General features: G+C 33.7%; 101 protein-coding genes, 2 pseudogenes and 1 other annotated feature (1 of these 104 running past the window's edge). Of the genes and pseudogenes, 35 read left to right on the top strand and 68 right to left on the bottom strand.

Annotated elements, in window-relative coordinates:
* The 6 genes from DICTH_RS02705 to DICTH_RS02680 form a co-directional block, all read right to left on the bottom strand.
* Nucleotides 1-121, bottom strand: the 5' end (the start) of a protein-coding gene (locus tag DICTH_RS02705; RefSeq protein WP_012548112.1) for an NIL domain-containing protein. The gene continues 293 nt to the left of window position 1, outside the view; only the first 121 of its 414 coding nucleotides appear in the window; the start codon lies at nt 119-121; its stop codon lies off the left edge, out of view.
* Nucleotides 118-1,341 carry a homocysteine biosynthesis protein gene (locus DICTH_RS02700; RefSeq protein ID WP_012547654.1) on the bottom strand — a complete coding sequence of 408 codons (1,224 nt, stop codon included), beginning with the start codon at nt 1,339-1,341 and terminating at the stop codon, nt 118-120. The genes DICTH_RS02705 and DICTH_RS02700 overlap by 4 nt, the downstream gene beginning before the upstream one ends.
* Before the next feature lie 152 nt (nt 1,342-1,493).
* The gene (locus tag DICTH_RS02695; protein WP_012547314.1) at nt 1,494-2,453 is read right to left on the bottom strand and encodes a methylcobamide--CoM methyltransferase; all 960 of its coding nucleotides are present in this window, start codon (nt 2,451-2,453) and stop codon (nt 1,494-1,496) included.
* Complete coding sequence (locus tag DICTH_RS02690) at nt 2,446-4,176, bottom strand: ASKHA domain-containing protein (RefSeq protein ID WP_012547913.1); 1,731 nt, start codon at nt 4,174-4,176, stop codon at nt 2,446-2,448. Before DICTH_RS02690 ends, DICTH_RS02695 begins: the two co-directional genes overlap by 8 nt.
* Nucleotides 4,177-4,815 carry a cobalamin B12-binding domain-containing protein gene (locus tag DICTH_RS02685; protein ID WP_012547679.1) on the bottom strand — a complete coding sequence of 213 codons (639 nt, stop codon included), beginning with the start codon at nt 4,813-4,815 and terminating at the stop codon, nt 4,177-4,179.
* A gap of 95 nt (nt 4,816-4,910) precedes the next feature.
* On the bottom strand, nt 4,911-5,924 hold the full coding sequence (locus DICTH_RS02680; protein ID WP_012548766.1) for a LacI family DNA-binding transcriptional regulator: 1,014 nt from the start codon (nt 5,922-5,924) through the stop codon (nt 4,911-4,913).
* Nucleotides 5,925-6,067: 143 nt separating this feature from the next.
* On the opposite strand from DICTH_RS02680, the gene DICTH_RS02675 reads away from it, so the two are divergent.
* A complete protein-coding gene (locus DICTH_RS02675) occupies nt 6,068-9,757 on the top strand; it encodes a DUF3857 domain-containing protein (protein ID WP_012547423.1) in 3,690 nt (1,229 codons plus the stop codon).
* On the opposite strand, the gene DICTH_RS10055 is transcribed toward DICTH_RS02675, so the two are convergent.
* The 3 genes from DICTH_RS10055 to DICTH_RS02660 are packed head-to-tail and all read right to left on the bottom strand — an operon-like array spanning nt 9,754 to nt 14,582.
* Nucleotides 9,754-12,030 (bottom strand): flippase-like domain-containing protein, encoded by a 2,277-nt coding sequence (locus DICTH_RS10055; protein ID WP_012548770.1) that lies wholly within the window; start codon nt 12,028-12,030, stop codon nt 9,754-9,756. The genes DICTH_RS02675 and DICTH_RS10055 overlap by 4 nt on opposite strands.
* The gene (locus tag DICTH_RS10095; protein WP_012547162.1) at nt 11,990-13,606 is read right to left on the bottom strand and encodes a prenyltransferase/squalene oxidase repeat-containing protein; all 1,617 of its coding nucleotides are present in this window, start codon (nt 13,604-13,606) and stop codon (nt 11,990-11,992) included. The genes DICTH_RS10055 and DICTH_RS10095 overlap by 41 nt, the downstream gene beginning before the upstream one ends.
* The gene (locus DICTH_RS02660) at nt 13,599-14,582 is read right to left on the bottom strand and encodes a glycosyltransferase family 2 protein (RefSeq protein ID WP_012548229.1); all 984 of its coding nucleotides are present in this window, start codon (nt 14,580-14,582) and stop codon (nt 13,599-13,601) included. The genes DICTH_RS10095 and DICTH_RS02660 overlap by 8 nt, the downstream gene beginning before the upstream one ends.
* Before the next feature lie 184 nt (nt 14,583-14,766).
* Between DICTH_RS02660 and DICTH_RS09835 the strand changes: the two are divergent.
* From DICTH_RS09835 to rfaE2, 7 genes and pseudogenes are all read left to right on the top strand, one after another.
* Nucleotides 14,767-15,622: pseudogene (locus DICTH_RS09835) on the top strand (IS481 family transposase).
* 55 nt (nt 15,623-15,677) lie between these two features.
* Entirely contained in the window at nt 15,678-16,862 is a 1,185-nt protein-coding gene (gene nifS / locus DICTH_RS02645; RefSeq protein ID WP_012547864.1) for a cysteine desulfurase NifS, read from the top strand.
* A gap of 49 nt (nt 16,863-16,911) precedes the next feature.
* The gene (locus DICTH_RS02640; RefSeq protein ID WP_012547199.1) at nt 16,912-18,213 is read left to right on the top strand and encodes a UDP-glucose dehydrogenase family protein; all 1,302 of its coding nucleotides are present in this window, start codon (nt 16,912-16,914) and stop codon (nt 18,211-18,213) included.
* A pseudogene (gene gmhA, locus DICTH_RS10410) lies at nt 18,213-18,785 on the top strand (D-sedoheptulose 7-phosphate isomerase); the annotation flags it as partial. The gene DICTH_RS02640 and the pseudogene gmhA, both read left to right, overlap by 1 nt.
* Nucleotides 18,759-19,283 (top strand): D-glycero-alpha-D-manno-heptose-1,7-bisphosphate 7-phosphatase, encoded by a 525-nt coding sequence (locus DICTH_RS10405; protein ID WP_407919141.1) that lies wholly within the window; start codon nt 18,759-18,761, stop codon nt 19,281-19,283. The pseudogene gmhA and the gene DICTH_RS10405, both read left to right, overlap by 27 nt.
* Entirely contained in the window at nt 19,259-20,260 is a 1,002-nt protein-coding gene (gene rfaE1, locus DICTH_RS02630; RefSeq protein WP_012548285.1) for a D-glycero-beta-D-manno-heptose-7-phosphate kinase, read from the top strand. The genes DICTH_RS10405 and rfaE1 overlap by 25 nt, the downstream gene beginning before the upstream one ends.
* Nucleotides 20,247-20,741 carry a D-glycero-beta-D-manno-heptose 1-phosphate adenylyltransferase gene (gene rfaE2, locus DICTH_RS02625; RefSeq protein ID WP_012548534.1) on the top strand — a complete coding sequence of 165 codons (495 nt, stop codon included), beginning with the start codon at nt 20,247-20,249 and terminating at the stop codon, nt 20,739-20,741. Before rfaE1 ends, rfaE2 begins: the two co-directional genes overlap by 14 nt.
* Here rfaE2 and DICTH_RS02620 read toward each other — a convergent pair.
* A complete protein-coding gene (locus tag DICTH_RS02620) occupies nt 20,718-23,063 on the bottom strand; it encodes a glycosyltransferase family 9 protein (protein ID WP_012547219.1) in 2,346 nt (781 codons plus the stop codon). The two genes, rfaE2 and DICTH_RS02620, sit on opposite strands and share 24 nt — an antisense overlap.
* Nucleotides 23,064-23,066: 3 nt before the next feature.
* Entirely contained in the window at nt 23,067-23,543 is a 477-nt protein-coding gene (locus DICTH_RS02615; protein ID WP_012548528.1) for a DUF4330 domain-containing protein, read from the bottom strand.
* Nucleotides 23,544-23,740: 197 nt separating this feature from the next.
* Between DICTH_RS02615 and malE the strand changes: the two genes are divergently transcribed.
* The 4 genes from malE (at nt 23,741) to DICTH_RS02595 (ending at nt 27,930) form a co-directional block, all read left to right on the top strand.
* Entirely contained in the window at nt 23,741-24,934 is a 1,194-nt protein-coding gene (malE, locus tag DICTH_RS02610) for a maltose/maltodextrin ABC transporter substrate-binding protein MalE (protein WP_012547424.1), read from the top strand.
* Between the two features lie 71 nt (nt 24,935-25,005).
* On the top strand, nt 25,006-26,523 hold the full coding sequence (gene malF / locus DICTH_RS02605) for a maltose ABC transporter permease MalF (protein WP_012548761.1): 1,518 nt from the start codon (nt 25,006-25,008) through the stop codon (nt 26,521-26,523).
* Nucleotides 26,520-27,365, top strand: a complete 846-nt coding sequence (locus DICTH_RS02600; protein ID WP_012547636.1) for a sugar ABC transporter permease — start codon at nt 26,520-26,522, stop codon at nt 27,363-27,365. The genes malF and DICTH_RS02600 overlap by 4 nt, the downstream gene beginning before the upstream one ends.
* Before the next feature lie 70 nt (nt 27,366-27,435).
* On the top strand, nt 27,436-27,930 hold the full coding sequence (locus DICTH_RS02595) for a DUF4352 domain-containing protein (RefSeq protein WP_041723179.1): 495 nt from the start codon (nt 27,436-27,438) through the stop codon (nt 27,928-27,930).
* Here DICTH_RS02595 and DICTH_RS02590 read toward each other — a convergent pair.
* The 9 genes from DICTH_RS02590 to DICTH_RS02550 all read right to left on the bottom strand — a co-directional run bounded on the left by DICTH_RS02590 (nt 27,871) and on the right by DICTH_RS02550 (nt 36,806).
* Nucleotides 27,871-29,148 carry a ribonuclease HII gene (locus tag DICTH_RS02590; protein WP_012547939.1) on the bottom strand — a complete coding sequence of 426 codons (1,278 nt, stop codon included), beginning with the start codon at nt 29,146-29,148 and terminating at the stop codon, nt 27,871-27,873. The two genes, DICTH_RS02595 and DICTH_RS02590, sit on opposite strands and share 60 nt — an antisense overlap.
* Before the next feature lie 2 nt (nt 29,149-29,150).
* Nucleotides 29,151-29,696, bottom strand: a complete 546-nt coding sequence (locus DICTH_RS02585; protein WP_012547751.1) for a D-lyxose/D-mannose family sugar isomerase — start codon at nt 29,694-29,696, stop codon at nt 29,151-29,153.
* On the bottom strand, nt 29,693-30,958 hold the full coding sequence (locus DICTH_RS02580; RefSeq protein ID WP_012548101.1) for a hypothetical protein: 1,266 nt from the start codon (nt 30,956-30,958) through the stop codon (nt 29,693-29,695). The genes DICTH_RS02585 and DICTH_RS02580 overlap by 4 nt, the downstream gene beginning before the upstream one ends.
* Nucleotides 30,939-32,078: a DUF58 domain-containing protein gene (locus DICTH_RS02575; protein WP_012547002.1), complete on the bottom strand. Its 1,140-nt coding sequence runs from the start codon at nt 32,076-32,078 to the stop codon at nt 30,939-30,941. Before DICTH_RS02575 ends, DICTH_RS02580 begins: the two co-directional genes overlap by 20 nt.
* Nucleotides 32,079-33,023, bottom strand: coding sequence for an AAA family ATPase (locus tag DICTH_RS02570; RefSeq protein ID WP_012547259.1), 945 nt, complete (start codon nt 33,021-33,023; stop codon nt 32,079-32,081). It abuts the gene before it with no gap.
* 59 nt (nt 33,024-33,082) lie between these two features.
* The gene (gene rlmD / locus DICTH_RS02565; protein WP_012548163.1) at nt 33,083-34,429 is read right to left on the bottom strand and encodes a 23S rRNA (uracil(1939)-C(5))-methyltransferase RlmD; all 1,347 of its coding nucleotides are present in this window, start codon (nt 34,427-34,429) and stop codon (nt 33,083-33,085) included.
* A 6-nt stretch (nt 34,430-34,435) separates the two neighbouring features.
* Nucleotides 34,436-34,819 carry a hypothetical protein gene (locus DICTH_RS02560; RefSeq protein WP_012548492.1) on the bottom strand — a complete coding sequence of 128 codons (384 nt, stop codon included), beginning with the start codon at nt 34,817-34,819 and terminating at the stop codon, nt 34,436-34,438.
* The gene (locus DICTH_RS02555) at nt 34,806-35,720 is read right to left on the bottom strand and encodes a KaiC domain-containing protein (RefSeq protein ID WP_012547361.1); all 915 of its coding nucleotides are present in this window, start codon (nt 35,718-35,720) and stop codon (nt 34,806-34,808) included. The genes DICTH_RS02560 and DICTH_RS02555 overlap by 14 nt, the downstream gene beginning before the upstream one ends.
* A 129-nt stretch (nt 35,721-35,849) precedes the next feature.
* Nucleotides 35,850-36,806: an L-lactate dehydrogenase gene (locus DICTH_RS02550; protein WP_012546891.1), complete on the bottom strand. Its 957-nt coding sequence runs from the start codon at nt 36,804-36,806 to the stop codon at nt 35,850-35,852.
* Between the two features lie 205 nt (nt 36,807-37,011).
* On the opposite strand from DICTH_RS02550, the gene DICTH_RS02545 reads away from it, so the two are divergent.
* Both DICTH_RS02545 and DICTH_RS02540 read left to right on the top strand, forming a co-directional pair.
* Nucleotides 37,012-38,202 (top strand): aminotransferase class I/II-fold pyridoxal phosphate-dependent enzyme, encoded by a 1,191-nt coding sequence (locus DICTH_RS02545; protein ID WP_012548720.1) that lies wholly within the window; start codon nt 37,012-37,014, stop codon nt 38,200-38,202.
* A complete protein-coding gene (locus tag DICTH_RS02540; protein WP_012547421.1) occupies nt 38,189-38,842 on the top strand; it encodes a cyclodeaminase/cyclohydrolase family protein in 654 nt (217 codons plus the stop codon). The genes DICTH_RS02545 and DICTH_RS02540 overlap by 14 nt, the downstream gene beginning before the upstream one ends.
* Here DICTH_RS02540 and DICTH_RS02535 read toward each other — a convergent pair.
* The 11 genes from DICTH_RS02535 to mnmA all read right to left on the bottom strand — a co-directional run bounded on the left by DICTH_RS02535 (nt 38,839) and on the right by mnmA (nt 49,686).
* On the bottom strand, nt 38,839-40,065 hold the full coding sequence (locus DICTH_RS02535) for a zinc-dependent alcohol dehydrogenase (protein WP_012548353.1): 1,227 nt from the start codon (nt 40,063-40,065) through the stop codon (nt 38,839-38,841). The two genes, DICTH_RS02540 and DICTH_RS02535, sit on opposite strands and share 4 nt — an antisense overlap.
* Nucleotides 40,066-40,092: 27 nt before the next feature.
* Complete coding sequence (gene trpA / locus DICTH_RS02530; RefSeq protein ID WP_012547819.1) at nt 40,093-40,854, bottom strand: tryptophan synthase subunit alpha; 762 nt, start codon at nt 40,852-40,854, stop codon at nt 40,093-40,095.
* Entirely contained in the window at nt 40,854-42,056 is a 1,203-nt protein-coding gene (gene trpB, locus DICTH_RS02525) for a tryptophan synthase subunit beta (RefSeq protein ID WP_012546912.1), read from the bottom strand. The genes trpA and trpB overlap by 1 nt, the downstream gene beginning before the upstream one ends.
* Nucleotides 42,022-42,657 carry a phosphoribosylanthranilate isomerase gene (locus tag DICTH_RS02520; RefSeq protein ID WP_012547508.1) on the bottom strand — a complete coding sequence of 212 codons (636 nt, stop codon included), beginning with the start codon at nt 42,655-42,657 and terminating at the stop codon, nt 42,022-42,024. The genes trpB and DICTH_RS02520 overlap by 35 nt, the downstream gene beginning before the upstream one ends.
* Nucleotides 42,633-43,409, bottom strand: a complete 777-nt coding sequence (locus tag DICTH_RS02515; protein ID WP_012548627.1) for an indole-3-glycerol phosphate synthase TrpC — start codon at nt 43,407-43,409, stop codon at nt 42,633-42,635. Before DICTH_RS02515 ends, DICTH_RS02520 begins: the two co-directional genes overlap by 25 nt.
* Nucleotides 43,406-44,416 carry an anthranilate phosphoribosyltransferase gene (gene trpD / locus DICTH_RS02510; protein WP_012547157.1) on the bottom strand — a complete coding sequence of 337 codons (1,011 nt, stop codon included), beginning with the start codon at nt 44,414-44,416 and terminating at the stop codon, nt 43,406-43,408. The genes DICTH_RS02515 and trpD overlap by 4 nt, the downstream gene beginning before the upstream one ends.
* Entirely contained in the window at nt 44,409-44,987 is a 579-nt protein-coding gene (locus DICTH_RS02505) for an anthranilate synthase component II (RefSeq protein WP_012548222.1), read from the bottom strand. Before DICTH_RS02505 ends, trpD begins: the two co-directional genes overlap by 8 nt.
* A 1-nt stretch (nt 44,988) precedes the next feature.
* A complete protein-coding gene (gene trpE, locus DICTH_RS02500) occupies nt 44,989-46,434 on the bottom strand; it encodes an anthranilate synthase component I (RefSeq protein ID WP_012546984.1) in 1,446 nt (481 codons plus the stop codon).
* A 24-nt stretch (nt 46,435-46,458) separates the two neighbouring features.
* Nucleotides 46,459-46,732: a binding site (T-box leader), on the bottom strand.
* Nucleotides 46,733-47,123: 391 nt separating this feature from the next.
* Nucleotides 47,124-47,612, bottom strand: coding sequence for a GNAT family N-acetyltransferase (locus tag DICTH_RS02495; RefSeq protein WP_012548070.1), 489 nt, complete (start codon nt 47,610-47,612; stop codon nt 47,124-47,126).
* Nucleotides 47,613-47,950: 338 nt separating this feature from the next.
* Entirely contained in the window at nt 47,951-48,313 is a 363-nt protein-coding gene (locus DICTH_RS02490; RefSeq protein ID WP_012547836.1) for a hypothetical protein, read from the bottom strand.
* A 335-nt stretch (nt 48,314-48,648) separates the two neighbouring features.
* A complete protein-coding gene (gene mnmA / locus DICTH_RS02485) occupies nt 48,649-49,686 on the bottom strand; it encodes a tRNA 2-thiouridine(34) synthase MnmA (protein ID WP_012548110.1) in 1,038 nt (345 codons plus the stop codon).
* A 194-nt stretch (nt 49,687-49,880) separates the two neighbouring features.
* Between mnmA and DICTH_RS02480 the strand changes: the two genes are divergently transcribed.
* Nucleotides 49,881-51,044: an ROK family transcriptional regulator gene (locus tag DICTH_RS02480; protein WP_012547362.1), complete on the top strand. Its 1,164-nt coding sequence runs from the start codon at nt 49,881-49,883 to the stop codon at nt 51,042-51,044.
* On the opposite strand, the gene DICTH_RS02475 is transcribed toward DICTH_RS02480, so the two are convergent.
* The 3 genes from DICTH_RS02475 to DICTH_RS02465 are packed head-to-tail and all read right to left on the bottom strand — an operon-like array spanning nt 51,015 to nt 53,323.
* The gene (locus tag DICTH_RS02475) at nt 51,015-51,881 is read right to left on the bottom strand and encodes a metallophosphoesterase (protein ID WP_012547348.1); all 867 of its coding nucleotides are present in this window, start codon (nt 51,879-51,881) and stop codon (nt 51,015-51,017) included. The two genes, DICTH_RS02480 and DICTH_RS02475, sit on opposite strands and share 30 nt — an antisense overlap.
* Nucleotides 51,878-52,294: a hypothetical protein gene (locus DICTH_RS02470; protein ID WP_012548488.1), complete on the bottom strand. Its 417-nt coding sequence runs from the start codon at nt 52,292-52,294 to the stop codon at nt 51,878-51,880. Before DICTH_RS02470 ends, DICTH_RS02475 begins: the two co-directional genes overlap by 4 nt.
* A gap of 15 nt (nt 52,295-52,309) precedes the next feature.
* A complete protein-coding gene (locus DICTH_RS02465) occupies nt 52,310-53,323 on the bottom strand; it encodes a zinc-dependent alcohol dehydrogenase family protein (RefSeq protein ID WP_012547293.1) in 1,014 nt (337 codons plus the stop codon).
* Nucleotides 53,324-53,475: 152 nt separating this feature from the next.
* Between DICTH_RS02465 and DICTH_RS02460 the strand changes: the two genes are divergently transcribed.
* Entirely contained in the window at nt 53,476-54,606 is a 1,131-nt protein-coding gene (locus DICTH_RS02460; RefSeq protein ID WP_012548027.1) for an aldo/keto reductase, read from the top strand.
* Between the two features lie 33 nt (nt 54,607-54,639).
* On the opposite strand, the gene nth is transcribed toward DICTH_RS02460, so the two are convergent.
* A complete protein-coding gene (gene nth, locus DICTH_RS02455; protein ID WP_012547740.1) occupies nt 54,640-55,272 on the bottom strand; it encodes an endonuclease III in 633 nt (210 codons plus the stop codon).
* Nucleotides 55,273-55,358: 86 nt separating this feature from the next.
* Here nth and DICTH_RS02450 point away from each other — a divergent pair, with 86 nt between their 5' ends.
* The 11 genes from DICTH_RS02450 (at nt 55,359) to DICTH_RS02400 (ending at nt 69,860) form a co-directional block, all read left to right on the top strand.
* Entirely contained in the window at nt 55,359-56,369 is a 1,011-nt protein-coding gene (locus DICTH_RS02450; RefSeq protein WP_012548319.1) for a M28 family peptidase, read from the top strand.
* Nucleotides 56,366-57,370 carry a M42 family metallopeptidase gene (locus tag DICTH_RS02445; protein ID WP_012547621.1) on the top strand — a complete coding sequence of 335 codons (1,005 nt, stop codon included), beginning with the start codon at nt 56,366-56,368 and terminating at the stop codon, nt 57,368-57,370. The genes DICTH_RS02450 and DICTH_RS02445 overlap by 4 nt, the downstream gene beginning before the upstream one ends.
* A gap of 1 nt (nt 57,371) precedes the next feature.
* Nucleotides 57,372-58,382, top strand: a complete 1,011-nt coding sequence (locus tag DICTH_RS02440; RefSeq protein ID WP_012548718.1) for a M42 family metallopeptidase — start codon at nt 57,372-57,374, stop codon at nt 58,380-58,382.
* A gap of 78 nt (nt 58,383-58,460) precedes the next feature.
* The gene (locus tag DICTH_RS02435; RefSeq protein WP_012547611.1) at nt 58,461-58,778 is read left to right on the top strand and encodes a helix-turn-helix domain-containing protein; all 318 of its coding nucleotides are present in this window, start codon (nt 58,461-58,463) and stop codon (nt 58,776-58,778) included.
* Nucleotides 58,759-59,205, top strand: a complete 447-nt coding sequence (locus tag DICTH_RS02430; protein WP_012548771.1) for an ImmA/IrrE family metallo-endopeptidase — start codon at nt 58,759-58,761, stop codon at nt 59,203-59,205. The genes DICTH_RS02435 and DICTH_RS02430 overlap by 20 nt, the downstream gene beginning before the upstream one ends.
* Before the next feature lie 200 nt (nt 59,206-59,405).
* Nucleotides 59,406-60,812 carry a hypothetical protein gene (locus DICTH_RS02425; protein ID WP_012547932.1) on the top strand — a complete coding sequence of 469 codons (1,407 nt, stop codon included), beginning with the start codon at nt 59,406-59,408 and terminating at the stop codon, nt 60,810-60,812.
* A gap of 58 nt (nt 60,813-60,870) precedes the next feature.
* Nucleotides 60,871-61,674, top strand: coding sequence for a glucodextranase DOMON-like domain-containing protein (locus DICTH_RS02420; RefSeq protein WP_143707862.1), 804 nt, complete (start codon nt 60,871-60,873; stop codon nt 61,672-61,674).
* Between the two features lie 12 nt (nt 61,675-61,686).
* Nucleotides 61,687-64,824 (top strand): glucodextranase DOMON-like domain-containing protein, encoded by a 3,138-nt coding sequence (locus tag DICTH_RS02415; protein WP_012548128.1) that lies wholly within the window; start codon nt 61,687-61,689, stop codon nt 64,822-64,824.
* A gap of 122 nt (nt 64,825-64,946) precedes the next feature.
* Nucleotides 64,947-66,716 carry an ABC transporter ATP-binding protein gene (locus DICTH_RS02410; protein WP_012547477.1) on the top strand — a complete coding sequence of 590 codons (1,770 nt, stop codon included), beginning with the start codon at nt 64,947-64,949 and terminating at the stop codon, nt 66,714-66,716.
* The gene (locus tag DICTH_RS02405) at nt 66,700-68,652 is read left to right on the top strand and encodes an ABC transporter ATP-binding protein (RefSeq protein WP_012548358.1); all 1,953 of its coding nucleotides are present in this window, start codon (nt 66,700-66,702) and stop codon (nt 68,650-68,652) included. Before DICTH_RS02410 ends, DICTH_RS02405 begins: the two co-directional genes overlap by 17 nt.
* A gap of 23 nt (nt 68,653-68,675) precedes the next feature.
* Nucleotides 68,676-69,860 (top strand): WD40 repeat domain-containing protein, encoded by a 1,185-nt coding sequence (locus DICTH_RS02400; RefSeq protein ID WP_012548673.1) that lies wholly within the window; start codon nt 68,676-68,678, stop codon nt 69,858-69,860.
* On the opposite strand, the gene DICTH_RS02395 is transcribed toward DICTH_RS02400, so the two are convergent.
* From DICTH_RS02395 to DICTH_RS02360, 8 genes are all read right to left on the bottom strand, one after another.
* Entirely contained in the window at nt 69,857-70,852 is a 996-nt protein-coding gene (locus tag DICTH_RS02395) for a glycoside hydrolase family 5 protein (protein WP_012547750.1), read from the bottom strand. The two genes, DICTH_RS02400 and DICTH_RS02395, sit on opposite strands and share 4 nt — an antisense overlap.
* A gap of 20 nt (nt 70,853-70,872) precedes the next feature.
* Nucleotides 70,873-71,811, bottom strand: coding sequence for a glycoside hydrolase family 5 protein (locus DICTH_RS02390; protein WP_012547786.1), 939 nt, complete (start codon nt 71,809-71,811; stop codon nt 70,873-70,875).
* 21 nt (nt 71,812-71,832) lie between these two features.
* Nucleotides 71,833-72,831 (bottom strand): glycoside hydrolase family 5 protein, encoded by a 999-nt coding sequence (locus DICTH_RS02385; protein WP_012548324.1) that lies wholly within the window; start codon nt 72,829-72,831, stop codon nt 71,833-71,835.
* Between the two features lie 55 nt (nt 72,832-72,886).
* On the bottom strand, nt 72,887-73,834 hold the full coding sequence (locus tag DICTH_RS02380; RefSeq protein ID WP_012547580.1) for an ABC transporter ATP-binding protein: 948 nt from the start codon (nt 73,832-73,834) through the stop codon (nt 72,887-72,889).
* Nucleotides 73,827-74,807 (bottom strand): ABC transporter ATP-binding protein, encoded by a 981-nt coding sequence (locus DICTH_RS02375; RefSeq protein ID WP_012548135.1) that lies wholly within the window; start codon nt 74,805-74,807, stop codon nt 73,827-73,829. Before DICTH_RS02375 ends, DICTH_RS02380 begins: the two co-directional genes overlap by 8 nt.
* A gap of 4 nt (nt 74,808-74,811) precedes the next feature.
* Nucleotides 74,812-75,684, bottom strand: a complete 873-nt coding sequence (locus tag DICTH_RS02370) for an ABC transporter permease (RefSeq protein ID WP_012548362.1) — start codon at nt 75,682-75,684, stop codon at nt 74,812-74,814.
* 40 nt (nt 75,685-75,724) lie between these two features.
* Nucleotides 75,725-76,687: an ABC transporter permease gene (locus tag DICTH_RS02365; protein ID WP_012547948.1), complete on the bottom strand. Its 963-nt coding sequence runs from the start codon at nt 76,685-76,687 to the stop codon at nt 75,725-75,727.
* 72 nt (nt 76,688-76,759) lie between these two features.
* Entirely contained in the window at nt 76,760-78,703 is a 1,944-nt protein-coding gene (locus DICTH_RS02360; RefSeq protein WP_012547081.1) for a peptide ABC transporter substrate-binding protein, read from the bottom strand.
* A gap of 267 nt (nt 78,704-78,970) precedes the next feature.
* On the opposite strand from DICTH_RS02360, the gene DICTH_RS02355 reads away from it, so the two are divergent.
* Entirely contained in the window at nt 78,971-79,987 is a 1,017-nt protein-coding gene (locus DICTH_RS02355; protein ID WP_012547979.1) for a LacI family DNA-binding transcriptional regulator, read from the top strand.
* 2 nt (nt 79,988-79,989) lie between these two features.
* Here DICTH_RS02355 and DICTH_RS02350 read toward each other — a convergent pair whose 3' ends face one another.
* The 3 genes from DICTH_RS02350 to DICTH_RS02340 are packed head-to-tail and all read right to left on the bottom strand — an operon-like array spanning nt 79,990 to nt 81,521.
* Nucleotides 79,990-80,883, bottom strand: a complete 894-nt coding sequence (locus tag DICTH_RS02350; protein ID WP_012546895.1) for a LiaF transmembrane domain-containing protein — start codon at nt 80,881-80,883, stop codon at nt 79,990-79,992.
* 12 nt (nt 80,884-80,895) lie between these two features.
* On the bottom strand, nt 80,896-81,261 hold the full coding sequence (locus tag DICTH_RS02345; RefSeq protein ID WP_012547216.1) for a PspC domain-containing protein: 366 nt from the start codon (nt 81,259-81,261) through the stop codon (nt 80,896-80,898).
* A gap of 14 nt (nt 81,262-81,275) precedes the next feature.
* The gene (locus DICTH_RS02340) at nt 81,276-81,521 is read right to left on the bottom strand and encodes a PspC domain-containing protein (RefSeq protein ID WP_012547412.1); all 246 of its coding nucleotides are present in this window, start codon (nt 81,519-81,521) and stop codon (nt 81,276-81,278) included.
* A 162-nt stretch (nt 81,522-81,683) separates the two neighbouring features.
* Here DICTH_RS02340 and DICTH_RS02335 point away from each other — a divergent pair, with 162 nt between their 5' ends.
* Entirely contained in the window at nt 81,684-82,193 is a 510-nt protein-coding gene (locus tag DICTH_RS02335) for a biotin transporter BioY (protein WP_012548697.1), read from the top strand.
* On the opposite strand, the gene DICTH_RS02330 is transcribed toward DICTH_RS02335, so the two are convergent.
* Nucleotides 82,187-84,331, bottom strand: coding sequence for a glycoside hydrolase family 130 protein (locus tag DICTH_RS02330; RefSeq protein WP_143707861.1), 2,145 nt, complete (start codon nt 84,329-84,331; stop codon nt 82,187-82,189). The two genes, DICTH_RS02335 and DICTH_RS02330, sit on opposite strands and share 7 nt — an antisense overlap.
* Nucleotides 84,332-84,427: 96 nt before the next feature.
* Between DICTH_RS02330 and DICTH_RS02325 the strand changes: the two genes are divergently transcribed.
* Together DICTH_RS02325 and DICTH_RS02320 are read left to right on the top strand one after the other, a co-directional pair.
* Nucleotides 84,428-85,525 (top strand): CapA family protein, encoded by a 1,098-nt coding sequence (locus DICTH_RS02325; RefSeq protein ID WP_012546910.1) that lies wholly within the window; start codon nt 84,428-84,430, stop codon nt 85,523-85,525.
* A gap of 2 nt (nt 85,526-85,527) precedes the next feature.
* Nucleotides 85,528-85,989: a hypothetical protein gene (locus DICTH_RS02320; protein WP_012548035.1), complete on the top strand. Its 462-nt coding sequence runs from the start codon at nt 85,528-85,530 to the stop codon at nt 85,987-85,989.
* Nucleotides 85,990-85,992: 3 nt separating this feature from the next.
* Here DICTH_RS02320 and DICTH_RS02315 read toward each other — a convergent pair whose 3' ends face one another.
* Genes DICTH_RS02315 through DICTH_RS02305 form a run of 3 tightly spaced genes read right to left on the bottom strand, consistent with a single transcriptional unit; the run spans nt 85,993 to nt 88,663 of the window.
* Entirely contained in the window at nt 85,993-86,622 is a 630-nt protein-coding gene (locus DICTH_RS02315; RefSeq protein ID WP_012548056.1) for a LysE family transporter, read from the bottom strand.
* Nucleotides 86,623-86,627: 5 nt separating this feature from the next.
* Complete coding sequence (locus tag DICTH_RS02310; protein WP_012547265.1) at nt 86,628-87,029, bottom strand: GIY-YIG nuclease family protein; 402 nt, start codon at nt 87,027-87,029, stop codon at nt 86,628-86,630.
* Nucleotides 87,026-88,663 (bottom strand): hypothetical protein, encoded by a 1,638-nt coding sequence (locus DICTH_RS02305; protein WP_012547364.1) that lies wholly within the window; start codon nt 88,661-88,663, stop codon nt 87,026-87,028. Before DICTH_RS02305 ends, DICTH_RS02310 begins: the two co-directional genes overlap by 4 nt.
* A 112-nt stretch (nt 88,664-88,775) precedes the next feature.
* On the opposite strand from DICTH_RS02305, the gene DICTH_RS02300 reads away from it, so the two are divergent.
* Both DICTH_RS02300 and DICTH_RS02295 read left to right on the top strand, forming a co-directional pair.
* Entirely contained in the window at nt 88,776-89,945 is a 1,170-nt protein-coding gene (locus tag DICTH_RS02300) for a cellobiose 2-epimerase (protein WP_012547288.1), read from the top strand.
* Nucleotide 89,946: 1 nt separating this feature from the next.
* A complete protein-coding gene (locus DICTH_RS02295; RefSeq protein WP_012547191.1) occupies nt 89,947-91,191 on the top strand; it encodes an MFS transporter in 1,245 nt (414 codons plus the stop codon).
* A gap of 3 nt (nt 91,192-91,194) precedes the next feature.
* Here the strand turns inward: DICTH_RS02295 and DICTH_RS02290 are convergent, their stop codons facing one another.
* The 6 genes from DICTH_RS02290 to DICTH_RS02265 all read right to left on the bottom strand — a co-directional run bounded on the left by DICTH_RS02290 (nt 91,195) and on the right by DICTH_RS02265 (nt 101,231).
* Nucleotides 91,195-93,516, bottom strand: a complete 2,322-nt coding sequence (locus tag DICTH_RS02290; protein ID WP_041723487.1) for a glycoside hydrolase family 31 protein — start codon at nt 93,514-93,516, stop codon at nt 91,195-91,197.
* A 140-nt stretch (nt 93,517-93,656) separates the two neighbouring features.
* Nucleotides 93,657-96,092 carry a GH36-type glycosyl hydrolase domain-containing protein gene (locus tag DICTH_RS02285; protein ID WP_012548338.1) on the bottom strand — a complete coding sequence of 812 codons (2,436 nt, stop codon included), beginning with the start codon at nt 96,090-96,092 and terminating at the stop codon, nt 93,657-93,659.
* A gap of 15 nt (nt 96,093-96,107) precedes the next feature.
* Nucleotides 96,108-98,537: a GH36-type glycosyl hydrolase domain-containing protein gene (locus tag DICTH_RS02280; protein ID WP_012547492.1), complete on the bottom strand. Its 2,430-nt coding sequence runs from the start codon at nt 98,535-98,537 to the stop codon at nt 96,108-96,110.
* 202 nt (nt 98,538-98,739) lie between these two features.
* Nucleotides 98,740-99,387, bottom strand: a complete 648-nt coding sequence (locus DICTH_RS02275) for a bifunctional 4-hydroxy-2-oxoglutarate aldolase/2-dehydro-3-deoxy-phosphogluconate aldolase (protein WP_012547659.1) — start codon at nt 99,385-99,387, stop codon at nt 98,740-98,742.
* 12 nt (nt 99,388-99,399) lie between these two features.
* A complete protein-coding gene (gene iolB / locus DICTH_RS02270) occupies nt 99,400-100,206 on the bottom strand; it encodes a 5-deoxy-glucuronate isomerase (RefSeq protein ID WP_012548746.1) in 807 nt (268 codons plus the stop codon).
* 188 nt (nt 100,207-100,394) lie between these two features.
* A complete protein-coding gene (locus tag DICTH_RS02265; RefSeq protein WP_012546926.1) occupies nt 100,395-101,231 on the bottom strand; it encodes an LptM family lipoprotein in 837 nt (278 codons plus the stop codon).
* Between the two features lie 100 nt (nt 101,232-101,331).
* Between DICTH_RS02265 and DICTH_RS02260 the strand changes: the two genes are divergently transcribed.
* Complete coding sequence (locus DICTH_RS02260; RefSeq protein ID WP_012548019.1) at nt 101,332-102,192, top strand: DMT family transporter; 861 nt, start codon at nt 101,332-101,334, stop codon at nt 102,190-102,192.
* Nucleotides 102,193-102,237: 45 nt separating this feature from the next.
* Here the strand turns inward: DICTH_RS02260 and DICTH_RS02255 are convergent, their stop codons facing one another.
* The 6 genes from DICTH_RS02255 to DICTH_RS02230 form a co-directional block, all read right to left on the bottom strand.
* Complete coding sequence (locus tag DICTH_RS02255) at nt 102,238-102,879, bottom strand: sugar-binding protein (RefSeq protein WP_012548244.1); 642 nt, start codon at nt 102,877-102,879, stop codon at nt 102,238-102,240.
* Between the two features lie 90 nt (nt 102,880-102,969).
* Nucleotides 102,970-104,832 carry an ABC transporter ATP-binding protein gene (locus DICTH_RS02250; RefSeq protein ID WP_012548537.1) on the bottom strand — a complete coding sequence of 621 codons (1,863 nt, stop codon included), beginning with the start codon at nt 104,830-104,832 and terminating at the stop codon, nt 102,970-102,972.
* A complete protein-coding gene (locus tag DICTH_RS02245; RefSeq protein ID WP_012547850.1) occupies nt 104,825-106,558 on the bottom strand; it encodes an ABC transporter ATP-binding protein in 1,734 nt (577 codons plus the stop codon). Before DICTH_RS02245 ends, DICTH_RS02250 begins: the two co-directional genes overlap by 8 nt.
* Nucleotides 106,559-106,563: 5 nt before the next feature.
* The gene (locus tag DICTH_RS02240) at nt 106,564-107,004 is read right to left on the bottom strand and encodes a MarR family winged helix-turn-helix transcriptional regulator (protein WP_012548793.1); all 441 of its coding nucleotides are present in this window, start codon (nt 107,002-107,004) and stop codon (nt 106,564-106,566) included.
* Between the two features lie 52 nt (nt 107,005-107,056).
* Entirely contained in the window at nt 107,057-108,022 is a 966-nt protein-coding gene (locus DICTH_RS02235) for a Gfo/Idh/MocA family protein (protein WP_012547663.1), read from the bottom strand.
* Between the two features lie 12 nt (nt 108,023-108,034).
* Complete coding sequence (locus DICTH_RS02230; RefSeq protein WP_012548499.1) at nt 108,035-109,021, bottom strand: GTPase; 987 nt, start codon at nt 109,019-109,021, stop codon at nt 108,035-108,037.
* Between the two features lie 207 nt (nt 109,022-109,228).
* Here DICTH_RS02230 and DICTH_RS02225 point away from each other — a divergent pair, with 207 nt between their 5' ends.
* On the top strand, nt 109,229-110,410 hold the full coding sequence (locus DICTH_RS02225; protein WP_012547196.1) for a carboxypeptidase-like regulatory domain-containing protein: 1,182 nt from the start codon (nt 109,229-109,231) through the stop codon (nt 110,408-110,410).
* A 41-nt stretch (nt 110,411-110,451) separates the two neighbouring features.
* Here the strand turns inward: DICTH_RS02225 and DICTH_RS02220 are convergent, their stop codons facing one another.
* From DICTH_RS02220 to DICTH_RS02195, 6 genes are read right to left on the bottom strand one after another with little or no spacing between them, the layout of a single operon-like run.
* Entirely contained in the window at nt 110,452-111,462 is a 1,011-nt protein-coding gene (locus DICTH_RS02220) for a zinc-dependent alcohol dehydrogenase (protein ID WP_012548315.1), read from the bottom strand.
* Between the two features lie 48 nt (nt 111,463-111,510).
* Entirely contained in the window at nt 111,511-112,800 is a 1,290-nt protein-coding gene (locus DICTH_RS02215; protein WP_012547173.1) for an ABC transporter permease, read from the bottom strand.
* Between the two features lie 2 nt (nt 112,801-112,802).
* Nucleotides 112,803-113,462 (bottom strand): ABC transporter ATP-binding protein, encoded by a 660-nt coding sequence (locus tag DICTH_RS02210; protein ID WP_012548437.1) that lies wholly within the window; start codon nt 113,460-113,462, stop codon nt 112,803-112,805.
* A 6-nt stretch (nt 113,463-113,468) separates the two neighbouring features.
* The gene (locus DICTH_RS02205; protein WP_012546947.1) at nt 113,469-114,251 is read right to left on the bottom strand and encodes a hypothetical protein; all 783 of its coding nucleotides are present in this window, start codon (nt 114,249-114,251) and stop codon (nt 113,469-113,471) included.
* Nucleotides 114,252-114,263: 12 nt separating this feature from the next.
* Complete coding sequence (locus DICTH_RS02200; protein WP_012548127.1) at nt 114,264-114,950, bottom strand: ABC transporter ATP-binding protein; 687 nt, start codon at nt 114,948-114,950, stop codon at nt 114,264-114,266.
* Complete coding sequence (locus tag DICTH_RS02195; protein ID WP_012547967.1) at nt 114,950-115,318, bottom strand: GntR family transcriptional regulator; 369 nt, start codon at nt 115,316-115,318, stop codon at nt 114,950-114,952. The genes DICTH_RS02200 and DICTH_RS02195 overlap by 1 nt, the downstream gene beginning before the upstream one ends.
* Nucleotides 115,319-115,343 lie beyond the last annotated feature (25 nt).

Raw genomic sequence — 115,343 nt, 5'->3', positions numbered from 1 at the left:
CAGGGGTGATAGTTGCCTTTAATATATTAAAATCTAAATTAAACTTCTTTACCAAGTTCACAATCACTGGTTTATCTGCAAGCTCTTTAGGAAAATGCAAAACTATTCTTTCCGTTCTCATCTCTTCTCCACCTCCTCCAATATCTCTCTCCCACTAAAGGGCTTAAATTTAATCCCCGATTCTACCCCAGGAATTGGAGCAGATGGAGAAGTAAGTAAAAATTTACCTTCTTTAATCCATTCCTTGAGAATTTCTGCAATTCTCCTTGCCTTAGGATAGCTAGAGAGAGGACTTGTAGGAACCTTTTTCCCAAAAAGTTCTATTTCTCCACTTCTCAGTTCTTTGTAACTCACATAAGTTATTACCTCAGAGCCTCTATTAGGATAAGTAGTAGCATAATCCACTACAGGTGCTAATATATCTTCATCACTTACCGATGTATAAAAAGCGATCTCCTCATCTAAAACAGGAATCGGAACTCCTATTCCAACAGCAAGAGATACCCCATAACCCTTCATACTTACCCCTCGGAGCCACTCACTGCTCATCTGCTTGAGATCTCCTATAACTGCAAGGGTACCTGCTCCTCCCTTAGGTATTCCTCTTTCTGTTCTTTCTACATTAGGGTTATGCTGTGTACCATGCCAGGCCACATATCCTATTCCTCCACCAAGAAATATTCTAGTTCCTATTCCAATAGTCTTATAATAAGGATCATTTAAAAGAGGAGAGAGTTGTCCTGCACTACTATAATTTGCATTTCCAAAACGAGGTTTTAACATACCCATATATGTATATATGGTTTTATCTGAAGAATTTACAGCCACATTATAATTTTGATAAGCATTTCTCACATTAAAAAGTACAGCCTCATTTAAATCGTGTATAGTTATGTATGCGTCTAAAAACTTCCTGGGATAACAATCTGTACCATAAGCTTGTGCTGTAATTCTAATCTCTTTTCCAGAAACAAGATCCTCTATCACATGTCCTCCACCATATTCAAAATCACCAGGATAATATCTGTTTCTCGGATCATCATCAGGAAGTGCATTTGCTCCAAGGAAAAGATCTACTGCAGCATAAGCAGCATAAGCTGGAACCCCATTTAAATAAACCTTTCCTCCACCTAACTTTATCCTTGGCTTTGTATGTCCTATATTAAAATATATTCCTGACGAACACATAATGCCAAATGTTCCTGTGGTTACCACATCAACCTCCTTTGCTGCCTTCTCCACACCCTTTTCTTTTACAATATCAATCATCTCTTCAGCAGTAACCACCACTGCCTTACCCTGGCGGATTTTCTCATTTATTTCTTCAATTGTCCTTAACATCCTCATACCTCCTTTTATAAAGTTTCAGTATATTTGCTTCTATGTGAACCGCCCTTTTCGGGCAAGGCATGATCCATACCAACTTCATCACCTCCTAAAATTTTATAAAGTTTATCAGATATAATACCAAAATCGTCGGAGTTTTTCAATAACTATTTAAAACTTTTAGCAGCCTGCATAAACGCATCAATATTTTCTAAAGGTGTTCCCAAAGGAATATCACAGCCCGAACTTAGTATGAAATTATCTACATCTCTCATTTTTTCCAAAAGTTCCTTAGTCTTTTCATATATCATCTCAGGATTACCCTGTAAGAATACTTTTACAGGATCTAAATTACCTATGAGTCTAACATCCGAAGGAACTATTTCAGAAGCCCATTTCAGATCAACAGCACTATCAAGGCTCAAACCCCATGCACCACTTTTTCCCATATCCTCAATTAAATGCTTGGTATTCCCACATATATGATAAATAACTGGTTTTTTTAATTCTGATGAAAGATGTTTAAAATGTTTCATTGAAAATTCCCTAAATTGCTGGGGAGAAAGAATTACCGCTGTAGGCTCTAAAACTGCAATCATATCTATACCCGTTTCCAAAAGAGCCTTAGCATACTCGAAAATTACACTTGTTGTAAAATCTACGACCTCTTCAACAAAATCTGGATCTTCTATAACATTAATTCCTAAATCATTAACTCCCACAAGCTCTCCTGCAAGGGTAAAAGGTCCTATCACATATCCTCCCTTTAAAATATTAAACTCTTTTGCCATCATCTCACAAACTTTTATAAAAGTAATCATTCTTTCAGAGACACCCTTCCATTTTCTCTTTATCTCGTTTAAAGCATCTCTATTTTTAACAGGATGCTCCCTAACCGATGGGTTATCATTCTCAGGAAACTCAATCTTTAAACCCAAAGCCTCTGCCTCTACTGTGAGATCCATAAAAGGAAAAATTCCATCAGGATTAAATCTCTCCACAATCTTATAAAGAGTCTTAAATTGAACAAAGGGATCGCTCAAGTTTTCTTTAAGAGTAGTATCCGTGAGTTTGACCCCAGGGGCTCCTAAAAGTGGAATAACAAGCCTTTTATTTTTGTTATTCATAATATCCCGCCCCCAATCTCATAAACTTAATGAATAAATCTTGAAACTCGGAAGATGAGGATAATTCTATATATTTAATCTTGCTAATAATAGATTCACTTTTTTTAATAAAATTTTTATCAAGAAGTAGTAGCTCTGCTCCAATTAAAGAGGTGTTTCCCGATATTACAAATTTTCCCATTTCAAGAGGAGGTAAAAGTCCCACTTTGATGGCATTTTCTAAATTAATATAGTTTCCAAAATTACCTGATATATATACCTTATCCAAATCCTTATAAGAAATACCAGCCTTAATAAGAACCATTTCTATTCCAGCCCTTATTGCAGATTTTGCTAATTGGAACTCTCTTATATCCTTTTGAGTTATCTTTACCTTTCCTATATTAAAGTACTCCTTTTTCATTCTACCTGTCTCATCGACTATTTTTAGATCAAGCATTAAAGCTACCGCATCTATTAATCCAGAACCAGTTATACCTTTTTCCTGCTCATCTCCAATTACGCTATACCTTATATTTTCATCCTCAAGCCATACATGATCTATAGCACCATTTACTGCTATCATCCCTTGAGATATATTTCCTCCCTCAAAAGCAGGGCCTGCTGCAGTAGCACAGGCATAAAATTCATCTTTGTACTTTAGTACTATCTCTCCATTAGTTCCTATGTCTATAAGAAGGATATTTTTATCTTCATAATCCATACCCACAGCAAGTATTCCAGAGACAATATCTCCCCCTACATATCCAGAAATAAGAGGAAAAGTATAAACTTTTGCATTTCTGATACCCTTAAAAAGATTCCGAGATGACACTATTAAACCCCTTCTAAACACTGGTGTAAAAGGAAAAACACCAATACTTAAGGGATTTACCCCTAAAAAAATATGAGTCATTATCGAGTTACCAGCTACAGAAATTAGATATATGTCCTCAGGATTTATTTTATTTTCTTCACAAAGACTTAAAATCATATTTTCTACTTTAGAATCTATTAAATCCTGTAAGACAGGGAGCCCATTCCTATGAGTCATTATGTAATTAATCCTAGAAAGGACATCAGCCCCATAAGATACCTGAGGATTAACCTCCATCTTAGCCCCTAAATTTCCACCATTAGTGATATCAAAAAGAGTAGCTACAAGAGTTGTAGTTCCCAAGTCTACCGCAACCCCATAAATTTTTTCCAAATCTTTTTCTCTTATATCTATAATTTCTTCATCAAAGATTATTATGGACGCATCAAAATAATTATCTTTGACAAAATTTGTCAATTTCTTAACCAGATTCAAATCTTTTACAAAAACACCATATTTTTCTATACATTCTAAATAAGACTTAACTATATCTCTTTCATCTATTTTATGGAAAATTTTACTTATCCTTATAGGAGGGTTTAAAACAAACTTATATTCCAATCCTTTAGAAAAGTTAAAAAAATCATGTTTCTCTAAAATTTCTATTTCTAAGTCATCCTTAATACACAATTGACAAGCAAGTCTAATATTATTTTTAATCTCTTCATCAGAAAGAAGTTTTTTCTCCTCTCCCGTTAAGGCTGAAACTTTTCCACTCCAAATCTTTACTTTACACTTTCCACACCATCCCACGCCATTACATAGAGAGACAATATTTATATTGTTATCCCTCAATATATCAAGGAGATTTTCTCCCTCATTTGCATATATAATTTTATTCTCGTTTAATACCTTGATCTCATGCATTTACTTTAAACCTAAGAGTTGATTCACAAGCTCTACTGCAGAAGGAGCATCAGGAGCATAACCATCAGCACCTATCTCTTTAGCAAAAGTCTCTGTAACAGGAGCTCCTCCCACAATTACCTTAACTTTATCTCTTACCCCCTCTTTCTTAAGAACTTCTATAGTTACTCCCATTTGAGGCATTGTGGTAGTCAATAAAGCAGACATACCTACTATATCTGGATTATACTCCTTTATAGCTTCCACAAATTTCTCTGGTGGAACGTCAATTCCTAAATCAAACACTTGATATCCAGCTCCTTCTAACATCATAGCTACTAAATTTTTACCTATATCATGCAAATCTCCCTTAACCGTTCCTATAACTACTTTCCCTTTAATAATACCAGGGTTCTTAGCAATCAAGGGTTTTAGTATATCCATTCCAGCCTGCATTGCCCTAGCAGAAACCAATACTTCTGGCACAAAGATTTCATTGTTTTTAAATCTCTCCCCAACTACACTCATACCTGCAAGAAGACCGTTGTTTATAATTTCTTCAGGGCTCAAACCATCCTCTAAAGCTTTGCTAACAAGTTCCTGGACTTTTTTTCTATTTCCTTTTATCACAGCCTCTGCAATTTCTTTCAAATCTACCATTTAATTTTTACACCTCCCAAAAAAACGTTTTTATAATTTGGTAAAATTATACCATAATCGTTAAAATTTAAATTATTTAAATTTAAACTTGATTTTTATTTTCTTTTTGCAGTACTCTCTCTTATTACTAATTTTGTTGGCAATTTTACATGCTGTATAGGCATATTAGGATTTTTCAATCTTTCAATTAATATTTCAGCAGCCTTTGCACCCATTTCATAAAAAGGTTGAGAAACAGTAGTTAAAGCAGGTATTGTTAAGTTAGCAAGAGTGTCATCAAAACCAACTACTGAAATATCATCTGGAATCCTATATCCCCTTCTAATTAATATCTTCATAACTTGAATTGCCATAAAATCACTAAAAGTAAAAATGGCTGTAGGAGGATCAGGAAGTGAAAACAGCTCGTTTATTGCACTTTCTTCATCAACTTTCCCATAAAATATTTTCAAAAGATCAGCATCGAAAGGAATACCAGCATCTTCAAGGGCTTTCTTGTATCCCTCAATTCTCTCTTGAACAATTATGCTTTCAGGGTTTATGGTTATATGAGCAATCCTATTGTGTCCTAACTCAATAAGATGCATCACTGCCTCATAACTTCCTTTAACATTATCAGCATAAACTACATCGTGTTCCTGTAATCTTGGATGTTCAAGAATTACAAGAGGCATATTTTTCTTTTGGGCTATTTTGCTTACCTCTTCATTAGATAATGCTCCAGCAATTATTCCATCTACTCTCCTCTCCAACATTATATTCATATATCTCAGTTCTCTTAAACTCTTACCATCGGTATTGCAAAGAAGTAAAATATATCCATTCTGTCTCGCAACATCCTCTATACCCCTTGCCATATTAGGAAAAACTGGGTTTGCAATATCCAAAACAAAAAATGCAATAGCCTCTGTTTTCTGCTTTGCAAGACTCCTAGCTATAGCATTTGGCTTATAATCAAGAGCCTTTACAGCCTCTAGCACTCTTTTCCTTGTCTCTTCACTTATTTTTATTCCAGGGGTATTATTAAGCACAAAAGATACGGTAGATCTAGAAACCCCTGCAAGTCTAGCCACGTCCCAACTAGTAGGAGCTTTTTTCTTTTTTGTCATTTTATTCCTCCAAATTATTTAAATGCAAAATATTTTGAACTAACACAAGTTATTTTTAAAAATTTTACACTCTATTTGATAATATTTTCAAGCTAATCTACGTTGTATAATTAATTATCAGATTAAAATTTAAGGAGACGGTCATGAGAAAAAGGACATACATAAGCATTAGCTTAATAATTCTCCTTTTAATTTTACTCACTTCCCCCTTTGCTAAAACTACTAAACTAGGAGATCTACTTTTAGAGAATAAATTTGAACTATTGAAAAATTCCTCTAATGAAGATTTCTATTCTAATGTATTATTTAGTATAACTTACCTTCTTGAAGACAACGTATCTCAAGCTTGGAGACACTGGAAAAAGTCTATAGAGATTAAACCAAATTCTCCATGGCATCAGGTGATAGGACTTTTAGGATATGACCTATGGGATAGCCTACCCATATACAAAGAACTAATCACTTTATTAAGAGAGAAAGATTTTAATAATTCTTATTTAGAATATTTGTATTGGAAAGCCTTACTTTCTCAAAATCTTGTTCAAGAAGCAGAAAAGTATTCTGAAGAAAAAGGATTTATAAAAGACTTTCTCTTTTTAGGTCCCTTTGAGAATATTGGAAATTCAGGCATTTATAAAGAGTATCCTCCAGAAAAAGAAATAAATCTTGAAAAAACATATCAAGGCAAGAATGGAATTGATATAAAATGGTTTACTCCTGAAGAGAGAGGTAAAAATGCCTATACAAGTATTTACAACTTAATCTACCCCAATCAGTGGGCTGTTTCTTATGCTCTGTGCTACTTTTATGTACCTCAAAATCAAGATATATACATAAGAATAGGAACTACAAGCTCTTATAAACTCTTTTTAGATGATTTTTCTTTCCCTCAGATAGAAACTCAAAGAAGAGCAATTTGGAATCAAGAAATATACAAGACTAAGCTTTCTTCAGGCTGGCACAAACTTTTACTAAAACTCTGTAATCAAGAAGGAGATTTTGGCTTCTTCTTAAGAGTAACTGATTCGAGAGGGAACAAAATACCAGGGCTTAAAATTTCCTTAGTACCACAGAATTACAAAAGAGCTCAAGTATATTTTGAAAGAATAACTCCAGAAAAAGAACTCATAAAGGAAAGTGATTCCTCTGAAATTTTTTACACTTTTTATGGATTTTTACTATTCGAGAAGGGTTTAACAGACGAAGCTGAAGAATACCTTAAAAGAGCAGAAAAGATAAAGCAAAATTCCAGTATTATAAAATTCATATTAGGAAAAATTTATTTAGACTCCCAAGAAGAATTAGGAAAAAGCTATCTTCTTGATTCTTATTCTATCTCAAAAAATTTAAAAATAAATCTCTACTACCTCTCTCTTTATGAGTTAGAGCATGGAAGATATGAAGAGGCCTTAAAATACTTAGAAAAGGAAGATATACCTGAAAACTCATTTCTTTTAAGAAGCCTCCTTATAAGACTCTTTAATGCTCTTTCTTGGACCAAAGAATCAGAAGATCAAATAAGTACTTTAGAGAAAAAATACAAAGAAAGTCAAGAAACCTACTTTTTAAAGGGTAAGATGTATGAAAAAAGAAACATGCCATTTAAAGCAATAGAAAACTATTTGAAGGCTTTATCTATGAATTGGGAAAACTGGGAAGTTTTCTATAATCTCTTTTATCTCGCAAGGGACCTACATAAATACGATATAGTAGAAACCTTAGCTAAAAATTTAATAGATAAGGATCCTACCGATGTATGGGCATATAGTCAACTTATAAGTATATATCTTTCTCAAGAAAGAATAGATGAGGCTCAAAAATTAATAGAAAAAGCAAAAAACATAACTTATCTGTATCCTGAAACGTTCATCTATGAGGCAGAAATCTATAACTTAAAAGACGAAAAAGAGCTTGCTATGGAATCTTATCAAAAAGCCATATCCATTGACCCATCCTATAAAGGAATAAGAGAATATTTAAATTACCTAAGAAGCGAGCAGATTAGAATACCTGACATATCAGAATACATAACCCAAAAGGTTCCTGAAGAATTCTTAGACTTTCCTGCCATATATTTATTAGATCGGCAAGAAAGGATAATGCAAAAAGATGGCTCCTTTACAGTAGTATTCCATAAAATAATCAAAATTCTAAAAGATGAAGCAAAAGAAAAATACGGTGAAATACTTATAAATTACGATTCAAGCTTTGAAGACGTGAGAATATTAAGGGCAAGAACCATAAAACCTGATGGTAAAGAAATAGAAGCAACTTCCATACAAGATTTTGCAATAGCAAGTGACTATCCTCTTTACACCGATCAAAGACAAATTGTAATCTCTATGCCATCAGTAGAAAAAGGTTCTATCCTTGAATGTTTCTATGTAATTGATGAGTACACAAGAAGTATATTTGGAAAAAACTTCCAAGATATATTCTTCTTCCAAAATGAAATACCTATTTTAAGAAGTATATATACTTTGAAAATTCCTTCCCAGATAGACCTTAAATATAAAGTATACAATGGTAAAATAGAACCCCAAATAAAAGAAGATAAAGAGTATAAGATACTTACATGGGAAATGGAAAATGTACCAGGAATCATAGAAGAACCTTATATGCCAGATCCATCTAAATTAGTACCTCAACTATGGATAACCACCTTTGAAAGCTGGGAATCCCTTGCAGATTGGTATTATTCTCTTGCTTACCCTCAGATCAGAAGTGACAAAAACATAAAAGAAAAAGTGAAAGAGCTAACTTCAGGTGCAAAAACCGAGGAAGAGAAAATAAAAAGTATTTATTACTTTGTAACCAATCAAGTAAGATATGTGGGATTAGAATATGGGATAAGAGGAATAATGCCTCACAGTGCACCAGAAATTTTTAAAGCTAAATATGGAGATTGCAAAGACAAAGCAATTCTACTTCTCACCATGCTAAAAGAAGCAGGGATAAAAGCCTATTATACTCTAGTCTCTACCAGATACTCTTTACCTCTTAAAAAAGAATTACCAGGTTTTCAGTTTGACCACGCTATAGTAGCCCTTCCTTATAAAAACTCATATCTTTTCTTAGATGGAACCGCAGAAGATGTTCCCTTTGGAGAAGTTCCTATGATGGATCAAGGGGCAGACGCAATGATAATTATAGATGGTAAACCACTATTTACCAAAATCCCTATGAGCAAGCCCGAAGATAACTTGAGAAGATATGATATAGAAATTAACATAGAAGATGGAAAATTATTAGCAGAAGTACTAATAAATCTTACAGGTTATTTTGCAAACTATTACCGCTACTATTTAAAGACTATGACTACTCTTCAAAAGGAAAACTTCTTATCCAGGCTTTTGAATTATTACATCCCCAATTCCAAATTAACAGATTGGGATATACAAAACCTATCTAACCTAGAGGAGCCTTTATTAATCAAACTAAGATTTGAAAATCCATATCTAATATCTAATAAAAAAGATATAAACCTAATTAAAATGTTCCCATTTACCAGCATAAATTCTGCAGAGGAGATATCAAAAGAAGAAAGAGTTTATGACATAGAATACTACTTACCTTATAAAGAGGTAGAAGATATCACCATAAAAATTCCCAAAGGAGTAAACATAACTACAACCATCACAGAGATAATAAAAGAAAATGATTGGATAAGCTATCTTGTACAAGTGGAAAGAAAAGAAAATATATTACACCTAAAAAGAGTGTTTGTTCAGAAAGAAATACTAATACCTGTTCAAAATTTCAAAGAATACAAAAAAGATCTTGAAGAGATAATGAACTATGATAGAGGCATGCTTCTAATCAAAACAGATTAGCCTTCTGGCACTTTATACTGCTTAATAATAATCCTATAATATCTAACCTCTTTTAGAGGAATAAATTTATTTTCCAAAAGGCTTATAACTTTTCCTTCAGGATCCTCTATTTCATGATTTGCAATGATCATCCAAAATCTTTCGCCAGAAGATAAGCCTTTTAATTTATTCTCTAATTGAGAGATATGCAAAGTTTCATAGCTTATCTTTCCTCTATTATAGTATTCAAAGGGTCTCCACATGTAAGGAGCAAAAATAAAGACTTTTTCCCCTCCCACATTTTCATGTATATATCTTACCGCATCTCTCCATGGACGGTTCAGGTTAGCAAGATTGCTATAATAGTAATTTAACCCTAAAGCGTATATTGAAAGTAATCCCATAACAATTAAAAATATTAAAGAATAGTGCTTAAACCTCCTAATACCTCTTCCAAGAAATATTACATATCCAGGGATAAACATAGAAATGTATCGAGCACTAAAGAAACTCTTCCTCAATGAGAGAAGCAACAAAAGCAATATAGGCACAAAAAGGTACAAAAATAAAAGAAGAATTTCTCTTTTCTTTTCCCAAGGAGGCAAAAATCCAATAATAAAAATAAGCAAGAAGAGGGATGCAATAAGGATTTTGTTTCTAAAGACTGCCCTTCCAGCCCCAAGATTTATCTCTAAAAATGTATAACCAAGATTAGTCAAAGAAACCTTCTGGGCTCCTTGATAAACTTCTGGAGTTCTATTTTGAATGATTACATATAACCAAGGTAAAATAAAGAGCAAAATTATAAACTGAGCAATAATCCACTTTTTTAGAACCTTTTTGTTTTTAAAATTAGTAATAAAGACAAAGAGATTTTCAGAAAGGACTACAAAGGCTGAAAAAATATGAGTATACAGCATAAGAATATTGGAAATTGTAATAAGAATAATATTTTTACCCTTATCTATCCCTTTGAGAAGATAATACAGAGAAAGAAGTATAAGAAAAGTTACCATGGGATACATCCTTGCCTCTTGTCCAAAATACACATAAAAAGGCGAAAAAGCAAAAATAAAAGCAGAGATAAGTCCTGTTAACTTATCAAAAATTTTTGAGGCAAGCTTATATATCATAAAAATACACAAAATACCAAAAATAGCTGATAAAGACCTAATAGCAATTTCTGAGTCTCCAAAAATCTTTATCCAAAAGTGCATAAGAATAAAATAAAGAGGTGGATGGATACCAGTAGAAGCTCTGTTTAAAATAATATCCTTCACACCCATCCCCGATACCTGAGCAGTTATAGCCTCATCTATCCATATACTTCTTACTCCAATCTTATAGAATCTTAAAAATCCACCTATAAAAGTAATAAGATAAGCCCATAAATCAGTTTTATAGATACTCTTTTTTATCTCCCATAAATACATAGCAAAAATACCTAAAATAGCAGGCAATGCAGTATTTATAAGGAATATCAAAAAAGAGACATTAAATGCAATATTTGAAGGTACAGAAAACTTATCCAAAATTAAAATAGCAGTACCCTCCCTTATACCAAGCCCTGCTATAGTTATAGGGATTAAATTTACTAACATCACAAGAGGATATCCATATAAAAAGGCAAAGAAGTTTTCCATATTGAACGCCATACCCAAAAAATATCCCTCTATAATAACAAGAAAATAAGCCATGAAAGTAATAATAAGATTGATTATCAGAGTTTTTAGCTTAATAACCTTTAAACCATCAATAATTTGAGGATAATTTTTGAGGATAGGAATTTTCTTTAAAAAATCGAGGTATTGAGGTCTTATTAAAATAAAGAAAATTGCTATTAAAAAGAAAGTATATAAAATACCAACTAAAAATCCTCTGAAGTAATAAACTCCAGGTAGAGCAAGAAGCAGTACTATATAAAGATCGAAAATTTTATCCCAAAGAGCAATACCTAAACCTTCTAATTTTTTATTTATATTACTTATCCTTCCAACTTCCCCAATTCTACCAGGAGTAACAATTCCAAGAGACATTCCAATAAAATAACTATCCACAGACCTTGAAAAATTAACATCTTCTACCGATGACAACAAAAGATGCCATTTATAGATCTTAAAAATTGTAAAACCTACACCCAACAAAAAGACAGGAATAAAATAAAAAAACCTTGTCCCTTTTATAACTTCAAATAAGGAATTAAAAGGAACTCTTTTAAAAATAACCCAAAATATTAAAAAAGTTAATATTAGCTTAATCAAGTTTATAACTAAATTCTTCTTTTCCTTTCTCATTAAAAACCCTCCTAATTGTTACCCTTTTTGAACCTACTTCAAACTGGTGATAATATCTATTTAAGTCTCCAATTTCAAAATATCTTGAAGAAGGAATAAAAATATAAGGATTTTCCATACCACAAAACACCTTACTAATTTTCTCTGACGAGATTATTACATCTTCTATTTCAAGCTTATCATCAAACACTCTAATAACCCTGAAGAATTTTACCCCAGAGGATTTTTGTTTTGAGATTAGGATATCTCTCAATAACTTCTTTGTTATTTTATTCACAAAGTTAAATCTTCCAAATAAAGACTGAAAAATCCTCAAAAATATGTTTTTAATTATACTCATCTTAGGAAAAGTTAATAATTTCAACTCTCTAAACACCTTATAACCTCTATCTTCGCTAATTACTTCTTCCTCAGGATTAAGCCAAGAAGAGGCATAAACTTTGTTTCTTATCTTCACCACGACTCCACTATCTTTCAAAAGATAACCATTTTTAAAATTAGCCTTTAACACCCCACCCTTTTTAAAATTAGAAACAAGATAAAAATTATCATTAGAAAAAACCCATATCCCACTTTGATTAAAATACTTATCTATGTATCTTTCTCTCCCCTCAATCTCCAAATCTTCCTTGTAATATAAAGATGCCTGAAGATAAGTATAACCAATATAAGCAAGATATCTATCATCCAAATTATAAGGACCTATAGTGCTCTTTTCCGAGAGAGCCTTTCTTAAATTAAATGCTATATAACCAGCCTTCTTATTCCATGAAGTAGCAAATTCTATTCCAGAAGGAATTATGTACTTAGTATTTCTCGATCCATATTCACCCCCAAAACTTCCATCAGGATGAGAAAAATAATACAAAAAACCTATAGCTTTATCCATCATCTCCCTAATAATATCCCAATTAGACTTTTCATATAATTTAGCAAGATAATCTATGGTAAGAGATAAATACCCTACATCTGGTCCTCCATACTCAGGAAACCATCCTTCTTCCTTCTGTAGCTTATAAAAGCTGACTAACCTTTTATAGGCCAGCTCTTTATATCTATCTTCATTAGAGAGCAGATAATAATTATATATTGTGAGAATAGCCCCAGCCTCCTGATTACAGGCAGTATAATCCACATTAGCAGAGAGAAAATCTACAGCTTTCTTAACAGATCTCAAAGCTTCTTCAAAGTTTTCTATCTTATCTTTTAGAAGAAGTAAAACCTCCGAGATAGCATAGGTAGAAAAAGCAGTAGCCACAAAACTACCCTCATAGGGATACCACTCATCAAAAGATCCATTCCCCCTCTGAATTTTACGCCAAAAATTAACCCCTCCATTTATAAAACCTAAAATGCCCTCTGAATTATAATAAGGATTTTTCTCGTAATTTAAAACATAAAGAAGGGCTAACGTAAGAGTTGCCTCTTGATATCTTGCACAAGGAAAATCAGATATATTATAATGCCAATAATTTCTATCAAAGGAACCAAAGGTAGGACTTACAGGATTTTTATCCAGAAGTCCAAGAAGCCTTGGAATCTCCTCAATAATAACTTTAAAGTATACATTACTCAAAACCAATCTCCTCTGAGATCAAATATTCCTTTTTTCTTCCATGAGTAACATTATTTATCATCTCTCCAAGAAGACCTATGGATAAAAATTGAACTCCTAAGATCATTAAAAGTACTCCAAAAAGAAGTAAAGGTCTACTTCCTATTAGAGCTCCAGTGGTATATTTATATATGGTTAAACCTAAATTTATAAGGAACCCAACTATAAAGAACAGAAGCCCTAATCCTCCAAAAAAATGCATAGGACGCTTTAAAAATCTTGTGAGGAAAACTACGGTAAATAAATCCAAGAAACCTTTTATTAATCTTTCCCATCCATACTTTGATCTTCCATAAATCCTAGGATGATGTTCTACTACTACCTCCCCAATCCTAAACCCCTTACTGTAGGCTAAGGCAGGAATATATCTGTAGAGTTCTCCATATATATCAAGATTCTTCACAACCTCATTTCTATAAGCCTTAAATCCACAATTAAAATCATGAATATTAACTCCTGTAAGCCAAGCAGTAATCTTATTAAATATTTTAGAAGGAATCTTTTTACTCCAAGGATCTTTTCGATCCTTCTTCCATCCAGAAACTACATCATATCCATTATTGATCAAATCAATAAACTTTGGAATTTCCTTCGGATCATCTTGCAAATCTGCATCCATAGTTATAATAATCTCTCCTTTTGCTTTTTCAAAACCACAAGAGAGTGCTGCAGCTTTTCCAAAATTTCTTCTAAATCTAACTACCTTAACCCTAGAATCTCTTTGAGACAATTGCTTCATAATATCAAAGGATCTATCAGTACTACCATCATCAATAAAAAGGATTTCAAAGGAAAGGTTCAAAGATTCAAGGACTTCTAAGATTTTCTCATATAGAGTTTCTAAAGTGCCCTCCTCATCTTTAACTGGTATTACAAGCGAAACATTTACATTCTCCATAATAATTTTTTTATCAAAAATAAAGAATATGGTCAACATATTTCACACCACATAGACCACATAGGTATGGAAATAGGTACCAGTATGAGGAATATAGGAATAATAATGAAGATAAGAAGATAAAAAGAATTGAGGCTGTATCCCTTCTCCTTGGTATAATTAAGAAATTAAATCTCACTTTCTTTAGATCTCTTAATCCTTTCCAAGGAGGAGGATACAGCCTATGATCTTATCTTATCACGAAATTAGAAATTTGTCTCCTGAAAAGACAAGAGAAATTGTAATAAGAGCTATAAATGGCCCTCTTCATGACCTACCTAAAAAACCTCATTCCTCTCCTAATAAAACTCCTCCTTCCCTCGAAAACTTGATAACTCTCAAGGCTAAAAGAACTGGCTTCTCCTATAGAAGACTTAAAGCTCTTATCCTAAGAAAATATTCCCTATCTATCTCTGAAAATACTATCAAAAAAAGCTCCTTGATAAAAATTCTCTTCCTACTGATGTGTATAATCATTTGGTTAAGTTTAATCTACCTCAGTATGAATGGAATATTATTGATGTTAAAACAAGAACAAGATTCACTGCTTACTCTTTTATTATCTTTGTGGTTTTGTGGTGGAGAGCTCATAATGTGAGGCATAAAATAAGTATAAGAGTAGATAATGGTGAGGAGTTCTGTTTAGGAAGTGAAAGATTGTAGAGCTAAAACCAATACCGAAAGGAGCTAAATATCTTATGGGTATAGTTGAGAATTCTCATAGGCAGGATGATGAGTATTTCCTTGGTATTCATGCAGAAAGATGTAAAAATGTAAAAGAGTTTCTTGTTAAAGCTCAGAGATGGCAGGATACATGGAACATAGCAAGACCAAGTTTTGGAATTGGTATGGATGGTAAAACTCCTTATGAGAAGTTAATCTCTTCTAATTTTCTTGTTCATCCTCATATATTTTCTTTCCCTGTTATTCTTATGGAAGATCTTCTTTCTCAATATGGTCTATTTACAAAGAATTTATCTTTATTCCTTAAAAGTGGTACCTATGTCCTGACCACGTGCCTTTCACTTTTATTTGACTAAAACTTGAAATAGAATTTACACTAAATTATCTTGCCTTTAAAAGGAGGCTAATTAAATGAAAAGAAAAGTATATTTAGATTACGCAGCCACAACTCCTATAAGAAAAGAAGTTTACGAGGAAATGAAACTCTTTCTAAAGGAAAAATTTGGAAACCCATCCAGTATTCATAACTTTGGAAGAGAGGTAAAAAAGGCTATAGAAGAAGCAAGAGAAAAAATAGCAAAAGCAATCGGAGCAGAATCCGACGAGATAATCTTTACCAGTGGTGGAACAGAGTCAAACAATATGGCTATTAAAGGTGTTGCTTTTGCTTTATCTCATAAAGGAAGACATATAATCACAAGTCAAATTGAGCATCACGCTGTATTGGAGCCCTGTCATTTTCTTGAAAAAATAGGATTTGAAATAACCTACCTCCCTGTAGATAAAGAAGGATACGTAGACCCAGACGATCTTAAAAAAGCTATAAGAAAAGACACTATATTAATATCTATAATGCATGCTAATAATGAGATCGGAACCATTGAACCTATCAGGGAGATCTCTAATATTGCAAAGGAACATGATATCTATTTTCATACTGATGCTGTACAAACAGTAGGCCATATACCAGTAAACGTGAATGATCTTGGAGTAGATCTTCTTTCTCTATCTGCCCACAAATTCTATGGTCCTAAAGGAATTGGAGCCCTATATATAAGAAAAGGAACCAGAATTGAACCTATAATTCATGGAGGATCTCAAGAAAACAATAAAAGAGCTGGAACAGAAAATGTAGCAGGAATAATAGGGATGGGAAAAGCTTTGGAATTAGCTATTTCTGAAATGGAGAGAGAACAAAAACGCTTAACAGAGCTTAGAGACTACTTTATAAATCAAGTAGAGAAAAGAATTCCAGAGGTTTATCTAAACGGCCCTAGAGTAAACCGACTTCCTAATAATATAAATTTTAGCTTTGCCCAAATAGAAGGAGAAACTCTTCTTCTCCACTTAGATTTAGAAGGAATTGCAGTATCCACAGGATCTGCTTGCAGTTCCAAATCTTTAGAACCATCCCACGTTCTCTCCGCCATTAAATTACCAGCCAAACTCGCCCAAGGATCTATAAGATTTACTATAGGTTTATATACCCAGAAGGAAGACTTGGATTATACCATAAAAGTTTTGGAGAACACAATAGAGAAATTAAGATCCATCTCACCAGATAGACAAGAGTGGAGGATGAGTAGAACAGAGTAAAAATTTTGTGATAAAATCTTTAAGGAAAAAACCATTGAAGGAGGAAACATTGAGAAAGATAGGTATTGTAGGAACAGGATATATAGGACTTGTAACAGGTCTTGGTCTTGCTGATTTTGGTAATAAAGTAACCTGCTTCGATGTAGACTATGAAAAAATCGAAAAACTAAAAAACGGCATCTCTCCAATTAAAGAGAAGAATATAGATGAACTATTAAAGAGAAATATAGAAAATAAGAGAATAACATTTACCACAAATATTCAAGAACTTTTAGAAAACTCAGAAATTATTTTTGTATGTGTAAATACTCCTCCTAAAGAAGATGGAAATGTAGATCTTTCCCAAATAATATCAGTCTCTGAGAATCTTGCTCAGAATATAAAGGATAAAAAAATAATAGCAATAAAAAGCACTGTTCCAATAGGAACTTTAGAAAAGATAACTCTAATATTTGAAAAATATGGTAAACGTAAGGATCAAGATTTCGAACTGGCTGTTGTTCCAGAGTTTTTAAGAGAAGGAAATGCAGTTTACGACTTTTTCAACCCATCTCGTATAGTTATAGGAGCAGAAAACCCTGAAACCATTGAAAAGTTAAAAGAAGTTTTCCTTCCATTAAACGCTCCCATTGTGGTAACATCCCCCAATGCTGCTATATTAATAAAATACGCATCTAACGCTTTTCTTGCCATGAGGATATCTTTCATAAATGAGATTGCAAATATTGCAGAAAAATTTGGAATTGACATAAAAGAAGTTATCGAAGGAATGAAATATGACAAAAGAATAGGAAAAGATTATCTACAGCCTGGTATTGGATTTGGAGGACCATGCTTAGGAAAAGATCTTATGGGCCTTATTAAAATGGCAGAAAAAGAGGGATATCACCCAAGTCTACTTATAAGTATTTTTGAAAAAAATGAGCATCAAATAAGACAAATCATCTATAAAATCAAATTCTTCTTAGGGGAATTTTTAGATAATCAAACCATAGGTATATTAGGACTCACCTTCAAACCTGATACAAATGATGTAAGGAATTCATTGGCTCTAAGAATAATAAAAATGCTTAAGAATGATGGAGCGAAAATTAAAGCTTATGATCCATTAGGAATAGATGAGGCAAAAAAAGAAATTCAAGATATTGAGTATTATGATAATCCCTACGATGTAGCTAAAGACTCCAATTGTCTTGTTATCCTCACAGGATGGAAAGAGTTTAAAGAATTAGATTTTAGAAAAATAAAAGATGTAATGAAAACCCCTATAATAATTGATGGAGTAAACCTACTCGATCCTAAAACCATAAAAGAGATGGGATTTATTTATAAAGGAGTAGGAAGGCAATAATGGAAGAAAGAATAAAAGTTAGACTCAAGAAACATAACTTTACCTTAAAACTTGTAGAAGAATATCTACTACCCGATATCAAAAAGGCTGCAAAGATGATTGTGGAAAAGTACAAAAAAGGTAAAAAAGTACTTATTTTTGGAAACGGGGGAAGCGCTGCAGATGCTCAGCACATAGTTGCAGAACTTGTAGGAAGATTTCTAAAAGAGAGAAAAGGCATTCCTGCCATCGCCCTTACCACAAACTCTTCAAATCTTACCTCTATATCTAATGATTACGGATTCGATGAGGTATTTGAAAGACAGGTTGAAGCTCTTTTAGAAGAAGAAGATGTGGTCATTGGGATAAGCACATCAGGAAATTCTCCTAATGTAGTAAAAGCCTTAAAAAAAGCAAAAGAACTTAAAGGAACAACCATAGCTCTCTCTGGAAAAAACGGAGGAGAGATGATTAAATATGCTGATATCTCTATTGTTGTACCCTTTCACATGACCCCCCATATTCAAGAAGCCCATATTACCATAGGACATATCTTATGTGATCTAATAGAAGAAGAATTATTCCCATCTAAAAATCGTGCTATTTTCCTTGATAGAGATGGGACTATAAATGAAGACAAAGGTTATGTTTATAAACCAGAAGATCTGATAATTTTACCCTATGTGATAGAGGCTCTAAAACTATTACAAAAGAAATTTCTAATTATTGTAGTGACTAATCAGTCTGGAGTAGAGAGAGGTTACTATACTACAGAAGATGTAGATAAATTCCATAGATACTTATACTACACTCTGTCAAAAGAGGAAGTCTATATAGATGATTTTTATTATTGTCCTTATCTTGAGGGAGAATGCAGAAAACCAAACCCAGGAATGTTACTTCAAGCAGCAAAAGATTGGAATATAGATTTAGAAAAATCTTATATGATTGGAGACAAAAGTAGTGATGTAGAAGCAGGTAAAAAAGCTGGATGTAAAACCATAATATTAGGGAAGGAGGATCCTCTTGCTGATTTTTCAGCCAAAAACTTATTGGAGGCAGCAAAATGGATATTAGAGAAAGACTCTTAGAAATAACTCAATCTTGGAAAGGAAAAAGAATCGCAGTAATAGGTGACATTATGATCGATGAATACATCATAGGGAAGATTGAAAGAATCTCGCCTGAGGCTCCTGTCCCTATTTTAGAAATTGAAGAAGAAAAATATGTGCTTGGAGGGGCAGGAAATGTAGCTAATAACATAAAAAGCCTCGGAGGAGAGCCTATCCTTTTTGGAGTAGTAGGAGATGATCAGGGAGCAGAAAAAATTTTAAATCTTCTTCAACAAAAAGAAATAGAAAACTTTATGATAAAAGATAAAGAACGACCTACAACTACTAAGACAAGACTTATTGCACTAAGTCAACAAGTAGTAAGAATGGATAGAGAAAAAAGACACCCTATAAAGGGGGAAATAGAGATAAACTTACTAAAAAAAGTTGAGGAAAATATTGACAAAATAGATCTTTTTCTCCTTTCGGATTATGCAAAAGGAGTACTTACACCCTCTTTTACAAAAAAGGTTATTGACCTTGCCAAAGCTAAAGGTAAAAAAATATTAACAGATCCGAAGGGAAAAGATTTTACCAAGTACAAAGGAGTAAACTACATCACCCCTAACGAAAAAGAGGCAAAGATTGCCACAGACATGGAGGAAAACTTTGATATCATATCTTGTGCTCAAAAGCTCTTAGAAATAATAGAAGGGGAAGGAATAATCATTACAAGAGGAGAAAAAGGAATGCTTCTTTATCAAAAAGATTCCTACTATTACATTCCTGCCCTTAAGGTAGAGGTTAGAGATGTGACAGGAGCTGGAGATACTGTAATATCTGCATTATCCTTAGCCCTATCTTGTGGAGCAAACTCTCTCGAAGCTGCTCTCATATCAAATTTTGCTGCTAGTGTAGTGGTGAGAAAATTAGGAACTAGTACTGTGACTCCTGAAGAAATTGTGCAAGTAATTCCTCAAAATATAAAAATAGATAAAAATTATGTGGAATTCTGAGAGAAAAATCAAAACAAAAGAAGAGATATCAGAAATAGCCGATAATTTAAGGAAAGAGAATAAAATTATAGTTTTTACTAATGGTTGTTTCGAAATACTACACCCAGGTCATATCACCCTCCTTGAAAAAGCTAAAAGTCTTGGAGATATCTTGATAGTTGGTATCAACAGTGATGAATCTGTAAAAAAAATCAAAGGAGAAAAAAAACTTATCTTTGACGAAAAAAGCAGATTGAAAATAATATCCAGCTTAGAATGTGTTGATTACACAGTACTTTTTGATGAAGAAACCCCAGAAAATATAATAAGAACCATCAAACCTCATATTCATGTAAAAGGAGGAGATTATAAAGAAGAAGATCTCCCTGAGGCAAAAATTGTAAAAAGTTATGGCGGAAAAGTCATTATAGTTCCACTTTTAGAGGGATTCTCCACAACTCAAATAATAAACAGAATTTTAACCCTTTATAAAGATCATTAACTTTTCCCACACCAAATCTACAGGAATCTTCATACAATCTAAGGCTTCGCAAACTCTTTTTCTTTTATCCCAAAGACAGGGTTCGCAAGGAAGATCTATTTTCACTACTTGGTAAATAGGCTCCATAGGCACAATCTCCATAGGATTTGTAGGTCCAAAAAGAGCAACGATAGGCTTTTTAAGAGCGACACCGAGATGTAAAGGTGCAGAGTCTAAACATGCCATAACTTTAGAATAATATATCCATCCCAGAAATTCTTCTAACGATTTAGGAGAAACGAATTTACTATTTGGAAGCTCCTCCTTTAGATCCCTTATACTATCTTCTTCATCAGGCCCATATATAATTACATGCTCAATATCGTTCTCTTTTAACCTTTTTATTAATTCTATCCAATTCTCCATAGGCCATCTTCTATCTATTCCTCTTTTAATACTCATCTTACTTATTCCTGGGTGAAGTAAGACATATTCGAAAGGTCTTAGATTGTATTTTTCAGTATTCTTCTTTGTCTCTTCTTTTATATCCTCTGAAAGCTCTAATTCAGGATTGGAGTAAGAGACGTCCTTAAAAATTGCCTCTACCAGTCTAAAATGAACTCTTGCCATATATTCATTCCTCTTAGAAGATGCCTTATGGGTGTATAGAAAACTTAATGGATTCTCATAATAACCAGCCCTTACAGGTGCACCTACAAGATACATAAAAATAGGTACAAAAGGAGATTTGCCTGTAGAAATCGACAAATCATAGTTCTCCCTATGTAACTTTGCTATGAGATACAATGTATCTTTTAAAGATAGCTTTTCCTTAGGATTAAATTCTATTACATTCATTCTTAAAATATCATAAATTTTTCTGCCCCTTCTTTCCGTTATTATGGTGATCTTAGGATTAAGTTTTTCTTTAATGGCTTTTATAACAGGAAGAAAGAGAATTTGATCTCCTAATCCACCCAGGTTAAAAAGCAAAACTTTTGACTCTTTATTTTCTTTGAATAAGTTTATAATTATGCTAACAGAAAACCAAAAAATTATTTGCGGGTAAGGTCTATACCAAATAGTATCTACAAAACCATGAAAAAGAGGAGCAACAATTGAAGCAAAAGCAGTTATTCCAATTACCTTATAATCCAAGTTCCATAGATTGTATTTTCTAATAAACCTACTAAAAAGATAATAAAGCATCAAGAGAAAAACCAAAAGGGCAAATATACCACCCTCAATCCCTATCTCCATAAAAAGATTATAAGAGGCAAGAGCTGTAAACCTTGGTTCCATATAAAAAGCATAGACTCTTCTAAAGACGTCATTACCAAGACCTATTCCCGTCAAGAAGAAATCCCTAAATATTTTGAAAGATCTCTGCCATATTACGATTCTTGTAGCATTTGAAGAATGTCCCCACAATGTAAAAGCTGAAAGTATTCTTTTTTGAAGATAAGAAGACTTAATTAAAATTCCAAGTCCCACAAAAAACAGCAAAATGATAAAAGCAAATATGATTTTTCTTTGCTTTTTAGTTAAATAACCCCAAATAATCCTAAAAATAAAGTAAAAATATACAAGCATGGAAAACAGAAAGCCCAAATAAGCTCCCCTTGAATAAGTCCAAATTATAGATAGAAAAGAAAGCAAAGTTGCAAAGATAGGTACACTCTTAAATTTAAAAATAAAAATGGAAGAAAGAATAAAAGGAAAAACACCAATGAGATAACCACCAAGAAGATTTGGATTTTGAAGAGTCCCATAAACCCTGGTTACATTCTCACCAACAAATTCAACATCCTCCCAACCTGCAAGGGGAGGAACTTTTATTATCCATTGATACAAACAGTATAAAGATAATAAAAAAGTAGAAAAAAGTATAACAAATAAAGCTCTTTTAATCTTTTCCTTATCTTTAAATACATCCCTAAAGACCAAAAATAAACCAAAATAGACACAAAACTTTAAATAACCTTTTATAGCAGGCACTAAATAAGGTGAGAAAAAGGTCGATGCAAGGTTTATCAACATAAATATAATATAGAGCAAAGTAAAAGTATCAAGAGTCTCAAAAAATCTCCTATCCTTTGCCAAGAACGTATCAACCAACCATAAGACAAAAGCTATAAAAATCCCAATAGCTATTTTTCCTGATGATAAAAAAGGAAGTAAAAATAGGAAAATATAAAGATAATATTCCAAAACAAAATGGAAAAAGGGGAAAAAGAACGATGTAGTAATTATGGGTTCAATTTTAGATTTTATATTAATTTCTAAGGAATTCAAAAACCTAAATATTAAACTTTCTCTCCAAATTTGTACCAATTTTTCCATAAATTAATACCTTAGCGCAGAAACAACTCCATTAACATCAAGTTTATAACTTTCAACACTTATTGGCATACCCACTTTAACTTTAACCCCAAGAACCACGCTATCCTCGGTAACATAACCTCTCGAGGTAAAAGTTATAAGCATATCTACATTAAATGGATTATTAACATCATCTATAAAAGTATAAGTGCCATTAAAATTAGGAACAAGCATCTTTTTATCATAGATTTTAACATCTTTAACCGTTACCCAAGCAAAGGGCTGATTTTTAATCCTTATAAAAGCCTTATCTCCGGGTTTTATCACCTCTTTATCGTTAAGAGGTAGATTTCTTACTATCATATCGATTTCTACATCCTTTTCAATCCCTTGGACCTTTGCAAGAGGAGTTTTCCCTTCTTTCACAAGGAAAAATCCAAGAATTCCAAGAAGGATAATAATGAATACTATAACGTCGAAAAGATTTATTTTTAGCTTCATAATCAGTTACATCTCCTTTCCTTAAGCCTTTTAGACAGAAAAAATTATATCACAAAAATCAAACTTACCCTCTTTAAAAAAATTTTAATCTATGCTATAATTAACTAACACGAGTTAGATAAAGGAGGTGATTTGGAAGATTAAAGATTTTTCTTCAATTCTTTCTTAGACTAAAAACAAAAAGGGGGTAAAATTATATGAAGAAGATTTTAATTCTCTCACTTTTATTGATTATAGTCTTCTCACTATCTCAAGCAGCTGTTCCCGGTAAAATTACTATATGGACCTCGGAAGCACAAGTAAAAGCACTAAGAGAGTTTGTAAAGAACTTCAGCAATAAGTATGGAATACCAGTAGAAGTTAACGAAGTAAGCTTTAGTGATATAAAACCTAAATTTATCACTTCAGCACCTACAGGAGAAGGACCAGATATCATTGTAGGAGCTCATGATTGGATTGGAGAATTGGTAATCAATGGCTTATTACTTCCTATTGATTTTCTTCCTAAGAATGTCTTAGATCAATTCACACCTGTTACTCTACAAGCTATGTCCTATGGAGGAAAACTTTACGGAATTCCTTATTCCATGGAGGCTGTAGCATTAATATATAACAAGAATTTGGTTCCTAATCCTCCTACCACCTATGAATCGTTAGTAAGGATAGCAAAAAATTTAACAAAGGGAGGAATTTACGGCTTCCTTTATGATTACAACAACTTTTACTTCAGTTTCCCATTCTTCTCCGCATTAGGTGGGTATGTATTTAAAGAAACACCCAATGGTCTCGATCCTTTAGACATTGGACTTGCAAACGAAGGAGCTATAAAAGGAGTAGAAAAACTTGTCAACTTATTTAAAGAAGGAATCTTAAAGCAAGGAGTAGATTATCAAACAACCACAAGCCTCTTCTCAGAAGGTAAATTAGGTATGATGATAAATGGTCCATGGGAAATTGACAATATAAAGAAAGCAAAAATAAATTATGGTGTGGCAAAACTTCCTAAGATAGATGGAAAACCCATGAGACCTTTTGTGGGAGTACAAGGATTTATGATAAACTCAAGATCTCCTAATATTGCCATTCTAAAAACCTTTGCTTTAGAAGTCCTTGCAACAAAAGAACTAGAGCTCAAATTATTTGAAACTGACCCAAGAATTCTTGCCAGGAAAGATGCCTATAGAGTGGTTTCTTCAAATCCTGATATTAAAGCCTTTGGAGCAAGTGCAGCTGATGGAATACCTATGCCTAATATTCCCGAAATGGGACCTGTATGGAGCTATATGGGAGATGCTTTGACTCTAATAACCTCTGGTAAAAAGGCTCCTGACGTAGCCCTTAAAGAAGCTGTGGCCCAAATAAAAGATGCCATCTTAAAAGCCAGAAAATAAAAAGATCTTAAAGATCTCAGAGAGGAGAGGATCCATTTTTCCTCTCCTCTCTAAAAAAAAGGAGGGAATTTATGAGTTTTTTCATATCTTTTCTTCCTATAATATACGCTGGAATTGTAGTAGTGATTGGAATATTTTTTAGCTACATTTTAAGCATGATCGCAGGTTTCATATGGGGTTTAATCTTCTTTCTTGCAACTTTTTTATTTGCTCTTTTAATAGTTAATCCTAAAACCTATCCTTGGAAATACATTGTACCAGCTTTTCTACTCATGTTTATGTTCATGATTTATCCTATCATCTACACAATTCAAATTGCCTTTACAAATTACGGAACAGGACACATCCTAACCAAGACACAAGTAATAGAACAATTAGAAAAAGAAACTTTTTTGCCAGAAAATACTCAAAATTTTAAGTATGAAATTTATAAAAGTAAAATTGGCGATATATTACTTCTTTTTAAGGACGAGAACAATAATATTTATAAGGTAGAGGATAAAAAATTAATAAAAATAGCTGAAGGAGATTTCCCCTCAGAATATGCTGGTTATAAACTGCTTCCTCAAACCCAAAAATATTCTGAGATATCTAAATTGCAAAACTTAAAAATTGAAATTGGGAATGGCATTTTTTTACAGATGTCAGATTTAAATAATTTTTCCACTTATAAGCAGAGGTATAAATACATTCCAGAAGAAGATGTTCTAATAGACAATCTTACAGGAGAAAAGTTGGTCCCCCAAAATGGATTCTTTGTAAGACCAAATGGGCAAGAAATTTTACCTGGTTTTGTAACCTATGTAGGTTTAGAAAATTTCTTAAGACTCTTTAAAGACGAACGGGTTTCAAAACCCTTTGTTAGAGTCTTCACCTGGAACGTCCTATGGGCAACTTTAACTACTTTTATAAATTTCGCCTTTGGACTATTCTTAGCTCTACTCATGAACGATAAAAATTTAAAATTCAAAGGAATATACCGCACCCTACTCATTATACCATGGGCCATTCCCTCTTTTATATCCTTACTTATTTGGGTTGGCCTTCTAAACACAGAGGTGGGAGTAGTAAACAGAATACTCTCTTCTCTTTTTGGAGTAAAGATACCATGGTTTTTAGAAACGAAATGGGCAAGACTTGCTTTATTTATTGTTAATCTATGGTTGGGATATCCCTATGCCATGACTGTATGTCTTGGTTCTCTCCAAAGCATTCCAGAAGAGCTCTACGAAGCAGCAAAGGTGGATGGTGCAAGTTATTTTCAACAGCTTAAAAATATAACTCTTCCTCTCTTACTCACTGCTATAGGCCCTCTTATTGTTGGCACTTTTGCCTTTAACTTTAATAATTTCAACGTAATATATCTCCTTACTGGAGGAAAACCTCCTATGGCTGATGTATCCTCAGTGGCAGGAACCACCGATATTCTCATTTCATATACTTACAAACTTGCTTTTGAAGGCGGAAGGGGTCAAGATTATGGCCTCGCAGCTACCATCTCTATAATTGTATTTATAATTGTAGCCTCCCTAAGTCTTTTCAACTTTTGGATATCTGGAATGTTTAAACGAGAGGTGAGATACGAATGAGGAGAAATAAATTTTTAGATCAAGTTCCAAAACATCTAATAATATGGTTTATTCTAATATTCACCTTTTTCCCAGTAGTATGGACTATATCAGCCTCATTAAGAGCTGGAGGCGGGCTTGTAGGACAAAGATTAATTCCCGAAGTATTAACATTTGAACATTATTCTAATTTAAAAGAAATTGGTTTTTTTAACTGGATTAAGAACTCCCTAATAGTATCATTGACCACTGCTATTCTCACAGTATTCTTTGTATCCCTTGCAGCCTACGCTTTTTCAAGATTTAATTTTTGGGGTAAAAAGTATTCTCTCCTAACCTTACTTATTTTACAAATGTTCCCAGCAGTAATGGGTATGGTAGCAGTATATTTGCTACTCTTCCATATTGGTAAATATATTCCCTTTTTAGGCTTAAATACCCTATCAGGATTAATAATGGTCTATCTTGGGGGAGGAATCCCCTACAATATATGGCTTATGAAGGGATTTTTTGACAGTATTCCTGACTCTTTAGAAGAATCAGCTTTAATTGATGGTGCTACAAGATTTCAAGCCTATTACAAGATAATCCTTCCTCTTGCCACTCCCATCTTAGCAGTAGTCGCAATTAATTCCTTTATTGGAACATACTCGGACTTTTTGTTAGCAAGTATTATATTAAAAGATCCCTCTAAATACACCTTTGCTGTTGGCTTAAGAAATTTTATCTCAGGACTATATGATGTGAGATGGGGAGATTTTGCTGCAGCATCCATCGTTGGAGCCTTACCCATTGTTATACTATTCTTATCCCTCCAAAATCTCATAGTTTCAGGCCTAACCCGAGGCGCTGTTAAGGAGTAAGGTAGGAGTTAATCCTACCTTACTCCTGTAAATATGCTATAATTAAACAAAAAACTGAGGGGGATAATAAATGAAAAAGTGGAGTATATTCATAATTTTGGTATGCTTAATTCTTCTTAGTTTATCTTTTGGGGAGACTGTTCCTCTTTTAATTCAAGGCAAAGAAGTCAAAGGAGAAAATCTTGACGGCTTAGTAGTATACATACAAAAAATACAAAAAGTAGAAGAACTTCCACTATATTCAGATTTTAAATATCTCCCCGAAGGTGTATTCTATGTAATTAATCTGTTTTTATGGAATAAAACCCAAAAGGAGATATTAATTACCGCTAATAATTTCAACCTGATTGATGACGATGGAAAAAGCCATCCTGTAAGCGCTTTTGGGAGCATATACTACACTTTTAAAGATTACAATACTTTTTTAAGGAATTACTTAAAACCTGGAGAGTTAAAAGAAGGCTACTTAGTTTTTGAAATCCATCCATCAAACGTTCCTTATAAACTAAATATTATCGACATTCCTGAAAAGGGAAAAAACTACTCTATCTCCCTTAATCTTTGAGGTTATAAATTTAGAAGGAGTTTTATTAAGAGTTAATATTCTGCCTATACTTTCATAATAAATAAAGTATTCTTTTAAAGCATGATCAACAATAAAACCAAATCCATCAAGTAAGTGAGAATTTTTTACAACTTCAAAAATTGGCTCAAAATTTTCTTTATCTACTTTTATAACACCACTATGATATTTCATAGCTAAATCAAGATCCTTCATTTCCTTATCACAAAAGGGGCATATGAATTTATAATTTCTTAAAAATACCTCATTACCTTCTTTACCACAAAAGAAACATCTAAATTTCCCCTCTTCGGATATTAAGTTATAAAAAGAAGGTTTTTCTTTTTTAACCTTATTGCCAAAAGATTTTCTAATAAACCAAGAATCAATGTAAGAATAATTTACCAAAAACAATTCCAACTCTTTGTTAGACATATTTCCTTTTATCAAATTTCCTGGAATTTCATATATCTCCTGTAAAAATTTTAATATCCTCTCCCTATGAGCCTTTGCAATTAAAGATGCAAGCTTTACCTCTAAAAACTTATCTTCAGAATCGATAGCAAAAATATATTCAAAATTACTCTCTTTCCTTTCCTTCTCCAAAAACTTTTTCAACCCTTCCCCTACTCCATAATCGTCAATCACAACCCTTGCTTCTACTCCAGAAGGCAAACCTTCCATTAATCTTTTAATAAGTTTTGTATACGACAAATCCAAAAGTTGATTAATGTTAAAACGGTCAATCTCTCGAGGTTGTATGAGATCAATAGCATAGAAAAAAACATCAGAAATATATCTATTAATAATACTCAATATCCTGGTCCAATACTCAAAATCATGAGACTTCTTAGTATCGGGGGTCTTCAATTCAGAAGGTATTTGAGAAATATAATCTCTCTTTATAAGTACTCCACAGGTTATTATCGGACCAAAAACTTCACCTTTTCCTACCTCATCAAAACCTAAAACATAATCCTTAGATAGATCAAAATTATCTTCCACTAACGAATCTATTTCTTTCCATATCTCTTCAGCCTCTTCTGATTGAGTACTATAAAGTTTACCAGAAGTATAGTACACAAAGGTACTTCCCTTTAATTTTAATCTCCATAATTCATAAGGATTTGTAGGTGATTCCTCAATACCCCCCTTTCTAAGTAAATAATCTCTTATTTCCTTACTTTTATTCCCATTTAACTTCCAAGTTCTTCCGTACAATTTCAATCTTCCTCAATTATAGGGATCCTTCTGATTTCGGGATCAGTAAAAATATCATATTCATCGGAATTTCTTGTAGAAAATTCCGAAACAATAGCACCTTCGTCTCCTGCCTGAAACCAGTGAGGAGTATTAGGATAAAGAGTATACTGTTCTCCTGGGTTTAATTCTATTTCATGCCAAACAGTGAAATACTTTTTCTTTTCCTCAGGAATAATTGCTTTAGGATTTTCCACAGCTTCACCAGGAACATAAAGATAAACTTTGCCCCATCTACATCTAAAGGTTTCTTCCTTACCAGGATCCCCATTAAAAGGGGGATGTCTATGCTCTGGACAGGTCTGTCTTGGAAACATAATAAGTTCTTTTGCACAAACCCTTTCGGTACTTACATATGTTAGAATTTGTAGCCCAAATATATCAAGCCTTCCGAGTCCAAAATCAGCAACTTCAATCCTATTCTTCTCCTCTTCAGTAATAACTATATGGGCTTTTTCAAGAAGTTGAATAGCCTTCATTCTTGCTTTTTCATAATCAGACCTTTTCATCTTTGATCCCCCCTGTTCTTAAATAACCTTTTGTACAAGGAGATAAATTCTTTATCTAACTCCTTTGTACTTTCTAACCTATTATATCTAACATGAACATAAATTTCTCTTATCCTCTTCAATATTTCAGAATCAAAGAGATTAAAAGTCTTTTTATACACATCCTGAGTAGTATCTGAAGGTCTCAAATCTACACCAAAACCCTTACTTTCCAAAAGATATTTTCTATAGTACTCTCTTACTAATCCTAAATTTCTTCTCTCCAAAAGCCTCCTTAACGCATTTAAAGGATTCACTTGAGAGAACAAAAATTCTCTTTCCTCTATATAGTTTTCACCTTTTGTTTGAGATGAAAAAACTCTCTTTATTACCCACAAAATAATTAGTATGATTATTCCAGCAATCAAGATATAAAAAGATATAACAAGTAAAGTATCTATTATTTCGGAACGAATTTCCCTCCTATCCCAGAGCAATCTAAGCAATCTACTCAGATTAGGATCCATCGTAAAATCACGTGTATTCAACCTTCCAATAAAACCTCCTTTACTCATAAAATTCAAAATAAGATAAAATATCCAAGAAAGAACGTAGCCTATCACTATAAAAATAACGGCTAAAGCTGTAGTAAAAATAAAATAAAGTATTGAGAAGATATTACTAGTGATAAAGAATATCTTGTCTCTTATGGCAGGTACGCTTAAAAGAGCCGATAATAAAATTACTCCAAAAGCATATCTTATGTTTAAAGAAACCAATCTCCTATCTTCTATCTTATGCTCCATATATCTCAAAGTCCTAAGAAGAAATACGCTCACCACAAAATATATTAGGAGAGAAGGCAAAACTGTAACCTCAAAGTTTAAAAATCTGCTCGTAGAAAGATATCTCATCAAAAAAGAAATAATAAAAATAAGAATAGCTATAGGATTAGTCTTTTTAAAATGATCCACAGCAAGGCCATAACTTATCGCCTTTTGAGTTAATATAAGATAGAGAGAGATAGAAGAAATGATTAAAATCAATATTTTCTCATATATACCTACAGGTATTATTAGAACAGCCAAATAAGGTATTATGGATAAAAACTTCAAATTCTCCTTAAAAATATTCTTCAATATATAACTTAAAAAAGATAGAAAAATAAACAAAGGATAGAAATAGAAAGGAATAAAGGGATTATACATTATGATAACTGCAGACATAATCAAAGAAAATATAAAAGATATCCTGGTTATTAAATCAAGATATAAAAGCCACATCTTTTTCCCTTCTTAAAGAGTACTTTAACACCCTTGGAGAAAGAAGACCAAGATTTTCGTCATAGTATGATATAACTATTACTTTGGTTAAATCAGTATCAAGGGCAGAAATATAAGGAATATACTCTCTTAATAGATATGGCGTAATTATTACATAAGTAGAAATCATAAAATTATTATTCCTCATAAAAGCCTTTATAATCTCTTCAAAAGGAACATTAACATTATAAGAAAGCCTTCCTAAATATTCTAAAAAAAGCTGAAGATGGGTATCCCCCATTCCAGGATAAACAGTATTCTCATCTCTTGAGAAACCATAAATCAACGAGTTAGTTGTAAATCCAAAAGGAACTTTTCTATCATGAAATATCTCCCCTATACTTCTTGCCACAGATATGCATTCTTCAATACTATTTTCATCCATTTTAATCCAATAAGGTTTGGAACACTCTACATTTAAAAATATCATTGCATTGTTTTCATAGGTAAAATCAAAATTTTTAACAAGTATCTTATGGTGTTTTAAAGAAAGTGGCCAATGAATAGTTTTAGCTGGTTCCCTACCAGTATATTCCTTAACCCCAATAATCATAGTAGGATCCTCTATGATCCACCTTTTTACAGAAACATCCCCATTAAAATTTCCATAAGGAATTAAATCCTTTTCAAGATCTTTTCTTTTAGGAAGAACCACTAAATCCTGAACAAGAGATATAGATTTAGTCTTAAGATTTAATCCTAAGAAATCTCCACCACAGATTTCTACATTTCCAAACACATACCTTCCTCTTTTTGTACAAGTTGCAAGATATTTTCTCCTTATCCTTTGATAGGGAAGAAGGAAAAAAGTCATAGTATGATATAAAAAATCCTTTGTCCTTATCTTATTTACCTGAAATTTATACTCAATAATCGAAGGTAATTCCTGAATAACCTGAAGAAAAGTAACAGGAATTATCTTTCTATTTTCAACCGTTATTTCTATGTATATATCCTCTCCTATCTCTGCAACTCTTTTTGAAAAACTTCTGTTAAAATATACTCTATCTAAGGTATATTTTTTAGATAGTTCATTTAACAAAATACCAAGTAATATTAAAAAAAGTAAAAGATATACCATCTATACTTCCTCTAAAGGAACTTTTATATTCTCGAGAATAATATTAATATTTTCATAGATATCCTTTGTTCTGGAAGCTCCTATAGAGATTATTCTATGATTCAACACAAAAGGAGCCAAATATTTTATATCCTCTGGAATTACATAGTCCCTACCATTGAAAAGGGCATAAACTTGACTTGCCTTAAAAAGGGCAATGCTTCCTCTTGGGCTTACTCCAAGGAGAATGGAATCTGAATTTCTTGTGTATTCAACTATGTCAAGAAGGTAATCCATAACTTCTCTTGAGATTCTAACCTCACTAAAGTTATCTCTTAAATAATATACCTCATCAAGACTTATCACACTTTCCACATCTTCTAATATATCTCTCTTCTTATTTCTATTTATAATCTCTATCTCTTCTTCCCTTGTAGGATAGCCTACCTTTATTCTCATAAAAAATCTATCAAGTTCTGCTTCAGGAAGAGGAAAGGTTCCGTAGGTCTCTACAGGGTTCTGAGTTGCAAGCACCATGAAAGGATCGGGCAATTTCCAGGTAACCCCGTCTACGGTAACTTGTTTTTCTTCCATAGCCTCCAATAAACTACTTTGAGTTCTTGGAGTTGCCCTATTTATTTCATCGGCGAGAATGATATTAGCAAACAAAGGACCGGGTCTAAACTCAAATTCTGCTTTCTTTTGATTATAAAAATTAATCCCTGTAAGATCAGAGGGAAGAAGATCTGGTGTAAACTGAATCCTTTTGAAAGATCCTCCAACAGTCTTAGCAAAAGCCTTTACCATCAAAGTTTTTCCAAGCCCAGGTACATCTTCTAATAAAACATGCCCTCCACATATAAAAGAAATCGCTATCAACTCAATTATCTTTTCTTTTCCTACTATTGCCTTTGAAACGTTTTTTACAACTTTTTCTTTGAAATCTACATACCTATCTATATCCATATAAATCCTCCTATAAAGATACTTTTATTTTCTATTTTATCACTTTTCCTAACTATTTTTTAATCTTTTTCAAGTAGTGCAATGGTCTCCACATGGAAAGTTTGAGGAAACATATCCACCGGTTGAACATCTACTAAATTATAACCAGCATTCAAAAGAATATTTATATCCCTTGCTAAAGTCGACGGATAACAGGAAATATATATAATTTGGCGAATCTTAGCCCGAATTATACTCTCAAGAAGATTTTGATCACATCCTTTTCTTGGAGGATCAAGTACCACAGCATCGGGAATCTTACCATCCTCAATTAATCTTGGTATCACTTCTTCTGATCTTCCCCAAATAAATTCCACATTTTTAACTTTATTTAATCTTGCATTCTTCCAAGCATCTTCAATGGCAGTTCTCTCAACTTCTATCCCATATACTTTTTCTGCTTTCTTTGACAGAAAAAGAGAGATAGTACCAATTCCACAATATGCGTCAAAAACTAATCTACTATTAGGAGAAAGATATTCTAACGCTTTATTATAAAGTTTTTCAGTCTGGATAGAATTTATTTGAAAAAAAGAAACAGGAGATATCTCAAATACAAAATCTCCAATTTTATCTCTTATCGTCTCATCCCCTAATATAAGCCTACTCTCTTCCCCAAAAATTTCATTGGTTCTTTTAGGATTTATATTTACATAAAAAGATTTCAAATTCTTAAGCTTATACTTATAAAATCTCGCAACTTTTTTAGCATTATCAATCATACCCTTCGAAACAAGAATCACCATAAGATCATCAAAAGCAAAAGATCTTCTCACTACTACAAATCTCAAAAGTCCCGTATGTTGGAGCTCATTGTAAACTTCTATATGAAACTTCTTAATAGCTTCTTTTGTAGTTTCTATAACCTTATCCGTATCTTCATGGTGTACTATACACTTATTTATGTCCACTATGTAATGGGTGTTAGGTTTGTAAAATCCTAAAACTATTTTTCCTCTTCTTTTTCCTACAGGAATCTTAGCTTTGTTTCTATACCTATAAGGATTTTCCATTCCTATAACTGGATTCACTTCTTTTTCAATTTTTCCAATTCTTTTAAAAGCATCTTCTACCATCATTTTCTTTAGTTCTAATTGATATTCGTAGTTAACATGCATTAGATGACAACCACCGCATTCGTAAAAAACCTCACAAACAGGATCACATCTTCGAGGATCTTTTTCTATAAATTCTACTATTCTTCCTACAGCATAGTCCTTTTTAGCTGTATGAATCTTAATTTTAACAACCTCTCCCGGAAGAGCATAATCCACAAAAACCACAAAACTATTTATATAAGCAATACCCTGCCCTTGAGAATTTATCTTCTCAATCCTTACCTGATATTCTTCTCCAACTTTAACCATATACTTTTACTCTATACCAAACTCCTCCTTTACTTTTCTATAGGCTAACTTTGCAAGCCCTCCTGCCACATGAGTTTTAATCTCCTTTTTCTTAAGTTCATCTTCAAGAATATCAAGAACCACATCAGGATCAGCCTTAAGAATATTTCTCACTGTTTGCTTGGTTAATCCAAGAAACTCTGCTATCTCTGCTTCGGTTTTCATATATCTATCTCTTAATATCACCGCATAACAAGCCTCAATAAGACTCGGAACCCATGTAAGATTTCTGTAAAGAATTAATTTTCTTGGACCTCCCAGTATATCCAATGTCTTTAAAAAAGTCTTCATGGCAAGGTTATCGAGTTCATCCTCTTTTACAGGAAGTTCGTCGCCACTAAGTATTGGCATCTACCTTCACCCCCTTAGAGAGTTCTTTCAAAGACTGTCCAATTCTCACCAAACCATTTTTATCAATCTCCAGTAGATAAGTATCAGTGCTATGTCCACACATCCTACAACCATCTATCCTAAAAAGCCTAACCAGCTCTCCCATTGGTCTCTTATACATTCTCTCCATATATTGACTGCTAATCAAGACCTTTGAAAGAACCATAGTTCCATCCACTATATGTGATATGGCAAAACCTCCTGCAGCTTCTGCTGAAAATTCCTCTTGACTAGATCTCTTTTGAGATATGAATATGGCCGTTTGATACCATTTCTTCATAAAGTTAAAAAGTTGACGAACAATAACTCTTGCCATCATTTCTTTAGCCTCATAAAGCCCCGTTATTGAATCTATAACCGTATATTTTATCTTATATTTCTTTATGGCATGGGCAAGAGTTGCAAGAAGAGTTGGTACATCTTCCCTTAGTTTAGAATAAGATGCAGCATCAATAAACACAATATTCTCATCAATTACATTTTCTTCAACCCCCATCGCAGCAGCCCTGGATTTCATTGATGTAGCCACAAAATGAGCTGGAGACTCTACTGTTATAAATGCCACTGCATTCCCCAGGGAGGCTTGCTTTATAGCAAATTGTTCTCCCATAAGACTTTTACCTGTATCAGAGATTCCTGTTAAGTTAAATACACTATACTGAGGAATACCCCCTAAAGGTACAACTTTTGTTTTTCCTTTCTCAATTTTAGTAGTAAAAAAGAGGTTATCAAGTCCTTCTATACCTGTAGGAACACCTCTTATCTCTACAGCTCTATCGCCTATATCTTTTAAAGACAAAATCGCATCTTCTACTACTTCATATTGGGGTTGCTGTTGATAACTTCTTTCTTCTTTATCCATAACATCATCTCCCCCAAAATAAAAAATTTATTAAAGTATATCAAAAATAATAAACACTTTAAAAGTTATAATAGTTTAAGCCCCGGGAGGGGGGACCCGGGGCTTAGGGTTAAAAGGAGGAGGCGAGGTTTAACGTGAGGATAAGGAGAGAGAACTAAAAGAATCTATGGCCTCTTTTATAAACTTCGCCGAGTTATAAAGTTCCTTCTCTTCCTCTTCTGTCAATTTTACCCGCAAAACTTTTTTAACTCCATTTCTTCCTACTATAGAAGGCAGGCTCAAAGGTACATCTTTAAATTCAAAAATTTGAGGATGAACTGTAGAAACAGGAAGAATTCTATTTTCATCTCTGACTATAGCTTCCACTATATTTACTAAAGCAAGACCTATAGCATAATAGGTAGCACCCTTATATTCAATTATTTTATACGCTGAATCTCTAACTTCTTTAATTATTGCTTTCTTGACATCTTCGTCAAAGCATCTTCTACCACAGACAGGACAAAACTCTGAAATAGAAATTCCTCCAATATGCGTTAAACTCCAAGCTAATACTGCAGTATCTCCGTGCTCTCCTATCACATAAGCATTTACAGATCTTGGATCTACATCACAATGTTTTGAAAGAAGATATGCAAATCTTGAACTATCAAGAACAGTACCTGAACCTATCACCCTATTTCTTGGAAAGCCGGAAAAGGTATAAGCAAAATATGTCAAAACGTCTACAGGATTAGTTACTATCAAAAATATTCCTTTAAAGCCATTTTTAACTATTTCTGGGACAAGATCTTTATAAATACTAATATTCCTATCTAATAGCTGTAGTCTTGTCTCCCCAGGCCTTTGTTTTGCTCCAGCAGTAATTACCACTATATCGGAATCTTTCGCCTCTTCTAATCCTCCAGCTCTTACCTCAACAGGTTTTGTAAAATATATTCCATGAGCTAAATCTAAGGCTTCTCCTTTTGCCTTTTTTTCATCTATATCGTAAAGTACAATCTCCTCTACCAAACCTTTATGAATGAGACTATAAGCAAAAGATGTACCAACAGCACCAGCTCCTACGATTAATATCTTTTTCATCCATATCACCTACCTTTTTGGTATAAATTCTAAGTATATTAAACCAAAAATTAAATCAAAAGTCAATTTAAGGAAATATTAAAGGATTGATTAAGTCAAAGCTTAAATTATTGAAAAAATTACTACAAAAGTGCTATATTCATAGATATAATGATGATATAATAACTGATACTTACTAAATGTAAAAAAAAGAAGGTGAAGGAGTATGGATTTATTTGATAAGATAAAAAAAGCGGAATATTTGCAAGAGGCAAGAATAGCCATCGATCAAGGAATTTATCCTTTCTTTCTTCCCCTTGAAGAGACCGAAGGAACAGAAGTTATTATTAACGGCAGAAGGCTAATAATGTTGGGATCTAATAATTACCTTGGTCTGACCACTCATCCAAAAGTAAAAGAAGCAGCAATTAAAGCAATTAAAGAATATGGTACGAGTTGTACAGGTTCCCGCTTTATGAATGGAACTTTGAAACTTCATAAAGAATTAGAAGAAAAGCTTGCAGAATTCCTTCATAAAGAGGCTGCCCTTGTCTTCTCAACAGGATATCAGACAAATCTTGGGACTATTTCTGCTTTAATTGGTAAGGGAGATATTGCTATAACTGATAAAGAAGATCATGCCTCTATAATCGATGGATGCCGCCTCTCTCAAGGAGAAATGCGAAGATTTAAACACAATGATATGGAAGATTTAGAAAAAGTACTTGCTTCTTGTCCCGACAATGCAGGGAAACTAGTTATAGTAGATGGGGTCTTTTCTATGGCAGGAGACATAGCTCCATTACCCGAAATCGTAAAACTATGTGAAAAATACGGAGCAAGGTTAATGGTTGATGATGCTCACTCTATAGGAGTTCTTGGAGATCATGGAAGAGGCACAGCAAACCACTTTGGTCTTGAAGATAAAGTAGATATAATTATGGGAACTTTTAGTAAATCTTTTGCAAGTCTCGGAGGATTCATTGCAGGAGATGAAGAGGTAATATTTTACATACAACACACTGCAAGATCTTTTATCTTCTCAGCGAGTATGTCACCAGCAAATACAGCAGCAGCTCTTGCAGCTTTAGAAGTTATGCAAGAAGAACCTGAAAGGATTGACCACCTCTGGAAAATAGCAAACAGGATGAGGGAGGGCTTGAAATCCCTTGGATTTGATATTGGAAACAGTTGTACTCCAATAATTCCAATATATATTAGAGATAGATGGAAGACCATTTACATGTGGAAGGAACTTTTTGATCTTGGAGTTTACTGTAATCCTGTACTTCCTCCAGGAGTTCCTCCCAACCAATCACTATTAAGAACTAGCTATATGGCAACCCATACTGAAGAACAAATAGACAGAGCTTTAGAGATTTTTGAAAAGGCAGGGAAAAAAGTTGGAATCATCTGATAAGATAAAACTTATTGATCGTGCTATAACAGAATTTGTAGAACTTTTAGCCTCTCAAGAGCCTGCACCCGGAGGAGGAGCAGCCTCCTCCCTCGTAGGTGCTATTGGAGTTGCTCTATCTTCCATGGTAGCAAACCTCACCATTGGTAAAGAAAAATTTAAAGACAAAGAAGAGTTAATGTTAGAGTTAATAAAAGAAAACAATAAAATTCAAAAAGAACTTTTAGAGTTAATAGAAAAAGATGCGGAAGCCTTTTTTAAAGTAGCAAAAGCCTTAAAAATGCCAAAAAATACTGAGGAAGAGAAAAATAGAAGAAAAGAAGCCTTAGAAAATGCCCTAAAAGAGGCAACCCTTGTACCTCTTGAAATCATGAGAAAAAGCATAAAGGCATTAAGACTATTAGAAAAATCTCTTGGAAATTCTAATCCTAATGCAGTAAGTGATATAGGCGTAGGAGCAGTATGTCTCAAAGCTGCTCTCCAAGGAGCTTGGCTTAATGTAAAGATTAATTTGGTAAGTATAAGAGATAAAGATTTTGTTAAAAATACCCAAAAGGAAGCATTATCCCTATTAGAAGAAGGAACCCTACTCTCCGATAAAATCTATGAAGAAGTAGAAAGCATCTTACAAATAACCTAAAATACAAAAGCCGATTTTACAAGACCATACCTTCCTCTAAAGAAATTCATCTCTATTGCCTTTTTATAATCCTCTAATTTAAAAGTATGTGTCAACAACGGAGAGAGATCAAGTCCTTCTTCCATTAATTGAAGAGCTATACCATAACCTCTTTTTCTTTCTCCTCTAAAGATCTCTCCACTACTACTATTAGTACCTGCTACTCTCAATTCCTTAAACCATACAAAGGTCCAATCAACTTTCTTAGTAATACCTGCAAGTCCTACAAGAACTGTAGTACCCCCCTGCTTTGTAAACCTTAAAGCATCATCTATAGAATCATCATTCCCTACACATTCAAAAACCACATCTGCTCCTCCCACCATCACTGGTTTACCAAGCAGAGGCTTTAAGACCTTTCCAGAAGTAAGCTCTGCAACCTTCTTATATAAATCCCATTTGCTTAAACCTTTTGTATATAAAATCTCGTCTGCCCCATAGTGTTTTGCAAATTCGCCTTGAAACTTGTACCTTGCAAGTACAATAATTCTGGCTTTACTTCCTAATGCTCTTAAGGCACTAACCACATTTATACCTATACTCCCAGCCCCTAACACTAATACCGTATCGTTGTCCTTAGGAAAATTTCTCATCACAGGATGTAATGCTGAGCAAAAAGCATCAACAAGAATAGCATTCTCATTAGTGACTTTATCAGGTACTTTGAAAAGCTGGAACTCATTAGCAACATAATACTCTCCCCAACTTCCACCAGTATCTCTACAAGATCCAATCATAAGTGCAGGAGAAACTATACCCTCATTAAAATTCATACATTGGGAAAATTCAAAATTCTGGCATTTCTCACAGGGAGGATATATCTCTCTTGCATTGCAAGATAATGTAGGATCTGCTATAACTCTATCTCCTACTTCAAAACCTTCTACTTCGTCTCCTTTTTCCACAATAATCCCCAAATTCTCATGCCCTATAACAAAAGGAAAAGATGCAAAAGGAGATGTAGAAGGACTATCATGTAATTTGATAAGTCCTATATCACTACCACAAATACCTCCCATCAAAGTCTTTATTTTAACCCACTTTCCACTGGGAAGTTTTGGTTCTGGATAATCCCCATACCTTATACAAGAAAAAACATTATAATAGAAAGAATGATGAACCCTCCCCAAAGCTTTACTTATAAGATATCTGGGAATACTTTCCTCAAACCAAACTGCTTTCATCTCCCTATTCCTCCCTAATATTAGATTTCAAAGCGTAGCTTTATATAACTCATCAAAGTAATCCTGAATATCCTCATTATTTAAAAGCCTTTTACCTATTGCACTACCTACAATCACACCATCTACCAACCCCTTAAGAGAATTTATCTGATAACTACTACCCAAACCAAACCCCCAAACAAGAGGCTTATTAGTCTCTTTCTTAACTCTACTTATAAAAGCTACTCCTTCTTCGGGAAGTCTGTCCCTTTCACCCGTTACTCCTTTAACCGATATACAATACAAAAAACTTGGAGCTATATCTAAGATCTTCCTAATTCTTTCTTCCCTAGTAGTAGGAGATATAAAAAGAATAAGATCAAGGTTATGTTCGTTAAATAAAGGGATAAGTTTTTCTGCTTCTTCCAATGGCAAATCAGGTATTACTAATCCTTTAATCCCTACTTCCTTAAATCTTTTCAATTTTTCCTCAAGCTTGTTTTGGATTAGATTAAAATAAAGAAGAAGAATAACATCGATCTTTTTTGTGATTCCCGAATCCAAAAGCCAGTCAAGAGTATTGTTTAAGTTTACACCTTTTACCATTGCTCTATAATTTATCTCCTGCAAAATAGGTCCATCAGCTACAGGATCCGAAAAAGGAACTCCAAGCTCAAGTATATCAATCTTATCTTTATTTTTAAATAAAAATTTCTCTAAAAAATCAAAGTCAGGAAAACCTGAAACGAAAAAGGGAACAAATAGCAAAGATTTATCTCTATTTTTAAATTTCTCTAATAAGTTAGCCATTATTTCTCCCCCACATACTTTGATATTATTTCTAAATCTTTATCTCCTCTTCCAGAAAGGTTTATTACTATAATAGGCTCCTTTTCAGGAAATTCATCCCTGTGTTCAATCACATAACCTATGGCATGAGCACTCTCCAAAGCCGGAATAATTCCTTCCAACTCCGAGAGGGCCAAAAAACCTTTTAACGCCACATCATCTGTAGCAATATCATATTTTACTCTGCCAATCTTAGCAAGGAAACTGTGTTCTGGTCCTACTCCAGGGTAATCTAATCCAGCAGATATGGAGTGAGTAGGAGAAACATTTCCATTTTCATCTTGGATAAGATACATCTTAGCCCCATGAAGAACACCTACTCTTCCAAAGTTGATACTAGCAGAATGTAAACCAGACTCCAAGCCTTTTCCTCCTCCTTCAACACCTATGATCTTTACATCATCCTCCAGAAAAGGATAAAAAAGTCCTATAGAATTACTCCCTCCTCCGACAGAAGCAACTAAGTAATCAGGAAGTCTATTTTCTAACTCTAATATTTGCTTCTTGACCTCTTCTCCTATTATCTTTTGAAAATCTCTTACAATTACAGGATAAGGATGAGGACCTACCACTGATCCTAAAAGATAATAACTATCTTCTGGATGTGCCACCCAATCTCTCAACGCTTCATTTATTGCCTCTTTTAAAGTTTTTGATCCTACTTTTACAGGAATGACCTCTGCCCCTAAAAGTTTCATTCTTAAAACGTTAATTTTTTGTCTTTCGCAATCCTCTTCGCCCATATACACAGTACATTTGAATCCAAAAAGTGCTGCCACAGTTGCCGTAGCAACCCCATGCTGTCCAGCTCCAGTTTCTGCTATTAATCTCTTTTTTTCCATATATTTAGCAAGTAGTGCCTGTCCAATAGCATTATTTATCTTATGAGCCCCTGTATGACAAAGATCCTCTCTTTTCAAGTATATTTTTGCCTTCAATTTCTCAGAAAGATTCCTTGCAAAGTAAAGAGGAGTAGGTCTACCCACATAAGTCTTAAGATAGTAATCTAATTCCTGCTTAAATCTTTCATCATTCTTGTACTTATTATATGCCTCCTCTAATTGAAGCAAAGGCTCCATTAAAGTTTCAGGAACAAACCTTCCTCCAAATTCTCCAAAATATCCTCTTTCATCGGGAAGATTTTTCAGCTCTATTTTTCTCATATTCTCTCACCTTTCTCATAAAATTTGAAATTTTAACAAGATCTTTTTTTCCTTTTTCTATCTCAACCCCACTGGAAAGATCCAAACCAAAAGGTTTAAGTTCTAAAACTTTTTCTACATTACTTTCATTTATACCACCTGCTATGATTGTCTTATTATCTATATACTTACCTGCTTTTTCTATAAACTCATCAAAACTAATATTAGAACTCTTACTCTTATCCAACAATATATAAGCTATTTTAGAGAACTTTTTGATTTGAGCTTCAAGATTATCACTCTCATCTACATTTAAAGCTCGAATCAAAAAATACTTGCTGAATTTTTTTAAAAAAGAAACGTCTTCATTGCCATGAAATTGAATCCCATCAAGAGGAAGAATCTCCAAAATACTTCTGATTTCTTCCTCTGAATTGTCAGCAAATACCCCTATTCTCATTATGTTAAGTCTTTTCAAATGAGGAGCCATCCTTGTTAGTTTATCCCGAGATATAAATCTTGGTGACCACGGAACAAAAACTAAACCTATGGCATCTACCTTTTCCATTTCACAATGTAAAGCACTAATTATGTCAGTTATTCCACAGATTTTAACCCACATACTTCAAAAAGCTCCTCTATCTTTTTCTTAGGATTCTGAGAAGTCACAATACTTTCTCCAACAAGAATAGCTCTCACTCCACTTTCATAAAGAATTCTTACCTCTTCCTTATCTTTTATACCACTTGCGCTTATCACCAAAATATCAGAAGGTATGTAAGGCAACAATTTTAAGGTATTATTTATGTCTACTTTAAAGGTTGTGAGATCACGATTATTTATCATAATAATTCTTGGTCTCAAATTAAGCACTTTTTCTAAATCTTTTTCATCATAAACTTCTATTATAGGCTCAACATCGAGTTTTAAACAAAGATTATACAAGGCTTTGAGATCACCTTCGGAAAGTACTCTTGCTATAAGCAAAACTGCATCAGCTCCTAAAATTCTTCCTTCATAGATTTGCTCAGGTATTATGACAAAATCCTTCTGTAATATAGGTTTTTTTGTTATTTTCCTCACCAAAGAAAGATTATTCATACTTGCAGAAAAGGACTCAGCAGTAAGGACAGATATGGCAGATATCTCTTTAGCATCATCATATATCTTGGCCATTTCGGATATGGGAAGAGATAGAAGCTTACCTTTTATAGGAGAGGCAGGTTTCACCTCTCCTATTATATTAAACCTATTTTGATTTAAAATCTTAAAGAAATAATCCTTTTCCTTCTCAGGGAAGGTGGTTGGTATTTTATATATCTTATTGAAAACTACCTTTCTCTTTTCCTCCACGAGCTTATCAAGAATATTCATGCCGTCCTCCCCCTTAACGTCTCAACAAATTCATAAACCTTTCCTTTCATGATATGTTCCTTTACCATATCAAAACCCTCTTTTACACTCTTTACTTTTCCTAAAACCCAAAGGGCAAAAGCACTATTCACTGCCACAATATCAATATGAGACTCCTTGGCCACACCTTTAAAAATATCTTCCAATATCTTTGCATTCTCTTGGGCATCTCCACCCTTAAATTCCTCCTTTTGATATCTCTTTATTCCAATATCTTCTGGAGAAAAGTCAAAATAATCTATCTTACCATTTTTAAGATAAGCAAAAATCGTCTTTCCCGAAAGAGAAATCTCATCTATTCCATCATCCTTACCATGATAGAAGAGTATATTGTCTTTTTTCAAGATCAAAGAAGCTTCAGCCATATTACGCATGACCTTCTCAGAATATACTCCAAGAATTTGACCAGACAAATTTGCAGGATTTAACATAGGACCTGCCATATTGAATATGGTTCCAATACCAAGTTCTCTTCTTACCTTCACAGCTTTACCCACCACAGGATGAAAATAAGGAGCAAAGATTATTCCTATACCTTTTTCATCTATATCCCTTGCAATCTCTTCTGGATTATCACTACACTTAAATCCTAAGGCCTCAATTACATCAATACTACCTGCCTTGCTTGACATGGCTCTATTACCGTGCTTTGCTACCCTCACCCCTAAGCTTGCAAGGGTAAAAGCAACAGCTGTAGAGATATTGAAAGTATTAGACTTGTCACCTCCAGTACCACAAACATCCACAGCTGGAGTTCTATTAGGTATTTTCTTTGCCTTTTCATGTAAAACATCTACAAAACCAGCTATTTCTTCTGGATTTTCTCCTTTTAACCTCAATCCTAAAAGAACAGCTCCAAGTTGTGCTTCAGTTATCTCTTCTCTATCAATACTAAGCACTATCTCCTTTGCCTCATCGAAGGTTAAGTGTTTACCTTCAGATATCTTTTTAAGATACTCCTTAACCACTGATGACACCCCCTAATTTTAAAAAGTTTTTTATTATTCTCTTTCCAGAAGTTGTAAATATGGACTCAGGATGAAACTGCAATCCATATACTGGCTTATCTTCATATTGAATCCCCATGATAAGTTTATCCTGAGTCCAAGCTATAACCTTTAGAGAAGGATTTAAGGATTCTACATCTACCACAAGGGAATGATATCTTGTAGCCTCAAAGGGATTCTCTACACCTTCAAAGATAGGATTCTGAGAATAATAGATATAGGACACTTTACCATGAACAGGAATTGGAGCCCTTATAATCTTAGTACCAAAAGCAGAAGCTATAGCCTGGTGGCCAAGACATATGCCAAGTATAGGTAATTTATCCTTAAACTCTTTTACTACAGGAATACTTATTCCAGCATTTTCAGGTATAGAAGGGCCTGGTGATATGATTATTGCTTGAGGTTTTAGTTTATAAATATCCTCAACAGTTATCTTATCATTTCTATAAACTTTTACTTCGCAAAACTCAGCCACATATTGAAACAAATTGTAAGTAAAAGAATCATAATTATCTATTAACAACACCATCTTAAATATCCCCCACAATCTTTATAGCTTCAAAAAGAGCCTTTGCCTTGTTTATGCATTCTTTATATTCCCTCTCAGGAATAGAGTCGTAAACAATACCAGCCCCTGTTTGTATGAATAAATCCTGACCTTTCAAAAAATAGGTCCTTATGGTTATACAGGTATCCAAATTACCATTAAAAGAGAAATAACCAACTCCTCCCGCGTATGGTCCCCTACGGTATTTTTCAAGTTCTTCTATTATCTCCATAGCTCTAACCTTGGGAGCCCCAGAAACTGTACCTGCAGGAAAAGAAGCTCTTAAAACTTCAAAAGGATGAATATCTTCCCTAACCTCACAAGTAACTGTACTTACCAAATGCATTACATGAGAATATCTCTCCACATGCATCAAATCTTCACATTTTACAGTCCCAATCTTTGCAACCCTTCCAAGATCATTTCTTGCAAGATCAAGAAGCATAGTATGCTCAGCTCTTTCCTTCTCATCCCCAAGAAGCTCCTTCTCAAGAGCCATATCTTCCTCTTCATCCTTACCTCTTCTTCTGGTTCCCGCAATCGGCCTTATCTCTGCTTTTCCAGCCTCCACCTTCACAAGAGCTTCAGGAGATGAGCCTATAAGATATCTGTCCTTAAATTTTAAAAAGAACATATATGGAGAAGGATTTACAAACCTTAAAGCCCTATAGAGAAGATAAGGGTCAGCTTCATACCTGGTGTAAAACCTTTGAGAATAAACTACTTGAAATATCTCTCCCGCCTTAATATACTCTATTGCTTTTCTAACATTTTCTTCATATTCTTCCTGTGAAGTCAAATTTTCTATACGTGTATTAGCTATGTCATTTGCTTTATAGATATTATCCACTGGTTTCTTAAATACATTCTTGATCTCAGAGAGTTTTTCTTCTATCCTTTCTTTTATTTCAGGATCTTCTCTCTCTTCCTCAGGTATGAGAAAAATTACACTTATTCTCCTCTTAAGATGGTCAAAAACTACTAAAAAATCTACAAGTTGAAATTCCGCAAGAGGAAAACCTATAGGATCATAGGTTAAATCAGGAAGTTTTTCCCACTGCCTTACTAAATCATAACCAAAGTATCCAACCAAACCTCCAACAAACCTCGGAAGATTCTTCCCATCTTTTACATTTATTACAGGAAATCTACGAGAAAGATAAGTTAAAATATCAAAATCTACATTATTCTCAAAAGTTAATACTTCCTTAGGCTTCCAGCTTATAAAAGAGTATCTACCAATCCTCTCTCCCCCCTCCGCACTTTCCAAAAGAAACAAAAAATCTTCATCTTTTACCTTAAATAACAAACTTGACGGAGTCTCAAAATCTCCTGGAAAATCATAAATTATCGGTACGTATGTTTTGGTTGATAAAACTTTTTCCACAATTGGGACCACCTCCCTTGAGAAAAATTTCAAAAAGCCCATAAATAAAAAACCCTCTCGCCCTTTTAAAAGGGCGAGAGGGTTTACTCTCGCGGTGCCACCTTTCTTGGGCTACAATGCCCATCTCGTTCTCAGGTACGGGAGGTCATCCTCGCCTCCGATACCCTTCGCCTTGATAACGGTGGCTACTCCGGCATAGCTTACTCGGGAAGAATATCATCTTCCCTTTCAGTATGCGGCTCCCAGGCCCATTCACTCCCCGCGCAGATAGCCGGCTTCCACCTCACCCGGCCTCTCTGGATCCCGCTTGGGAGCTACTCCTCCTGTTCACAGCCTTTAATAGATCACTATCTTAAATTGTGGAATAAATTATAATACAAAAAGAAAAATTTTTCAAATTTAAGAGTTTGATGGAATACAAAATCTCTCTATAGTTCTAAGATATATTCAAAGTCCTTCTTCTCAACTGCTATACAGTAAAAGGAAATAGAAAGAATTGTTAACTTTTTAAGAAAAAAATAGAAGAAGAGAGAAAAGATGGATATTTAGGAGTATATATAAAGTATTCCTCTTTCTTGGCTTTATTTAGATCTTTAAAAAGAAAAATGGACAAAGAAAGAAGAAAAAAGCCCTTTAAGCTAATTAGGAGTTAGTATTGCTTTTTCTTTTCTACTAAATCCTTAATATAAATTGATTTATACTCGTTCTCCAATATATCCATAATAATAATATCATATCTCTCCTGCTATTTGCTTTGCCTCCCTTATTCTACCAACTTCTTTAAATCCTATCTTCTTATAACAATTTATTGCAGGTTTATTGAAAGAAAATACTCTAAGATATACATTATGAAGATTTAACATGTTAAACCCAAAGTCCAAAAGAAGTTGTATTGCTTCCATCCCATATCCCTTTCCCCAATAATCTTTATTACCAATAAATATCCCCAACTCTCCCACTTTATTTATTAAATCCAAATTAACAAAACCAATATTTCCAATTAACTCCTCTCTTTCTAAATCCACAATGGCAAAATTATAATCAGATTTTGAAAGTCTTTCTAGAACTTCTCTCTCCTTTTGCTCTGTATATAAATTTGATGCTATAGTAAGTCCAATAACTACCTCCATATCATTTACCCATCTTGTATATTTCTGGCAATCTTCTATATCAATAGGTGACAAATAACATCTTTTACCTATAAGTTTTTTATAATACATATATTATCCTCCTTTCTTAAGATAATTTGATCTATATATATCATGTTCTTTGGAAATTTAGAAGAAGGGGGAAGTAAATAAAAGGGAGACTTAGCAAAGTAATTTTTTAAGCACTGAGAGGTTAACGGAGAATAAAAGAAATGAAAAAATAAAACCAGAAATATTTTTCAACTATGAGAAAACAATACTTACATCTTTCTTAATGTGAACTAGCCAATATAAAATATTTTTTACGAAAATCTTGTCTTTCCCGTAAAAGTAAAAAATTTTTAATAACCTTATACAGAAATGTTAATATAAGGGGGAAAGAAAAAAATCTTTCCCCCTTTTAAAAATATTTACTTTAATTTTGAAAGATCTGCTTTGAATATATATTCTTCATCTCCAATAAGGATAATCTCTACTTTGGCGTCTCTTAATATCTCTGAAGTAGGAAAAACATAAAGATTAGTTGCTTTATAAGCAGGAGAGTAGGGCCATTTGTCAGTAAGTTCTGCCACATCTTTTTTAAGACTTTCGTTCTCTATAGGTTGTACTATTTTTTCTCCAATTTTTATTACACAATGATAATCTTTAGCAAAATCTATTCTATCTCCATAAATTTGCGCTGCTACAAATAATCTTTCCTCATAAAGCTTCGAAGTATTTTCGATATAATCTTTAGCAGGTTCCATATATTTTTTATAATATTCTCTCAACATTTATTACTAAGCCTAAATATGGGGTAACTATCATAATGGTTGGCTCATATGATCCATAAGAGAGAATATAATCCCGAACAATTGGGGAAAGATCATTTTTGTATCTCTTAGCAGTATCTAAAGCATCTTTAATTTCCTCATCGGATAAACTCCATGATCTACTGCTTTGGGCTAAAGTTGCTTGTAGTAAGATGAGAAAAATAAAAGAGAAAAAAAAGGAAAAAAGTTAAAAAACTTCTCTTTTTCAAGGGTATCACCTCCCCTAAAATTTCTAAGTAAGATTATAAAAAGGAATAGGGTCAAAATACGTCCCTAAAAGAAACTACTTTTCAAGTTCAATTTTCTTTCTCCTCAATTACCCCACCACATAATACGTAATCATCTTTGTAACAGACTAATATTTGACCCGGAGTTATAGCCCACTGGGGTTCTTCAAAAGTTAAATAAATTTCTTTCTCAGAAAGAATCTTTAAAAGAGCAGGCTGAGGCTCCATATTATACCTTATCATTGCCTTGACTTCTAATTCCTTTTCTCTTGGCATTCCCGAAGGATAATTTACATTCTTTGCATATACCTCTCTTGAGAAAATCTTTTCTCTATCTGCTACAACCACAATCCCTTCTTCTGGGATTATCTTTTTTACATATACTGGTTTTCCCAAAGCCACTCTCAATCCCCTTCTCTGCCCTATAGTAAAAGAAAAAACTCCATCATGATAACCTACTTCTACACCATCTTCTGTAATAATTTTTCCCTTCTTTTCCACAAGATACCTACTCAAAAATTTCCTATAATCTCTATCTGGTAAAAAGCAGATGTCCTGACTTTCTTCCTTGTCAGAAACAAAAAGCCCTATCTCTTCGGCTAATTTCCTAACTTCATTTTTCGTTAAATCTCCTAAAGGAAAGAGCGATTTTTCAATCTGCTCCTGAGTAAGATAGGCTAAAAAATAAGACTGATCTTTTTTGAGATCTTTAGCTCTTTTCAACAAAAATACCTTCTTCTCCTCATCCCAAACCTTCCTTACGTAGTGTCCCGTTGCAAGATATTCTGCTCCCAACTCTTGAGCTTTTTTAAGCAAAAGTCCAAATTTTATTATCCTATTGCAAAAAGTACAAGGATTAGGGGTATAACCGCTCTTATAGGAATCTATAAAATATTTTATTATCTGTTCTTCAAATTCTTTCCTAAGATCCACATAAAAATGAGGTATATTAAGATATTTTGCAATTTTCTCGGCATCCTTAATAGAATCAGAATAAGCAATATTCATGGTCAAACCAATAACTTCATACCCTTCTTTTTTAAGAAGGTATGCAGTAGTAGAACTATCAACACCACCACTCATTCCTACAGCTACCTTAATGGGCATTTTATACTTTTTAAGTATGAATTTATAAAAAATTATAGACTTTTTTCAACAAAAAGTCAAACTTAACAAATAAAAATAAGTAAAAATCTGAAATTTTAAGGGTGTGTTTATTTTTTATTGACAAAAATTATCTTTCGTTATATCTTTATTTTAAAAACTTTTTTTAAAAATTTTATAAGTGGGGAGAAAAAGCGATGAAAATAGGAAGACCTCAATTAATAGATGAAGTTAACAAAGGACAGATTTTAAAGTTATTAAGAGAGGAGGGTCCTATATCAAGAGCGGAAATTGCAAGAAGATTAGGATTAAGCCGTCCTACGGTATCTACTCATATAAAAGATCTTTTAAAAGAAGGTCTTGTAATCGAAGTAGGAAAAGGAAAAAGTTCCAAAGGCAGAAAAGGAATTCTTTTAAAGTACAATGCAAGACATGGTTACTTTCTTGCAGGAGATATTGAGGGTTCTATTATGCGCTTTGCCTTATCAGATTTGTGTGGAGAGATACTATACGAAAAGGTATTATCTCTTAATGAATTAAGACAAAAAAACATGATGAAACCCGAAAATTTCATTAACATAATGAAGGAATTTCTAAAAGAAAACAATGTGGAAGAAAAAAATTTAAAGATAATTGCCTTAGGAATTGCAGGTATTATAGAAGAAGGAAAATTAATCTTTGCCCCTAACTTGCCTGAATGGAATCATGCTCCTCTTCAAAATTTGGTAAAAGAAGGCTTCCCAGGAACACAGGTGATTTTAGAGAATGATGTAAATATGGGTGTAATGGGAGAGATGTGGAAAGGAGCTGGAAAAGGGCTTAAAAATATTGTTTACTTAAACTTAAGTACTGGAGTTGGGGCAGGCATCGTTATAGATGGAAAACTTTATGAGGGGAGTAATAAATTTGCAGGAGAAGTTGCATATATGGTAGTAGATAATCATCACGAAAACTTCCCAGGAGTAGAATACACTCCTTTAGGTGCCTTAGAATGGGTTGTTTCAGGAGCAAGAATCATCGAAAAAGCAAAATCATTTGATTCCAAGTATACCCTTTTAGAGAGAATATTTGATGATTATGACAAAGTGGACGAGATAAAAGTTTTAATTGACAAGGTAGGAGAATATCTCGGAAAGGCTATAGTAAACATAGTAAGTGTAATTGATCCTGAAGTTATAATAGTAGGTGGCATAGTGGGTAAGTTTTTAAACATCCTTATGAGAAAAATAAAACCAACCATAGAATACTATCTTCCAATTCCTGTTAAAATCATACCTTCAGCCTTATATCCTAAAACAGTAGTTTATGGAGCTATATACAAAGCCTTAGAATTATATCACACAAAACCTGTGATTGTCTGATAATTCTATTAGTATAGAATTTTGATCATATCTTGAAAGTAAAGATTCTGTAGATTCTGCATATCCTACAGTAGGCTTATATATGGTTATGCCGTTAACACTGAAAATGCCACTTCTATGTTCATGTCCACATATAACTTTGTTAATTCCATGTTCCAAAATAATCTCTCCGAACTTCTTACTACCAAGATAAGCAGAAAAGAAATTCTTGATAAATAAAATTTCCTCAAAAGGTATAAAATGACTTACAACAATTTTATCTTTGCCCTTTTCTATCTTTAAAAGATGATGTTTAAATTCATCATATATTAAATTATAAACTTCCTCGTTACTAAGTATTTTTCCATTATTACAAAACCTTGCAAGTCCCCAATAAACCTCTCGCCATTTAATTCCCCCATACTCTCCCCTATCAAAATCACTTTTATCATAATAGCTATCTCCAAAAGAATAGTCATACCATCCCATAGTGCCAACAATTACTAAATCATTAAGCTTAATAGGCTCAAAAGGCAAATAGGCAAAACCATATTCTTTACAGAGTTTGGGAAGAATTTTGTAATATTTTTGATCACTGGTAATTTCTCCTTCTTTCCAAATATCATGATTTCCCGGAACAAAAACCTTTACTCCTGAGAAGCTACTAAACACTTCTAAAAATAATTCTACCTCCCAAATTTTGGCAGAAATATCTCCAGCAAAAATAAAGATGTCAATATTTTTATCCAATACAACATTTAAAAGAGTTTTTAGCAGTTCTCTCTCTTCAGAAACTTTAAGTCCCTTTTTAATTCTCAAATAATCCAGATGAAGATCGGAAACTGCGAAGATTCTCATCTAACAATTTTTAAAAACCTAAAAAGCATTAATATAAATCCAATTATAGGCTTTATAAGGGAATAGATATAAGAATTTTCGACGATCATTTTTTGATATCCCATGGGAATAAAATTCAAAATAACACCATAAATTATTATAAGCACAAAACCCCCAACTGCTACCTTAAGAAAAAAACCTGGAAGAGTTAAAAGAAGATACGCCAACACAAAGGTTAACACAAAACTTGAGATATTAGAGGAAAGATTTATTGGAAGCCTCACATATTTCACATAAATAGGCATAAGCACAGAAGAAAAAGTAAAAGCTATTATCAAAGCTACAATTAAAGCAAGCCTATTAAAAAATACTTCCTTTATACCCTTTAAAGCAAGCCCCAACACGGTAATTGCACATATAATATCAAATACCATTCCTAAATCACCTCTTCAGAAATTTATTATAACCCTCAAGGCATCCCCTGAAAGTCCTACTTTAATGGCTTCATCTATCTTTTCTATAGAAAATCTATGAGAAACAATCTTTTTTACGTCTATTTTTCCCTCCTCAATGAGAGATAAAGCTCTTGAATTAGTAAAGGGATTTACAAAAGATCCCATAATTGTTAATTCCCTAAAATATATATCATAAGGAGAAATGCTAAGTAAATCCTCAGGAGAAGATACACCAAAGATCAAAACTTTTCCACCTCTCCTTACACTACCTAAAACAGTCTTTACTGTTTCCGTCTTTCCTACAGCTTCGATACCCACATCAGCTCCTCTTCCATAAGTATTCTCTTTAACAATCTCTTCCACATTCTCTTTCAAAGGATCTATAACAATATCAGCCCCAAGATCTTTTGCTATCTTTCTCTTCCACTCCACTTTTTCCACTAAGAAAACTTTAGAAGCTCCAGAAAGCTTAGCAAGTTGTAACAATACCAGACCTAAAGCTCCTCCTCCCACAATAAGCACTGTATCTCCTGGCCCGACATTTAACCTTTCAATACCATGAAGAGCACATGCCACAGGCTCCATCATTGCTCCTTCTATTGGAGATATCTTTTCTGAAAAAACATATAATTGCTTGTATGGCACCACACAATATTCTGCAAATCCCCCATTAATATCTACGCCTAAAGCAACAAGATTTTCACAAAGATTTATTTCTCCCCTTTTACAAAAGTAACAATGACCGCATGTTATATTGGGATCAACAGCAACCAAATCTCCTACCTTTATTCCTTTTACATCCTTTCCTATTTCCACTACCCTTCCTGAAAACTCATGCCCTCTTATTACCCCATCTTTACCATAGGCTTTACCAGAAAACACATGAAGATCAGTACCACATATACCTGAAGCAAGAACTTTTATGATAACTTCATCTTCTTTTTTAATAACAGGATTAGGTAATTCTTCTAAAGATATCTTTCCACCTCTCCAAACAGCAGCTATCATCTTGTGATCCCCCAAAATTTTTATTATTGATTATATTTTACAATTTAAATATGATGTAGTAAAATTTGAAATTGTAAAAAATATTTACTTTTTTAGTTCACCTGTACCAATATTCAATCTAAAATTTTCTATAAAATAAGGAGGGATAAAAAATGAAGTACAGAAAAATGGGAAAACTTGACGTAACCGTTTCCGTACTTGGATTTGGTGCAATGAGACTTCCCACATTAGGAACAGAGTCCCAAATTGATGAGCCTAAAGCCATTGAAATGATAAGATATGCTATTGATCATGGAGTAAACTATGTAGATACAGCTTATGGTTATCATGGGGGACAAAGCGAGATTGTAGTTGGAAAGGCATTAAAAGATGGCTACAGAGATAAAACTTACCTGGCCACAAAACTTCCTGTATGGCTTGTAAACAAAAAAGAAGATATGGATAGGCTATTAAATGAACAACTCAAAAAACTAGATACTGATCATATAGATTTCTATCTCCTCCATGCTCTAAACAAAGATAGCTGGCAAAAGATATATAATCTTGGAGCCATCGAATGGGGAGAAAAGATGAAAGAAAAAGGCCTTATCAGATATTTTGGTTTTTCTTTCCATGATGACTTGGAAACCTTCAAAAAAATAATTGATGCCCATGACTGGGATTTCTGCCAGATCCAATATAACTACATGGATATAGATTACCAGGCAGGAAGAGAAGGCTTAGAATATGCAGGTAAAAAGGGAATAGGAGTCGTGGTGATGGAACCTTTAAGAGGAGGTAGACTTGCAAGGCCCCCAAAGGACGTAATGGAGCTTATAGAAAAATATCCTATAAAAAGATCTCCTGTAGAATGGGCCTTACTTTGGGTTTGGAATCACAAAGAAGTTTCCCTTGCACTTTCTGGAATGAGTACTTTAGAGCAAGTTAAGGAAAACTTAGAAATTGCAGATAAAGCAGAAGTAAATATCTTATCTAAAGAAGACCTTGAACTAATAGAAAAACTAAGACTTGCCTTCTTAGGAAGAAAGGCCATAGATTGTACTCAATGCAGGTATTGTATGCCTTGTCCCTATGGAGTAGATATACCAAGAAACTTTTATATTTACAACGAAGGTATAAGATATGACGACTGGGGTGCACCAAGATGGGAATATAATTATGCTATGAAGCCTGAAGAAAGAGCTGAAAATTGTAAGAAGTGTGGAGAATGCGAGACTAAATGTCCTCAAGGTCTTGCCATAAGAGACCTCTTAGAGATGGTCCACAACACCTTATCCCGTTAAAAATTTAGAAGAGGGGAGATAAAATCTCCCCTCTTATTTGATAAATGCCGATGGACATATATCATTTAAAATACATTCATCACATTTGGGATTCTTAGCCTTACATACATTTCTTCCGTGATGAATTAAAAGATAAGAAAAATTTGCCCATTCTTCCCTCGGCACAATCTTCATCAAGTCTTGTTCCAATTTATCCCTATTTTTTTCCTTACTTAAATTAAATCTTTTAGAAAGCCTATCTACATGAGTATCTACCACTATACCCTCATTCTTACCATACCCTGCAGAAAGAACAACATTTGCAGTTTTTCTAGCAACTCCTGGAAGCTTCAGAAGTTCTTCCATAGTATCGGGCACCTTACCACCATATTTCTCAAGAATTATTTGGGCACAAGCCCTAATATTTTTAGCCTTTGTTCTATAGTAATTAATAGACTTAATATCTTGCTCTAACTCTTCCAAAGGGACCTTTAAATAATCCTCAGGCGTTTTATACTTTTTAAAGAGCTTCTCTGTAACCATATTTACCCTCTCATCGGTAGTCTGTGCCGAAAGTATGGTAGCTACAAGAAGCTCCCATGGATTGGAAAAATTTAGTGCAATTTTAGGTTCATAAAGAGTTCTTAGTCTCTTTAAAACCTCTATTACAAATTCCTTTTTATCCATAATAACACCTCCATAAATTAAGCTACTAAAGTTTAACACACCCATAGTATAATCAAAGTATACTTTTAAAGAAGAAAGGAGGCTCCATGGTGGAAATTAAAGAAGTTCTGAAAAATCTATCAAATCTTGATGGCCCCTCAGGATACGAACAACTAGTCTTGGAATATATTGAAAATGTTGCAAAAAAAATAGCTGATGTGGAGACAAACATAGACAAACACGGCAACCTCATAGTAAGAAGACCAGGTAAAGGTAAAAGAATAGCTCTTTTCGCCCACACCGATGAAATTGCTTTTGTAATAACAAAAAAGGAATTCGGAAATTATTTTCGCATTCATACCTTTGGTGGAGTAGATCCTAAAGTAGTAATATCTCAAAGATTAAGAATTCACACTAAAGAAGGCATTTCTTACGGAGTGGTTGGCATGTTAGAACCCCATCTACAGACCGAAGAAATAAGACAAAAAAATATTACCTTTGATGATCTTTTCATAGATATAGTAGAAAAAGCAGATAAAGTTCAAATAGGAGATCTCGCTACCTTTGACTCGGAAGCTTTTGAATTAAATGAAAAATATATTGCAGGAAAAGCTTTGGACAATAGAGCAAGTTGTACAGCTCTTCTTTATACCCTTGAATTATTAAACCAGTTTATAGTGAGTGGAGATATTTATTTTGTCTTTTCTGTAAGAGAAGAGGATGGAGTATCTGGAGCTATAAATGCTTCCTATCAAATAAACCCTGAGCTTGCCATAGTCTTAGATGTAACCCATGGAGATATTCAAAGACCCTCTTATCCTAAAATCGAAACGGGAAAAGGACCAGTATTAGACATAGGACCAATGATAGATTATGACTATTTCAATAAAATCAAAAATTTGGCTGAAAAACTTTCAGTAAACTACCAAATAGAGCCCAATGGCAATCATAGCAGTACTGATACCGATAGTATACAAATAGCAAGAGAAGGAATTTCCACCTTACTTATCTCAATTCCCTTAAGATATATGCACACCCCATACGAGGTAGTAAATATAAGAGACATCGAAGAGACAGCAAGACTTTTAAGCTTTTTCCTTGCAAGAGGAGGTGAATGAAATTGTTTTTAAAGGAGCTATCAGATATACCAGGAGTTTCTGGCTTTGAGGGAAAGGTAAGAGAATTTATTAAAGAGAAGATAAAAGACAAAGTAGACCAGATTGAAGTAGACAAATTAGGGAACCTTATAGCCTTTAAAAAAGGCAAAGTAAACAAAAAACTCATGATTTCAGCTCATATGGATGAGGTTGGTTTTATAGTAAGCAACATAGAAGAAGATGGAAAACTAAGTATACTACCATTAGGATCTATTGACCCTAGGGTAGTGTTAGGTAAAAAAGTAGTTATAGGAGAAAAACAAATATTAGGAGTTATAGGTTCAAAACCTATTCATCTTATGGAAGGATATGAAAAGGTATCTTTTGAAAACATCAAAGTAGATATTGGAGCCACAAAAAAACAAGAAGCTGAGGCAAAAGTAAAAATAGGAGACTTTGTTAGCTTTGCACCCAATGCTATGATACATGGAGAATGGATATCTGGAAAGGCTTTAGATGATAGAGGGGGATGTTCCCTATTGATAGACTTAATACTTAAAGATTTAGATTTATACTACGACACCTTCTTCGCTTTTGTAATCCAAGAGGAGACAGGATTAAGAGGATCTGGACCCTGTGCTTTCAAGATAAAACCTGACCTCGCAATTGTGGTAGAAACAACCACCTCTGGAGATAATCCTGAGTTTCCAGAAGCTAGAAGATCTTCAGAGTTAGGCAAAGGTCCAGTTATCACGCCTGCTCACAGAGGCTATGTAAATGATGAAAGGCTTTTTAATTTTGCCGTAAAAGTAGCCGAAGAAAATAAAATTCCTTACCAGATAAAGAGGAGAACCGCAGGAGGCACTGATGCTGCAAGAATTGCCATAACTACAGGTACTCCTTCCTTGGTTATTTCTATTCCATCAAGATATATTCATTCCCCTATATGTGTGTTAAATATCAACGACTATCGGAATACTTTTAAGCTTCTTTCTTTAATACTCACAAAGGAGGTCTTATAGAATGAAAGAGCTTATCAAAAAGTTAACGGAAATCAAATCTCCCAGTGGTAGAGAGGATAACATAAGAAATGCAATCCTGGAAGAATTAAAAGGATATATTGACGGGTATGAGATAGACAAACTTGGAAATCTAATCGTTTGGAAAAAAGGTAAAAAAGATGGGAAAATACTCCTTGATGCCCATATGGATGAAATTGGTGTTCTTGCAACTTATATTGATGAAAAAGGATTTATTAGAATAGAACCTATTGGAGGAGTTTCTCCTTATAATTTATTAGGAAGCAGTATAGCTTTTCCTCAGGCAGAAGGATTTGTAGGAGTAGAAGGAGAAACTTTAGAAGAGCTCTCCAAAAACATTAAAAATCTTGATTTTGATAAGATATTTGTAGACATTGGAGCTAAAAGCAGAGAGGAAGCTGAAAAGCTTGTTCCTCCTGGAACCTTTGGTGTATACTCTGCAAATTTTAAAGATCTGGGAGAAAGATTGGTCTCAAAAGCTATGGATGATAGAATAGGATGCGCCATAATAATTGAAGTTTTTAAAAGATCAAACCCTTATTACACTCTCTACGGTACTTTCTCCATTCAAGAAGAAATTGGACTTGTAGGAGCAAGCGTAGTTGCCTTTGACATAAAACCTGATCTTGCTATAGCCATTGATGTAACTGCCCATTCTGACACTCCTAAAGGCCCAAAGAGAATGTCCCTTGAGCTAGGGAAGGGACCTGCTATCAAAATAAAAGATAGTGCTTCTATTAGTGATAGAAGAATAGTGGAAAAACTCAAAAATATAGCAGAGAAAAATGGTATACCCTATCAAATTGAAATTCTACTTCGTGGGGGTACCAACGCTGCTGCACTCCAAAGAACAGGAGAAGGTATTCCAGCTGGAACTCTCTCCATACCTACAAGATATGTGCATTCACCCCATGAGATGATTGATATAAATGATGTGGAAAATGCAATTAGAATTCTTAAAATATTAGTAGAAAGTGATGAAAGTCTCTTATAATTAAAGACAAGGGGGGACATTTTATCAAATGTCCCCCTATTATTAACAAAATGACAAATTGATAATAAAATATTAAGTATGAATGTGGGGAAGAGGATAAGAGAAACCAGAAAAAAACATAATATGAAATTAGAAGATCTGGCAGAAAAAACAGGTCTTTCCTTATCCTACATCTCCTTAATCGAAAGAGGTCTTAAGAATCCCTCTTTAAAAGCTTTAGAAAGAATAGCAAAAGCCTTTAATCTTCCTACTTCATACTTCTTCTCCGAAGATAATGATGAAACCATAGAGACTTTTCTAAGGACAAAGACCTCCTTAGATGAAGATGAGAGAAGAATGATAATTCAACTTATTAAATCCTTGGAGAGTAAAAAAGGTGTACGAAGAACTGATTAAAGATCTATTATCCCTTTTTTATATAAAAAAACCTCCCATAAAACCTGAAATTATTGCTTATGGATTAGGGGTAGAAGTACACTTCCAAGAACTACCCTCACAAATTTCTGGTATATTGTATAACCATAATGATCACCCTATGATACTCATCAATAAAAGAGATAATCCTTTAAGACAAAGATTCACTATTGCCCACGAACTTGGCCACTTTTTACTTCACCATTCAAATAAACAAATTTATTTTGATTATCCAATAAGTAAAAACCCTAAGCTTGAAAAAGAAGCTAACACTTTTGCCGCCTCCCTGCTTCTTCCTGATTTCTTTCTTAAGAGATATTTAAACCTACCCTATCAGAAGATATCAAGTATTTTTCAGGTTTCTCAAAAAGTAATTGAGATAAGATTAAAGGATTTTAAAACAATTTAAGACTGTTTTAAAAATATCCTTGACAAATTAAAAAACTCTTTTTTAAAATATTATTAAAACTAACACGTGTAATTTTTATAAATTAAAATTAACACGTGTTTAGGAGGTGATAAGAGCAGTAAATGCTGAGAAGAATTAATAACTAATTCAAGTTAATTTCTGTTCCTAAGATTGCTAAAAAATTAAAGGGGGTATTAAAAATGAAAAAAGTATTGTTACTAAGTTTGATCCTCATCTTTATAGTTTCTTTTGCCTACGCTCAAGGAGTTACATTTTATGGCTACAGCGAAATTGGAGTCCACAGCGAGTTCTTAAAAGACTCAAATGGAAACTACTCTAACACGTTAGGTCCAGTAAATTTAGATTATTGGAACACCTATTTTAGAGTAAAAGCAGAACCTTCAAGCTTCTTAGAAAGTTATTTTGAACTTCATTTATATCCCAATTATAGCGATCTTTTTGGTCCTGGAATTGTGGAGGTACAAAAGGCACATCTCACTGTTAAAAGCTCCCTTCTAAACTTAAGAGTATATTACAAGGAAAATGCAACTCCTTTTGATGATCCATTGCTTTTGAATAAGCCTGGTGATCTTCCTGGATCTTCATGGATATGGGGAAATGGAATTGAAGTTTCTGGAAAAGTATTTGATACAAACTTCTTAGCAGGTATTAATTCGTCAGATCAAATCTCTTACTTAAGATTAAAAAGAGCATTTCAAAACCTAACTCTTGGATTTACAGCAATGGGTGCTAATTGGGGTGTTGCTAACCAAGGAAAGAGTTTATTCGGAGTAGATGTAACTGGAAAATTAGCCAATGTAGACGTAAAAGCAGAAGGAATATACGGCAAGGGCTCCTTTGATACTGGCTCTGAAGGTGGAATGGTCCTATATGGTGACTTTTCAACTCAGCTAACACCTGTTGTAAAAATTTACGGCACAGCCAAAAAAGTTGATGGAGGTTATATCAATCAATTTAACTGGTTCAAAACTGATCAAACTCAACTTATTCCTGGAGAAAGTGGATCTTATGGTACATACTTTAAGCTTGGTTCCGTAATTACCCCACTTTCCAATTTATCCTTTGAACCAATTGTAGAACTAATAAATAGAGAAAATATAAACCAAAAAACTACTAATCTAAAAGGTATAGTAACATATGTAGTAAATAAGAACCTAACTGTTAAGGGAACAGTGGCCAATTCAACAGTAGATAGTAATAGTTCCACTAACATTACTCTTGAAACAACCTTTGTACCTTTACAAAATCTCTCAATTTATGGAAAGTTATATCAACCAATCGGAGGAAATACAGAAATTTATGGAAATCTTTCAACCACCTTCGATAAATTAAATGTCTACTTAGCTGGGAATTATTCAGCAAGCAAATCATACCTGTACTTAAACGCTCTCTATAACTTAGCTAAGAATGTAAATCTTAGAGCAATATCTCAACTTCTTAAAGATAGTAGCACAACTCATAATACCTACTATCTAGCTCTTGAACTTAACAATGCTTCTCTCTACTTTGGTAATGCTCCATCAGAAGAAGGTTCTGTAACCGACTTTGTAAAACAAATAGGAGCAAAAATTTCTTTTGATTTCTAAAAAATTAAAAGGGGGGGAGAATTCTCCCCCCTTAAAAAGATTCAAGGAGGGCTATAAAATGAAAAAGTTATTAATTTTAATTTCCTTAATACTTCTTTCCACTATTGTTTTTGCTGAACCTGTAAAATATCCTCTTATATTCAACGATCCTGTAAACGACGACAAGGGGCCTGGAACATACACCTATCCTACAGACCCAGTTTTTAAATCTGGTACTTTTGATATGACAAAAGTAGTAATAGATGCCGATAATGATAATGTATATTTCAAGATCTCCTTCAGAGTACCTATAGAGAATCCTTGGGGAAGTCCATTAGGAATTTCCTTACAAACGATCCATATATATATTGATAAGGATCATAAGAAAGATTCAGGATTCAGGGATTTTATCCCAGGTGTAAGAGCCCAAACCACACCGGAAAGTGCATGGGATTTAGCCATACTCGTAGAAGGTTGGCCTACAGAGCTAAAAAGTTCTGTAAAAAATGCAGCTCCTGAAATGTATAAGTATTGTGTCTTCCCCTCTAAAGGAGTAACTGTCGATGGCAATACCATAACCATACCTGTACCTAAGAAGACCCTTGGTGACAACTTCCAAAAAGGTTGGGGATTTCAAGTTTTCATCATGGGACAAGAGGGATTCCCAACCCAGGACCCTGTGTCTTGTAGGATCAGAGAGGTCTTATCTACAGCTCAACAATGGAGATTTAGCGGTGGTGATGACTTTTATGGAGATCCTAATATTATAGACCTATTAGATTACGAGGATATAAACCAATTTGAGATTTTAAGTAAATATAAGAGTGATGCTAAATTTGAGAAGAATGTGTATGCTCAAGTACCCTTTATCTATGTAAAGTAGAGGTGGGTTCTCATGAAGAGTACGAAGAAGATCTTAATATTTTCTCTTCTTTTCCTAATAATTTCTCTAATCTCCTTAAGTTTTTCTCAAGATATACCTATAAATGTTTACAATCCTAAGGTACAAAAGGTCGCAAAACCACTATATTTAGCCATCATATGGCACAACCACCAACCCCTATATTATGATCCCGAACAAAATCTAAATATTCTTCCTTGGGTAAGAATGCATGCCATAAAAGACTACTACGACATGGCCTACATCTTAAAAAATTACCCACAAGTAAAGGCTAATTTCAATATGGTACCTTCCCTACTATATCAATTAGAACTATATACAAAAAAGGGTATAAAAGATAAGTATCTACTTCTTACAGAGAAACCAGCTGATCAACTTACTTTAGAAGATAAGGAATTTATACTGAGAAGATTCTTTGACGTTAACTGGGATAGAATAATTAAGAGATTCCCCAGATATTGGGAACTTTTGAATAAGAGAGGTCAGTCTATAGATGATACAATAATAGCAAAAGCAATTCAAACCTTTACTACTCAGGACTTTAGAGATTTACAAGTATGGTTCAATTTAGCATGGTTTGATCCTGATTTCCAAAAGTATGATAAGGATCTTTCAAGACTTATAGAAAAAGGCAGAGATTTTACAGAAGAGGATAAAAAAATAGTTATAAATAAACAATATGAAATAATGTCAAAGATTATTCCACTATACGCAGAATTACAGAAAAACAAACAAATAGAAGTAACTACTACACCTTTCTTCCATCCCATATTACCTCTCTTAGTAGATATAAAATCTGCTAAGATTGCAGTACAAGACATAGCCTTACCTAACGCTACAATAAATTATGCCGATGATGCATCTTCTCAGCTTTCTATGGCTGTAAATTACTACAAAAAGTTCTTCAAGAGTAATCCCAAGGGTCTCTGGCCTTCAGAAGGATCAGTAAGCCAAGATATCATACCCATAGTAAGTAGTGCTGGATTTATGTGGATGGCAAGCGATGAAGATGTACTTGCAAAATCTCTTAATACTCCTATTATCAGAGACTCGAGAGGTAATGTGGTAAATACTGATATCCTTTACCAACCATATGTAGTAGAGGAACAAGGAAAAAAAGTATACATGGTATTTAGAGACAAAAATCTCTCGGATAAAATCGGTTTTGTTTATAGCGGAATGAAAGGAGAAAACGCAGCTAAAGATTTTGTTAATCGATTAGAGAGTATCTATGAAAAAGTAAAAGACGATAATAAACCATATCTTGTGACGGTAATTCTCGATGGTGAGAACTGTTGGGAATATTACGAAAATGATGGAAAAGAATTTCTCCACACCCTATATAAATTACTTACTGATAGCCCATACATTGAAACTGTAAGATTAACAGATTATTTAAACAAGTTCCCTCCAATTAAAAAGATAGAAAAACTCCATGCAGGATCATGGCTTGATGGAACCTTCCTCACTTGGGTAGGAGAACAAGAAGAAAACAAAGCATGGGAACTTTTAGACAAGGCAAGAACAGAATTAATATATGAAACCTTAAAACAGAGAAAAACCATCTCTCCTGTATTAAATCCAGATTCTTTAAGAAACAATATTGAAAAAGCATGGTTTGAGCTATATGCAGCAGAAGGTAGCGACTGGTTCTGGTGGTATGGAGATGATCAAGATTCTACAAATGATCTTGCCTTTGACGAACTCTTTAGAAAACATCTTATAAATGTTTACAAATTAATCGGCAAAGATATCCCCCAAGAACTTTTCCTCCCAATAGTAAAAATAGGTGAAGAAAAACCATTACAAAATATACAAGCAAAATTCACACCTAATATTGATGGCTTAATTAATCCAGAAGATGAGTGGAAAAATGCTGCTATTTATCTTGCTAAAAAAGGGACAGGACTTTCCGTAAAACCTGCAGACTTTATAGAGAAATTGTATTTAGGATTAGATAATGACAATGTATACTTCTTAGTAGAATCAAAGACTAATTTCAAAGATTATTTTGGAAAACCCTACTACCTTGCCATATACTTCTCCAATCCTAATCAAAAGGAATATAACCTATATCCTAGAAATGGAAACAAAACTTTAGGATACGGAATAGCATACGAAGTCCTAATTGACTTCTCTAAAATTAATTCTACAGGAGAATTAGAGGCCATTCTAAATCAAGCCTTAGGCAACAACTCCTGGAAACAACAATCTACATTAAAAGCAGGGATTTCTGAGAAATATGTGGAAATAGGTGTACCTTTTAAAGAACTCAAAGTTCAAGGGAGAGATCGAATAGCAATCAATGTGGTATTTGGAAAAGAAGAACCAGAAGATGTAGTTCCATATTATGCGCCTATATATCTAACTGTGCCTGAGAAAAAATTAGATATTACATATTTCTCCATTGATGATCCAACAGGAGATGATTATGGATGGGGCAAGGTTGTTTATCCAACAGCTCCTGTGTTTAAACCTGGAGTCTTTGACATAATTCATGTAGAAATGGGTAAAAGCAAGGACGATATTGTATTCAAAGTTAAAATTAGAGGAGATTTAGAAAATCCATGGGGATCTCCTACAGGAGTGTCAGTTCAAACCATAGATATATACATAAACGATGGTAAAGAAGGGCCATATTATTATCAAGCATTACCAGGAAGGCAGGCCAATATCCCAGAAGGATGGAATAAAGCAATATGGGCTGAGGGATGGATTCAAGAATTAGTAGTTCCAGCGTTAGATGAAAAGGGAGAAGTACAATTAAAAGAAATAAAAGGAGTTGTTCAATTAACTGCAGACCCCATAGAAAGAACCATAACAATATCAGTGCCTGAAAAATATTTAGGTCCTGTAACCCCAGATTGGAAAATCCTTGTAATATTATGTGGGCAAGAAGGATACCCCAGACCTGGAAGTTGGAGAGTAAGAGAGGTAGAAGAAGAAGCAAAACAATGGAGATTTGGTGGTGGAGACGACTTCTATGGAGATCCTAACATTATAGATATGATAGTTCCCCCTGGAACAAAACAAGAAGATATATTGTCTAAATGGGTAAGTAGTGAAGATGAAGAAGAAAATGTTTATGTAGAACTCCCCTTGATCCCCCTTAGGATCCTTATGAACCAATAAAAGCCCCCGAATGAAGGAGAGGGAAAGAAAACCCCTCTCCTTCATTTTTTAAATTTTTAGACAAAACTTTTTATAATCCTTGTTTACAAAAAAAACAATTAGCTATAAAATTATTTATTGTTATGAATAAACCATTGTTCAGACATATTAAAAAGCTATTATGGCAGTATAAATGGAAATATATCACAGGAGCATTTTTCCTACTCCTTACCGATATCTTCCAACTTATATCCCCAAAATTAATCGGTTGGGGTGTAGATTATCTTAACAAAGGAACCTTAACCTTTAAGAGTTTACTGTTAGTATTTATTGCATTATTACTTTTAGCAATACTAACTGCCATATTTCGTTTTTTCTGGAGAATGCAAATTCTTGCCACAGCAAGAAGATTAGAAGCGCAAATTCGAGAAAAGTATTTTACTCATTTACAAACTCTTTCTCTAAACTTTTTTAATTACAAAAAAACAGGAGAACTAATGGCTCTTGCTACAAATGACTTAGGAGCTGTAAGAGAAATGTTTGCTTTTGGAATAGTTATGCTATTAGATACAATCTTTCTTGGAACTCTTTCTATCTTCTTTCTACTAAGTATAAGTCCCAAGCTCACCCTTTATATTGCTATTCCCCTTCCTCTAATTACGTTAACAATAACTTTCTTTGGGAAAATAACCCATAGAAGGTTTAGACTTGTACAAGATAGTTTTGCAAAATTAACTGACAAAGCAGAAGAGACCATAGCTGGAATAAGAGTAGTCAAAGCTTACGTACAAGAAGAAGCAGAACTTAAAAAATTTGTAGAAAGAGCCCAAGATTTATTAAATAAAAATATTAACTTAGTTAAGGCATGGGGATTTATGTTTCCAACCATTGAACTATTAGCAGGATTCTCTGTTTTATTTGTCTTTTTATTTGGAGGCTTAGAAGTAATAAGAGGAAATATAAGCCTTGGTGACTTCATTGCTTTTAACTCATATTTAGGTCTCCTTATCTGGCCTATGAATGCCCTTGGATGGGTAGTCAATAATTTCCAAAGAGGTAAGGCATCTCTTGAGAGAATAAATGAGGTACTCGATGAGGTTCCTGATATAAAAGATTCTCCTAATTCTATAAAGAGAGAAAGATTAGAAGGTTATATAACTTTTAAGAATGTATATTTTAAATACCCAAAAAGTACAAAATGGGTTTTTGAAGACATCTCCCTTGAGGTTAAACCAGGGAAATTCTTAGGAATAACAGGTCCTGTTGGCTCGGGAAAAACAAGTCTCGTAAGCCTTATACCTAGACTATTTGATATCCAAAAAGGAGAAATTCTCATTGATGATATCCCAATTAAAAATTTATCCCTATACTATCTCAGAAAAAATATAGGATTTGTCCCCCAAGATAGCTTTTTGTTCTCTGATACTATTGCCAACAACATAAGGTTTGCAAAGCCAGACCTAAGTGATGAAGAAATATACAAGCTCATCAAACTTGTAGCCTTAGAAGAAGACCTAAAAGAATTTCCCGATGGCATAAATACTATTGTAGGAGAAAGAGGAGTAACCCTCTCTGGAGGTCAAAAACAAAGAATTGCTATTGCAAGAGCTTTAGCCATAAATCCTCCTATCCTCATTTTAGATGATGCATTGTCTGCAGTAGACTCAAAAACTGAGAAACAAATTCTTGAAAATCTCTTAGAATTAAGACAAGATAAAGCCTTAATAATAATTGCTCAGAGACTTTCAGTAATTCAAGAAGCAGATGAGATCATTGTGTTAAAAGATGGAAAAATCATAGAAAGAGGAGACCACAATAAGTTAATGAGGCTTAGAGGATTTTATGCCGAATTATTTGAACAGCAAAAAATAGAATCAGAGTTAGAGAGGGAGGAAGATGAATTATTATCCTGAAGAGGAAATATTAGGAAAAGCTTATGATTCAAGAATAATGCGAAGATTACTAAAATATGCAAAACCTTATCTGCGCTATCTTATTCTTGCTCTTGTGCTCATTATCCTTATAACCTTATTAAAACTTGTAAATCCTTATATAATTAAAAACTCTATAGACAAAAGTATAAACCCTATAAAAACTCTTTCCATAAATGGTAAGGAAATAAGAGTCTATTATATAGATGAGAAGATCCCCATAGACCTTCTACAAAGATATAATGGGATAATAAAAAACTTTGAGGGCAAAAAATACATATTACTTGAAGATTTAAATAAATTAAGCTTAAAAGATAGGACTATCGTAAGATTTAAAGATATCAATAATCTTAAAAAATCGGCATTAAATTATTTCTTAATCTTAATTCTTATCTTTATATTAACATATGCCCAAGTTTATATATTAAACCTTACCTCGCAAAAAATTATTTTCGATATGCGCAAAGAACTCTTTGAACACATACTCAAACTTCCCTTAAGTTTTTTTGACAAAAATCCAGTAGGAAGACTTGTCACCCGAGTTACTAACGACATCGAAACTCTTCAACAAATGTATAACTCAGTAATCACAAGTTTTGTGGTAGACATATTCTTAATTTTAGGACTTTCAATAGTAATGCTCATAATAAACTGGAAACTAGCTTTGATATGTATTGTCTCACTCCCTATAGTGGGATATATAAGTTTCATATTTAGAAAATATGCAAGGGAAGCTTACCGTAATTTTAGAATAAGACTTGCAAGACTAAACGCCTATTTAGCAGAGCATATAAACGGAGTAAGAGTAACCCAAGTCTTTGCAAGAGAAAAAGAAAACGAAAAAGAATTCAAAGAGATAAATAATAAATTATTAGAAGCACAACTAAGAAATGTTTTCGTAAATGCAATTTTCAGACCAGCAGTGAGTGCTCTGGGTAGTATTGTTTCTGCCTTTTTAATATTCTTTGGTGGATGGCAAATTATGAATAATCAAATGTCCTTTGGAACTATATTTCTCTTCTTATCTTATCTTGGTAGCTTTTTCCAGCCCATACAGGATTTAGCAGAAAAATATGATATATTACAGGATGCTATGGCATCTGCAGAAAGAATCTTCCTTTTAAGAGATGAAAAAATAACTATAGACTCTCCTCCAAATCCTATCAGATTAAACAACCTAAGGGGAGAAATAGAATTTAAAAATGTGTGGTTTGCCTATGATAAAGAATGGGTCTTAAAAGACCTATCTTTCAAGATAGAGCCAGGAGAAAAAGTAGCTTTTGTAGGAGCCACAGGTGCAGGAAAAACTTCTATAATCAACCTTATTACAAGATTCTACGATGTACAAAAGGGAGAGATTCTAATAGATGGTATAAACATAAAGGATATTGACTTACGTGACCTAAGAAGACAAATAAGTGTTGTATTACAAGATGTACACTTATTCGCAACCACCATCTTAGAAAATATTAGGCTTAATAGAGATGACATCCCGGAAGAAAAAGTAATAGAAGCAGCAAAATTAGTAAATGCTGATAAATTTATAAGAGAACTTCCTCAAGGTTACTACACACCTGTACAAGAAAGAGGTGCAACCCTTTCTGCTGGACAACGTCAGCTTATTGCTTTTGCAAGAGCCCTTGTCTTTGACCCTAAAATCCTCATCCTTGATGAAGCCACTGCTAATATAGACACACAAACAGAAAAACTCATACAGGATGCCATTGAGAAAGTAATTCAAGGTAGAACAAGTATCATAATTGCTCATAGGCTCTCCACAATCAAAAAAGTAGACACCATATATGTAATGCATAAAGGAAGAATTGTAGAAAAAGGAAATCATCAAGAACTAATAAAAAAGAGAGGCATATATTACCATCTTTACAAACTCCAAAGTTTAAATTATGCTAACAAGTAGAAACTTAGGAGAATATTTAAAAAATGAAAAAGATTATCATAGGCAGTATAGCTCTACTAACTATAGGAAACATTCTTTCTCAAAACTTCGATGTTGTACCTACAAAATCTATAGTTATAGGTACAGAAGCACTCAATTATTTTCTTACTTATAATAATTCTCTAATTTATGCCTTCCAAGACCAAATTACTCTTTTGGATCTTAATACTTTCAAAGAAACAAAACTAAAAGTTAAGTCTTCAAAAGCTCAAAACTTCAACACTTATATTGTTAAATTTAAAATACTATCCAACGGTGATATAGCAGTAATAAACAACGAACCCTATATAATCTTATGGAATCCCCTTAAGAATAACAAAATAGAACTTCCTTTTAACATAGAATACAATAGAAAAGATAAAAACAATTTCTTAATTTCCAAGACCGAAATTATCGAAGACTTAGATATATCTAATACTGCTAAGTTTGTTTTCATCAAAAATCATATAAGTCAGTTATTTTTAAATTTTATCCCAATCGAAGATTATTATGAATACAAAATTCTATCTTATCCAGATTTAAAAGAGATCATTAGTTGGAGTTCTAAGGAAATAAACTTTGATAACATAGCATTCTCTACAGATGACAATTTCGTAATACTTAGAAATGTAACTTATCCTCAGGAGCTCAATAAATCTTATGGACTAAAAATTTATGATTTAAGCAAGCAAAAAGAATATAATCTTCTTCCAAATACAACAGTCATTGACTTTGACATAGCTCAAAACAGCAAATTAATTGCCATCTCTACAGAAGAATCTGGTACTAAGATATTTGATTTGAAAACTTTAAACGAAGTTTTTAAAGCCTCAATTTCGGGATACGTAAGATTTAGTCCTCTTGAAAACCTGCTAATATTAGAAGGAAATAATACCATAAATATTTTTGACATTAAAAGCAAGAACCTAATAGAAACTTATTTAGGTTCTAATCCTTCTCTTTCACCATCTCAAACCTATCTTGCTTATGCTATAAGCAAGAACTTTGCTTCCCTTTCAAAAGAAATTAATATTGTAAACAGATATACCAAAACCCAAAATAAAATTAACTTCAAAGAAGAATACTTTGTAGAAGACATTCAGTTTTCAAGAGATGAAAACTTCCTAATAACAATGCTTTCTGGAAAAGACGGATACAAGATAGAAATCTTTAAAAAAACCTCTCCTTAGTATTCTTGTAATAATTTCAACATCTCTCTATCAAGTTTATGTCCATACCAATCTTCATAGTCCACATCTTCCCTATCTGAATCAAGAATTCCAAAAGGTCCTTTAAAATTCCATAATGCAAAACCTATATCCCTTTCTTTTAAAATTTCAAGAAGATCTCTAAGCCATGCAAGCACTACCTTGTGAGGTGTAAACTTATATGCTCCTGCCTCACCACAATGAACACCTATCCCCATACTTATTAACTTTGCCCATTCATCATAATGTTTTTCAAGTCTCTCTCTATCCCATATCTCTCCATAATGCCAAGCACCTGGCCATTTAGGCTCTGGCCAATTCTCTCCTCCCACCCAATTTGCCTTATAATGAGTAAGTCCCATAGGAAGGTAACCCCTACAACTCTGAACCACATTAAGATCTGATAGCTCTGGCAAAGGTACATTACCATAAGAAATTCCGTCTATAATAATCAATCTTTCTGAATCAATTTTTCTTATATATTCCACTGTATACCTTATAACTCTGTTATGATCGTCTCTTGTCATAACTTCGGGAGAAGGGTGTAAAGGTTCATTAACTAAATTAAAGCTTAAACTTTTTGAAGAGATACCTTTGTATCTTTTTGCAAAAACCCCCCAATGAAAACAGAAAGCATCAAGAGCATCCTTATCTTTCCAAAGATTAAATTTCTCGATAAATTCGTTATTTACGCAATAACCAGGCGCCCTATGAAAGTTTAAAGAAACATGAATATTATACTTTTGCCCCCATTCTACAACTTTATCTATCTTCTCCAAAAACCTCTCATTTATCTTATAGATATCATCATCTTCTATCCATAATCTATAACACAAAGGAACCCTAACAAAATCAAATCCCCAATCACTTATCCACTTAAAATCCTCTTCCTCAAAATCTCTCGCAGAATGAAAAAGGAACATATTTGTAAGATTAAATCCCTTCCATCTGGGGATAATATTTTTAACCTTCATATTTATTACTCCTATTCTTTTTATATCTTTGTCTCAGGTATTAAAGCCTTGAGCAGAGGCTTTCTCCACTCATTTTTTTCAGAATCAAAAACCCCAAATCCAGAATAGAACTCCCAATATGCCCAAGCAATTCCTCTCTTCTCTGCAGACCTTGCTACAAAATCCGTCCATCTCACCCTTGATTCCATGTCTGCCTTTGAATATGCTCCAAATTCTCCCATATAAAGAGGTATATCACCATGCTCTTTTGCCCAATCCACAGCCATATCAAGTTCCCTTTCTACATCTTTTTTCTCCTCTTCTGTACCCAACCACTTAACCCCTACAGGCAAATTAACTTTAACCCATCCTGCTCCTTGATGAGTAAAGGGAAAAGGATTGTAATAATGAAAAGTAACTATAATGTTCTTATCGTTTTCAGGAATTTCTAATTTGGGAAGATTATAAAGGTTATTCCAATTATCTGGCCCTATAATAATCTTCCTTTCCGGATTGGTTTTCCTTATGACTTCAACTGCCTCTTTTAAAAATTGATTCCATAAATCACTGTTTAAATTATAAGTTGGCTCGTTTAAAAGCTCAAAATAAAGCTGATCAGGATAATCTTTATAATGCTCCGAAATTTGCCTCCATATGGCTAAAAATCTATCTTTTTCCCTTAGTGGTTCTTCCATAATCTCATCATAATGATGGATATTTATAACAATATAGAGACTATTTTTAAAACCTTCTTCTATCAAGTGATCAACCCTATCAAAGATTCTTTTCTCAATAGAATATGGATACTCTTTTTGAGTATAAACACTCCATTTTATTGGAATTCTAACATGGTCAAAACCCGCATCCTTAATAAGCTTAAAATACTCATCCTTTATTATATGTCCACCCCAAGCTCCTTCATAAGGAGCCTCTAAAGTATCTCCGAAATTAATTCCACGTCTAATAGGAATTTTACCCATCTTATGATAATCCTCCATACTTTATTTTATCTTTGTATCAGGAATCAAAGCCTTAAGAAGATCCATTCTCCACATCTTATTTAATCCATCATATACACCAAATCCTGCCGAAGCAAAATCCCAATATGCCCAAGCAATTCCTCTTTTCTCCGCAGACCTTGCTACAAAATCCGTCCATCTCACCCTTGATTCCATGTCTGCCCTATGATAGGCTCCAAACTCCCCCATATAAAGAGGTACATTTCCATTTCTTTTTGCCCACTCAACAGTAAAATCTAGTTCCCTTTCAATAGCCTTCCTTTCTTGATCAGAACCTGTCCACTTTACCCCTACAGGAAGTTGAGGTTGAACCCAATCTGCCCCTTGATGAGTAAAATTAAAAGGATTATAGTAATGAAAACTTACCACTAAATTTTTATCTTCAGGAAGTTTTAAAAAGGATATGGTACTATAATTCGCCCAGTTAGCAGTATCAACCACAATCTTTCTTGTAGGGTTAGTCTCTCTTATTACCTTAATAGCTTCAGCTAAATACTCATTCCAAAGTTGAGGGGTAAGATTAGTATTGGGTTCATTCAAAAGCTCAAACCATAAACTATCTGGGTAATTCCTATAATGCTCCGCTATTTGCTTCCATAGAGCAAGAAATCTTTCTTTATGCTTCTCAGGATTTTGCATTATTTCCTCATAATTATGAATGTTAATTATCACATATAACTTATTTTTAAAAGCAAGATTAATTATTTGATCTACCCTATCAAAAATATAACTCCTAATGGTATAAGGAGGTTCGTAAGCAGCATGTCCATTCCATCTTACAGGAAGCCTTATATGATCAAAACCTGCCTTTTTAACCAATTCAAAATACTCATCTTTAACATAAACTCCCCAAGAGCCCTCAAAAGGAGCTTCAAGCCCTGTTAAATTTACTCCTCTCTTTATTGGAAGTCTTTCCTGAGAATAGCCATTTATATTAAAAATAAAGAAAACTAACAAAAATAAAAATACAATCTTTTTCATTAGCTTCCCCTCCTCTTTAATTAATTTTCCCCTCTCACCCCAAATACATTCAAACTTAAACTAAATGACAAGCCACAAAGTGTCCAGGAGATACTTCCCTAAACGCAGGCTCCTGTTTTCTACATACATCCATCACATACTCACATCTGCTTTGGAACCTACAACCAGGAGGAAGATCTATTGGAGATGGCACCTCACCTTTCAGAGCAGGGAATCTTGTTTGTCTTTCTCCATCTCTTGGCATCTTAGGCACAGAAGCAAGTAGAGCCCTAGTATAAGGATGCAATGGATTCTGATACAACTCTTCCTTAGGAGCCAACTCCATCATTGCTCCCAAATACATAACTGCTACTTTATCCGATAGATACCTTACTACAGCTAAGTCGTGAGATATGAAGAGATAAGATATTTTAAATCTTCTCTTAAGCTCGTAAAGGAGAGAAACAATTTGAGCCTGAATTGAAACGTCTAATGAGGATACAGGCTCATCTGCCACGATAAATTTAGGATTCAAAGCAAGAGCCCTTGCTATTCCTACCCTCTGCTGCTGTCCTCCTGAAAACTCATGAGGAAAAGCATCTATAACATCTCTTCCAAGACCTACTATTTCCAGTAGCTCTTCAACGGCCCTTCTTCTTTCCTCTTTAGTACCTATATTATGAATTATTAGCGGATCCTCGATATTTTGTCCTATAGTCATTACAGGGTTCAAAGATGCGAGAGGATCTTGGAATATTATCTGCATAAATCTTCTCTTTTGTCTTAATTCTTCCCCACTAAGCTTTCTTATATCAACACCATCAAATATTATTTCCCCATCATCAGGTTCAATAAGTCTTAATATACTTCTTCCAAGAGTAGATTTACCAGATCCACTTTCTCCCACAAGCCCTAAAGTCTCTCCTTGTTCTATGGAAAAAGATACATTATCCACTGCTTTCAATAGTTTTCCTCTTACAGGAAAATACTTCTTTAGATTTTTAACAACTAATAATTCAGGCATTGAATTTTCCTCCCTTCACAAGATGGCAAGCTACATAGTGCCCATCTTCTACTTCTCTATATTCTGGCTCTACCTCTTTACAAATATCCTGAGCATATTGACATCTTGGATGGAACCTACAACCAGAAGGTGGGTTGACTAAGCTTGGAGGGTTACCAGGTATAGGTCTTAAAGAACCCTCTTTTGCATTTATATCAAGAGTAGAAGTAATCAAACCATTAGAATATGGATGCAAAGGATTCTTTATAAATTTCTCTATTGGAGCATACTCTGCAATCTTTCCTGCATACATCACCATTATAGTATCTGCAAAATTCATTGCAAGAGTAATATCATGGGTTATAAATATAACACTAGTTTTAAACTCCTCCTTCATATCTGAGAGCAAATTCAGTATTTGAGCTCTAACTGTAACATCTAACGCTGTTGTTGGCTCATCGGCAATAACAAGTTTTGGATTACATGCAAGAGCAATAGCAATCATGACTCTTTGTCTCATTCCACCCGAAAATTGGAACGGATAATCCCATACTCTTGTTTTATATTCCGGAATTCCCACAACTCTCAAAAGCTCAATAGCCCTTTCTCTTGCTTCCTTATCTGACATTACTTTGTGCCATATTATAGGCTCCATTATTTGGATACCAACTCTCATTATAGGGTTCAAACTGGTCATAGGATCCTGGAAGACTATGGAAATATCCTTACCTCTTATTTGTCTCAGTTCTTCTTTACTTAGCTTTAACAAGTCTTTTCCTTCAAAGATAGCTTCTCCATCTACAATTCTTCCATTTCCTTTAATGAGCCTCACGAGAGATAGAACCGATTGAGTTTTTCCAGAACCACTTTCTCCCACAATAGCCAATGTTTCTCCATAATCCAATTTATAACTCACACCATCAACAGCTTTAACCACACCATCATATCTATCAAAGTAAGTTTTTAAATTATTAACTCTCAACAGTTCTGCCATGGCTTTATACCTCACTCCTTGGATTAAATGCATCTCTTAAACCATCACCTACATATGTGAAGGCGAGAAGAGTAAGAGCAAAAGTTAAAACTGGAAAGATAACCATATGAGGAAATGCCATGATATAACCCAAACCTGCACCGATCATATTTCCCCAAGAAGGCATAGGAGGCCTTACCCCCATACCAATCAATGCCAAACCAGATTCTACCCATATTCCATTAGGTATTCCAAAAGCAAGACTCACAATTATAGGACCTAACATATTTGGTAAAATATACTTCCTAATAATATAGCTATCTTTAGCTCCCAGAGCTCTTGCTGCCTCAACAAATTCAGCATGCTTAAGATACATAACCATTCCTCTAACAAGCCTTGCCATGCCAGCCCATCCTGTAAGACCTACAGCCACCAAAATAGTAAATAGACCTCTCCCCATAACCGTGACTAATATAACGTTAAAAAGGAATGTAGGAAAAGCATACATTATGTCAGTAACCCTCATAAGAAATGTATCCACCATTCCACCACGAAATCCAGCTATAGAACCAATTATTACACCTATGATCAATACCACTATCTGAGAACCAAATCCTATCAAAAGTGCATTTCTCATAGCATATAAGTTTCTACTAAACATATCTCTTCCTAAGTCATCTGTACCAAACCAAAATTTAGCGCTTGGCGGTTGAAAGGTGTAAGCATAATGGGGTTCATCATAAGGATATGGAGCAATCAATGGAGTAAATATGGCTGCTATGGTTATAATAATGATATAAATCAGTCCTGCAACGGCCATCTTGTTTCTTTTGAATCTTCTCCAAGCAGCAGACCAATAACTCGCTCTTCTTGTTTTTTGCTTTATTGCAACCTCCATTTAGCAAAACCTCCTTCTATAGTTCACTAAAACCATTTTTTTATTGATATTTAATTCGAGGATCTAAGAAGGCATAAATAATATCAACCAAAAGGTTCATTAACATAACTGATAGAGAGAGAATAAAAGTCGAAGTCACAAGTAGAGGATAATCTCTCATAGAAGCAGCATTAACAAAGAGCTGTCCAAGACCAGGCACTCTAAATAAGTTCTCAATCCAAACTGTTCCAGTAAAGAGAAACGCAAGTTGAGGTCCAATAACGGTAACCACAGGTAAGAGTGAGTTTCTCAGAGCATGCCTCATAATTACTGCTCTATCAGTTCCACCCTTTGCATAAGCGGTTCTTATGTAGTCCTGGCTCAACACGTCAAGAAGACTTGACCTTGTAAACCTTGCAATTATAGCCATGGGACCTACAGCAACGGTAATAACAGGCATGATCATTTGTTTAGGGGTTTCCCAACCTGAGGTAGGAAGCCATCTCAAATAAACGCTAAATATAATAACCATTATAACACCAATAAGATATGCAGGAATTATACTTCCTATCATTGAAATAAACATAGTAACATAGTCAACCCAAGTATTCCTCTTCAAAGCAGCAATAACCCCAAGAGGGATCCCCACAACAACAGCGAGAGCCATGGCAAGTATAGCAAGAGTTGCGGTTACAGGAAATCTTCTTGCTATCTGGACCTCTATAGGCTCATTGGGGTTAGAAAAAGAAGGTCCAAACTTAAACCTAAAAGCATCTTTTAAATAATTCCATATCTGCTTCCACAAAGGCACATTTAATCCATATTTTTCTTCAAAACCCTTTATTAATACCTGGAGCTGTTCAGGAGTCAATGTGGCAATTTTACCAGCACTTGCCTGAAATTGAGCAATATTAAAGAAATCACCAGGTGCAAGCCACATGAGTACGTAGGTTATTATTATCACTACTATGATTGATACAAAGATAGTAAAAAGTCTTCGTAAAATATACTTTAAAAGGCCCATCTTCTACCTCCTTCTATATAAATTTAAAAGGGGGGAGAGTATAAACCCTCCCCCCCCCAATTTTACCACAAATTAGTCTTTGAGATTGAGCCACTTGAAGTTGAAGAATCCAGGACCCCAAGAGAACTTGTAGAGCATCAAGCCCTCAAGTTTTGGATTTTGTACCCATTGAGCCTTTGCAAGGTATACTGGTACCATGTAGTAAGCATCTTGCATGAGTTGTAATCCATAATGGACAATCTTTACTGCTTCACTAAATGGTCTATTAACTGCTCTATATCTCCATCTTATAGCATTTCTTGCTCTCTCTGTCATATTGAGATACCAGTTCTGGAATATTTCTTGTCCTACAATTTCTCTTCCTGCAAGTCTCCAGTAATTGGTCTTATCTGCATTAGTTTTTGCAGCCTTCCATTTTTCGTAAAGTTCATCAAATCTTTCATACCAGGTAGGTGATTTAGTAAGTTCTGCAACCCATAATTTTTCAGGCTCGGTCGATACAATCTTCTTATAAGTTTCATATAGCGTATTTCTCTTCTCAAGAAGTGGCTTCCAATCTGCTTCGGTAAGTCCGCCATCTTTTCTTAACCATGCATCTTGCTCTTGTTGTAACTCATAATATCTCTTTCTTGCAGAGGTTGGGAAATCAAAGAACCAAGGTGTATGGTCAGAGTTCTTGAACAACGCACCAATCTCTAAGTTGTTCATTGGTGCACCCATTACTGTGAATCCAGCCTTTGCATCAGGTGAGAAGCTAGGCCATACATAGGAGTTCCAGTACAATCCAGATTCTATGTTCTCAATTATTACATTTACTCCAAGGTTCTTCTTCCATTGATCTACTATGAACTCTACTACTGGATCACCACCACCAGTGATGTAGAAGACAAGAGTCTTCAAACCTTTTCCGTTTGGATATCCAGCCTCAGCAAGAAGCTTCTTAGCCTGGTTTACATCAAAGGGTATTCCCTTAAGTTTATCACCAATAGGATTACCGTCAGGCCAATATTTATTAAGAGGTAATGCTCTTCCTCCAAGTACGTCTTTACAAAGTTTTTCTCTGTCTATTGCCATAGCAAGAGCTTTTCTTAATTTTTCATTATCCATTATAGGATCAAATCCACGAGACCATTGATATCCGTTCCAGAAGCAATCCATTACATCCTCGTGGAATTCTTTCGAAAGTTTAGGATCAGATGTTACATATCTGTACTCAGCAACATTATTGATCAATGCAGCATCGAGCTCTCCTGCTTGATACTGTTGAATTCCAAGTCCACCGAACTTAAGTACTATTCTATCCACGTTTCCTCTTTCACCAACATAGTTGGGATTCTTTACAAGTACCATGTCCTTTCCAGGAGTCCATGATACTGGAATGTATGGACCATTGACAACGATCTTTCCAGGTCTCCACCAGTTTTGTGGATCTGCTTCAACAGTTTTTCTGTGGATTGGAACAGCTTGAGCTACACAGAGCCACTCTTTCATATCATATCTTGGTGTAGAAAGTCTTATTTCCAATGTATAATCATCAAGAGCTTTTACACCAAGTTTATCAGGATCAACTGCTCCAGATTTCACTGCCCAGAAGTTTTCAAAGAACTGAAGTGGGCCTGCCCATGCAGGAAGGTCTGGAATCTTAGGACTTGCATAGTATTTGAATGACCATTCAAAGTCTTTTGCAGTTACTGGATCACCATTAGACCATTTTTTATCTTTTCTTAATTTGAAGGTCCATACTTTGTAATCCTTTGAAACTTTATAGCTTTGTGCAATAACTGGAACAACCTTTACACCACCAAGGCTCTTAGGATCTGGTGCATAACCATAAAGTCCCTCAAAAATAGTGCCTTGTGCTAAAATATGTTGTGCCTGCCAGTAATAGGGAACTAATCCTGGTGTATCCCAGAAAGGTAAGCTCACAACTTTTTCTTTTTGTCCATTAATTACACCTGATAACAAAAGGACAGAAACCAAAACAAACAAAATTATTAAACCCTTTTTACTACGCATCTAATCACTCCTCCCCCAAACTTAATAAAATTTAAAAGAAAAACGATTTTAAAGATTTTTGATTTTTAAACCATCACCTCCTTCCTAAGTGGAACTAATTTCGTTAGTAATTTTATAATAAGCAATTTCAAGTGTCAACATAATTTTAAACTGAAATTAAATAATTTAAAGGTTTTTAATGATTTCAGATTGAAATCATATTACTTTATTGATTTACTTTGTTGTTGTATAATATCAAGAAAATAAAAAACTTTGAGGTGGTAAATATTGAGGAAGGTTAAAATCAATATAAGAGATATAGCAAGACTTGCCAACGTATCGGTAGCCACAGTATCAAGAGTTATAAATGGTAGTCCTAATGTAAGTGAAAAAACAAGGAAAAAAGTTTTGAAAATTATTCAAGAGTACGACTACCATCCCAGTGCCTTTGCTCAAAAATTATCTAAAACAAAAACTCAGATTGTAGCTCTCTTAATACCCTACGAGAGAGGTTTTGTATTATCAGATGCCTTCTTTCCTCCACTAATAAAAGGAATGACAGAAATATTTGACAAAAAAGAATACAATATCATGTTATCTATGATTGAATCTCCATATATTCCTCAGAAATATATTTCCTTATATAAAAGAGGAATTGTGGATGGATACATACTCGCTAATGTGAAAAAAGATGACCCTTTTCCAGAAATCCTTTACGAAGAAAATATACCCTTTGTAACTGTAGGTAGAGTTTCCTCGAAAATAAAAAATTATCCTTATGTAGACACTGACAACGTAAGGGGTGCTTTTGAGGCTACCACCTATTTTCTTGAAAAAGGACATAAAAGAATAGCATTACTAAAAGGAAACAGTAATTACAACTTTATTCAAGATAGATATGAAGGCTATATTTTAGCCCTCAAAAAATATGGAATAAAGCCAGATCCAAAACTGATAGTAGAGGATAGTCTCACAATAGATGGGGGATATAAAGCTATGAAAAAATTGCTAAAAATAAACAATCCACCCACTGCAGTCCTCGCCTGCAGTGACTATATGGCTATAGGGGCTATGAATGCCATATTTGAAGAAAACTGGGAAGTCCCAGAGGATATCGCTGTAATTGGCTTTGATGATCTATATATTGATGGAAAAATAGAACCGCCTCTTGCCTCAGTAAGACAAGAAATAGAAGAAATGGGCAAAGAGGCGGCAAAACTTTTCTTACATATCCTTGATAACCCTAACAATTTTGAACCTATAATCCTTCCCGCTACTTTTATATGGAGGAGATCCGCAGGATAGAATCAAATTACTTCTTTCTTTTCCGAAAGGATCTTTATATTTCCTACCCCTGACCTAACCTTCAAACGTATAACTCCCTTTTCTCCCCCTTTTTCCTGTTTTATCTCCTTATCTACAGAAATTTTCCCTAAACCAGTCTCTGCAGATAGGTCCAAAATCATATCCTCTGGCACATATACTTCTACGCTACCCACTCCACCTTCTATTTCCACATAACAAGGAGAAGATGGTAAGTATATTTTTAATCTTCCAACGCCCCCTTTTACTGAAAGATCTTTCAATCTGAACTCCCTCATATTCAAAGTTGCATCTCCCACTCCTACATCAAACTTTAAACTGAGAGGAATCTCAGGATTAATATTTATATTTATTGGATCAAGCTTCTTATCATCCCCAAAAATCCTAAATCCCGTCTCTTTTTCACCTTCAACTTTTAAAGAAAGTCCTAATTCCCCATCCCTCTTTTCTTCTATCAACTTATCAATATAAAAATCCCAATTAGAACTTATATGCAATAAATTTTCCCTATCTTTTAAAGCCTCCAATCTCACAACTCTTACTCCTGTAGAGATCTCCAAATCAAGACCTTTTATATCTTCTTTAAAAGGATACTTCCATTCTCTATAGTAAAATCCAGGCCCTCTATCTCTAAAAAATGGTCTTCCATAACTTGAGAAGAACACAATAAATATAGTGAGAAGGAAAATAATTAAAACCACCAACCAACCAAACCACTTCTTCTCTCCTATGAGCAAATCAAGTCCCCAGAATATAAAGATCAAAGGCCATAACCTAAGTAAATCTCTCCAATAAAACCTGATGATTCCTAACTCTGAGAAAAGAAGTAATAAACCTATAAGAATCAAAAAAATACCTAATAAAGACATTCTTCTCATTAGTTTCACCCCTCATTTCTTAAAAAAGATTAAAATTCCAAAAAGGATAAATAATAGGGCAAGAACTAAAGTGAAAGAAACCTGAAAAATACCAAAAGTTCGCCCCAGAAAATAAACTCCAAGAGCTAAAAAAACCCACCCCAAGGTCTCCCCGCCATCTTTGGAAAGAGGAGAGGGAAGCTCACTATTACCAGGATTTTCAGGGATTACAAGAGCACAAAGAATGTAAAAGAGAAGACTTAAAGGTCCTAAAAAGAGAACTGAGAAGATAAAAATAAGCCTTATTATGACAGGATCAATTCCAAAGTACTCTCCTATTCCCCCACATACTCCTAAAAAAACTCTATTTCTTCTACTCCTATAAAGTTTATTTTCCATTTTTTTCTCCTCCCTCACAAATGTTGAACTGGACCAGAAGGAGTTATATTATCATCCTTCTTCTCCAAATCTTCGGGCTCCTCAGGTATCACAAGAGCAGAGAGAAAATAGGCTATTATTAAGGCAAAATGGAAAGGTATAAAGAGAAAAATAAAAATAAGCCTAACTATTGTAGGATCAATATTTAAATATTCCGCAATCCCCCCACAAACACCCAAAATAACTCTATTCTTCTTGCTTCTATACAGTCTCTTCTCCATAACTTTCCCTCCTCCAAAATTTTTATATCTTTATTTCCATTAATATATACTCTTTAGATACCTTAAAAGTTGCATTAAAAAAATCTTAAAGAGCCTTTAAAATTCTCTTAAAATCCATATGTTATATTTATTCTAAAATATTTAAAATTGGGGTGGAGATATATGAAAACAAAGAAAATTCCCTACTTAGCTCTGGGTCTTGCCCTATTGATTCTCGGGGGATATTTAAGCTTTCATCTACCTTTCACCCAAGTTCCATTCACCTTACAAGTTTTCTTTCTCTTTCTTATTAGTTTATACTTCTCCCCTATAGAGACTTTTTATATTGTTTTTGCTTATCTACTACTTGGGGGGTTAGGATTCCCAGTTTTTGCGGGAGGAAGAGGAGGATTGAATGTACTTTTTGGCCCTACTGGAGGCTATCTTTTTGGGTTTCTAATTGCAGGAATAACCATATCTGTACTCAAAAAGTACTCTGAAATTCTCTCTCTGTTTCTAGGCATTTTAGTAATATATCTCACTGGTAGTATATGGCTATCCTTCTCATTAAAGATAAATTACTATAAAGCTCTAATGACAGGAGTTATACCCTTCATCCCTTACGACTTTATAAAGGGAATAATATCCTACCTTATATGGCAAAAACTCAAAAAACAGCTTAAAAATCAGTAGATATTAGCTGTTATCTCAATAGGTAATAAATCTCCAACTTTTATCTCAGCAAGAGCCATAACTTCGTCTGCTCCACCATAATAGATAAGTATTTCGTCATCTAAATCAAGAATCTCATTAGAATCCTTATTCTTTGGAACTACTCCACATGTAAACACCACATTAGGAACCCATCCTTCAACCTCATAAATCTCTTCAGGTTGAAGAATAGGCTCTGCAGACCTATATATTATCTTATCTGGCTCATCAAGGGGGGTTAAAACTACTCCTAAACCATATGCCTTTTTACCCATCCAGTCTCCTACTCCATGATAAATATGAAGCCAACCATATTTTGTCTTTAAAGGAGGAGCTCCTGCTCCAATCTTTATACTATCCCAAAACTTAGGAGTTGGCATCAAGAAAGTCCTTCCCACCTTAATACTTCTTTTCTTCAATTCATCAGTATATAGAATCTGCATATCAGGGGGAATTCTGTGAATTAGAGCAACCTTCTTATCTAAAAGCTCGGGAAAAACATTTACAAAGTCATCCTCTGCCCTTTTTCCATTGGAATATTCCTCTTTTCTTTCTTCTACCAAATACAAAACTGCATCTTTATCCTCTAAATATTTAAAAATTGGGCCATTTCTAACCCATGCATTATTCCATTCTTCATAACCCTTAAAACTTTTTACTCCCTTTAAGAATACTTCTACAGGAATCTTTGCAAGAGCAAGTTGTACCACATCCCCATAAGCAGTATAAGTCATATAAAGATTTCCATCTATCAAACTTAACCTTGGATCTTCTGTTCCCCCAATCTCTCTTATCATTCCAAAAGTTCTCTTATGAAATCTCCTTCTTTGCTCAGGATTTTTAGGCATCTCATAACTTTCCTTAGGGCCAAATATAGGATAATCTAACCTTCCCTCCTGAGTATAACCATCCTTTGACCACCACAACCCAATCCTTGAGACCCCATCTTCTCCTAAAGCTCTATAGAATACATAAATGGTTCCACCTATTCTTATAGCTCCAGCATTATATACCAACTTTTCCCAAGCAATTTTCTTCCTTCTTAAATTAAGGTATACATTTGGTCTTGCCTTAAACAAAGGATTATTTACATATCTTACAGCTTTTTTAGAGGGAACATATATAGGAGGATTTAGTATATCTTTAAATATAAACAAAAATTGGCTTCCAACCCTTTCGGGAGAATGAGCATAGGCAAAAGCACGAGAAGTACCAAGGACTAAATTTCTAAGATGTTCATTAGTGAAAATAAGATTTATCTTATAAAATAACTCATCTTTATCTTTGAATTTCATTACGCCTGTAGTAAGTTCTGTACGGGTAATTCCTTTAATTTCAGTTTTCTCTTTACCATCAAATTTTATAACTTCATTATAGAGAAAGTTAGTAAAAATCTTATCTTTTATTATCAATGGAGTACCACAACCTACAAGTTTATAAACATGAAAAGGCTCCACATTCTTCCCGCCATCAACAATTACAAGATCAACAGCAGATACAAGCTGTAGCTCATCATACCATACTCCTCCAACAACTACTCTATCTACTTCAATACCCTTTTTCTTTAAAAATTCCCTTAAGAAAACCTCCTTTTCCCACGTGGACACAAAAACTATCAAATAAAAATCCTCTTGTTTCTTTAACTCGGCCAAATATAAGAGTACATTCTCAAAACTATAATCCGCTATAACAAGAATAGCCTTTTTATTCTTAGGAATTCCAAGATCATCTCTAGATTCAGTAGCCTGCTTTTCCATTACAGGATAAGATGGAAAATTAACAAGATAAATATTCTTAGGTAAATATTCTTCCCAGAAAAAGGCAATAATACCATCCCAATGATGCTTCCATACAGGATGATCAGGAGTCTTAAAAACCCTTGGATAATTTAAAAATAAAGTTTTACCCTCTACATTTTTCAATTCTTCCAGAAGAATTCTCCAAGGTACCTGAGTCTTAGGATTATCCACCACAAGGAATATCTTGTTTCTTTTATCCTTAACTCTATAATCATAGGAAATTTCTACCTTGTATCCTTCCTCTTCCCAGTAGTTAACTACTGGGATTAAAAACTCATTAAATCCTATGATATTTATCACATCACCCTTTGTAAAAACCATAAGGGCAATTCTTCCTCCTTTATCAATTTTGTCATTCCAAGGTAAATATGATATAAAATTAGGAGAAAAAATCAAGGAGTAAGGAAATTAAAATTAATGATTGCTCATATAGGTAAAATAAACACTAAAAAAATAAATGTAGTTTTGTTTATCTTAGTTATTCTTCTATTTATTTCTGATTTCAATTCTCAAGAAAAGCCTGCAGATATTGTGAGTTTAGCCTTTGCAGGCGATTTATTTATTCAAAGCCAATTGTTTAAATCATACTATGATCCCAATACAAAGTCCTACTACTTTCCAGAAGATATATTTGAAGACATAAAAGAGTTTATAAATAAGGATTTTTCTTTCATAGTAATCGACACTCCTGTAGCTACCAACCTATATCCTCCATCAGGATATCCGTTATATAACGCTCCCATAGAGATTTTGGATACTTTAAAAAAGGTTGGATTTAATGTAATGATAACATCTGGAAATCATTCCTTAGACAAAGGAGAAAAGGGTCTTATTACTACTATGGAAAATATGATAAAAAAAGAGCTATATTACGTAGGAACCAATAGAACAAAAGAAGAAAGCAATAAATATCTCATTTTAGAAAAAAATAACATAAAAATTGGAATTCTTGCCTATACTTTTAGCACTAATGGTATACCTTTACCAAAGGGCAAGGATTACCTTGTTAACCTCATAAATAAACAAAAAATCAAGAATGACCTTAAAAAAATAAAAAATCTTTGTGATTTTAAGATCGTATATCTTCATTGGGGAAATGTAGAGTATTTAGATGAAATTGAAGAAAGTCAAAAAACACTTGCAAAAGAAATCATAAGCTATGGAGCAGATCTTATAGTGGGAAGTCATCCTCATGCCATCAAACCTTATGAAAACATTAATGGGAAATGGTGTTTCTATGCTCTTGGAAACTTCTTTACCGACCAATACGGAGTATACAGGCCAGAAGTAAAATATGGGTTTATATTAAACATTTCTCTTTTAAAGTACAATGATAGGGTAAATCTCGTTAGTAAAGAAATAATCCCTATATTTATCTGGAGAAAAAATTTAGGAAAAAGATATGAATACAAGATTTTAAGAGCAGAAAAGGTTAAAAATTTGCCTAATATTGATATTAAAGATAAAATGTATTTTAAGAGAGTGAAGAAAATCCTTAAACTAGAGGAGGAGTGACTATGAAAAACAAATCCATTGGAATTCTCTTGCTCCTTATAGGAGCTTTTTTATTACTTGCAAATTTTAATCTCCTTAAAGGAGATGTCTTTTTACTGCTTTTAAGTGTAATTTTTATTATTGCCTATTTCAGAATGAATAGAAGTATAGGATTCCTAATTCCAGGATGTATTCTATTTTCCATATTCCTATTTAACCTATTCAATAATCTTTTTAACATAAATCCGATCCATAGCCTAACATTCATAGGCTTAGGATTTATAGCAATATATTTTATTCACTACTCAGGAAAGAAGGATATCACTATAGGAGAAAAATATTGGTCCCTATACCCCGGAATAATACTAATTGCAATTGGAATTTTAATCAGTTTAATACAGAATTTTCCTGATTACTTAAGATACTTAATTCCTATAGTACTTATAATCATTGGAGTCTTATTACTATTTAGGCGACAAAAATAGTTTTCATCCTAAAAAAACATAGCGCATAAAATAGCCCCCAAAAAAAATTAGAAAGATAGAAGCAATATATAAAATTACTTTGTATATCCTTTTCCAAAAAGGAAGAGATAAGCCTTGTCCTATAAGTCCAATAAAAGCATACCAAACATAATCCGAAAGAATATGCCCAAAATAAAAGCTTAAAACTCCTAATATTAAATAATTTCTTGCCTGAGTAAGAAAACTAACTCCAATAGTAATCCACCATATTAGCCAATAGGGATTAGAAATAGAAACCAATATACCTCCAAGAACACTTGGAAATTTTAAGGGAGAAGCATTCTTAACATGAATTTCATTCTTAAAAAGAGAAATAAGCAAGCCTATACCCATATAAAAAAGGAATATACTTCCAAAAAAAGAAAAACTCTTCAAAAAAACCTGATTCTGTAAAAAGGGTTGCAATCCAAGAAGAAGTAATATTACAAGAACCCCTTCAAGAATAGCATGTCCAGTAACTATCTTTACCGATTCAAACCATCCTTTAATACTACTCTGAGCAAGCACCATCGTAAGCATAGGACCCGGTGATGATGCTCCTGAAAAGCCCACAAGAAAACTTGTAATAAATATGCTCCAAATCCCCAAATCCATTTTTTTCACTCTCCCATCTCAAAATCTTTGAACCCCAGATTATTTAAAAATTTTATTTGACCTTCGTCTACTTTAAAAAGATGCGAAATACAACCACAATCTGAAGAACCAAATTTGGGCATTGGTTTCCCCTCTATAAGACTTGCTATCTTACATTCCCAACTCTTATCAAGTTTATTAAACAGAACCTTTTTAATCCTTACCTTTTCATTTTTTAAAAGGTAATCAATATGCCAGTGTAGTTTTTTGTTTTTTGATAAATGTCTTTTTACTCTTAGTTCCAGATTGCTTTGAGCAGATCCAATATACAAGTATAATCCTCCTTCAAAGGACAATTTTCCTAAACTTCCAATACTCTCCTCTATATAATCTTTAACCTCTACCACTAAAACGTATATTCCCTTCATTCACTCAAATTTATCAATTTAAAGCCATTTGGATTAAGGAGTATTTTAGTGCTTTTGTCTTTAAAACGTAAAGTTATTTCACTCCTATGTGGTAAAAAAGACTCAACAATAGCATAATTATTGTTGTATAAGAATAGACTTATCTTACTCTCCCCTTCAAAGTATATCCCTATCTTTTCCATAAAAATTTTTCTAATCTCATTTAAAACCTCCACAGGAAGGTTATAAATATGGGAAAAATTATCAGGTACATTTAAAATATATAACTTACCACTACCATAAAAGTCCTTCAAAAGGATAGGGAAATTTCTCTCTCCTTTTATTCCTACCACCATAGGCCAGGAAGAGTTGGTATAATATTCAAGCACAGGAAATAACACCTCTTGGGAATGAACATATTTTGTAAAACCAATCATAGCCGAATCAATGGCAAAAAAATCTATATTCACTTTTCTGTCAGTGTATCTTATAGAGGTAAATTCCTCTATCCCTTTACCTCTTAATCTCCTCAAAACTCCCGAGGTTATAATAATTGTATTTCCACTTATTAATGCTTTCTTCATTTTATTTAAGATATCCCTATCTCCACAAGAAGTCTCCGTTATAAATATGGGACTTTCTTGAAAAGAAAAATAAGGAGAAGGCTCAAAGGGGATTCCTACCATACCAAGATAATCAACCAAATGATCTTCCCCATTAGAATGAAAAGGATGATAAACCCTAACCCCCATAGGATCTCCAAGTAGAGATAAAATATTATCTAACCTTTCTAATTCAAATCCTAAAGGAGGTATATACACTGTATTTCTTAAAGAGTTAAAATCAAATAGAGTAATCTCTTTTGCCTTTGCAAATAAAGTCAAATAAGCTTGTTCCAAATATTGATTTAAATTACATTCAAAGGAATCAAACCATCCCCCTTTATTTTTACCAGGCTTTACATTCTCAAACCACCGCATTAAATAATAGCTTAAATACCTTGGTAGATCTTGTTGAGTATATTTAGGATCTCTTGTTTCAGTACCCACATAAATCCCGTCAAATATATCTTTTTGAGTCTCAGGGTTATATCCATTTTCATGGTAAGACTCTATCCAATTAGGATATTTTATTATCATATTTACCTTTGGATTCACCCTCTTTGCAGGATCTACCACATACTTTTGAGAAACCTCAGTCATTAAATTGAGTCTATATTCTTGCCAAGATTTATCTCCTTTTGACTTTATACAACCTTCGCAGGAACAACTAGTAAAATAAAAATCATCAAGAATTATTTCATCAAACAAACTTGCTGTATATTCAACTATTTCTTGCAATCTCTTTTTTAAAGAATCCTTCGAATAACAAAAAGTATGAAAAATTCTTAAATCATGCACTGGATCATCTAAAGAATCAATTGTAGTAGTAATACCACCAGCTACTTTAATTCCTTCTGATTCAAAAAAATTCTTAAAATTTATCATCTTCTCCTTAGAGACATCATCCTTTCCTCTGTGAGTTTCAAGATATACTTTGTCTACATGCAGGTATCTTTGAAAAAATTTCAAGCCATTTTTCAGTTCATCAATGGAGATTCTATTTAGAAAGGGAGCAGTACAGTAAATTGCAAGCCCAAAGTTCTTATACCCCATAAGCATCCTCCAAAAAAGCTATTAATTTTGTAAACATTATAGTATTGAAATCAAGCTAATACAATATATAATAGTTACATAGCTATCTAAATATTTTAAGGGAGATTAAAAAATGGATTTAAAACATTTAAAAGATGAGATCTTTGAACAATTGAATAACAAAATCATACCCTTCTGGGAAAACCTAAAGGACGAGAATAACGGTGGATACATAAGTTATGTAGGATTTGATCTAAAGCCTGATCCCTATGCTCCAAAAGGTTTAGTCCTAACTTCTCGAATATTGTGGTTTTTCTCCCGCCTTTATAACCAACTAAGAAAAGAAGAATTTATTGAGTTCGCAGATCATGCCTATGAATTTCTTACCGATAAACTTTTAGATAAAGAAAACGGTGGCTTCTTTTGGATAGTAGATTATAAAGGAGACCCATTAGATAAAAGAAAGCATCTTTATGGACAAGCTTTTGCTCTTTACGGACTCTCTGAGTACTACAAGGCAACTAAGAAAAAAGAAAGTCTTGAATTATCCTTAGAACTTTACAAAACAATTGAAGAAAGATGCAAAGACAATATAGGATACAAAGAAGAGTTTGATGAAAAATGGACCCCAAAAGAGAATATAATTGTTAGCGAATATGGAATTATTTGTGAAAAAAGTATGAACACCTTACTCCACCTGTTAGAAGCATATACCAATCTTTTTACTGCTACTTATGATTTGAAAGTAAGAAAGGAGCTTGAGAATTTAATAATACTTTTCAAAGAAAAAATCTATAATCCTAAAACTGACCACCTATATGTGTTCTTTGATAATAAGATGAAGCCCATTATAGACGCCATATCCTATGGACACGATATTGAAGCTACATGGCTCATAGACGAAGCCTTAAGATATATAGAGAATAACACATTAATAAAGGATATGACTGAAATAAACCTTAGAATAGCTGAAAGAGTTTTAGAAGAAGCTTTTGAGAATAATAGTTTATTAAATGAGAAAGTAAGAGGAGAAGTCAATAAAGATAGGGTTTGGTGGGTTCAGGCAGAGGCCTTATTAGGTTTTTTAAATGCATATCAAAAAACAAAATCCGATAAATTTTTGAAGGCTGTTCTTAGCCTTTGGGAATTTATAAATAACTTCTTATTAGATAAAAGACCAAATGGAGAATGGTTTAATAAGCTTGATGAAAATTGCATACCATTCCCAATGCCAGAGGTAGATCTTTGGAAATGCCCATATCATAATGGGAGAATGTATCTTGAAGTAATAAGAAGAATATAAAATGAAAAAAGCAAACTTATTCAGAGCATTAAGAAGTAGAAATTACAAACTATACTTCTCAGGTCAAGCAATATCTCTCATAGGTACTTGGATTCAATCCACAGCTATGAGCTGGTTGGTATATAGACTCACTAACTCTTCTGTTCTCTTAGGAACTACAGCCTTTCTCTCTCAAATCCCCAATCTTTTTATCTCTCCTTTTGTAGGTGTATTCCTTGACCGATTTAGCAAACACAAAATCTTAATACTTACTCAAACCTTACTAATGTTTCAAGCCCTTATTCTTTCTATTCTAACTCTAACAAACACTATACAAACATGGCATATCCTATTGTTAAGCTTAATTCTTGGAATTATAAACTCCATCGATGCTCCCACAAGACAATCCTTTGTGATTGAAATGGTAGAAAGGCCTGAAGATTTAAATAATGCTATCGCTTTAAACTCACTTCTTTTTAATGTTGCAAGACTTATAGGTCCCACCATAAGTGGATTTCTTATTGCCTTAATAGGAGAAGGTATGTGCTTTTTAATAAATGCCTTGAGTTATCTTGCTGTAATTATCGCATTACTTTTCATGAAAATAAAAGTTAAAATTCCAGTTATCTCAGAGAATATTATTAAAGATTTAAAAGCCGGATTTAGCTATGCCTTTAATTTTATTGTGGTAAGGTACATTCTTATATTTATTTCTCTATCAAGTATTTTTGCGTCCATATATAGCGTACTCATGCCTATCTTTGCTAAAGACATACTTCATGGTGGGCCAGAAACTCTTGGAATCCTCACAGGAGCAACAGGAGCTGGGGCTCTTATCGGAGCAATCTACCTTGCAGGAAGATCAAAAGTTAGAGGAATAGAAAGTATTATATCCTACTCTTTTGGAACTGCAGGAATAGGGCTTCTTATTTTTTCCCTGTCAAGAAATATTTATACTTCCATATTGGCTCTTTTTGTCACTGGACTTAGCTTTATGTTAAATTCGGTATGTAGTAATACACTAATTCAGAACGTTATTGAAAATCACATAAGGGGAAGAGTAATGAGCATATACGTAATGTTTTTTATGGGATCTATGCCTATAGGAAGCTATATAGGTGGACTTCTTGCCAAACATATCGGTGCTGTAAATACTGTACTCTTAAGTGGAATATTATGTCTTATCTGCAGTCTTATCTACAAAGTAAGGCTTCCTATATTAAGGAAACATATTTACTCTATATTAGACAAAAGAGGAATAAATTAAAAACTAATTTATCTCAAATTCTCCCTCTGTAAAATCTATCTTCTTCTCTTTTTTACAATAATGTACATTCAAAAATTTTGCACCCCCCTCGTATCCCCTATGAACAAAACGAACACTTAAAACCTGTTGCTCTCCCCTCTTAAAAGTGGAAAACTCTACCAGGTTATATATACCTTTCTCGTAATCCCAAGTAGTTCCATCATCTTCGTAATATAAAAATTTTCCCTCTCCAGGATAGATTTCTAAGGTTAAAATTTCCTGATTTTTCTCACCAACATAACTTTGTACATCCCACATAGGAATAATTGCCCCTTCTCTTATAAACAATGGAATCTTATTTAAAGGAGCATTAACTTTTATACTACTACCCCCTCTATATCTTTTCCCTGTATAGAAGTCATACCAAAACCCATCAGGAAGATAAACATTTCTTTCTCTATGATTCTTCTCATATACTGGAGCAACAAGGATAAACGGACCAAACATGAATTCATCTTCATGATTTAATACTTCTCTTATGTTAGGGAACTCTAATATCAAGCTTCTTAAAATAGGGATACCCTTCTCTTTTGCCTCGTAGAAAAGGGAATATATATAAGGTATAAGTCTATATCTTAAAGAAATCAACTCTTTTGCAATTCTTTCTACTTCTTCTCCGAAGCTCCAAGGCTCTTGCTCCTTCGTATTTTTAGCAGTATGTACCCTAAAGAAAGGATAAAAAACTCCAAGCTCTATCCATCTGGCAAAAAGTTCTTTATCACAGTCTCCCCAAAAACCTCCCACATCCTCTCCTACAAAAGGAACTCCCGACATAGATAAATTCTGCAAAGTTATAATAGAAGAAAAAAGATTTTCCCAAGAACTCTTGTTGTCACCACACCAAACAGCAGAATATTTCTGAATACCCGAAAAACCTGATCTGGTCAAAATAAAAGGCCTTTCATTAGGCTTAATCTTTAAAAATCCTTCAAAAGTGGCTTTGTTCATCAAAAGTCCATAAATATTATGAATCTCAGAATGATAAAAAATCTTTCCATTTAACTTATGTATTACTCCTTCATCCATAGTTTTTTTCTTTATTCTTTTAATCTTTTCCTCAAAACTTTTAGGAGATTTAAGTTTTGGGGGTTCTTTAAGCTTTAAAATGTGGAAAAGTATCTTCATCGCTAAATACTCAATTTTTGAAAAAATCGATGGTTCATTCATATCATTCCAAAAACCACTAATTCCTAAATTTATAAATTTCCTATGATTTTCACCCCAAAAATCCCTCGCTTCTTCTCTTAAAAAATCTGGAAAAACAGACTTCCCAGGCCATACATAACCTGTGAAAATTTTCCCATTCTCTCTTTTACAAAAGAAGTCTTTCTCTATTCCTTCTTTAAAAACCTCATACCTTTTATCCCATTTAACCCCTGGATCAATTATCAAAACAATTTTAAAACCAAGCCTCTTTAAATCTTCAGCCATTTTATCAAAGTTGGGGAATCTCTTTCTATTGACTGTGAAAACCCTATATCCCTTCATATAATCAATATCTAGATATATAGCATCACAAGGAATCTTCCTCTTTCTAAATTTTTCAGCAACCTCATAAACTTTTTTCTCAGAGTCATAACTCCAACGAGATTGATGAAATCCCAAACTCCAAAGAGGAGGCATATGACACCTACCCACAAGAAAAGTATATCCTTCTATAACTTCCTTAGGTGATGGACCATAAATAAAGTAATAATCTAATTCTCCATCCTGGGCACAAAAGTAATAATAACTTTGATTCTCTCTTCCCATATCAAAATAACTAAAAAAAGTATTATCAAAAAATAATCCATAACTTGCCTTAGGATGCCAAGAAATAAAAAAAGGATGGCACTGATACAAGGGATCATTATTCATGCTATGATTAGATTCATCGGTATTCCAATTAATTAAAACCTGACCTTTTTTGTTGAGAGATCCTAATCTTTCTCCAAAACCAAAGAAAGCTTCTCCATACTTGATCTCTTTATAGGTGAATATTTTGGACCCTTCTTTTACATATCCCTTATCCTCATAATCAGACAAGATTAGATTCCCATCTTTATCATAAATAGAAACCTTTCCTAATTCTTTTGAGATAGCAATATTCAGATACTCTGAAGATAAATAATAGTATTTTTCGTCCTCTTTAAAATTTACCTCTACATTAGAATTCTTCAGTTTTTGATACTCCACACAAAAGGAGTAATCTTTATTAAAAACCCCATTTTTTGAGTAATGAAAATTAACAATCTTAGGGGTAATAAAAGAGACTTTCAAGAGTTCATCCTTTACCTTCAAAGTCATTTCATTCAATTTTCAATCCCCCCTTAATAAAAAATTACATACATTTCAATCATATAATGAAATAAAAAAGGGGACAAGATTAAAAATCAATTTTTCCTGTCCCCTTTTTAAATCTAAGTACTTATTAAATTATTAAACTTTTATCCCATCTCTACAACCACTTCATGTACTTTCCCGTCATTAAAGATAGGAAGAAGATTTCCAGAAATCTCTTTTCCATCTACAAATATTCTCTTTACTCCCTTAGACCTACCTTCAGGATTTAAAACTTTTATATCATAAACCGAACCTCTATACTTTCTTACCACTCTAAACTCCTTCCAATCCTCAGGAACACACGGATCTACTCTTAATCCATCATAATCAGGCCTTATTCCCAATATATATTGAGAAATCAAAACAAAAGCCCAAGATGCTGTACCTGTAAGCCAAGAATTTTTACCTTCACCATGTCTCTTAGCATCCTTACCTGCAACCATCTGACAATACACATAGGGCTCCATCCTATGGATTTCACTCTCATCCTCAAAATAGGCAGGAGTAATTTTCTTATAAACCTCAAAAGCCCTCCAACCCCTACCTATCACTGTTTCTCCAATTCCAACCCAAGGATTATTATGGCAAAATATACCCGCATTCTCCTTATAACCAGGCGGATAAGAGGAGATCTCACCAAGTTCTAAGTAATATTTAGAGTAAGCAGGTTGTTGAAGAACCATTCCGTACTTAGTATCCAAGTACTTAATACAAGAATCTAAAGCTAACTTAGCCCTTCCATCCTCTTTACCTATTCCAGCCATGGTACAAATTCCTTGAGGCTCAATAAATATCTTACCCTCTTCACATTCTTTGCTTCCAACCTTTCTACCAAAAAAGTCATAAGCCCTCAAGAACCATTCTCCATCCCATCCGTAATTATTTATTGCATTTATCATATCCTCTGCAGCCTTTTTAGCCCATTCTGCCTCTTCTTTCTCTCCCATTTCCTCGCACATTCTTACATAATCAGGAGTTGCAAAAACAAATAACCCTGCTATGAATACTGATTCTGCTGTTCCACCCTCAACATTAGATGTGGTTTGAAAAGACTCATCGGGATTTTTAGAGAAACAGTTGAGATTTAAACAATCATTCCAATCCGCTCTCCCAATAAGAGGTAAACCATGAGGACCAAGATTATTTGTCACATGATGATAAGCTCTCTTAATATGCTCAAACAATGTTCCCTTTTTACTCTCATCATTGTTATATGGAATGACTTCTCTTAATATACTATAATCACCTGTCTCCTTTATGTAAGCACCTGTAGATAAGATGATCCATAAAGGATCGTCATTAAATCCACTCCCTATCTCATTATTTCCTCTTTTAGTCAAAGGCTGGTACTGATGATAACAACTACCATCCTCAAACATAGTAGATGCAAGATCAAGAATCCTCTCTCTTACTCTTTCTGGAATCATATGTACTGCACCAAGAATATCCTGGTTAGAATCTCTAAAACCAATACCCCTACTTATGCCCGATTCAAAGTAAGAAGCACTTCTTGCTACATTAAAGGTGATCATACATTGATATTGATTCCAGATATTAACCATACGAGCTAAGATCTCATCACTATGATTCACCTGATATTTTGAAAGAATATCATTCCAGTAGTTTCTCAAATCCCAAAAAGCTTTCTCTACATCTTGAGATGTTTTAAATTTATTTATAATCTCATAGGCCCTTTTCTTGTTAATCACCCCAGGTCTTTCCCACTTTTCCTCTTCAGGATTCTCCACATAACCAAGTACAAAAACAAAGTCTTTTACTTCTCCAGGCTCAAGGTCTACTTCAATATAATGAGAAGCAATAGGCGACCAACCCTCAGCTACAGAATTATAAGGTCTTCCTTCTACCACTGCCCTTGGCGCCTCAAATCCATTATACATACCTATGAAGGTATCTCTATCAGTATCAAATCCTTGAATGGGAACATTTACCGAATAAAAGGCGTAATGATTTCTCCTCTCTCTATATTCAGTCTTATGATAAATTACAGACCCCTCTATTTCTACCTCTCCTGTACTAAGATTTCTTTGAAAGTTAGTTTGATCATCCCAAGCATTCCATAAACACCATTCCACAAAAGAAAAAAGTTTTAAACTTCTCCTCACTCCACTGTTATTTCTTAATTTTAGATAATGTATTTCGCAATTCTCTTTAAGGGGTACAAAAAACAATACCTGAGCAGAAATCCCATTTCTCTCCCCAAGAATTCTTGTATAAGAAAGTCCATGTCTACATTCATATTTATCAAGTTCTTTCTTTACAGGCTTCCAAGTAGGAGACCAAAAATCTCCATTTTCCCATATGTAAAAATATCTTCCACCATTATCTATTGGTACGTTATTATATCTAAATCTTAATATTCTTCTTAGTCTTGCATCTTTATAAAAACAATAACCACCACCAGTGTTAGATATGAGAGAAAAGAAATTATCAACACCAAGATAGTTTATCCATGGAAATGGAGTTTTAGGATCAGTGATAACATATTCTCTATTTTTGTCGTCAAAATATCCAAATCTCATATTTTTACCTCCCTTTTATCCCATAATGACCAATACATCGTTCTCGTCTTTCATCTCAGATTCAGAAATAAAATTGCCCTCAAGCTCTTTACCATTTATTATTATCTTTTTAACTCCCTTTTGAACCCCAGCAGAATTTTCCACTTTTATTCTCAACTTTTTACCTCTAAAGATCCTCTCCATGTAAAATTCTTTCCAATGGGAAGGTATACATGGATCTATTCTCAATCCATCATAATCGGGCTGAAGCCCTAAAATACCCTCTACACATGCCACCATAACACTGGATGCAGTACCAGTTAACCAATGTACATGAGCTCTTCCATGGAATGGACTGTCTTTACCTTCTACAAACTGACAATGTACATAGGGTTCCGCTTCTCTTATTTCTGCCTTATCATTCATGTTGGCAGGATTTATCTCTTGGAAATATTTGTAAGCCCTATCTCCATTTCCAAGCATAGTTTCCGCTCTTATAAGCCAACCTTGAGGGTGACAAAAGATTCCAGCATTCTCTTTCATTCCAGGATTAAACAATATCATCCTAAAGACAGGCATCCCCAAAGTCCTTACAGGAGGATACATAATCATAGCTCCATAATCAGTATTAAGTATTTTTTCCACATTATCCATTGCAATCTTAGCTTGTTCAGAGGTTGCAACCCCCGAAAGTACAGACCACACTTGTGGGTTAAGCCAAAAACTTGCCTCAGAACTATTTTTAGATCCTATTACCTCGTCCTCAATAAACCCTCTTACAAACCTGTCGCCTTCCCAAGCATACTTTTGAATATTTTCATATAATTTGCTTGCTTCTCTCTCTGCCCACTCCACATCATCCTTTCTTCCCTTCTTCTCTGCAAACTCTGCAAAGATCTTTAGTGCTAAATAAAGTTGGAAAGATGCAAATACTGTTTCCCCTTCTTCTCCAAGCCTTAAACAATCATTCCAGTCTGCATCAAGGCCATAGGTAAGCCCATGTTTTCCAAGCTTACTTAAGGAAAAGAGTATTCCTTTTCGTAGATGTTCATAAACTGTATCTTCTCCATAATCAGAATAAGGTATTACTTCATCCAAAAATGAAAGATCTCCAGTTTCCCTTACATATTGTCTCGTAGTGATATATAGCCATAGATGGTCATCACATCTGTATTCAGTATATCCTGTTCTTTTCACATAATAAGGATTCTCAAGAGATAAACCTTGATTAGGCTTAATCTGATAATCAAAGAATACAAGAGGCAAAGCCACACCTTTTGAGGTCTGACCAGCAAACATAAGCTTTAATCTTTCTCTTGCACTCTGAGGATCAAGATGTATTATTCCCTGAATATCCTGCACTGTATCCCTATAGCCATAACCATCCCTATGTCCTACATAGATCATTGATGCAGCTCTTGACCAGAAAAAGGTTATAAAACACTGATAAGCATTCCAGACTCCAACCATACTATCAAAGTTTTCATCGGGAGTTTTAACTTTAAAATTCTCAATCTTTGAATGCCAATATCTCTTAAGTTCCTCCCATTCTTTTTCCACTATTCCCTTCTCCTTATACTTCTGCATCACTTTTCTTCCGGTCTCTTCCGCACCATCTCCAAGCACGTAAATTATCTCCCTTTCCTCATCCACATCAAGATCAAGAATAACTTGAGTTCCCGCACAACTATTTTTACCGTAATTAAGACTATTACTACACTTACCTCTCTCTACGGCTATAGGATTAGAATAATCCCTATAACTCCCTATAAAAGTATCTCTATCCCCATCAAAAGACACTACTTCTGATCCAATTACTCCAAAAAACCTATTAAATCTTCTTCCACTTATTCCTTTTTCTTGTGGAATTACTCTCCCAAGCTCAGAATAATTTTCGTTTATGGTTTGAATAATGAGATTGTCTTTATAGTAAGTACGAGATATAAAAAGAGTATATTGCATATTTACAAGATCTTGGTTTTCATTAGGTTCATTAGTAAACTCTGCATAACTAAAAAGAGATATTTTTCTCTTCCTTCCACTTTTATTTCTTACTTTTATAGCCCATACCTCGTAAAGAGCATTCAAAGGCACATAGTAAAGAGTCTCAGTCTCAATACCATCATATTTTGAGGAGATTATAGTATAAAGAACTCCATGCCTACAAATTGATTCATACTTGGATAAATCCTTCTTTACAGGAAGCCATGAGGCTGACCAAAAGTCTCCATTCTCCATATCTCTCAAATAAATATATCTTCCCGGGGCAGTAGTTGGAGGTACATTAAATCTTCCCCTTAAAATTCTCCCACTGGCACCTGACTTTACAAAACTATAGCCCTGAGCATTATTGGTTATTATTGCGCCGTATTCTAATGATCCGAGGTAATTAGTCCATTCACGAGGAGTATCAGGCCGTGTAATCACATACTCTTTTCTTTCATTATCAAAATAACCAAACCTCATTAAATAACCCCCTTGCTTATAAAATTTAATTAAGAAACCGTTTATAATTTCATGAAGAAACTTTTAATTAGTAAGTATACTACAATTTTTAAACCCTCATGTCAAGCACAAAGTAACCATTTACAAGAGCATATAAAATAAAAAAGGGGGAAAAACAGAAAATCTTTCCCCCTTTTGAAAATAAAAGTTTTAAAAAACTGATTTAACTTCTTGCCTTCTTTATAGCTTCTATATACTCTTTAGCCCTTTCTGTAAGAATCTCAAACTTCTTTTCAGCTATAACTTTTTTATCTACAAGGTTTCCTCCTACTCCTACAAAACATGCTCCTGCCTTTATAAATTCTCCTACATTCTCAAGGCTCACACCACCTGTAGGAGAGATCCTAATATAAGGCATAGGTCCATGTATGGCTTTTATGTATTTAGGACCAAGAGTGTCTGCAGGAAATAATTTTACTACATCAGCTCCTTCTTCCCAGGCAGTTAAGATCTCAGTAGGAGTATATGCCCCAGGAATAGCTATCTTATCGTAGCGGTGGCAAAGATTTATAATCTCTTTTTTCAAAACAGGCGACACAATAAAATCAGCACCTGCAAGGATGGCTAATCTCGCAGTCTCAGGATCAAGGACCGTACCCATACCAACTATAGCATCATTGCCCAACTCTTTTTTTACTTTTGGCAGATATTCAATAGCTGATGGAACCGTCATAGTAACTTCCAGAGCTATAATTCCACCCTCTTTTAGGGCTTTTGTAACAGGGATAAGATCCTCGGGAGAATCAGTTCTTATAACTGCTACAATACCACATTCAATCATTTTTTCTAAAATCTCAAATCTATTCCCCATAAAAAAACCTCCCTATCTTTTTGCTTCTTTCATAATTTTCTCCACAGCCCTCAACCACTTATGTTTAGGATCATCATACATAATTGATTCCCTAATCTCTCCTGCAAGTATCCACAAGTAGTATAGTTGATAACCGGGTGCAGCTACAACAGGATGGTATCCTCTATTTATTAAAAGCAAACTATCATTTTCAATAAGAAATACCTCATCAATATCCCCCTCAGCAGTATAAACTCTTTGAAGACCGAAACCAGAAGGAGGGTTTACTCTATAAAAATAAACCTCCTCCATTCTTACCTCTTCAGGATAATTATCAGTGTCGTGTTTATGAGGTGGATAACTAGACCAATTTCCGGGTGGATTTATAGTTTCTCCTATAAGGAGCCTCTTTGCCCTAATTCTCGTATCAATAATATCCTTTACATCTCTCCTCCAATTATACACCCCTACGTCCCTTACTACTACATCACTTGGCTTTATCAATTTAACCTCTTCCTCAGTCTTTACCTTTGTTTTACAAATAGCAACCTCAAGAAGTTCCAAAGCCTCAATTTTAACCTCTTTATTGTTTGGTATGTAAAAAGCATAAGCATTACCATCAAAAACATTTCTCCTTGCTCCAATAAGGTTATACCTCTCGCCATCAATTTCTACATTACATTTACCTGTAAGAATTACAAGTCCAATCTCATAATCTTGAGAATTAAAATTGTAGTTATCTCCTTTTTCTCCCTTGAAAATATCTAACTCTATAAACTGCATTTCCCCAGGTTTAACAAGATTATTTAGTCCGGTTTGAAGCTTAACTTTCTTAAACATACTTCAAGATCCTCCTTTTTTATTACTCAAAAAAATATTTGCCATTATTTAAGAGGATAAAGTCAATAAATTTTTATGTCAAGAAAAAATATGAGTAAAAAATAAGCTATAAAAACTCAATAAAAAAAGGGATCCCCCTAAATTAGGGAGATCCCTTAAGGTTAATCTATTTATGCTTAGACGATATATTATAGTAGTAACTTAGCAAGATGAAGATTTAACTCAAAGTTATCATAACCATCATCAGTGGTTGGATCTCCATCCTTATCTTTTGAGCCCGATATTACTAAAACTGGATCCTCAGAATCTGCCCCTTGAACCTGTGAAGTGAAACTTGCCATCAATTTGTTATTCACATTAATATTATTATCATAGTCAATTAGCGTTACATAAAGAGACATACTTCCCGTAAGAATACCTATATTTTTAAACTGAGAAAGATAAGTTATACCAACATTACTAAAAGAAAGTGTAAAACCAAATTTATTCATTTTATTTGGATCACTTGTAGATGGGGCAAGAAAATAAATAGATACACTTCCACTTACAGGGTAAGCTCCCTCAGTTTCATCTCTAATATTTTTATTAAAAATTAAAGACCCATTCTCTTCTACAATAAACCCTAATATGTCTGTTAAATCTGTCCTTGATTTAAATTCTAATTTTTTAAGGGAAGAATAATATCTAACTTTTACATAATCATTATTACTTGTTTGAGTATACCATCCATCGGCATCAGGACCCTGCCAATTAGCCTCAATAGTAAGCTTATCTACAGATTTTGCTGTAGGAAGCTTTTCAATTAAATTAGAAGGAACTGGTTTTGAGACAGAAAAAAACCCTAAATTTGCTGAAAGAGCAATAGTATAGAGACCAAAACTTGTGCCATTATTCTCAACTGTTTCCCAAATATTGTTCAAATCATCATTGCTTAGATCTTTATCTGGTTGAGGTTCTTGTTTCACACATCCAGAGACAAAGAAAAGCAAAAAGATTACAAGCATCAAACCTATTATTTTTTTCACTAAAATCTCCTCCTTCCCCTTGAATTTTAACTGTCATTATAATACATTAATTATGGCATATATGACAATATAAAAATTTTTAAAAAAAGATTAAAAAATAATGAAAAGAATAATTGGACTAATATTGGTCATAATTGCGTGTCTATTTTGGAGTATATCCTTCTCAGTATCCAAAATACTCCTCAAAACTCTTTCTCCCTTTGAGCTTGCCTTTATTAGATTTTTTCTTGCGTCTATTTTTTCCTTAATCGTATTTTTACCTAAAATAAAGAAAGCCTCGTTTAACCGGAAATATCAAAAACCACTTTTTATCGCAGGTCTTTTTGGAGTTACTTTATACTTTATATTCGAAAACACAGGTTTAAAATTTACCGATGCATCAGAAGGAGCACTCATAGTGGGATCTTTTCCTGCTTTAGGACTTCTAACAGAGTACATACTTCACAAAGAAAAACTTCCTTTAAATCGAATATTAGGTGTTCTTCTTTCCATCTCTGGAGTTTTTCTAATTATGAGTGATTCTGGATTAAATTTAAAATTTAATAACCTTTTTGGAGATTTCTTAATTTTGCTTTCTGGAGTTTCTTGGGTAATATACAACTGGGAGATTAAAAAAGTTAATCAAAAATATCCTTATGAAATACTTACCACCTTTCAAATGATATGGGGGTCCATCTTATTCTTACCCTTTCTTATGTTTACAGGATTAAAAATTCCAAAAACTTTGGATGCATTAATTGGCATATTCTTTCTCTCCTTTTTTTGCTCAGGACTTGGATATCTTTTTTACAACTATGGTTTAAAAACTCTATCGGTAAGCCAAGTGATGAATATTTTGAATCTAATTCCACTTTTCGGAGCCATATGGGGAGTAATTTATCTAAAAGAAACTTTAACCCTTATAAAAATAGTTGGGGGAATATTAATCATTTTAGGGGTAAGTTTATCTTCTTCAAAATAAAAAAAGGCCTGCCCCTGAAAGGACAGGCCCAACCTTCCTCAAAGATTACTTAACAAGCTTTAAGTTTCCAAGGTAAGATGGATTTCTCCAGTTTTCATTTTCAGTTTCGTTCCATGCAATGATTCCAACTCTACTTCCAAACCTGTCTGCATCATTTACTTGTACATCAAATCCAATTACATCTCCTTCCTTTAATTTCCTTGTTCTCATCTTTACCTGTGCCTCTACAATATAACCAAAATCAGTTTTCTTTGTGGCTGTTACAAAGTAATCACGAGAGGCATTAGTACCATAGCTTTGCACATTTTCAAAATTGACTCTGTATTGAGCATCATTGTTATCATAGGATGTTGCCTTTTCATTTCCTTCATCTACAAATATCTCTACAGAATCTTGCTCCCAAGGATTTGTATTATCCTTATTCAGGACTGAATCATAAACCTCAGCCCAAACATATATACTTTCTTCGTCCCAAAGTACTCTAAATTTTGCATATGCCACCTTCCCCTTTACCCCTTGTACATAGCGATCAGTAACATACTCTTCAGCATTCTTCCATACCTCATCCATCTCTGCATCAATCTTAGGTTTACCATACTTAGCTGTTGCAGTTAAAGTTTGTCCAAAGGTCAAAGAAAGGAAGAGCCCAAAAATCAAAAGAATAGCAAGAAGTAGTGACCTTCTCACAGTAGATGCACCCCCTCAAGTAAAATTTTAGTGATATAATTATAAACTCGAACTTAAAATACGTCAATCGTTTTTATTAGTAATATCAGCTTATTTTATTTCCACTTCGTCGGCAAACTGGCTCATATAGAGATGATAATAAAAACCTTTCTTTCTTATAAGTTCTTCATGGGTTCCCCTTTCTATTATCTCTCCATTATTTATTACTAAAATCATATCTGCATTCTTTACCGTAGACAATCTATGAGCTATAACAAAACTTGTTCTGCCTGACATCAAGTTCAACATTGCCTTTTGAATATATTTTTCTGTAACCGTGTCTACATTACTGGTAGCTTCATCAAGAATAAGAATTCTGGGATTTGCAAGAATAGCCCTCGCAATAGCAATCAACTGCCTTTGTCCTTGACTGAGTCTACCACCATCCTCAGAAAGCACTGTATCGTATCCCTGAGGAAGCTTAATTATGAAATCATGAGCATGAGCCAATTTGGCAGCCTCTTCAACCTCTTCATCTGTAGCATCTAATCTTCCATATCTTATATTTTCCCTTACGGTAGTAGAAAAGAGAAGGGTATCCTGAAGAACAATTCCAAGATACTTCCTCAAATCTCTTCTTCTTATCCTTCTAATATCTATTCCATCAATCAAAATTTCCCCTTCATCTACATCATAAAATCTAGCCACCAGACTCGCGATAGTAGTTTTACCTGCTCCTGTAGGCCCAACAAGGGCAAAAATCTCTCCTGGTTTTACATGAAAACTTACATTCTTTATCACAGGCTTTTCTTTAACATATGAAAACCATACATTCTTAAACTCAACCTCGCCTTTAATATCTTGTAATTCAACTGCTCCATCCACAGTATCTTTCTCATCCTCTTCATCCATAATCTCAAAGAGTCTTTCTGCACTGGCAATAGCGGACTGAATCATGTTATATTGATTAGCAAGTTCATTTATAGGTCTTGTGAATTGTCGTGAATAGTTTATAAAAACAGTAATATCTCCTACAGTAATCATTTTTCTATAAGCAAAAAATCCTCCTACCCCTGCTATGAGGGCAAAACCCAAGTTATTCAAAAGGTTCATTAAAGGTCCTATACTACCAGAAAAAATTTGGGCTCTTATACCCACTTGAGTAAGATCATTATTTACTTCTTCAAATTTTCTAATTTCTTTTTCCTCTCTGTTAAATATTTTAATTATCTTTAAACCCGAGATATCTTCTTCTATGATTCCATTCAATTTACCAAGAAGAGTTTGGTTTGCATAAAAGTAATTTCTAGTTTTTTTAGAAATAAAGTTTGTCAAGATAATAGTTAGTGGAATGTTTAACAAACTTACAAGAGTCATAGGTAAACTTATTCGAAGCATCATGATTATTATTCCTGTCAAGCTAACAACTGCAGATAAGAATTGAATTACACTAGTTGCTAAAACCATACTAATGTTATCAACATCATTGGTTATCCTACTCATTAAGTCTCCATAAGGGCGAAGGTCAAAAAACTTTATAGGCAAAGAATGGAATTTATTAAACAAATCCCTTCTTAAAGTGAAGACTAAACTCTGGGTAGTCTTCAACATTATGTAACCTTGAAGCCAAGCAAGAAATGAAGAAAGAAGATAAATTCCACCAAGAAGGAGAAGAAAATTAAAAAACCCTTCAAATCTTCTTGGCAATATATATAAATCTATAGCACGGCCTATAAGATATGGCCCAATTATACCTAAAATAGATGAGATAACTACAAGTAGGAACGCAAAAATAAATCCCCATTTATATAAAACCATATATTTCAATAGCTTTTTTAGAGTACCCCAAGGATCCTTTATTTCTACCTTCTCAAAATTAAAATGAGGCCCCCCTCTTCCAGGACCACCAAACGGTCTTGGACCAAAACCTCTTTGAGGAAGTTGACCTCTTGATGTTTTATCATCTCTACGCATGTTTCACTACCTCTTCATCTATCTGAGATTTATATATTTCTTGATAAATAGGATTTCTCTCCAAAAGTTCATAATGAGTTCCAAATCCAACAATCCTTCCCTTATCAAGAATAATTATCTTATCAGCATTCATCATAGTACTCACCCTTTGAGCAATTAAAAAAGTAGTACAATTTTTCATAATCTCTTTCAATCCCTTTATAATCTTTTGCTCTGTTACAAAATCCACTGCAGAAGTAGCATCATCAAGAATCAGAATCTTAGGATTCTTTATAAGAGCCCTTGCAATAGCAATTCTTTGTTTTTGTCCTCCCGAAAGAGTCACTCCACGTTCACCAATAACTGTGTCATAACCATCTGGAAGATTTATTATAAAATCATGGGCTTGAGCAAGTTTTGCAGCCTTTATTACCTCCTCATCAGTAGCATCTTCCTTACCCCAACAGATATTCTCCTTTATGGTTCCAGAAAAGAGGATAGTATCCTGAGGTACCATAGAAATTGCACTTCTTAAAACCTTCAAATTTATACTCCTTACATCCCTTCCATCCACAAGAAGCCTCCCAGAAGTTACGTCGTAAAGCCTAGGAATGAGATTTACAAGAGTAGATTTTCCTGAACCAGTTGTTCCTATTATTCCTATGATCTCTCCAGCTTTTACTTCAAAGTCTATATCTACAAGCACAGGCTCTCTATCTTTAGAATAGCTAAAATATACATGCTCAAATTTTACCTTTCCAGTCTCTATAGGTCTTGTATCACTATCTTTCTTATCTTCAATATCAATTTTTTCATCGAGTACCTCTACAACCCTAGAAGCAGATGCAGAAGCCCTTGAAATAAACATTAAAATATTGCCAATCATCATTAAAGAAAAAAGAATCTGTGTCATATAATTTATATAAGCCATTACTTCTCCAACCTGCATATTACCCTTCTCCACCAAAAGACCTCCAAACCATAGTACAGCAAGGATACTAAGATTCATAACCAACATAAACAGAGGCATAGCAATTATCATAAGCATAATAGCCTTTATAACAGCATTCATTAAGGCAGAATTGGCATATCTAAACCTTTCTTTTTCATAATCTTCTCTTCTGAAAGCCCTAACAACTCTTATTCCAACTAAATTTTCTCTTACCACATTATTCACATAGTCAATTCTTTTTTGCACCTCTGAGAACAATGGAAAACTCTTTTTCATAATAAATAAGAAGAGTAAAATCAATATAGGAATTGAAAGCAAGAATATAAAAGAAAGATTTTTGTTAAGAGATATAGCCATAATTATTCCACCAATAAAAAGCAAAGGCGCTCTTACCATTATTCTCAAGGACATCATAACAAGAGTCTGAAGCTGTACCACATCATTAGTAAGACGAGTAATAAGAGATGAGGTTTTAAACTTATCAATATTATGAAAGGAGAATTTCTGTACTTTTTTGAATAGCTCATTTCTCAAATCTCTTCCAAAATTTTGACTTGCAATAGAGGCAAATACAGTACATCCAATTCCCCCAACCATACCTATCAAAGCAATACCTATCATTATAAGTCCTGTATTCCAAATAACTTGGAAATTATTCTTTAAAATACCTTGATCCACAATCCTTGCAAGCAAAGTAGGTTGGTAAAGATCACACACAACCTCAACGAGCATTAAAAGAGGAGCAAGAACAACTGCATAAGTATAAGGTTTTAAAAATTTCAAAAGTTTTTTCATAATCTTTACCCTTTCTCCTCATTAAATTTCTTTAAATTATCTCTAATCCTTTCCAAATAATTCTTTAAAATCTCCCTTTCTTCCTCTGAAAAATTGCTAAAACATTCCTCCTCAAGTTGCTTAAATATTTTCTTTAATTTACATATAAATTTTCGCCCCTCATCGGTAAGATATACCTTTGAAAACCTTCTATCTTTTTCATCCCTTTGAGTAATTACCAACCCTCTTTTTCTCATTCTCCTTACCATTATGGCAACGGTAGATGGTTTAATTTTCATCTCCTCTGCAATTTCTTTTTGAGTTAATCCACCCTTCTCCGAGAGAAGAAGTAGCATTGGAGCTTGTCCTCGATAAAGCTTTAGCCCACTAAGAAGTTTCTCTCTCCTTATAAAATGCTCTCTAATTACCTCTTTAAATATTCCGTATAAATCATTATTCTTTTCCATAATTTTACCCTAAACAATTAGCTATCTAAATATTATCACTACATAGGAAATTTTACAAGAAAATTAATTTATTCTCCATTGCTGACTTATACCATCCTTCTATCACTCTCATATCCTCCAAAGCATCAAGTCCAGAAGTTGCAGGCTTTTTACCCTCTTTTATAGCCCTCTCCATATCTTTTATCTCTGCTACATATTGATTTTCCCCATAAAAAGTATAAAAAGTATAGTTATTAAAGTTTCTCAGTATTACCTTTCCATCATAATCCTGATATAAAGTATCAAGAACATACAAAATTCCCTTGTCTCCCCGTATCTCAAAAGAAACAGAAAGCATAGTATTATAGCTTGCATCTAAAAGTGTTATCATACCATTGTCAAAACGAGCTACTGCACCTGCATTCTCTTCTACCTCATATCCATAACCTTCGTTAATGGCAACGATCTCTTTAATCCTATTATTAGGAAACCAAAAATGAAGAGTATTTATAACATGAACCCCAATGTCCATAATTGATCCTCCACCAGCAAGTTCTAAACTATATCTCCAACCAGACTTTTCGGTATTCACAAAGGAAAAGCTTGCCTTTATAACTCCAATCTTTCCTATAATATTCTCATCAATAAGCTTCTTAGCTCCAATGTTAAAAGGATTGAATCTTCCCATATTAGCAACTCCAAGAACGACCTTGTTACTTTCGCACTCCTCAATGATTTCTTCCGCTTCTCTCACATTAATTGCCATAGGCTTCTCACAAAGTACATTAATCCTCTTTTTGGCACAAATAATTGTCTGCTCTTTGTGAAATTTATTTGGTGTTGCAATATAAACTACATCCGCATCCTCTATATCCTCTAAATTAGTGTAAATTTTTGCTCCATATCTTTCACTAAGATCCTTTGCTTTCTTTGGATTAGTAGTTACAATAGCAGTAAGTTTAGCCTCAGGAATCTGTTCCAAAGCAGGCAAAAACCTATTTCTCACAATCCTTCCGGTACCCACTACTCCCCATCTCATACTTTTTCCTCCTTAAATATGAAATTCTAAAATATCTTCATCCTTCACTTCATAATTCTTCTCCACAGGAAGCCCCTTTACCGATCCGTCTTTTGTATAAAGTTTCGCAAACTTCATATTTTTAGCAATATCCTTGTGGACCATCTCTGCCACATCCAAAACCTTACTACCCTTTTCAAGAATATAAGGTCTTGATAAATCAGGAGGATATCCAGGCTTTTTTGTATAAACCCTTACTATATGAAGAGCATCAAACATATGCCTCTTAATATCTTCCATGTTAATACCTTCCTCAGCGGATACATAAAAGACATTAAGATCTTTCTCTATGATTTCTATCTCATCTCTTCTTTCCTCAGGAGTAAAAATATCTATCTTATTCAAAACAACAATACCCCTATTTTCCTTAATGGGAGAATAAGGATCTCTATTAGGATTATCTCTAACAAGCTTTATCTTTTTTCTTTCTAAAAGCTCTCTTATCTTAAGATATTCATCTACTATGGAATCAAGATCCATGCTTAAAAACAAAACTATTAAATCTGCATTTCTTATCAAGTTATACATCCATCCTTCAGATTCTTCCCAAAGAGGAGGAAGATCTATAAGTTGAATTTGAATATTCTCATAAGGTAACATACCAACTATAGGATCCATGGTGGTAAAAGGATACTCAGCTACCAAGCTATTTACTCCCGTAAGGAGGGTAAAAAATTTAGATTTCCCAGTATTAGGAGGACCTACTAAAAGTACTTGTCCTGCCCCTTCCTTTTCAATATAATCAAGACTCCTTCCTCCCCCTTTCTTAGCTCTCTTTTCCGCTTCTTCCATCAATTGAGAGAGCTTTCTTCTTAAATCTGCCTTCATCTTATCCGTTCCTTTATGTTTTGGCAGTATAGCTAGCATCTCTTTTAATGCCTGAATTTTATCCTCTATAGTCTTTGCCTCTCTGAACTTTTTCTCTGCTTCAAAATATTGAGGTGGCAAATTGGCAGGCATAGAATCACCCCTTAGAAATTCAAGTCTTTTATTGATTATACCTTAAAGTAAAACAAAATTTAAAAAAAGAATATTTAACACTTTTAAAAATTTTAAAATAATGTTATCATATTTAATAGAGCAAATAAATTTAATTTATTAAAGTTTAATTATTAAAACCCTCTTAAATTAGATTTTATTTACTCAATAAATTAATTGGAGGTTCCCATGAAAAAACTGATTCTTTTTTCCCTAATATTAATTGTATTAGGTATTTTCCTCTCTGGATGTACCCCAACAACTTCCACAAATCCTGGAGAAGTCAATGTAGACTTAGGAAATAGTACTTTAAAAGGGGTAGTAAACTACTTTGATAAACCAATTAATCAAAGTGCAAACATCAAAGTTACACTAATTGCAGAAAGTGAAGACTCACCTGTAAACCTAAATTCTTACTACGTCATCACTGGCAACAATGGATTTTATGAATTTAAAAACATCCCCTCGGGCACATATTTACTTATAGCCCAAGATGTTAACAAAAACTATCAGCCCGCAAATATAATCCTCACCATAGGAGAAAATGAAACAAAAACTGCCGAAACAATGATTTTAACAAAGGTAATAAAACACGTAATAATTTTCAGAGAAAGTGGATCTGCCTGGAATGAGGCAGGTATACCTGAAACCGTTATAGGAGACATTCTATCCTCTATTGGCATGACTCAGGGAACAGGACAAAATCAATATGAGTATAGAACTTTAACCGGAGAAAATCCCAATTTAAGCTTTAATATGGGAGATTTAATAATAGTAGAGGGAGATCAGCCTCAGGCTTTCTATGACATATATACTACTAATAAAACTATTTTCGATAATTTTGTATACAACGGTGGAACTATATTCTGGATAGCTTGTGATATGGGATGGGCATCTGGAAACTTTACCTCAACCCTTCCTGGAGGAGTAACCTGGAGAGATAGTTATGACTCTTACAACGACATCGTATATTTTGAACACCCTATAACTAAGAATTTCCCAACTCAGCTTTATGGAAACTATGCCAGCCATGGTGGTTTTGATAATCTTAATTCAACAAATATAGCTAATCTTATGATATATGTGAAGGAAACCACTGGAGATGGTAGCATCCAATACCCAACCTATGTGGAATATAGATACAATATGGGAAGAGTTTTAGCTACCACATCCCCATTAGAGTGGTATGTCGTAAATGGAAATATGTCAATACCTGAAGGTTATAGTACTACATATAAAGATCTTTTTAAATTAATGCTTGTAAGATCCATAAAATATATTATGAATTTAGAAGTAAGTCCTGACATTCCACCCTCTGTAGAATCGGTTTATGATCAAAAAATAAAGCTTAATTTAAACTCTCATAAGTAAAAATAAGGGGAGAGATTTCTCTCCCCATCTAATTAAATACTCTATTCCCACTTGAATATTGCCTTAGTTATTTCTTTATTCATTAATTTTTGATATCCTTTCTCCGCACTCTGAAAATCAAATGTCTCAAAATCTATAGCATTAAAATTAACTTTTTTATTCCGAATAAGGTCTATAGCCTCTAATAAATCAAAGTAAGTACAATCCCTAGAAACTATAATATCAATCTCATGATCAAAAAGAGTCGGATGATAGTTAAAACAAATCGGATCAGTGTAAGAACCAAGAATGAGGAGCCTACCAACAGGTGGATCAGGATCTTGAGAAGATTTTGAAACATAAGGTCTCGGTCTTATAAGATTTGCCGTGTTATTCACAGTACTCGCAACTCCTGTGACATCAATAGCCACATCCACACCACCATTAGTAATCTTCATAACCTCTTCATACACATCCTTTTCCTTTGCATTTATCCCATAATCCGCTCCTGCCAATATAGAATTCTTAAGCCTTTCCTCTACCACATCAATAGCAATAACATATGCTCCATTTATTTTTGACATCTGTAGTGCTAAATGCCCAATAAGTCCTTGTCCTACTATTGCTACTTTATCTTTACCAGAAACCCTTGCTCTTTTTACTCCATGCAAAGCAATAGCGCAAGTTTTAGTGAATACAGCATAAAGAGGATCTAAATCCTCAGGCACAATAATTACCTCTTCCTCTCCAACAATTGAATACTCCACCTGTCCTCCCCAAACCCTATTATAAGGACCTGTGAAGCGAGTTCCCGAAGAAAACACAATCATTCCTTCTTTTAAATCTTTAACTCCCTTTCCCACTTTAACAATCTTACCCACATTTTCATACCCTGGAATAAGGGGAAATTCTCCTCCTACCTGTTTTCCAGAGAGAACTCTAAGTTCTGTACCCGGACTCACTCCTGTATAAATGGTTTTGACCAAAACCTCCCCCTCTCTTAGTTCCCTCAATTCAAAATCCTTTATTTCAATTTGAAAAGGTCCTGCAAAGACTATCGCTTTTGTTTTCATTCTAAAATCCCCCAATTTTTTAAAATTGTAAACATATTTTACTATATTTTACTCATATCTTAAAGCCTCTACAGGATCAAGTTTTGAGGCTCTTCTTGCAGGATAAAATCCAGCCATACAAGAAAGAATTATAGAGAAAAGTATCACTCCTAATATTAGAGAGGGCGAAACAGAGAAGATTCTTACAAATTTAGAAGAATCTTTAATTAAAGCCTTATTTATGAAAAGATTTAGTAGATAGTTAAATCCAGAACCTATGAAAACCCCCAATAATCCTCCTAAGAAACCAAGACACCCTGATTCTACTAAGAATAAATTCCTCACATCTTTTTGAGAGGCTCCCAATGCCCTTAATAGTCCTATAAATTTAACTCTTTCATAAACTGCCATTATCATTGTATTCATAACCCCAAGCCCTGCTACAAATAAAACTATTGCTCCAAAGCCCCCTAATATTCCCTGAAAAATTCTAAAATATTTATTCAAATCATCTAAGGCTTCCTGAAAAGTAGTTGCAGTAAATCCCATATCTTTGATCTTCTTAGCTATATCCTTTACCTCTCTAAAAGACTCTGCTCTAACATAAACAGCCTCATATCCATATTTTTCAAAATAATTTTCATCCCCCAGATAATACTCTTTAAATTTAATGGCAAGATCTAAAGGCATGACTATAACATCAGAAAATATAGATTTCCCATTTATGATACCTACAATTTTTACCTTCTCCTTTAAAGGCAAATTTGGCATATTTGGATTTACCACAATTAATTCTACCTCTTTATCTAATAGCTCTTTATAATTCTTAATTTTCATAATTTCAAACAATTTTTCTCCTATTAGCACCTCTTTGGAATCTTTCCCTGAAATTTCTCTACCTAAAATTATTCTCTTGTCCTTTCCATTATCAAACCAAAGATCAAAATCCCTATCATATCCTAACCCAGTTACAAACTTAAGGTTCTTACCATTCATTCTAATTTCATTGAAAACCACTTCAACTGTAGCTCTTACTGCAGAAACCCCTTTTATATTCTTAAAGGCCCTCACATCATCCTTAGTTATTTTCTTGTTTAATTCTCTCTTTTCTGTTATCTCTCCCGTACTAGTTCCTATCTTAACATTATCACTCTTCTTAAAAGGAACAACACTTATCTCATTGAACATATCATATTTTTTAATCTCCTCAATTAAATAATTCTGCGTACCAAAACCAAAGCCTAACATAACCATAATTAAAGTAGTACCAATACCAATAGCAAGCATATTTAAGATCATTCTTAATCTTCTTTTCTTTAAATTCTTAAAGGAAAGTTTTATAAAATCAAAGATCTTCATGACTAATTCACCTCCAACTCCCCATCTTTTATCTTTATTACTCTATCTACAAAACTCAAATATTCTAAATTATGGGTAACAAGCACTATTGTTTTTCCCTCTTTATTGAGAGCCTTAAGAAGGTTCATTATAGAAATCCCTGTTTTAGAATCTAAATTTCCTGTAGGTTCATCGCAGAGTAAAATTGAAGGATTGTTAACTATAGCCCTTGCAATCGCAACCCTTTGCCTTTCTCCACCCGAAAGTTCATTACCCTTGTTTCCTATCTTATGAGTTAATCCAACTTTTTCAATAGCTTCCTTTGCTTTTAATTCTCTACTATTGCTTTTTGAAAAAATTAGAGGAAGCATGACATTTTCTAATACAGTATAAGTGGGCTCTAAATAGAAAAACTGAAAGACAAAACCTATCTTTTCATTTCTATACTTTGAAATTCTTGCATCATTTAATTTAAAAATATCTTGCCCATCCACATATACTTTTCCCTCGGATGGTTTATCAAGTCCTCCAATAATATTGAGTAAAGTAGATTTTCCTGATCCCGAAGGTCCAATAATTGCTACAAACTCTCCTTTATTAATAGAAAGATTAATATTTTTTAGGGCAGGATATTTTTCCTTACCCATAGGATAATACTTGTAAAGATTCTCTACTTTTATCACTTTAACCTACCTCCTCTCTGCATATTTCTCTAAAAGTAAGTTGTAAAGATAAATAACTAAGATAAATAAGAGAATCTTTAACAAAACCCCAACTACATAATAATCTGTTTTTGGAATATCAAATCCTTCTTGTAATCCTTGAGAGGTCATTTGGTACTCAAAGGGAGGAATTGAAAGTAATTTTTGAGGAAAACATTTAGCTAAAAAGTCATGTAAATAATTACCAAATACCAAATAACCAGTACATCCCACATAAATAAGCCTTCTGAGAAATCTCTTCTCATAAGCCAAATTTCTTGCAATAATAATTAGAGCAACAATAAGAAAAATAAAAATAAAGGAAAATAAAAAATCAATTAATAAAATTGTGCCATATTTAGAGAAATAGGAGGAAATAGCAACAGAAAAGGATGTGTTATAGCTATGAAGTATAAAGTACCCTGTAAGTACAACAATTAGTAAAAAATACACAAGTTCAGAGAAAACTATCTTAATCCTCTTTAAAAATAAAACATATGAGGTTACTGGCAGACTAAAGCTCAAATAACCTAAATCTTCTGAATTAATATCTCTAAGGTTTTTAATAAAAATGAGAACTAATCCTACAGAAAAGAAAAACGTTAGAAATATGTAAATAGTAAGAAGCTCAAGATCTTTATCTGAAATCCTATTATGAAATCTAGTCCATATTATAAATACCAATCCCAGATATATTAGTAAAAAAATCAAATAGGTTTTTCTTTTTCCCAAAAATTCATATTTCATAAGATTAAGCAATCTATCTATCATTTTGATACCCCCTTAAAACATTTTTTTAAATAACTCGTTTATCGAAACACCTTTTTCTTCCCTAATTTTCTCCGTATTATCATCGAGAACAAGCTCTCCATTATGGATAAAAATAGTTCTTTCAGTAATATTCTCAATTTCACCTATAAGATGCGTAGCTATAATCATTAAGCTCTCCTCATGGTAACTCCTTAAAATACTTGTAATTACCTTGTCTCTCGTAGATGGATCCATACCTCCTAAAGGCTCATCCAAAAGGTATACCTTAGCTTTCCTCGAAAGAGTAAGGCTTAAGAGTATCTTTTCCAAATCTCCCTTGGAAAGTTCCCTCAAATTAAGCTCTTCTCTTAATTCAAAAAACTCAAGAAGACTTTTAAATCTTGCCTCATCAAAATCAAAAAAATCCTTATAAAAATTACGAGCATCTCTTACCTTCATCCATAGAGGAAGAATATTCCTATCAGGAAGATATGCAACTATACTTTTCGTATAAACCCCAATCTCTCTTCCATCTAATATTACCTTCCCCTTTGAAGGTCTCAAAAGCCCCGCAATAATCTTTAAAAATGTAGTCTTTCCACTTCCATTAGGCCCATAAAGTCCCACTATCTGTCCAAGATCAAAAGAAAGATTAATATTTTTCAGGGCAAGTTTTTTGCCATAGTCCTTATAAAGATTTGAAACCTCAAGAATTCCCATTACTTCCCCTCCTTTATATAACTTTGAAGTAAATTAACAATATCATCATCACTAAAACCTATATCCTTCATATCTTTGTAAAATTTCTCTAAAATACTTATTGCCATTTGTTTTTTGAGGGCTTCTATTTTCCTCTCGTCCTCAGTTACAAAAGAACCAGTTCCTCTCAAAGTGTAAGTTATCCCTTCCCTTTCAAGCTCCTGATACGCTTTTTGAACAGTGTTGGGATTTACCTTCAACATCTCTGCAAGTTCCCTCACCGATGGCAATTTATCACCCCCTTTAAGATTTCCCTTTACTATCTCCTTCTTTATAAAATCCATTATTTGAAGATAAATTGGAACTTTCTCGTCAAATTCTATTATCATACTCACCACCTTTCATATTACTGTA

It is taken from the genome of Dictyoglomus thermophilum H-6-12 (assembly GCF_000020965.1).
Classification (GTDB): domain Bacteria; phylum Dictyoglomota; class Dictyoglomia; order Dictyoglomales; family Dictyoglomaceae; genus Dictyoglomus; species Dictyoglomus thermophilum.
This window is presented reverse-complemented; position numbering and strand designations above follow the sequence as displayed.

What these genes read in the sequence shown, in the direction of transcription:
- DICTH_RS02700 (WP_012547654.1), bottom strand. Translation starts at nt 1,341, where the DNA reads ATGTTAAGGACAATTGAAGAAATAAATGAGAAAATCCGCCAGGGTAAG.
- DICTH_RS02695 (WP_012547314.1), bottom strand. Translation starts at nt 2,453, where the DNA reads ATGAATAACAAAAATAAAAGGCTTGTTATTCCACTTTTAGGAGCCCCT.
- DICTH_RS02690 (WP_012547913.1), bottom strand. Translation starts at nt 4,176, where the DNA reads ATGCATGAGATCAAGGTATTAAACGAGAATAAAATTATATATGCAAAT.
- DICTH_RS02685 (WP_012547679.1), bottom strand. Translation starts at nt 4,815, where the DNA reads ATGGTAGATTTGAAAGAAATTGCAGAGGCTGTGATAAAAGGAAATAGA.
- DICTH_RS02680 (WP_012548766.1), bottom strand. Translation starts at nt 5,924, where the DNA reads ATGACAAAAAAGAAAAAAGCTCCTACTAGTTGGGACGTGGCTAGACTT.
- DICTH_RS02675 (WP_012547423.1), top strand. Translation starts at nt 6,068, where the DNA reads ATGAGAAAAAGGACATACATAAGCATTAGCTTAATAATTCTCCTTTTA.
- DICTH_RS10055 (WP_012548770.1), bottom strand. Translation starts at nt 12,030, where the DNA reads ATGAGAAAGGAAAAGAAGAATTTAGTTATAAACTTGATTAAGCTAATA.
- DICTH_RS02660 (WP_012548229.1), bottom strand. Translation starts at nt 14,582, where the DNA reads ATGTTGACCATATTCTTTATTTTTGATAAAAAAATTATTATGGAGAAT.
- nifS (WP_012547864.1), top strand. Translation starts at nt 15,678, where the DNA reads ATGAAAAGAAAAGTATATTTAGATTACGCAGCCACAACTCCTATAAGA.
- rfaE1 (WP_012548285.1), top strand. Translation starts at nt 19,259, where the DNA reads ATGGATATTAGAGAAAGACTCTTAGAAATAACTCAATCTTGGAAAGGA.
- rfaE2 (WP_012548534.1), top strand. Translation starts at nt 20,247, where the DNA reads ATGTGGAATTCTGAGAGAAAAATCAAAACAAAAGAAGAGATATCAGAA.
- DICTH_RS02620 (WP_012547219.1), bottom strand. Translation starts at nt 23,063, where the DNA reads ATGGAAAAATTGGTACAAATTTGGAGAGAAAGTTTAATATTTAGGTTT.
- DICTH_RS02615 (WP_012548528.1), bottom strand. Translation starts at nt 23,543, where the DNA reads ATGAAGCTAAAAATAAATCTTTTCGACGTTATAGTATTCATTATTATC.
- malE (WP_012547424.1), top strand. Translation starts at nt 23,741, where the DNA reads ATGAAGAAGATTTTAATTCTCTCACTTTTATTGATTATAGTCTTCTCA.
- malF (WP_012548761.1), top strand. Translation starts at nt 25,006, where the DNA reads ATGAGTTTTTTCATATCTTTTCTTCCTATAATATACGCTGGAATTGTA.
- DICTH_RS02600 (WP_012547636.1), top strand. Translation starts at nt 26,520, where the DNA reads ATGAGGAGAAATAAATTTTTAGATCAAGTTCCAAAACATCTAATAATA.
- DICTH_RS02595 (WP_041723179.1), top strand. Translation starts at nt 27,436, where the DNA reads ATGAAAAAGTGGAGTATATTCATAATTTTGGTATGCTTAATTCTTCTT.
- DICTH_RS02585 (WP_012547751.1), bottom strand. Translation starts at nt 29,696, where the DNA reads ATGAAAAGGTCTGATTATGAAAAAGCAAGAATGAAGGCTATTCAACTT.
- DICTH_RS02580 (WP_012548101.1), bottom strand. Translation starts at nt 30,958, where the DNA reads ATGTGGCTTTTATATCTTGATTTAATAACCAGGATATCTTTTATATTT.
- DICTH_RS02575 (WP_012547002.1), bottom strand. Translation starts at nt 32,078, where the DNA reads ATGGTATATCTTTTACTTTTTTTAATATTACTTGGTATTTTGTTAAAT.
- DICTH_RS02570 (WP_012547259.1), bottom strand. Translation starts at nt 33,023, where the DNA reads ATGGATATAGATAGGTATGTAGATTTCAAAGAAAAAGTTGTAAAAAAC.
- rlmD (WP_012548163.1), bottom strand. Translation starts at nt 34,429, where the DNA reads ATGGTTAAAGTTGGAGAAGAATATCAGGTAAGGATTGAGAAGATAAAT.
- DICTH_RS02560 (WP_012548492.1), bottom strand. Translation starts at nt 34,819, where the DNA reads ATGCCAATACTTAGTGGCGACGAACTTCCTGTAAAAGAGGATGAACTC.
- DICTH_RS02555 (WP_012547361.1), bottom strand. Translation starts at nt 35,720, where the DNA reads ATGGATAAAGAAGAAAGAAGTTATCAACAGCAACCCCAATATGAAGTA.
- DICTH_RS02550 (WP_012546891.1), bottom strand. Translation starts at nt 36,806, where the DNA reads ATGAAAAAGATATTAATCGTAGGAGCTGGTGCTGTTGGTACATCTTTT.
- DICTH_RS02545 (WP_012548720.1), top strand. Translation starts at nt 37,012, where the DNA reads ATGGATTTATTTGATAAGATAAAAAAAGCGGAATATTTGCAAGAGGCA.
- DICTH_RS02535 (WP_012548353.1), bottom strand. Translation starts at nt 40,065, where the DNA reads ATGAAAGCAGTTTGGTTTGAGGAAAGTATTCCCAGATATCTTATAAGT.
- trpA (WP_012547819.1), bottom strand. Translation starts at nt 40,854, where the DNA reads ATGGCTAACTTATTAGAGAAATTTAAAAATAGAGATAAATCTTTGCTA.
- trpB (WP_012546912.1), bottom strand. Translation starts at nt 42,056, where the DNA reads ATGAGAAAAATAGAGCTGAAAAATCTTCCCGATGAAAGAGGATATTTT.
- DICTH_RS02520 (WP_012547508.1), bottom strand. Translation starts at nt 42,657, where the DNA reads ATGTGGGTTAAAATCTGTGGAATAACTGACATAATTAGTGCTTTACAT.
- DICTH_RS02515 (WP_012548627.1), bottom strand. Translation starts at nt 43,409, where the DNA reads ATGAATATTCTTGATAAGCTCGTGGAGGAAAAGAGAAAGGTAGTTTTC.
- DICTH_RS02505 (WP_012548222.1), bottom strand. Translation starts at nt 44,987, where the DNA reads ATGGTGTTGTTAATAGATAATTATGATTCTTTTACTTACAATTTGTTT.
- trpE (WP_012546984.1), bottom strand. Translation starts at nt 46,434, where the DNA reads ATGGGCTTTTTGAAATTTTTCTCAAGGGAGGTGGTCCCAATTGTGGAA.
- DICTH_RS02495 (WP_012548070.1), bottom strand. Translation starts at nt 47,612, where the DNA reads ATGTATTATAAAAAACTTATAGGTAAAAGATGTTATTTGTCACCTATT.
- DICTH_RS02490 (WP_012547836.1), bottom strand. Translation starts at nt 48,313, where the DNA reads ATGTTGAGAGAATATTATAAAAAATATATGGAACCTGCTAAAGATTAT.
- mnmA (WP_012548110.1), bottom strand. Translation starts at nt 49,686, where the DNA reads ATGCCCATTAAGGTAGCTGTAGGAATGAGTGGTGGTGTTGATAGTTCT.
- DICTH_RS02480 (WP_012547362.1), top strand. Translation starts at nt 49,881, where the DNA reads ATGAAAATAGGAAGACCTCAATTAATAGATGAAGTTAACAAAGGACAG.
- DICTH_RS02475 (WP_012547348.1), bottom strand. Translation starts at nt 51,881, where the DNA reads ATGAGAATCTTCGCAGTTTCCGATCTTCATCTGGATTATTTGAGAATT.
- DICTH_RS02470 (WP_012548488.1), bottom strand. Translation starts at nt 52,294, where the DNA reads ATGGTATTTGATATTATATGTGCAATTACCGTGTTGGGGCTTGCTTTA.
- DICTH_RS02465 (WP_012547293.1), bottom strand. Translation starts at nt 53,323, where the DNA reads ATGATAGCTGCTGTTTGGAGAGGTGGAAAGATATCTTTAGAAGAATTA.
- DICTH_RS02460 (WP_012548027.1), top strand. Translation starts at nt 53,476, where the DNA reads ATGAAGTACAGAAAAATGGGAAAACTTGACGTAACCGTTTCCGTACTT.
- nth (WP_012547740.1), bottom strand. Translation starts at nt 55,272, where the DNA reads ATGGATAAAAAGGAATTTGTAATAGAGGTTTTAAAGAGACTAAGAACT.
- DICTH_RS02450 (WP_012548319.1), top strand. Translation starts at nt 55,359, where the DNA reads ATGGTGGAAATTAAAGAAGTTCTGAAAAATCTATCAAATCTTGATGGC.
- DICTH_RS02445 (WP_012547621.1), top strand. Translation starts at nt 56,366, where the DNA reads ATGAAATTGTTTTTAAAGGAGCTATCAGATATACCAGGAGTTTCTGGC.
- DICTH_RS02440 (WP_012548718.1), top strand. Translation starts at nt 57,372, where the DNA reads ATGAAAGAGCTTATCAAAAAGTTAACGGAAATCAAATCTCCCAGTGGT.
- DICTH_RS02435 (WP_012547611.1), top strand. Translation starts at nt 58,461, where the DNA reads ATGAATGTGGGGAAGAGGATAAGAGAAACCAGAAAAAAACATAATATG.
- DICTH_RS02425 (WP_012547932.1), top strand. Translation starts at nt 59,406, where the DNA reads ATGAAAAAAGTATTGTTACTAAGTTTGATCCTCATCTTTATAGTTTCT.
- DICTH_RS02420 (WP_143707862.1), top strand. Translation starts at nt 60,871, where the DNA reads ATGAAAAAGTTATTAATTTTAATTTCCTTAATACTTCTTTCCACTATT.
- DICTH_RS02415 (WP_012548128.1), top strand. Translation starts at nt 61,687, where the DNA reads ATGAAGAGTACGAAGAAGATCTTAATATTTTCTCTTCTTTTCCTAATA.
- DICTH_RS02410 (WP_012547477.1), top strand. Translation starts at nt 64,947, where the DNA reads ATGAATAAACCATTGTTCAGACATATTAAAAAGCTATTATGGCAGTAT.
- DICTH_RS02405 (WP_012548358.1), top strand. Translation starts at nt 66,700, where the DNA reads ATGAATTATTATCCTGAAGAGGAAATATTAGGAAAAGCTTATGATTCA.
- DICTH_RS02400 (WP_012548673.1), top strand. Translation starts at nt 68,676, where the DNA reads ATGAAAAAGATTATCATAGGCAGTATAGCTCTACTAACTATAGGAAAC.
- DICTH_RS02395 (WP_012547750.1), bottom strand. Translation starts at nt 70,852, where the DNA reads ATGAAGGTTAAAAATATTATCCCCAGATGGAAGGGATTTAATCTTACA.
- DICTH_RS02390 (WP_012547786.1), bottom strand. Translation starts at nt 71,811, where the DNA reads ATGGGTAAAATTCCTATTAGACGTGGAATTAATTTCGGAGATACTTTA.
- DICTH_RS02385 (WP_012548324.1), bottom strand. Translation starts at nt 72,831, where the DNA reads ATGAAAAAGATTGTATTTTTATTTTTGTTAGTTTTCTTTATTTTTAAT.
- DICTH_RS02380 (WP_012547580.1), bottom strand. Translation starts at nt 73,834, where the DNA reads ATGCCTGAATTATTAGTTGTTAAAAATCTAAAGAAGTATTTTCCTGTA.
- DICTH_RS02375 (WP_012548135.1), bottom strand. Translation starts at nt 74,807, where the DNA reads ATGGCAGAACTGTTGAGAGTTAATAATTTAAAAACTTACTTTGATAGA.
- DICTH_RS02370 (WP_012548362.1), bottom strand. Translation starts at nt 75,684, where the DNA reads ATGGAGGTTGCAATAAAGCAAAAAACAAGAAGAGCGAGTTATTGGTCT.
- DICTH_RS02365 (WP_012547948.1), bottom strand. Translation starts at nt 76,687, where the DNA reads ATGGGCCTTTTAAAGTATATTTTACGAAGACTTTTTACTATCTTTGTA.
- DICTH_RS02360 (WP_012547081.1), bottom strand. Translation starts at nt 78,703, where the DNA reads ATGCGTAGTAAAAAGGGTTTAATAATTTTGTTTGTTTTGGTTTCTGTC.
- DICTH_RS02350 (WP_012546895.1), bottom strand. Translation starts at nt 80,883, where the DNA reads ATGAGAAGAATGTCTTTATTAGGTATTTTTTTGATTCTTATAGGTTTA.
- DICTH_RS02345 (WP_012547216.1), bottom strand. Translation starts at nt 81,261, where the DNA reads ATGGAAAATAAACTTTATAGGAGTAGAAGAAATAGAGTTTTTTTAGGA.
- DICTH_RS02340 (WP_012547412.1), bottom strand. Translation starts at nt 81,521, where the DNA reads ATGGAGAAGAGACTGTATAGAAGCAAGAAGAATAGAGTTATTTTGGGT.
- DICTH_RS02335 (WP_012548697.1), top strand. Translation starts at nt 81,684, where the DNA reads ATGAAAACAAAGAAAATTCCCTACTTAGCTCTGGGTCTTGCCCTATTG.
- DICTH_RS02330 (WP_143707861.1), bottom strand. Translation starts at nt 84,331, where the DNA reads ATGGTTTTTACAAAGGGTGATGTGATAAATATCATAGGATTTAATGAG.
- DICTH_RS02325 (WP_012546910.1), top strand. Translation starts at nt 84,428, where the DNA reads ATGATTGCTCATATAGGTAAAATAAACACTAAAAAAATAAATGTAGTT.
- DICTH_RS02320 (WP_012548035.1), top strand. Translation starts at nt 85,528, where the DNA reads ATGAAAAACAAATCCATTGGAATTCTCTTGCTCCTTATAGGAGCTTTT.
- DICTH_RS02315 (WP_012548056.1), bottom strand. Translation starts at nt 86,622, where the DNA reads ATGGATTTGGGGATTTGGAGCATATTTATTACAAGTTTTCTTGTGGGC.
- DICTH_RS02310 (WP_012547265.1), bottom strand. Translation starts at nt 87,029, where the DNA reads ATGAAGGGAATATACGTTTTAGTGGTAGAGGTTAAAGATTATATAGAG.
- DICTH_RS02305 (WP_012547364.1), bottom strand. Translation starts at nt 88,663, where the DNA reads ATGGGGTATAAGAACTTTGGGCTTGCAATTTACTGTACTGCTCCCTTT.
- DICTH_RS02300 (WP_012547288.1), top strand. Translation starts at nt 88,776, where the DNA reads ATGGATTTAAAACATTTAAAAGATGAGATCTTTGAACAATTGAATAAC.
- DICTH_RS02295 (WP_012547191.1), top strand. Translation starts at nt 89,947, where the DNA reads ATGAAAAAAGCAAACTTATTCAGAGCATTAAGAAGTAGAAATTACAAA.
- DICTH_RS02290 (WP_041723487.1), bottom strand. Translation starts at nt 93,516, where the DNA reads ATGACTTTGAAGGTAAAGGATGAACTCTTGAAAGTCTCTTTTATTACC.
- DICTH_RS02285 (WP_012548338.1), bottom strand. Translation starts at nt 96,092, where the DNA reads ATGAGATTTGGATATTTTGACGACAAAAATAGAGAATATGTTATCACT.
- DICTH_RS02280 (WP_012547492.1), bottom strand. Translation starts at nt 98,537, where the DNA reads ATGAGGTTTGGTTATTTTGATAATGAAAGAAAAGAGTATGTGATTACA.
- DICTH_RS02275 (WP_012547659.1), bottom strand. Translation starts at nt 99,387, where the DNA reads ATGGGGAATAGATTTGAGATTTTAGAAAAAATGATTGAATGTGGTATT.
- iolB (WP_012548746.1), bottom strand. Translation starts at nt 100,206, where the DNA reads ATGTTTAAGAAAGTTAAGCTTCAAACCGGACTAAATAATCTTGTTAAA.
- DICTH_RS02260 (WP_012548019.1), top strand. Translation starts at nt 101,332, where the DNA reads ATGAAAAGAATAATTGGACTAATATTGGTCATAATTGCGTGTCTATTT.
- DICTH_RS02250 (WP_012548537.1), bottom strand. Translation starts at nt 104,832, where the DNA reads ATGCGTAGAGATGATAAAACATCAAGAGGTCAACTTCCTCAAAGAGGT.
- DICTH_RS02245 (WP_012547850.1), bottom strand. Translation starts at nt 106,558, where the DNA reads ATGAAAAAACTTTTGAAATTTTTAAAACCTTATACTTATGCAGTTGTT.
- DICTH_RS02240 (WP_012548793.1), bottom strand. Translation starts at nt 107,004, where the DNA reads ATGGAAAAGAATAATGATTTATACGGAATATTTAAAGAGGTAATTAGA.
- DICTH_RS02235 (WP_012547663.1), bottom strand. Translation starts at nt 108,022, where the DNA reads ATGAGATGGGGAGTAGTGGGTACCGGAAGGATTGTGAGAAATAGGTTT.
- DICTH_RS02230 (WP_012548499.1), bottom strand. Translation starts at nt 109,021, where the DNA reads ATGCCTGCCAATTTGCCACCTCAATATTTTGAAGCAGAGAAAAAGTTC.
- DICTH_RS02225 (WP_012547196.1), top strand. Translation starts at nt 109,229, where the DNA reads ATGAAAAAACTGATTCTTTTTTCCCTAATATTAATTGTATTAGGTATT.
- DICTH_RS02220 (WP_012548315.1), bottom strand. Translation starts at nt 111,462, where the DNA reads ATGAAAACAAAAGCGATAGTCTTTGCAGGACCTTTTCAAATTGAAATA.
- DICTH_RS02215 (WP_012547173.1), bottom strand. Translation starts at nt 112,800, where the DNA reads ATGAAGATCTTTGATTTTATAAAACTTTCCTTTAAGAATTTAAAGAAA.
- DICTH_RS02205 (WP_012546947.1), bottom strand. Translation starts at nt 114,251, where the DNA reads ATGATAGATAGATTGCTTAATCTTATGAAATATGAATTTTTGGGAAAA.
- DICTH_RS02200 (WP_012548127.1), bottom strand. Translation starts at nt 114,950, where the DNA reads ATGGGAATTCTTGAGGTTTCAAATCTTTATAAGGACTATGGCAAAAAA.
- DICTH_RS02195 (WP_012547967.1), bottom strand. Translation starts at nt 115,318, where the DNA reads ATGATAATAGAATTTGACGAGAAAGTTCCAATTTATCTTCAAATAATG.